Genomic DNA, 112473 nt, shown 5'->3' on the forward strand with positions numbered 1-112473 from the left:
CGCACGCCTTGGGGCAAGGCATTCGCCACTCGGCTGCTCGCTGCGGGCAAGCCAAAGAAGCTCGTTCTCGGAGCTCTGATGCGCAAGCTGGTGGCGATCGCCTACGGAGTGTTGAAATCCGGACTTCCATTCAATCCGGCACTCCACTCCGCTTGACGGAGAACACAGTATCTACGAACAGCCAGGGTGCCAAGCACAATGCGGGGCATGCAACCGTCCCGCCGTGCCTTCGCCTGGGTCTGCTACTCCATGTGCGTCGGCGTCATGGGCACCGCCCTGGCCAGCCCGCTCTATCCGCTCTACCAGGCCGCCTGGCACCTGCGTCCCAGCGACATCACCCACATCTTCGTCATCTACATGTTCGGCGTGCTCGGCAGCCTGCTGTTCCTCGGGCGCGTGACGGCGCGCTTCGGCTTCCTGCCCATCCTGCGCACCGGCCTCGTACTGATGACGGCCGGCGTGGCGCTGTCGGCGGTGGCGAGCAACGTGCCGGTGTTCATGCTCGCCCGCCTGGTGATCGGCCTCGCCTCCGGAATGATCACGACCTCGGCAGCCGTCGGCATGATGCAGGTGAGCCCGGTCGCGGACTCGCGCCGCACCACGGCATTGACGACGGTGGCGATGACGCTCGGCTTCGGCATGGGGCCGCTGCTGGGCGGGCTCATCGCGCAATGGGTGCCGTATCCGCTGGTCAGCGCGTACGTGCCCACGCTGGTGATGGGTGTGGTGGCTGTCTACGCGCTGTTTCGCCTGCCCGATGCGTCGCGCGTCGCGCAGGAGCAGCCGGCAGCTGCAGGCCTGTCGCAATGGCTGCCCCGCATCACCTTCCCGCAGCGCGAGCGACGCCCGCACTTCTGGCTCGCGAGCCTGGGCGCGTTCAGCGCGTTCGGCATGTTCAGCCTGTTCGCGTCGCTGGCTCCGAGCTTCATGACGGAGTTCGTGCCGTGGCACGGACCGGCGGTGAGCGGTTTCACGATCGCCTCCATCCTGTTCCTGTCGTCGATCTTCCAGTTCTCGGTGCGCAGCTGGCGCACCAAGCAGGTGGTCGTGGTGAGCGCCGTGGCGCTGGTCGCGTGCAACCTGCTGCTGGTGTGGACGGCGACCAGCCGCACGGCGCTGTTGTTCGCCGCGAGTGTCATCGTCACTGCCTATGGGCACGGGCTCGCGAACGTCGGCGGCATGGGCGTGATCGGCAAACTCACGCGACCGAGCGAGCGCGCGGGCCTGCTCTCGTCGTACATGATCGTCGGCTACCTGGGGACGATCGTGCCGATCCTGGCGATGGGATGGTTGTCGGACCGGGTGGGACTGAATCGCGCGCTGGTGGTGTTCGCGAGCGCGATGGCGGTGCTGAGCGCGGTGGTCGCGGTAATGGCGATGCGGACGCGCGAGATCCCGATGGTGGCCGAGGGCGGGTGAGGGCGGGTGAGGAGAGCTGGGGTTCGCTGCGCTCACCGCCAGCCTACCCCCGACCTCGCGCCTACGAGGCCGGCGGCGGTTTTCGTAGGCTGGCGGTGAGCAAAGCGAACCCCAGCATCACCCCGACTTCGCGCGGACGGGGCCGCTACGGCACCGGCGGCCGTGCTCGTAGGCTGGCGGTGAGCGCAGCGAACCCCAGCATCACCCCCGTCGGCCCGCCGGCCGCTTGCCCTCCCCCAACAACAACTCCCACAAGCCTTCCGCCGCGACCGACAGGCTGCGCTGCCGCCGTCGCACCAGGTAGATCGGCCGCGTGGCGTTTCGCGCGGCCAGCAGCACGGAGGCCACGCCCTCGCGCGCGCACAGCTGCAGCGCGAACTCCGGCACGATGCTGATGCCGAAGCCGTTGGCGACCAGGCCGCCCAGCGTACCGAGCTGGTTCACTTCCATTCCGGTGTCCTGCACCTCGCTCCGCGCGAGCAAGGGTTGCAGCTGTTGCCAGACGCTGCCGGAACGCAAGGTGTGGATGAACGGCCGATGCCGCAGGTCGCGCAGCTGCGCGCTGCGCTTCTTCGCGAGCGGATCGTCCGCCGCGCAGATCACGTACCAGCGCTCGTCGAACAGCAGCTGCGCGTCGAACTCCGCCGCGTTGCCCGGCAGCGCGTTCAGCCCGAAGTCGGCCTCGCCGCGCCGCACCAGTTCCAGGCAGCGGTCCGACACCACGTCCGCCACGCGCAGGGCTATGCCCGGATGCCGCTGGCGAAACAGCGCCATGCGCCGCGGCAACCAGTCGGCGGCGAGCGAAGGCGGCGCCGCGACCGTCACGCGGCCCTGGCTGCGCTGCGCCAGGTTGCGCAGCTCGCCGACGGTGGAGCGGATCTCGGACGCGATGCGGTGCGCGCCCAGCGAGAACGCCTCGCCCTCGGGCGTGAGCGCCACGTTGCGCGTGTCGCGATCGAACAGGCGCGCACCGACCTGCTCCTCCAGCCGGCCGATCATCTGGCTGAAGGCCGAGGGCGACACGTGGCAGCGCTGTGCCGCGACGGCGAAGCGGCGCGTCTCCTCCAGCGCGAGGAAGGCGTCGATCAGCCGGCCGGATAGATTCATTAGGGAAGCTGCATAGTCGGTCGAATAAATCCAGTTTACTTGCCGAGGGCTTGCGCGCACAGTGGGCCGCAAGACTCAAAGGACCTGCAATGGAGACACTCGCCGTGGGCTGCGGCGCCGGTTTTTCCGGCGACCGCCTCGACGGCGCACCGCCCGTGGTGCGCACCCTCATCGCTCGCGGCGGCCCCGCCGCGCTCATCTTCGAGAACCTGGCCGAGCGCACGCTCGCGTTCCAGCAACTCACGCGCAGGCGCGACCCGTCGCTCGGCTACGAGCCGCTGCTGACGCAGGAATTGCGACCGGTGCTCGCCGATTGCCTGCAGAACGGCATCACCATCGTCGGCAACTTCGGCGCGGCCAACCCGCAAGGCGCCGCCGCCGCGATCCGCGCACTCGCCCGCGAGCTGAAGCTGCCCGAGCCACGCATCGCCGTGGTGACCGGCGACGACCTCTCGGACGATCGCGGCCAGCAGATCGTGCGCGAGCGCTTGCAGGGCGGCTTCGATGCGCAGCGCTTCGTCTGCGCCAACGCCTACCAGGGCGCGATGGAGATCGCAGCCGCCATCCGTGCCGGTGCGCAGGTCGTGGTCACCGGCCGCGTGGCCGATCCCTCGCTCACGCTCGGTCCCGCCCTCGCCCACTTCGGCTGGGCGGCGGACGACTGGGACAAGCTCGCCGGCGCCACCATGGCCGGCCACCTGCTCGAATGCGCGGCGCAGGTCACGGGCGGCTACTTCGCCGATCCGGGCAAGAAGGACGTGCCCCACATGGAGGACGTCGGCTTCCCGATCGCGGAGATCGCCGCCGACGGCACCTGCATCGTCAGCAAGGCCGCGGACACCGGCGGGCTGGTCGACTGCCGCACGGTGAAGGAGCAACTGCTTTACGAAGTGCACGACCCCGCCGCCTACATCACGCCCGACGTGGTGGCCGACATCACGCAGGCGACCGTCGCGCAGGTCGGCCCCGACCGCGTGCGCCTCTCCGGCGTGAAAGGCCATCCGCGCACGCCCACGCTCAAGGCGCTGGCCTACTTCGACGGCGGCTGGCTGGGCGAAGCGGAGATCTCCTATGCGGGGCCCAATGCCGAAGCGCGCGCGCGGCTCGCGGCGGACATCATGCGCAAGCGCATGGGCCCGCTGCTCACGCTGCGCTTCGACCTGATCGGCATCACCAGCATCCTCGGCGACGACGCCGGCGAGATGTTGGCGCAGGCGCCGGTGGGCGATGCGCGCGACGTGCGCCTGCGCGTGGCGGGAAAGCACGAGGACGTGAACGTCATCGACCGCCTGCTGCGCGAAGTCACCGCGCTGTGGACCGGCGGCCCGGGCGGCGGCGGCGGCGTGCGCGTCGCCAAGCGCCAGCGCCTCTCGAGCCGCGACTGCCTCGTTCCGCGCGAGCTCGCGCCCGCCGCCTTCCACCTCGTCTAGGAGCCGCCATGCAGGAGATCGCACTCTACGAACTCGCCCACGGCCGCACCGGCGACAAGGGCAACAAGATCAACATCAGCGTCATCGCGTACCGCGAGGAAGACTTCGCGCTGCTGGCCGAACAGGTCACGGCCGAACGCGTGGCGGCATACTTCGGTCACCGGCATCCCACCGGCGTGCGCCGCTACCTGCTGCCTAACCTGGGCGCGATGAACTTCGTGCTGGACGACGTGCTGGATGGCGGCGTCAACGATTCGCTCAACCTGGACATGCACGGCAAGTCGCTGTCCTTCCATTTGCTGGACATGAAGATCCGCGTGCCGGCGAGCGTCGCCGCCCGCGCCAAGAAGACCAAGGAGACAACATGAACACCCGCAACTTCCTCAAGGCTCTCGCGCTGGGCGCCGTCCTGGCGACCGGCGCCGGCACCGCACTCGCGCAGTCGTATCCCGCGCGGCCCGTGCGCATGATCGTGCCCTTCCCCCCAGGCAGCGCCACCGACCTGGCCGCGCGCGTGGTCGGCCAGCAATTGAGCACGGCGCTCGGCCAGGCCTTCGTGATCGACAACCGGCCGGGCGCCGAAGGCACCATCGCCGCGATGGAAGTCGTGCGCGCGCAGCCCGATGGCTACACGCTGCTGTTCTCGTCCAACTCCGCCATCGCCTCCAACGTGGCCCTGGTGAAGAACATGCAGTACGACCCGCTGAAGGACTTCACGCCCATCTCGGGCATCGCCGAGACGATGCTGGCGCTGATGGTCAAGGCCGACCACCCGGCGAAGAACGTGTCCGACCTGGTCAACTACATCAAGGCGCGCCCCGGCAAGGTCAGCGCGGGCTACGGCTCGTCGAGCTCGCAGATCAGCATCGCGGTGCTGAACAAGCTGGGCCACACCGAGACCATGTCCGTGCCGTACAAGGGCATTCCGCTGGCGATCAACGACACGCTGGGCGGCACGGTGGACTACACCTTCGCCGACCTGGGCAACGCCATGGCGCAGGTCAAGGGCGGTCGCATGCGCGCGCTGGGCATCACGTCGGCCAGGCGCTCGCCGCTGGTGGACTGGGCGCCCATCGCGGACACGCTGCCGGGATTCAACATCACCGCCTGGTTCGCCGTGGTCGGTCCGAACAAGATGCCGAAGGACGTCGTCGCGAAGCTGGATGGCGCGATCGCGCAGGCGCTGGCACGCCCCGAGGTCAAGGAGAAGCTCGCCGGCATCGGCATGCAGCCCATGCACCTGACCCCGGAGGAGCTCAAGCCCTTCATGGCAAGCGAGGTCGTCAACTGGCAGCACCTGGCCCGCGAAGCCAACATCGAACCGCAATGAGCGCAGACAAGAAGATCATCCTGGTCACCGGCGCGAGCCGCGGCATAGGCGCCGAGATCGCGTTGCTGGCGGGCGAGCGCGGCTGGCGCGTAGGTGTGAATTACCACCGCAGCGCGGAGGCGGCGAACCACGTCGTGGAGCAGGTGCGCCGCAGCGGCGGCGAGGCCGTCGCGCTGCAGGCCGACGTGGGCAAGCTCGCCGAAGTGCAGCGCATGTTCCGCGAACTGGACGAGGCCTTCGGCACGCTGGACGTGCTGGTGAACAACGCGGGCGTGCTCGCCAACTTCCGCATCACGGACGTCGACGAGGACAACGTGCGCGAGCTGTACGAAGCCAACGTGTTCAGCGCGTACTACTGCGCGCGCGAGGCCGTGCGCCGCATGGCCACCTCGCGCGGCGGCCGCGGCGGCGCCATCGTCAACATGTCCTCGGTGGCGTCGCGCCTCGGCGGGCTGGCCGGCGGCACGGCGTACGCGGGATCGAAGGGGGCGCTGGACAGCTTCAACCTGTCGTTGGCCAAGGAGCTCGGGCCCGAGGGCATCCGCGTCAACGCGCTGCGTCCGGGCCTGATCGCCACCGACATCCATGCGATCCACGGCGGCGTGGCCCACGCGCAGGAGCTCGCGAAGACGGCGGTGCCGATGGGCCGCACCGGCAGCGCCCGCGAAGTCGCCGAAGCCGCGTTGTGGCTGGCCACCGAACAAGCCTCGTATGTGCACGGCGCCGTCCTCGACGTCGCCGGCGGCCGCTGAAAAACAGGAAGGTCCCCATGGCCCAAGCCCGCAAAGTCATCATCACCTGCGCCGTCACCGGCTCGATCCACACGCCTTCGATGTCGCCGCACCTGCCGGTGACGCCGCAGCAGATCGCCGACGAAGCGGTGGCCGCGGCCGAGGCGGGCGCGGCCATCGTGCACCTGCACGCGCGCAACCCCGTGGACGGCCGCCCGGACCAGACGCCGGACGCCTTCCGCAAGTTCGTCGTCGACATCAAGGCGCGCAGCGACGCCGTGATCAACCTCACCACGGGCGGCGCGCCGACCATGACGGTGGAAGAGCGCATGCAGCCCGCGCTGCAGCTCAAGCCCGAGGTCGCGTCGCTGAACATGGGCTCGATGAACTTCGGCCTGTTCCCCATGCTCGCACGCTACAAGGACCTGCGGCACGAGTGGGAGCCGAAGTTCCTGGAGAGCACGCGCGACACGGTGTTCAAGAACACCTTCAAGGACATCGAGTTCGTGCTGACGCGCGGCACCGCCAACGGCACGCGCTTCGAGTTCGAGTGCTACGACACCGCGCACCTGTACAACCTGGCGCACTTCCTCGATCGCAAGCTGGCCACGCCGCCGCTGTTCGTGCAGACGGTGTTCGGCATCCTGGGCGGCATCGGCACGCACGCCGACGACGTCGCGCACATGAAGCGCACGGCCGACCGCCTGTTCGGCAAGGACTACCTGTGGTCCGTGCTGGGCGCCGGCCGCGCGCAGATGCCCATCGCGGCGACCGCGGCGGCGCAGGGCGGCAACGTGCGCGTGGGCCTGGAGGATTCGCTGTGGGACGGTCCGGGCACGCTGGCCAGGAGCAACGCCGACCAGGTCCGCCGCGTGCGCAAGATCCTCGAAGGGCTCGGACTCGAGGTGGCGAGCACGGCGGAAGCGCGGGAGATGTTGAAGCTGAAGGGGCGCAACGACGTCGGATTCTGACGAGCGCAGCGGGTTTCGTGGGCGGCGTCAGCGCTCCGCAGCCTGCAGCGATCCCAACAGTTCCTGCAGCGCGTCGATCTCCGCTGGCTTGACGAGGTGATGGTCGAAGCCCGCCTCGCGCGCGCGGCGGCGGTCGTCCTCCTGGCCCCAGCCGGTGAGCGCGACCAGCGTGGTGGGAGCGCCGGGAAAGCGCGCGCGGATGGCGCGGGCCACTTCGTAGCCATTCATCTCCGGCATGCCGATGTCCAGCAGCACCACGCGGGGCAGGAATTCGGCGAACGTCTCCAGGGCCTTGCGGCCGTCGCGCGCGACGCGCACCTCCGCACCTAGCAGTGCCAGCACCTGGCCCAGGCTGTCGCCGGCATCCGGGTTGTCGTCGACCACCAGGGCGGCGATGCCTCGCAGGTCGGCCTCGTTGGTGCGCAAGCCATGGGCCGGCTGCGCGTCCGCCGCATCGGCCGCCGCCGCGGCCAGCGGCAGGCGCACCACGAACTCGCTGCCCTGCCCCACGCCGTCGCTATGGCCGTCCAGCGTGCCGCCATGCATCTCGGCCAGCCGGCGCGACAAGGCCAGGCCGATGCCCAGGCCGCCCTGCGCGCGCGCGCTGTCCCGCTGGCCGCGGGTGAACATGCCGAACATGCGGGGCAGCAGTTCCGGATCGATCCCGATCCCCGTGTCGCGCACGCTGACCACCGCCTGGCCGTCCTCGGCCCAGGCGCCCACCGTGACGTGGCCACCGTCCTCGCTGTACTTCGCCGCGTTGTTCAACAGGTTGGCCAGCACCTGCGCCAGGCGCACCGGATCGCCTTCCACCCAGAGCGGCTCCTGCGGAAGCTGCACGTCCAGCGCATGGCCGGCCGCGGCCATCAGCGGCTCGCTGGTTTCGATGGCGCTCTGCACGACGGCGGCCACCTCCACCCGCTGCTTGCGCAGCGACAGCGTGCCGCGGCTGATGCGCGAGACTTCCAGCAGATCGTCGACGAGCCGCACGAGGTGGTTCACCTGCCGCTCCATCATCGCGCGCACCGGCTCCGCCTTCGCGTTGCCCTCGTCGATGCGGCGCAGCAGGGCCAGCGAGTTGCGCAGCGGCGCGAGCGGATTGCGCAGTTCGTGCGACAGGGTGGCGAGGAATTCGTCCTTCGCGCGATCGGCCTCGGCCAGGCTGGCGGCCTGCTCGCGCAGCGCCTGCTCCGCGGCCTGCCGGTCGGTGATGTCGCGCGTCGTGCCGGCAATGGCGACCACGTTGCCGTTTGAGTCGAGCACGGGCGCGAAGATGTAGTCGTAGACGCGCGTGCCGTTGGTGCCGGTGAAGGGGATCTCACCGCGGATCGGCGCGCGCGTGGCGATGACCCGGTCGATTTCGGCGTCGTGCATGTCGGCGTGCCATTGCTCGTAGCCCAGGTCCATCCACCGCTTGCCGCGCACGTCGTCGACGCCCCAGACCCTCAGCAGCGCCTCGTTGGCGTACAGCGCTCGGTGGTCCAGCCCGAAGACGTAGACGAAATCCGGCGTGCTGTTCAGCGCCGTCTCGTAGATGCGCCGCTGCGTTTCGGACTCGGCCACCAGGCGCTCGCGATCGGCCTGCAGCAACTTCTGCTCGGTGACGTCGCGGAAGTACACCGACACGCCCTGCGGCGCCGGGAAGGTGGACACCTCGTACCAGCGGCCCTGGCCTTCATCGAACGCGGTGAACCGCGTCGACACGCGCTCGTGCATCGTGCGGCGGTAGCAGCGCTCGAACTCGGTGCCTTCCAGCCCGGGATATTCGTCCCAAAGCCTCCGGCCCTCCAGGCTGCCGGGCTCGCGCTCGAGGATGCGGTGCGCCTGCGGGTTCACGAAGTCGAAGCGCCATTGGCTGTCGAGCGTGAAAAAGCCCTCGGCGATGCTCTCGAGGATGGCCACGGCATCGCGATTGGTCCTGGCCGTCGCTTCTTCGACCCGGTGCACGATGTATTCGACCTCGCCGGTGGACGAGAGCACGGGGGCGTTGACCGGATTCCAGAACCTTTCCTCGAAGTGCCCGCCGTCGGCGGCCGGCCGGCGCACGTCGTACCTCTGCGTGGGCATGGTGTCGGTCGCGCGCGTGGCGAGCACGCGCTCGAACGACGCGCGCAGGTTGGCCACTCCGCGCGTGAAGAGCGCGTCCGGGTTGTCCGGGAACACGCTGAAGATCGGCTGCCCCGCGATGCCGCGGTCCGTGTAGGTCGCGCGCAGGTAATCGGCGCTGGCAGCGACGATCGTGAAGTGCTCGTCGGCCCGCACGACCAGGAACAGGCCGGGCAGGCTTTGCACGAAGCGCTGGACCTGGTCGTCGGTCAAGGCAGGCAGCAGGCCGGGTGCGGCCTCGCGATGGACAGGAGATAGCTCATCTTTTGAGTCGGGGCGCACCCCTTGGAACGCAGGGATTCTAAGAAGAGCGGGGCCGGCCGGGGGGCGCCGGCGGCCGTGTTACCGAAGCAAGGACAGTCAGGCCGAGGCGGCGGCGGCCGCCACGTGTCGCGGCAGGACCATGCGGAAGGTGGTGCCGGCGTCCGACGAATCGACCTCCAGCGCGCCCCCATGCGCCACCGCGATCGCCTTCGCGATGAAGAGGCCGAGGCCCAGGCCGTCGCCCCGCCCACCGTGGTTGCGCCCCGAGCGGAACGGCTCGAACAGGCGCGGCAGCACCTCGGACGGGATGGCCCCTTCGTTGTGCACCTCGACCGCCACCTGGCGTTCGTCGCCGGTCAGCCGCAACTGCACCGGCGAGCCCGGCGTACCGTGCTGGACAGCGTTGGACGTGAGGTTGGTGATCGCCTGCACGATGCGACGCTCGTCCCAGGCGCCCAGGCCGTCGGCTTCGCATTCGAAGGTGACCTGGCGATTGGTGGCGATCGTGCGCAGCTCGTCGATGATGTGCTGGCACACCGCGCGCAGGTCGGTGGGGGCGGGCGCGACGGAGATGCCCGCGCCCTCGCGCTCGCGCGAAAGGTCCAGCAGGTCGCCCACGATGTCCTGGATGCGCGTGACGGCGCGGGTCACCACCTGCACCTGCTTGCCGACGGCCGGGTTCCCCTGCGCCGTCTTCGCGAGCACGTGCGAGGCGAGCTGGATCGCATTGAGCGGGTCGCGGATGTCGTGGCTCACGATGGCCAGGATCCACTTCTCGAAGTCGCGCGCCAACGCCAGCTGCTCGCGCGTGTGCTCCTGCTGCTGGTCCTGTGCCTGCCGGCGCTCGTCCACGTCCACGCAGCTGCCGATGAAGCCGGCGAAGGCGCCGCGGTCGTCGGTGGAGGGCACGCCGCGGTCGAAGATCCAGCGGTACACGCCGTCCTTGCGGCGCAGCCGGTATTCCATCTCGAAGGCTTCGCGTCGATGGAAGTGGTCGAGGTAGTACGCGACACAGCGCTGCAAGTCGTCGGGGTGCACGCCCTCCGCCCAGCCGTCGCCCCTCTCCTGCTCGACCGTGCGGCCGGTGAACTCCAGCCACGTGGCGTTGAAGTAGTCGCACTTCGCATCGAGGCCGGCGCGCCATACCATCACGGGCGCATGCTCCACGAGGAGCCGGTACTCGCTGGACGTGAGCGGCCGATCCATGGGAGCAAATATGCCACAGCGCCGCGCCGCCGGTGAGCCCGTTTACGGGGAAGGCGCCCGGGCGTCCTACGTCAAAACCTGTCGATTTCGCAAGCCCTCGTTCGTCGTGTTGTCACCGGCCGCATTCCGCGCGCCGCCCATCCAGGAGACCGCTCATGAACTACATCGACGGCTACGTCGTCCCCGTCCGCACCGCCAACCGCGAGGCCTACCGCCGCGCGGCGGCGGCTTCCAGGTGATCGTCGACGCATGACGGAGGCCGCGATGCTCCAGGACTTCCCCATGTACGCGTACCTGCCCGCGCGCGACCTCGCGCGGGCGCCGCAGTTCTACGAAACGAAGCTGGGCCTGCAGCCCACCGAAGAACGCAACGGCGGCGTCGTGTACCGCTTCGCCAACGGCACCGCGTGCTTCCTCTACCCGACGCCCAACGCAGGCACGTCGAAGGCGAGCCAGGCGTTCTGGTCGGTGACGGACGTCGACGGCCTGATCACTGCGCTGAAGAAGCGCGGCGTCGTGTTCGAGGACTACCCCGACATCCCCGGCGAGCGCAGCGCCGCGGGCGCCATCACGGGAGGCGGCGCGAAGGCCGCGTGGTTCAAGGACAGCGAGGGCAACATCCTCGCGCTGATCGAGGAAGCGCCGGGCTCGCAGTGAAACACGCAGGCGGCGGCGCCCCTCGCCCGCGGCCTACGCGCCCTGCTGCCACACCTCCATCACGATCTCCCGCACGGTGCGCACCGGCGGGCCCTGGCGCGCGGCGGGCGCCGCGATCCAGCACAGCCAGGTGGCCGCCTTCCACTGCGGCCAGATGACGGCTTCGCCCAGGCGCTGCGCGTCGCGCGCCTGGTCCTCGCGCACGAGACCCGCGCCGAGGCCGCTCGCCACCATCCCGCGGATCGCCGCTTCCGTGTCGGCCACCGCAGCGATCGCAGGCTCGATGCCCGCTTCGCCGAAGAAGGTGTCCAGCGAGGCGCGCAAGCCGCAATGCGGCGCCGTGCCCACCCACGGACGCCGCGCGAGTTCCGCGTTGTCGGCGGGCAGCCCGGTCTGCGCCCAGCGTGGCGGCAGCAGCGGCACGACATCGATGGGTGCGAGTCGCAGCACCTCGAGCTCGTCGTCCGACGCCAGCGAGCTCATGACGTAGGCGCAGTCCAGCGCGCCGCGGCGCACCTGCTCGATGGCCGCGTTCGACAAGGCCTGCTGCAGGTGCATGGAAAGGCCCGGATGGCGCTCCGCAAGCTTCACGAACACCTCGCCCAGCCGCAGTCCCACGGGATCGCTCACGGCGCCCATGCGCACCGTGCCGACCGAGGCGCCGCGCAGTTCGGCGGCCGTCGTGCGCAGGCCTTGCGCGGCCGCGAGCGTGCGGCGCGCCTCCGCGGCCACGCGCTCGCCCGCGGACGTGAGCGTCATGCCGCGCGACGTGCGATCGAACAGGCGCACGCCCAGCTCCTCCTCGAGCGCCTTCACCTGCGCGCTCACGGCCGGCGCGCTGGTGTGCACGCGTTCGGCCGCGCGCGTGAGGTTGGCTTCTTCCGCCACGGCCAGGAAGGTGCGCAGTTGGTAGAGCTCCATGCCCTGCATTGTGCGCAAGCGCGCGCAATCCGCCATTCGCTTGCACGGAACGCGGCCTTCCAAAAGTGCACATGGACGCGCGCGCCCCTGCGCCGCGACACTGCGCTTCCCCCGCAAAGGAGACATGAGATGACCCGGAGCCTGACCCTCCCCGCCCCTGCGCGCGCCGCATCGCCGGCGGCAGCCGTCGCCAGCCTGCTGATGGCGACCAGCGCCTGGGGCTCGCTGTTCTTCGTCGGCAAGAGCATGCTGGCCGTGCTGGACCCGCTGTGGTTCACGACCATCCGCTACCTGCTGGCCACGCTGCTGCTGGTGGCGCTGCGGCCCGCGTTCGGTGCCGCGCCGCTCACGCGCCTCGTGCGCGACCTGCGACCGCTCGCGCTGCTCGGGCTGGCCGGCTACGGCGCCTTCAGCGTGCTGGTGTTCTTCGGCGTGGCGCTGTCCGTCCCGTCCCACGGCGCGGTCATCATGGCGACGATGCCGGTGACGACCGTGCTGCTGCGGTGGTGGCTCGATGGCGTGCGGCCGCCGAGGACCGCCGTCGCGGCCGCGGGCCTGGCGCTGGTCGGCGTCGCGCTCGTTGCCGGTGTGTTCGCGCATCGCTCGGGCGTCGGCACGCGCGCGCTGTTCGGCGACCTGCTCGCGCTGGTCGGCACGCTGGGCTGGGTGACGTACACGCGGGGTGCCGCGCGCTTCCCGGACCTCTCGCCCTTCGACTACACGGCGTTCACCGCCATGGCGAGCCTGCCCGTGCTGCTGTTGGCGGCGGCCGTCGCCTCCACTGCGGGTCATGTGCCGTGGCCGGACGCCGGCGCGGTGCTGCATCGCGCACCGACCCTCGCCTACATCGCCGTCGTGCCCACCGTCGCGGCCGCCGTCGCCTTCAACTTCGGAGTGCGCCGGCTGGGCGCGGCGACGGGCACGCTGTTCATCAACTGCGTGCCGATCTCGGCCCTGCTGATCGCGACCGCGCTCGGCCAGCCGCCCGGTGCGCAGGAGATCCTGGGCGCGGTGCTGGTCGGCCTGGCGCTGGTGGTCACGACGCGGCCGGTGCGCAAGACGAGCCAGGCGCCCTTGCGTCCATGCGGCGCGACATCGTGAGGCGTGCCTCCCCCAGGTCATCGAGAGCTTGACCTGGATCCAATGCGGCTCCAAAATGGCTCCAGGCCAAGCAGGAGCATGCCATGCCCAACCTCTCGATCAAGGACGTCCCCGAAAACATTGCCGAGGCGCTTCGACAGCGCGCCGAGCGCAATCACCGGTCCCTGCAAGGCGAATTGATGGCGATCATCCAGCAGGCAGTTCAGGAAAGCAGTGCAGGCGGACTGCCAGCGAACTGGAACGCGTCGGACGGGCGGCGCGGAACCCGGACCATCGAACAACTGATCGAGGCGCGTCGCGGCAAGTATCCCGAACCCATTCGAGGCGTTCCGCTGGCAGTGGACATCATCCGCGCCGACCGGGACAGCCGGTGACAGCGCGGCGCGCGGGAAGACCGGCACTCCACGTCGCGGAGCCGCCACCGGGGTACCTGGGGCGCACGCCTGTGGTCGTGGACTGCAGCGTGCTGGGGGCGGCACTGTTCGAGGAGGACACCCGGGACGACGCATGGCGCATCCTCGCTGGAAAGACGCTTCATGCGCCCTTACTGCTGGATAGCGAAATGGTCAGCGTGGCTGCGAAGAAGAGTCGTGCCGGATTGGCAGCTGACGTAGTCGCGAATGTGCTCGCCGACTACGCCCGACAGGAAATCGAATTCCACCGCCCACCTGTCGAAGAGCAATACGCGCTAGCCATGCGCTACGGGGTCTCGCCGTATGACGCGGCGTATCTCTGGGTAGCGGGCGACTTGCATGCGCCGCTCGCGACCTTCGACGCCAAGCTGGCCAAGGCGGCTCGGGCGTACCTGGCCGGCGGCTCGTGAGATCTCTCCTCCTCCCTCTCCCCCTGGGGAGAGGGCCGGGGTGAGGGGCACGCACCAGCCGCGAACAGTTACTCCCGCCCCCGTCCATTCCCCCCAACCTCCTTCGTCGTGAAGACACGAGGCCGCATCCCCGCGGCCTCATCAAGGAGACCTGCATGAACTACATCGACGGCTTCGTCCTCGCCGTACCCACGGCCAACCGCGAGAAGTACCGGGCCATCGCGCAGAGAGCCTCGGCCGTGTTCAAGGAGTACGGTGCGCTGGGCGTCACCGAGTGCTGGGGCGACGACGTGCCCGAAGGCAAGGTCACGTCCTTCCCTCTGGCGGTGCAGCGCAAGCCCGACGAGACCGTGGTCTTCTCGTGGATCACCTGGCCGTCGCGGGCCGCCCGCGACGAAGGCATGAAGAAGGCGATGGCCGACCCGCGCATCAAGGAAGGCATGGACCCGATGCCCTTCGACGGCCAGCGGCTGATCTACGGCGGCTTCCAGGTGATCGTCAGTGCGTAGCCGGAGGCAATTAAGGTGACCGCTTCCGTCGGAGCAAGCGATGGCAGGCGGAGCGGCCGCACGCGTGAATGCTTCACGCCCGCGCTTCGGGCCGGCGGCGCCGCCCGTGCCCTCCCCGCAGGCCCGAACCGCCGTTGAAAAGGTTGCACTCGCAAACAGTGCCTTCGCCAGATGCCGCACAGTGTGTGCATGGCAGAGAGCTTGATCGACTCCCAGTTCGCCACAGGGCTGGCCGCAGGCGTGCTGGGCGCATTCGCCCTGTGGGCGGCGGCATACCTGTGGGTGCATGCGCTGGTCCCCCGTGTGCGCAGATGGCTGTATCGCGGCGTAAACCTCTCGGGGGAATGGAAAGGATTGGGCACCGGCTACACACCCGCGCACGGCGAGTGGAGCGAGCTGGTGCTGGCTCTGCAGCAGGACATCCACGACCTGCGCGGCGTCGTCACGCTGCGGTGCCGGTCGGCGGGCCATGCGTTCGACGTGAAGCTGCAGGCCACCGGCACAGTCACCGAGGGCTACGCCGCGCTGAGCCTGCAGCCGGTCGGCGAATCGCTTCCCTCCGCCGCCACCGCGCTCCTCAAGCTCGAAGACGGCGGCAGGGCCCTGAACGGACAGCTCCTGTACCGGCACCCCTTCCTCGACATCGTCGACGTCATCGACATCTCCGTGCACCGCGCGCACCCGGCGGCATCGCCGCAAGCGCGCGGGGCGAGCATCGCAGCGGCACCGCCGTCGTTTGCCGAAACCAGCCCGATCCCGAACGGCACGGTGCTGGAGTGAGCGCGTTCGCCTGAGCGGGGCGCACGCGCGGCGCGGGGCCATCCCCGTCCTGCCGCCGTCGCCGCGCCCACTTCGGTGCATCATGGAAGCCATGTCCGTGATCACCACCGAGCACTACAAGCTCTACCCCTCGCCGCGCAATCGCGAGCGCCGGATCTTCGAGCACGAGGTCTTCGTCCCGCACCCCTATGCGCTGGTCGACCCGCCCAGCTACGGCCCGAAGGGCCGGTGGACCCTGTTCGCGGCGCATCGGCTGGTGGATGGGAAGAATGGGCAGCTGGTGACGTTCGAGCTGGAGGAGGACGCGGAGCGGTTTAAGGAGAGGTTTGTGGTGGAGTGAGGGCGGCGGCCGGCGCGAGGTATGCGTCGACCGACCCTGCGGCCCTTGCCGTGTGGGCGGCGAGAAGGAAGACTTTTGGCCAGGCTGCGCCCGTCGAACTCACCCTGGTAGGGCACTCAGCTCGTGGAAGCCGCATGTCTTCAGGTAATGGAAGGTCTCGTCCAACTCGGGCAGTGGCGGTACGAACACCACGGTGCCGTCACGCGCACGCGTGAGGAGCACGCGGTATGCGTTTGCTCGGAGCTGCATCGGGTTGTGCACAGGTGCCCCTCCGCGCTTGTATCGACTCGCACGCTCATTGGACCAGCGTCCGTCCTTTCGCAGGAAGTCCGTGCCCCAGGCTAGGATCGCGCCATCTAGTTCGAGGCCTTGGGCCCCGAACTCGGTGACGCACTGCGTTAAGTGTCTGCAGGACAAGCCACCCGGAGCATCTTCGCCGTCGCCGTACCAAGGTCCAAATTTCGAACGCTTCGTACTTTGGAAGTCATTCGGTACGCCGAACTGAGCAAGCGAGCGGTCACGACTCGATGCCACCAGTCCGTATCGCGCAAGTGGATCGCCTGCGTACCTGTCCTTCATGTACTGCTTGGCGCGAGCGAGATCTCGCGTGATCTTCAGCTGGTGCCCCTGAGCAACGATCGTGGCCGCAAGCGCCTGAAGTGCTGCAGTCTTGCTCACCGTCTCAGGGAGATAGTCGGGCCGGCCTTCGGCCACAGCCAGCGGGGACTGGAACTCGCCTGACACGTCTAGCGCCACGATCCCCGCGACGAGCCGGTGTGCCTCATGGGAAAGATGCGAACGCAGGCTCTTATCAAGATTGAGCTGGTCGTGCTTGGTGAACGTCAGACCTGCGAACGCATCAGCGGCCCACGCCGGGCCATGAATGTCCCACTCGCCTCTTTGGGCGCTCGCCCGGATGGCGTCAGCCCATTGCCCAATGCCTGCCTCTTCGCCGGTGTGAATCTCCTGGCCCGTGCCTACGAGCGCGACCACGACGCACCACTCGGGCACACGTTCGGCGAACTCGATAAACAACTCCGGTTCTGATTTGGCGACCGCAGAGCCCCCATGCTTTTCGGCCACCATAGCGGCGTCGTAGGCCCTCTGTGCCTCGTCGTACACCAGTACGTGCTCAGACGGCACGAGGTTCGGGCGAGACAGATACCGCTCGACGTACTGCTTCACACCTCGTACAAAGGTCTTTCCGTTGCCACCCGCGTCACGGAGTTCGTAGCTGAGGACCTCTACCAACGGCCCATTACCTGAAAGGAAGACGGCTGGCGCTGTAGGCTTCGCATCACCGCGCGCAATCGCCCACTCGTCGATCTCATGCGAATGCACAAGGCGGAGGCCAACCAGTGTCTTTCCGGCGCCCGGTACTCCTGAAAGCAGGATCAGTTTGCGCCGACGCATTTGGGCCGCTTGGCGCGTCAACTGCAGTACGCACTCTGTCGCGGGCTCCGTCGCCGCGGACGCACGCTTTACGTGCCGAAGAGTCCCCTTCGTAAACAACTCACGTGCTGCTTTAACAAGCGTGGGCAGAGGCCGGTACGCCTCCTGCGAGAGGAAGCGCTCGGCTTGGATTGGAGTAGATGAGGGAACATCCAAGTCGCGCAGGAGCTGATCGAGCTCCATCGGTGGGCACACGTACACGCCAGCCGTATATTTCCGTGACCCGTTGGCGCGGGTGGGAACGAGAACCGCATGCACCGGGCGGTCGCCGCATTCTGCATGGTAAGCGCGCAGGTCTCGCGCGTAAGCCTGCGCTTGATCCAAATCCGCTTCGTTCGGAGAGGTCTTGCCCTTCAACTCAATGACAACAACTGCATCGCGCAACAGGAAGACTGCATCCGCGCGGCGGTATTCAAGTGGAAGCTGGTACTCCAGGACAGCCGTGTATGCACCAGTGGAGGAATCACTGTCGGTGAGCTCCTGCACTTCCGACTGCAGACGAGGGATGGAGTCCTTCCATGCCCGCACCTGAGCGTCGCCCGCTTCGGCAAACTTGCTGGCAAGTGCGCCGACGATTGACGAAAGTTCTTCTTGCGTGAATCGGCAGAAGGTTGCGTCCCAACCGCGAATTGCGTCAGTCATCAGTGTGAGGTGCAGTATTAAATAGCACGTATGTCGAACGCTGCAGGGTCCATACGTTCCAATGCTTGTAGCGGTCGGATGGGTACTTCGTCAAGCGACGTTGCCTAGTCCCTTCGGCTGTGCGGAGCGCGGCCGTCGGCCTTAACGCGTATCGCTTAGCTGTTGCATGGTGCCAAGCTCGGGACTGGCGCCGCGGTGGCAGTCCGCGCGATCTACTCAACGGTCACAATGACATAGGGACCGGGGGGCCGCGCATCAAGGGGAGTACTTCAGACCTTCTTCGCCGCTACTGATGCGGCGAATTCGTCCGTCACCCGTTTCGCTACTGCGTCAATTCCCCCCAACTGCTCCGCCGCGGATCGCAGGAGTGCCCGAGTTCGAATGCGTGTGGAGAGATCGCACCGCGAGGCGGTCGCTCGAATCGCATTCTCAAGTTCTTCCAGGCTCACATTGGAGAAGAACTCCTCCGGACCCGACCAGTTAGACGAGTCAGAGCTAGGTGCGGACGCTTCGGCGGCGCGGCGGGAAACGAAATCATTCAGCTGCTGCGGCATGAGGAGAAGTTGGTCTCGGCCCCGCAATCGGAATGCCAAGAGGGGATCTTCCTTGGCGAGGTCGACCAAGGACCTGCTTAAGCCCTCTGAGATCCCCGCAACGCTATTTTCGATCTGCAGGCGCCCGAACTGCTCGAACGCGGGAATAGCTTCGCTCAAAGACGCAGCGAACTCCTCCTCGTTCAACTCTATGCCGCGGGAATGAAGGGATCCCTTGAGCGAAGGACCAAGATTGGATTTCAGCCAACTTGATGCGCTGCGAACCCGGGATAGAACGTGGTGTAGTTCAAGCAAATAGAACAGAGCTGTCCGAGTGGCGCGCCGCCGCTCGTGCGCCGTCTTCCACCAGTAGCTAATCGCAGCAATGAAGGCGCTTCCAGCTCCGCCAAGCGCGCTCAAACCTGTAAGGTCGACATGCATCGACAACGTCTCCTCGTATCGCTTTTGCCGCGTTGACCAGCGCGACCTCGCCGCAGCTCTCGCCAGCTCCCTATCGGACTTCGCAATCCACCGCCCCACTCTTCCCTCCGGGCGACGCCGGACCCACGGGCCCCCCACCCCCACCCGAACCGAACACCGGCGGCGGCGTGAACACCAGCCCCGGATTGCTCGGCACCACCACCGGCGGCTGGGTCGTACCCGGCGTGTACCCGAACTGCCCCGCAGCGAACGCCTGCGACCCACCCGAGTTGCTGACGTGAATCACTCCGTCCAGCACCTGCACATACAGCCCTGGCGGCCGTGTCGGCGCTGCGCCCGACGGCCCGCCGGGCGTCACGATCGGAGGCGGCGCGATCGGCACACGCGGGCCCGGCACCTGCGCCAGCGCCAGCGCGCACGGCAGTCCGGTCAACAGGGCAATGAGCGGCTTCTTCATGCGGGTTCCTCCTTCGGCCATCAGGGGCGCGGCGGCTGCAGGGACACGACCATGCTGGCGCCTCCCTGCAGCACGCCCGCGGGCGTGGTGATGACGGTGGCTTGGGCGCTGCGTTGCGCGATCTTGCCGGCGGTACTGCGCAGGCCGCCCTGCGCCAGCGTGAGTTCCACTTTGTCCTGGCGCGGCTGCGCGGGGTCGTAGGCGTAGCGCGTCACCACCAGCGTGGTCCCGGGTTGCAGCACCACTTCGGCGTCGTCCTTGAAGACCACGCGCGCATACGTGTCGCGCTGGGTGGAGAGCGTGTCGCCCTCGCGCACCTGCGAGTGCACGGCCAGCACGCGGGTGGCGCCGTCGGCGCCCGTGGAGACGAGCATGCCGGTCAGCGTGGTGACGGAGCCCACGGCCTGCGCGTAGGCCGCCGGCGTCGCCAGCAGCCAGGCCGCGAGCGGAAGGAGGAGGAGTCGTTGGGCGGGCATGGCGTTCTCCTCAGTTGCAGTACATCTTCTTGGTGCCCTTGTCCGTGGCCCCCACCGCCTGGTCCTTGTCCTTGGCCCCGCTCTTGCCGCCGGCAGGCTGCGTCGCGTCGCTCCCCTTGTTGTCCGGGGGCGTGGTGGACGGGTCCTGGTGCAGGCCAGGTGGCACCACGTACGTGCTGGGCGCAATCAGGTTGACGTTCCGGATGACGGTGTTGGTCGCCAGCTGCACGGGCGTATTGATCGGCGGCGTCAGCACCTGGCACAGCGCGGAATTGGGCGCGATGGTGCAGATGTCGGCGGAAGGCGCCGGCGCTGCCGGCACGACGCTCGCCGTCACGCGCGCCGCGGCCGTGGCCGATGCCGCGTAGCCGACGGACAGCGTGGTCACGCCGCTCCCCGTCGCGATCGGGGCCGTGCTCACCTGGCCGAAGGCGCCGCCGTTGCCGCCTCCGCGCGCCACGACGAAGTCCGCGAACGCCGCGTTCGCCGCCGCGAAGCCCGGCATGGCCTGCAGTTGCACCGTGCCCGCGAGCTGTGCGGAGCCGTCGATGTCCAGCAGGTCGAAATGGCCCGCGCCCAGCCCGGCCAGCTTGATGGCGAGCGTGCCGGCGCTGCCCTGGTTGTAGTTGCCCTGCACGGACAGGGTGCCCACCGCGGCGCTCGTGCCCGGTGCGACCCTGCCGTTGTTGAACAGCGTGCCGCCGGTGGCGCTGCCCAGCGCCAGCGCGCCGCTGCCCCCGCCCAGCGCCAGCACACCGCTGCCGCTGATGTTGCCGTTGTTGTAGATGTCGGCGGCCGCGCTGCGCAGCGTGCCGCCGTTCGCCAGCACGATGGCGCCGTTGTTCGCGTGCGCCGCGTCGAAGGTCGCGTCCAGCAGGCCCTGGTCGATGCGCACCGTGCCGCCCGCCTGGTTGTCGAAGCTGCCGGTGCCCTGCAACAGCACGGCCGCCGTGCTGCCGGGGCCTACGCTCACGGTGCCGGCGTTGTTCCACGCCATCAGGTCGGACACGGTGACCTGGCCATCGATGGCCACCGCCCCCTGCGTCGTGAGCAGGCCGCCGTCGCGGTTCGACAGGTTCACATCGTGCAGCACCAGCGCGGGGCCGGCGGCGCCGAACACCACCGGCACGGCCAGGCCCATGGCGCCGGCCCACTCCACCGTGCCCGTGCCGGTGAAGGCGGCGCCGCCGGCGAAGTTGTGCCCGCCGGACATGGACAGCGTGGAGCCCGCGGCCACGTCGAAGCTGCCGCCATGGGTGCCACCGTGGTCCAGCACCGCGGTGCCCGTGCCGGCGACCGTCACCAGGCCGTCGTTGTTCAGCGCTCCCGACAACGCCGATCCCGCGCGGCCGAGGGCCAGCGTGCCGCCGGTCCAGACGTTGACGGTGGCCGCGTTGATCGCGGAGGTGGCGAAGTCGAGCGAGGTGGTGCCGGCATTGATCGTGATGGCGCCGTTGCCGTTGCCCGTCGAGCCCTCGGACACGGTGAGCACGCCGCCGTGCAGGCCCAGGTTCGCATTGAGCTGCACCGTGTGGTCGACACCGATGTAGTCGTCCTGGCGGTTGCTGTTCAAGTTGAGCGCGAGTGCGCTGTTGGCGCTGGTGATCGGCGCGTTGATGACGATGTTGTTGTTGGCGTTCAGCGTCAGCGCCGAGTCCACGCTGCCGGTCTTGGCGATCGCCGCGGACACCGTGATGTCGCCGTGCGTGAGGTCGGTGGCCGGGTTGCCCGTGCCGGTGGTGATGCTCACGTTGACGCCCGCATCGAGCTGCGCGGTGATGGTGTCGGCGCCCACCTGCGCGCCGGCTCCGGTGGATACGATGGCGCTGGTGCCTGTCGCGGCATTGGTGCCCGAGGCCACGATCTCGATGTCGTAGGGGTCGATGTGCCACTCGCCGCCGCGGCCCACGAGCGGCACGTTGACGACGTCCAGCGCACTGCGCCCCGACGTGTCGACATAACCACCGGCGCCTGCGCTGCCGGTCGCGGCGACCCGGCCATCGATCTTCGCCGCGCCGTCGGCGATCAGCTCGACCCGTCCGCCTTTCGTGCCGCTCGCACTGATGTCCGAGGCTGCCGTGGTCTGCAGGTCACCGGAGGCGCGCAGGAACACGCGTCCGCCTTCGCTCACGACGCTGTCCGCATGGATCGCGCCGCTGTTGCTCACCAGGCCCGCGGCCAAACCGATGCGCCCGGCTTCGGCGACGATGCGTCCGAGGTTCTTCGCTTCGCCACGCGTGCCGGTGATCTCGACCGACACGCCCGGGGTGCCGGTGTCCATCAGCTGCACGTTCTGGCCGGCGGCCAGCAGCACTTCGCCGCCCGGCGCATGCAGCGTGCCGGTGTTGGTGACGCTGGGCGCCACCAGGTAGATGCTGCCGCCGCTGGCCGCGTTGATGGTGCCGTCGTTGCGGACCTCGCCCGCCGTGCCGCCGGAGCCAAAGGTGAGCCGGCCGGCCAGGAAGTCGCTGTCGCTCACGTTGAGCGTGCTGGCCACGAAGCGGCCTACATCGATGCGGGCGCCGCTTCCCACCATGATGCCCGCCGGGTTGATCAGCCACAGCGCGCCGTTGGCCTTGATCTGCCCGTCGATCTGCGATACACCGCCGCCCACCGTGCGCGCCAACAGAGCGGACTGCGTGCCGGGCTGGCGGATGTCCACCACCGCGCCCGAGCCGACATTGAAGCTCTGGAAGTTGACGATCGCCTGCTGCGTGCCCTGCACGATGTTGAGCGTGCTGCCGTTGCGGGAGATCGCGGCGCTGCCGCCGGTGACGTTCCATCCCGTTGGCAGCGCACCCGAGGCGACCTGCGCGCGCAGCGGCGGGCTCATGGCCGCGCACAGCGCGGCGACGGCGAAGGGGAGATGGCGGAGTCGGAAGCGGCGCATCGGTGGGGTCCTTTTCTGCTCGCGGCTTGCGCGTCAGTACGACAGCACGGCCAGGAAATGCGCGCGCCAGTCGCCGCGCTGCTCGGTGACGGACGTGCCCGCGTCGAACACGCGGGCGACGTCCAGTCGGAGGTCGAAGGCGCGCGTCCACGCGTAGCGGGTGCCGAAGCCCGCGCTGGAGACGTTCACGGTGTGCGGCACCGCGCTGCCGTCGGCGCGCTCGTTGCTGCCGTGGCCCGCATCGACGAAGGCGAGCAGCCGCCACTGGCCGGCGAAGCCGGCGCGCGGCGCGAGCTCCGGCGTGTAGACCTCCGCGTTGAGCACGATGCCGCTGTCGGCTGCCACCGCGCGCTCGTCGAAGCCGCGCACCAGGCCCGCGCCGGTCAGCGCGAACTGCTCGCTGGCCACCAGCGGCACATGGCTGTACTGCGCGCTGCCCGCCAGGCGCGCCTGCCAGCCGGCGGGCAGCGCGTGGCTGAAGGCGGCGGCGCCGCTCACCACCGTGAAGTCATCGATCGTGTCGCGGTTGCCGGAGGTGAGATAGGAATAACGGTCGCTGCGGCCGTCGACGTTGGTGTAGCGGCTGCCGCTCGCGATGTTGTGCGCGAGGCTCGCGCTGTAGGCGAGCGTCTGCGTCAGGCCCTCGCGCTGCGCTGCGTAGGTGATGCTGATAGGCGTGGTCTGGTAAGGCACGCAGGAGGCGATCGGCGGCGTGGGCCCGTCGATGCTGACCGGCACGCCGCCCACGCTGCAGCGCGAGTCGATGTTCTTGTGCGTGAGGCCCAGCACCAGCTTGGCCGAGCGCTCGCCTTCGCGGCCGAGGAAGTGGTTCCAGCGCAGCGCCGTCACGTCGCCCTTGCCCGTGAAGCCCAGCACGCCGCCGAGCGTGGGTGCGGAGGCCGGGGTGTTGGTGTTCGAGCGGCCGTAGATGAAGTCCAGGCTGTCGCCGATGCCGTAGAACGGGATGCGGTAGCCGAGCGAATAGAGATCGGTGCGCACGCCCTGGGGCTTGTCGGGCGCGGTGGTGTAGGCCAGCGTGCCCACGTGGTCGCGGCCGAACAGGTTGGCGTGCTGCACGGCGACGCCCGTGCGCCAGAGGCCGCTGGCCGACGTGCCCGTGTTGTCCAGGGTGGCGATTACGCGCAACGGCCGTGTGTCGTCGACTGCGATCTTCGCGTCGACGGTGCCTGGCGTGGCGCCTTCGGCCAGCGTTACGGAGGCCTGCTTGGACGGGTTCTCGTTGGCGAGCTGCAGGGCCTCCGAGATCGCGCGCAGCCGCGGCGGCTGGCCCTCCTGCAGCGCCGGCAGGCTGGCGCGGATGTTGGCGGTGTCGAAGTGCGCGTTGCCCGTGACGGTGACCGAGCCGATCACGGCCTCGGTGACCTGGATGCGCACCACGCCGCCGGTGAGCTCCTGTTCCGGCAGCGAGACGATAACGGTGGTGTAGCCGGCCTGGCGGTAGGCGTCCTGCAAGGCCTCCACCGCTGCCTGGATGTCGCCATAGCTGCGGCCGGTGCCGGCGAGCGCGGCGAGGCGCCGGTCGATCTCGCGCGCGGGCAGCAGCGTGTTGCCTTCGACCTGGAAGCGGGTGATGTCGAAGTGCACGTCCCCGCTCGCGGCAAGCGCCGCAGGGGCTGCAGCGACAGCCGCGGCGGCCGCGAAGGCCAGGAGTGCGTTGCGGCCGCGACGGGCCAGGTGTCTCGTTGTTGTTTGCAGGCTCACGCGCATTCTTCGTGTTCTTGTCCGGCCTATCGGCTGAACAAGACACGCAAGAGCGACTCCACGCCATGTTCAGTGCGGCGCGGATGGTACGTCAACTCATCACTGGACGTTGCAGAATGTGAGCGCTGTACGTTGCCGCTGCGGGATGGGAGCGGGCGTAGTTCACGGATCGCGCCGGAAGCACGAGGGCCCGCGGACCGGCGTCTCCGTCAGTACCGGGCCGTGTACGAGGAAGGGCCTATATGGCGTGCCGCTGCAAGAGCGCGCGCCGGCAGGCCACGATGGCCTCCCGGCTGCTTGCCAGGCGGGTGCTCGCGCCGCTCGGCGCGAAGCTCGCGTCAGTCCGCGTCGCGGCGGCTGAAGAGCCCAATGACCACTGCGACGGCGGCGCCGGCGGCAGCGGCGATCAGCACCGCCTTCAGCGGTGCGGCTTCCACGCGCTGGCGGGTCGCTCGCGCAAACTGCCCTGCGCGCCGCTGTGCCACGTCGGCGACGTCGCCGATGGAAGCTGCGCTCGTGCGTGCGTAGTCCGCAGCGCTGTCGCGCAAGTCGCGTGCGGTCTCGCCGATGCGGCCTGCCGTCTTGCTGGCGAGTTGCCTGCTGCTGTCGATCACTTGCGCGGTCGCCGCGAGCGCGTCCTGCGCGGCATCGGTCATGCGTGTGCCGTTGGGCGTGCGGGTGGTGTCGGTCATGGGGAGTCCTGTTCGTTCTGGTGCGGGCAAGCCGACCGCGGTGGGCCGCAATCGGTTCCTGCCTGCAGTGTGGGCCGGTGACCGCCGTTGCGTCGGTACGGCAACGCACGGAGCTGCGCGTGCGGCCCGTCGGACAGCCGAGGAGCGTCTGCGCCTGCATCCGCTGCGTACGCCGCCGCACAGACAAGGCGCCTCAGCGGCCTCAAGCTGGCCCATGACCACACTTCACACGCGCACCACGCACATCGCGGCGGCTTCGGGCCGGCGCATCCAGCTTGCTTGCCAGGTCCTGCTGCTGGGAGCCACCGTGGCCTGCGTGTCCATCGCGGGCGCAGGCACCACCGCGGCGGCCGGCGCGCAGAAGCGCTACGAGCAGGAGCGCGCCGTGTGCATGACGGGCCAGTCCAACCAGGCCCGCGCCACCTGCCTCAAGGAGGCGGGCGCCGCCTACGAGGAGGCGAAGCACCATGCGCTCGGCGCGGGCGAGGCGCCCGACGCGCGCAATGCACTGCAGCGTTGCGAAGGCCTGCCGAGCGCCGACCGCGCGGCCTGCACGGAGCGTGTGCAGGGGCAAGGCACCACGACCGGCAGCGCAGCGGCCGGCGGGACGATGAGCGAAATGACAGTCACCACGCCGGCGGCCGCGGCGGCACCGCAGGCGCCTGCCGCTGCGCCAGCCCGGTAGCCCTCATGTTCAACGCGCACGAAGTGACCGGTGCCGGCTTCTACTGGTACCTCGACGCCATCGGCTCTCGGCCGCAGGTGGTCGAGATCGCCGGTGACGACGTGCTCACGGTGCGGTTCACCGGCCGCGCGGACGAGGACGCGCTGGCGGACCTGAGCGGGACCTTCGTCGGTCCCTTGCGGCCGCCCGGTGCGCAGCAGGCGCTCAGCGACGCGGAACAGAAGGCCGTGCACGCGGCCGTCTCCAGGACGGTCGCTCGCCCGCCGGTGCCGGCCCATGAAGCCGGTGAAGGCCATCCCAGCTGATGCGAGGTCCACCCCATGATTCCCAATCCTCTTTTCGCCGCACCCCTTCCCGCGACCATCGCCGCTGCGCGCAGCTTCCTCGATGCAGCCCTGCGCGAGGAGGGTGAAGCCCTGGCGGCTGCAGGCGCCGTGGTGAGCCCCAATGCCGCGGGCAAGGCGCTGCGCGTCCTGGCCATGCGCTCGGTCGAGGCGGCGCATTCGCGTTCCACCGCCGCCATGGCCGCTCTGCGCACATTGACAGAGAGTGACGAGCGCACGCACGCCGCGATCCGCACCGCGAACGCGCCGAAGTGAGCTTTCGGTGATGCCCCGTAGCGACTCGCGTGCATGAAGCCAGGCCCGCGCCGGTAGCAATCGGTTGCGGCCTGCCGCCGCGTGTCTGTCGCCAGGCGCACTTCGTCTTCTCGTGAGCGCGGGCGTGTCCGCCGCGCGACCATTTCATTGACGCGCAGCGGCATCGCCGCAATCCTCCACCTTCCAGGAGGAAGAACCATGAACCCCAAGGCATGGCTGCTGCTCGGCGCAACGCTGGTGAGTGGCATGGCGCAAGCCACCTGCTACACCGTCTACAAGGCGAACGGCACCGTGCTGCAGCGAAGCTCCACGTCGCCGGTGAACCTGTCGGAGCAGATCGGCGATACCGTGCCGGCGAAGTTCGGGAGCGGAGCGACGATGGTCGTGTCGGGCGAGGGCGTGTACTGCAATAGCGCGAGCGAACGGCAGCAGGCGCCGAAGTCACTGGCGGACGCAGTGCTGCAGGACAAGAGCAGGAAAGCGGCGGCTGCCGGCAAGAAGGACGCCGCGCCCGCGGACGCAACGAAGACGGCGGCAAACAAGTAGCGGAAAAGAGAAGCCGGTTCGCGGCCGCACTCACTCCTCTTCCCAGCGGAACGGAGCGTCCAGCGCGTCCTGCCCGAGGTGGCGCAAGGCCCACTCCTTCGCCCTCGCGATGCCGACGCGGATCGCCTTGCCTTCGTCGCCATCCTCGGCGAGCACGGCGTTCGCGATCTCCACAGCCTTGGCGCGCACCGGCGGTGGCAGGTGCCGCATCGCCGGCGGATAGCGATCAGCGGTCCAGGGCATGGCTGCGCGGCATCAAGGTGACCGGATAGCCGGCCTCGATGGCTTCACTGAGCAGCGGGTCGAGAACGATGTCGTTCATGCGCTTCATGCTGATGCGACGCGACTCGTGCGCGTTGACGTGGGTCAAGCCGCGCCGACGCAGCGCTTCATCGCCCGCGGCCTCGCAGGACGCGTCGACCATCAGCCGCGGGTAACCCCTAGGAGGCAGGCCGCGCTGTATCGATACACTAAATCGGTTCAGTAAATCGATACACCGCGGCCCAAGGCTGCACATCCGGAGACAAAACCATGACCTTCTCCCGCCGCCGTTTCCTGCAATCCACCGGGGCCGCCGCGCTGAGCGCGCCCGCGTTCCTGGCGCACGCCCAGGCGCCGGTAGCGCTGCGCTTTTCGTCTTCGATGACGGCGGACGAGAACGCGGCGCACTACGTCTGGTACCAGCGCATGCAGGCGAACCTGAAGGCGGCGGTCGGCGACGCGGTGCGTCTCGACTACTTCCCCAACAACCAGCTGGGCAAGGAAAGCGACGTGGTGCAGCAGGTGAAGGTCGGCTCCATCGACATGATGGTCACCGGCTCGTCGATCTGGGCTACGGTGCTGCCGGAGATCGGCATGCTGGACCTGGGCTACATGTTCGACAGCTACGCGCAGGTGGCCAAGGCCATGGAAGGCCCGGTGGGTGCCACGTTCAACGACATGCTGCAAAAGCGCGCGGGCTGCACGATCCTGACCTGGGCATCGCACTTCGGCCCGCGCAACGTCTACACGAAGCAGCAGATCAAGACGCTCGCCGAGATCAAGGGCGTGAAGCTGCGCGTGCTGCCCACGCCCGCGTTCATCGAGACCTTCAAGATCATGGGCGCGATCCCCACGCCCATTCCCTTCGGCGAGCTGTACATGTCGGCGCAGACGGGCGTGGTCGAGGGCTTCGAGCACGACGCCGGCACCGTGCTGGCCAGCAAGCTCAATGAAGTGACGAAGTCGTGCTGGCAGACCGAGCACCTGTTCAGCCCGATGATCGTGGTGATCGGCCGGCGCAGCATGGAGAGGATCCCCGCGTCGCTACGCCCGGCGTTCCTCAAGGCCGTGGCCGAGAGCACGCAACAGGAGCGCGTGATCGCCAACGAGAAGGCGAACAGCGCCATTGCCGAACTCAAGACGAAGGGCATGACCTTCTTCCCGATGTCCGCGGCCGACCGCTCCACCGTCCGCAAGGAAATGCAGTCGCGCCTGTGGGCCGACTTCGCCAGGCAGTACCCCGCGACGGCGCCGATGTTCGACAGCATCGCCAAGATCCGCGCCGCCTGAGGGCTGAAGGATGGCTGCCGTGCTTCCCACCGACGACGCGACCACCACGGCGCTGCATGGCTCCGCGCCGGGGTGGGGATTCGCCCACGAGAGCCAGCCGGGTCGCTGGCTGGCCCGCCTGACCCGCTGGACCGAATACCTGTCCGGCGCGGTGCTGGCCATCGACGTGATGGTGGTGTTCGTGTCGGTGATCTACCGCTACTTCCTGCACGACCCGGTGGACTGGGCCGAGGAGATTGCGCGCGCGCTCATGATCGTGCTGGTCTTCCTGGGCGCCGCGACGACGCTCGCTCGCAGCCAGCACGTGGGGATCGACCTGTTCCGCCAATGGCTGCCCGCCAGCTGGCAGCCGGCCCTGGTGCAGATCGGGCACTGGATCATCGCGGGCGTGGCCGGCAGCCTGTGCGTGTCGTCGCTGATGCTGCTGGTGGATTCGTTCGAACAGACGACTTCGCTGGGCCTGCCGCAATACCTGTACGTGTACCCCGTCGTCATCGGCAGCCTGTTCATGACGCTGTTCGGCCTGGCCAACGCGCTGAATGCGCCGGCGCGGCGCGTGATCGGAACGCTGGTCGCCAGCCTCGCCGTGCTGGGCGCCATCTACGCGTGGAACGCCTTCGTGCCTGGCGCGGCCGTGCCGCACGGGCTGATGCTGCTCGGCGCCTTCGTGTTCGGCCTGGTGGCCGGCGTGCCGATCGGCTTCGTGCTCGCGTTCGCGTCGTTGCTGTACTTCCTGGCCGACCCCACGCTGCCGCTGATGGTGTACTCGCAGCAGGTGATGGCCGGCAGCGACCATTTCGTGCTGCTGGCGATTCCCTTCTTCGTGCTGGCCGGCCTGCTCATGGAGAGCAACGGCATGTCGTCGCGGCTGATCGAACTGCTGCTGCGCGTGTTCGGCCGCGTGCGCGGCGGCATGGGCCTGATCACGATCACGGCCACCGCCTTCTTCTCCGGCGTGTCGGGTTCCAAGCTGGCCGACGTGGCCGCCGTGGGCGGCATCGTGATGCCTGCGGTCCGCCGCACCCGGCAGGACCCGAACGAAGCGGCCGGCCTGCTGGCGGCCAGCGCCGTGATGGCCGAGACGATCCCGCCCTGCGTGAACATGATCATCATGGGCTTCGTGGCCAACCTCTCGATCGCGGGCCTGTTCATGGCGGGCCTGCTGCCCGCCGCCGTGATGGCGCTGTCGCTCGCCGCCCTGGCGGTGATCGTGGGTCGCAAGATCGATCCGGACGAGGCCTTCCCGCATCGCCGGCCGCTGCTGCGCCTGCTGGGCGGCGCGCTGGTGGCCGTGCTGATGGTCGCCATGATCGGCAAGGGCGTGACCTCCGGCGTGGCCACGTCCACCGAGGTCTCGGCGTTCGCGGTGATCTATGCGCTGGTCGCAGGCAGCCTCGCGTTCCGCGAATTGAGCGTCAGGGGCATCGCGCAGCTGTTCGTGAAGTCGGCCTCCATGGCGGGCAGCATCCTGTTCATCGTCGCCGCGGCCTCCAGCCTGTCGTTCGCACTGACCATCGAGCAGATCCCGCAGCTGGTGTCGTCGTCGATGATCGCCTTCGCCCAGCACTGGGGCAGCACCATGTTCATGTTGCTGGCGGTGCTGATGATGGTGGTGTTCGGCGCCGTGCTGGAAGGCGCGCCGGCGCTGATCATCTTCGGGCCGCTGCTGACGCCGATCGCGGCGCAGCTGGGCATCAACCCGCTGCACTTCGGCACCGTCATGGTGATCGCGATGGGCCTGGGCCTGTTCGCGCCGCCGATCGGCCTGGGCCTGTTCGCCACCTGCGCCATGACCGGCACGCAGGTGAAGCACGTGGCACGGCCGATGCTGAAGTACCTGGCGGTGCTCGCCGCCACGCTGATCCTGCTGGTGCTCGTGCCCGCGTTTTCGCTCTGGCTGCCGACGCGCCTGGGGCTGTAGGTCGGTGCCCGAGGAAAGAACGCCATGAGCACGACGATCCAGGATGTCGCCCGCCACGCCGGCGTGTCGGTGAGCACGGTGTCGAACGTCCTGAACGGCCGGACGGACCGCATGCGGCCGGAGACGCTGGCGCGCGTGCAGGCCGCGATCGCGGCGCTGCAGTTCCGTCCCAGCAAGCTCGCGCAGCAGCTCAAGACCGGCCAGACGCCGCTGCTCGGGCTGCTGGTGCCATCGCTCACGAACCCCATGTACGGCTACATGGCGCGCGAGATCGAGGCTTACGCGCAGCAGCAGTACGGCTACCGGCTCCTGATCGGCAGCACCTATCGCGACCGCCAGAAGGAGCAGGCCTTCTTCGACGACCTGCTCGCGCACGGCGTGCGCCGTGTCATCGTGATCTCGTCGCTCGCCGACGAACGCCACTTCGAGTCGGCAGTGGAACGCGGCATGGCGGTCGTGAGCTACGACCGCGGCGCCACGCCCGGCAAGCGATCACGCGTGTGGCACGTGATGCCGGACAACTTCGAGGCCGCGAGGCTGGCCACGCGGCACCTGGTGGAGCGTGGCCACCGCCGCCTCGCTTTCGCGACAGTGGCCGGCATGACGATGAGCCGCAGCGCCAAGATCGACGGCTTCCATGCCGCTGCCGAGGAAGCGGGGCTGCGCGGCGAGGCCGAGGTGCTGGATGGCGGCGCGCTCGACGAATACGGCGACGCGATGATCGCGGAAGTCGGCCGCGCCACCGCGCAACGGCTGGCCGCGATGGATCCGCGGCCCACGGGCGTCGTCGCACTCAACGACCTGATGGCCATCGGCCTCATGGCTGGCCTGCGCGAAGCCGGGCTGGAAGTGCCACGCGATATTTCGGTGGTCGGCATGGACGGCATCTATCTCGGCGCGCTGAGCAACCCCGCCCTGTCGACCGTGCAACTGCCCGTCCCCGAGATGACGCGGGCAATGGTCGACCGCGCGATGCAGCCCGAAGCCCCGAACGACACCACGCAGATCGACCAGGTGTTCGCGCCCGAACGCCTGGTGCAACGCGAATCCGTGGCGGCGCCGCCTGCGCGGCAACGCGCCGCCAAGGCAACGAACGACGAGGAAAAGACAGCCCCATGACCGTGGTCTACGTGAGCCACCCCAGCAACCGGCTGGACCAGTATTTCGGGCCGCGCGCGCTGCAGCAGCTGCGTTCCATCGCCGAGGTCCGGCTCAACCCGCAGCCGCGCGAGCTGGACACCGCGGAACTGATAGCCGCGGCCCAGGGCTGCGACGCCCTGATCGCCTACCGGCAGACGCCAGGACCGCGCGCCTTGTTCGCCGGACTGCCGCAGCTGGCCGCCTTCATCCGCTGCGCCGTGGACATCCGCACGGTGGACGTCGCCGCCGCGAGCGAACATGGCGTGCTGGTCACTCAGGCTTCGGCCGGCTTCGTCGCGGCCGTGAGCGAGTGGATCGTCGGCGTGATGGTGGACCTGGCGCGCGGCATCACCCGCTACGCTGCCGAATACCACGCGAATGGCAGCGCGGTGCCCGTCATGGGCCGGCAACTGCGCGGCGCCACGCTCGGCGTCATCGGCCATGGACAGATCGGGTCCGACCTCGCGAGCCTGGGCATCGCACTGGGCATGCAGGTGCTCGTGAACACGCCCGAGACTGTGCCCGCGCGCGACGGCCTGCAGCAGGCCGCGCTGGCGGCGCTGCTGGAGCAGTCCGACTTCGTGGTGTGCCTGGCGCCCGCGAACGCGCGGACCGCCAACCTGATGAACGCCGAGACCTTCGGCGCCATGAAGAAGGGCAGCTTCTTCATCAATGCCGCGCGCGGCGAGCTGGTGGACGAGGCCGCGCTGCTGGCGGCGCTGGACAGCGGCCACCTCGCCGGTTGCGCGCTCGACGTCGGCCGCGCCCCCGACCAGATGCCGTCACCCGCACTCGCGCGTCACCCGCTGGTCATCGCCACCCCGCACATCGGCGGACTCACGGTGCCTGCGATCGAACACCAGGCGCTGGAGACGGTGACGCAACTGGAGCAACTGCAGCGCGGAACGATGCCGCGCGGCGTGGTGAATCCCGAGCACGCGCTGCGCCTGCAGCGCTGGCGTGCCCAGGCCGGGAAGCTTGCATGACAACGACCGACTGGTCCGAGGCTTGCGACTGCCACGTGCACGTGTACGAGCCGGGCTATCCGCTCGCACCGACAGCCACCTTCCAGCCGCCGCACGCACCGGCGAGTGCCTACCGCGAAGTGCAGCGTGCGCTGGGCATCGGCCGCGTCGTCGTCGTGCAGCCGACGGGCTACGGATTCGACAACCGCTGCACGCTGGCAGCCATCGCCGAACTCGGCGCGGGCGCACGTGGCGTCGCGGTGATCCGTCCGGACACGCCGGAGGCCGAACTCCATCGGCTGCATGCCGCGGGCATTCGCGGAGTGCGCTACATGATGCTGCCGGGTGGCGTGCTGCCCTGGGATGGCCTGGAGGAGACGGCCGCGCGGATCGCGCCCCTGGGCTGGCACATCAACCTGCAGCTCGATGGCCGCACCTTGCCCGAGCACGAACAGCGGCTGCGCCAACTGCCCGGCCGGCTGGTGATCGATCACGTGGCGAAGTTTCTCGGCCCCGTGACCGTCGCCGATGAAGCATTCGCCAGCCTGCGGCGGCTGCTCGATGCGGGCCATTGCTGGATCAAGTTGTCTGCGCCGTACGAGAGTTCGCGCAGCGGCCCGCCGCACTATGCCGATGTCGCGGCGCTGGTGCGCGAACTCGCGCGTGCGCACCCGGAGCGCGGCCTGTGGGCCAGCAACTGGCCGCATCCGAACGTGCTGCCGCGGCCCTCAGATGGGGACTTGCTGGAGTGGGCCCGTGGCCTGATGGGCGCCGAGTCTGCGCAGCGCCGCATCCTGGTGGACAACCCGGCTGCGCTCTACGGGTTCTGAGCGATCAGGGCGACGACCGAAACCACCAGCGCTGCGCCTGGGCTAGTCCTCGGCCTTGTCCTTGACGCGGCGTGCCTTGCGGAACAGGGGCTTCAGCGCGACGAACAGCGCCACCGCCGTGAGCGCGGAACCCGCGAGGTGGCTCCAAAAAACGTACACGCTGAAGGCAATGGCCAGCAGGACCAGTGCCATGGTCAGGTGCTTTTCCCACGGTCCGCGCACGGTTCGACGCCGTGTACGGATGGTGGCGCCGTCTGCTTCAGACATCGATGTTCGCCGCCCGCAGCGCGTTCGACTCGATGAAGTCGCGCCGCGGTTCCACCTCATCGCCCATCAGCATCGTGAACACCCGGTCCGCCTCGATCGCATCGTCGATCTGCACGCGCAGCAGGCGGCGCACGTTCGGGTCCATGGTGGTTTCCCACAGCTGCTCGGGGTTCATCTCGCCCAGGCCCTTGTAGCGCTGCCGGCTCGTGGTGCGCTCGGCTTCGGAGATCAGCCACTTCATCGCGGTGCGGAAGTCGGAGACCTTCTCCTCCTTGGCCTTCTCGCCTTCGCCGCGCTTGACCAGCGCGCCCTCGCCCAGCAGGCCGCGGAAGGTGTCGGCCGCTTCGGCCAGGGCCTTGTAGTCGGCGCCGTGCACGAAGTCCTGCGTGATCACGCTGGACTTGATGTTGCCGTGATGCCGGCGGCTGATGCGCAGGATGGGCTTGTCGCTGCGCGCGTCGAACTCGCCCGCCACTTCGGCCGGGGCGGCATTGGTCAGGCGGTCGATCTCCTGCAGCTTGGCCTGCAGCTTGATCGCGCTGGCTTCGGCTTCGGTGACGGTGTCCAGGTTCAGCACCACGCCGTCGGCGATGGCACGCAGGGCCTCGGAGTCCATGAAACCGGACAGGCGCGTGATCACGTTTTCGGCGACCTGGTGCTTGCGCGCCAGTTCGGCCAGCGTGTCGCCTTCGATCACGCGGTTGTCGGCGCCGCCGGTTTCCACCCTGGCGCCATGCAGGGCGATGCGCAGCAGGTAGCCATCGAGCTCGTGGCCGTCCTTCAGGTACAGCTCCTCCTTGCCGCTCTTCACCTTGTACAGCGGGGGCTGCGCGATGTAGATGTGGCCGCGCTCCACCAGCTCGGGCATCTGGCGGTAGAAGAACGTGAGCAGCAGCGTGCGGATGTGCGCGCCGTCCACGTCGGCGTCGGTCATGATGATGATGCGGTGGTAGCGCAGCTTGGCGACGTCGAAATCGTCGACGCCGCTCTTGCCGCTTTCCACCGCCGCCTTGCCGATGCCGGTGCCCAGCGCGGTGATCAGCGTGACGATTTCATTGGAGGTCAGCAGCTTCTCGTAGCGCGCCTTCTCCACGTTCAGGATCTTGCCGCGCAGCGGCAGGATGGCCTGGAACTTCCGGTCGCGGCCCTGCTTGGCGCTGCCGCCGGCGGAGTCGCCCTCCACGATGTAGATCTCGCACAGCGCCGGGTCCTTCTCCTGGCAGTCCGCCAGCTTGCCGGGCAGGCCCATGCCGTCGAGCACGCCCTTGCGGCGCGTCATCTCGCGGGCCTTGCGGGCGGCTTCGCGCGCGCGCGCCGCTTCGACGATCTTGCCGACGATGATCTTGGCGTCGGTGGGCCGCTCCTGCAGGAAGTCGTTCAGCTTGTTGGCCACCACGTCTTCCACCGGGCCGCGCACTTCGCTGGAGACCAGCTTGTCCTTGGTCTGGCTGGAGAACTTGGGTTCGGGCACCTTCACGCTCAGGATGCAGGTGAGGCCTTCGCGCATGTCCTCGCCGGAGATCTCGACCTTGGCCTTCTTGGCCAGCTCGTTGTCGTCGATGTACTTGTTGATCACCCGCGTCATCGCCGCGCGCAGCCCCGTCAGGTGCGTGCCGCCGTCGCGCTGCGGGATGTTGTTGGTGAAGCAGAGGACCTGCTCGTTGTAGCCGCTGTTCCACTGCATCGCGACTTCGACGCCGATCATGGTGCCCTGGTCGCTCATCTTCTCGCCGATCGCGTTGAACGCGTTCGGGTGCAGCACCTGCTTGCCCTTGTTGACGAAGTCGACGAAGCCCTTGACGCCGCCGGCGCCGGCGAAGTCGTCCTCCTTGCCGGTGCGCTCGTCCAGCAGGCGGATGCGCACGCCGTTGTTCAGGAACGAGAGTTCGCGCAGGCGCTTGGCCAGGATCTCGTAGTGGAAGTCGGCGTTCTCGATGAAGATCGTGGTGTCCGGCAGGAAGTGCACCTCGGTGCCGCGCTTGTCGGTGTCGCCGACGATGCGCATCGGGCGGATGAGCGCCTTTTCGCCGTTGGGGCCGGCTTCCTCGTGCACCTCGCCGCTCTTGACGATGAAGCCCCGGCTGAACTCCAGCTCGTGCACCTTGCCATCGCGCCGCACCACCACGCGCAGCATGGACGACAGCGCGTTCACGCAGCTCACGCCCACGCCGTGCAGGCCGCCCGAGACCTTGTAGCTGTTCTGGTTGAACTTGCCGCCCGCATGCAGCTCGGTCAGCGCGATCTCGGTGGCGGAGCGCTTGGGCTCGTGCTTGTCGTCCCACTTGATGCCGGTGGGGATGCCGCGGCCGTTGTCGGTGACGCTGATCGAGTTGTCGGTGTGGATGGTGACGACGATGTCGTCGCAGTGGCCGGCCAGCGCCTCGTCGATGGAGTTGTCGACCACCTCGAACACCAGGTGGTGCAGGCCCGTGCCGTCGCTGGTGTCGCCGATGTACATGCCCGGACGCTTGCGCACCGCCTCCAGGCCTTCCAGGATCTGGATGGAGCTGGCGCCGTAGTCACCGGCGCCGGCGGGCGGGACCGCGGGCGTCGTGCCATTCGTGTCTTCGGGCGGGAGGGGGTTGATGTGATCTTGGGCCATGACCTGCTTTTCTCAAACTCTCGAAGCGCGGAACCCGCTTCGGCGGCGGGCTCCCTGTTTTCGTAAGCTGGGGGTGAGCATCGCGAACCCCAGCGCTTTCGCGCATCGCCGGGGTTCGCTGTCGCTCGCCGCCAGCCTACGAAGGCACGCCACAGGGGCGCGCCGGCGTCAGATGCGCATCGGCATCACGACGTACTTGAAGCTCGCGTTCTCGGGGATGGTGAGCAGCGCGGAGCTGTTGGCGTCCGCCAGCTCGATCTTCACCATGTCCTGGTCCATGTTGGCCAGGGCGTCGATCAGGTAGGTGACGTTGAAGCCGATCTCGATGGCGTCGCCGCCGTAGTCGATGTCGAGTTCGTCGGTCGCCTCTTCCTGTTCGGCGTTGTTGCTTGCGACCTTGAGCGTGCCGGGCTCGAGGTTCAGGCGCACGCCCTTGAACTTCTCGCTGGTCAGGATGGCGGTGCGCTGCAGGCTGGCCAGCAGCGGCGCGCGTCCCAGCGTCACCGAGTTCTTGTGGTTCTTGGGGATGACGCGGTTGTAGTCGGGGAACTTGCCCTCGACCAGCTTGGTCACGAACTCCATGCCGCCGAACGCGAACTTGGCCTGGTTGTTGGCGAACTGCATCTCGATGGCGCCTTCGGCGTCGGACAGCAGCCGCTGCAGCTCCAGCACGGTCTTGCGCGGCAGGATCACTTCCTGGCGCGGCACTTCGACGTCGAGCAGCGCGGAGGCGAAGGCCAGGCGGTGGCCGTCGGTGGCCACCAGGGAGAGCTGCTTGCCTTCGGCGACGAACAGGATGCCGTTCAGGTAATAACGGATGTCGTGCACCGCCATGGCGAAGGAGACCTGGTTCAGCAGGTCCTTCAGCGCCTTCTGCGGCACGTTGAACTTCGGGCCGAAGCTCGGGGCTTCCTGCACCAGCGGGAAGTCTTCGGCCGGCAGCGTCTGCAGCGTGAACTTGCTCTTGCCGCCCTTCAAGATCAGCTTGTTCTGGTTCGACTCGATGCTGACCGTCTGGTCGCTGGGCATGGTGCGCAGGATGTCGATCAGCTTGCGGGCGCCCACGGTGGTCGTGTAGCTGCCGGCGTCGCCGTCGAGGTCGGCGGTGGTGCGGATCTGGATCTCGAGGTCGCTGGTGGTGAACTGCACGTTGCCGCCGGTCTTGCGCACCAGCACGTTGGCCAGGATGGGCAACGTATGCCGCTTCTCGACGATCCCCGCCACCGACTGGAGGACCGAGAGCAGTTTTTCTTGCGTTGCCTTCAGGACGATCATGTCTTCCTCTTCTCTTCTCTCTAATAGGTACGGCGCAACCGGGGCGGCTCAACCGCCATTTTCGCTGATTTCGCGGGCAGTTCCCGGGCGGGGGGAGGGCTGTTTTCGTGCGGCCCTGGCTCGCGAGGGAAGCTGGGGTTCGCTTGCGCTCACCGCCAGCCTGCGGGGGCAGCGCACACCAGCCGACGGGGCGGCGGACACCAACACCCGGTTTCGTAGGCTGGCGGTGAGCGCAGCGAACCCCAGCAGCCGGCCCGGCGCGGCGAACCCCAGAACCCCGCCTCGGGGAGACCGCTCAACCGCCCTCACCCCTTGAGCGTCTGCTCCAGCACGTGCAGCTGCTGGTTCAATTCGGTCAGCTGCTGGCGCTCGCCGGAGATCTTGCGCACCGCATGCAGCACCGTGGTGTGGTCGCGGCCGCCGAACAGCTCGCCGATCTCGGGCAGGCTTTTCTGGGTCAGCTCCTTGGCCAGGTACATCGCGATCTGGCGCGGACGGGCGATCGAGGCCGGGCGCTTCTTGCTGTACATGTCGGCGACCTTGATCTTGTAGTAGTCGGCCACCGTCTTCTGGATGTTCTCCACGCTGATCTGCCGGTTCTGGATCGACAGCAGGTCGCGCAGGGCCTCGCGGGCCAGCGCGATCGAGATTTCCTTCAGGTTGAAGCGCGAATACGCCAGGATCTTGCGCAGCGCCCCTTCGAGCTCGCGCACGTTGGAGCGCACGTTCTTGGCCACGAAGAAGGCGACTTCCTCGGGCATCTCGGTGCCTTCGGCACGCGCCTTGTTGATCAGGATGGCCACGCGCATCTCCAGCTCCGGCGGCTCGATGGCCACCGTGAGGCCCGAGTCGAAGCGCGAGACCAGCCGCTCGTGGATGTCCGTCAGGCCCTTGGGATAGGTGTCCGAGGTCATCACGATGTGGCTCTTCTTGGCCAGCAGGGCTTCGAAGGCGTTGAAGAATTCTTCCTGCGTGCGGTCCTTGTTGGCGAAGAACTGGACGTCGTCGATCAGGAGCAGGTCCAGGGAGTGGTAGCGCTCCTTGAACTCGTCGAAAGTCTTGCGCTGGTAGGCTTTGACCACATCCGAGACGAACTGCTCGGCGTGGATGTAGAGAACCTTGGAATTGGGCTTGTCCGCCAGCAGCTTGTTGCCCACCGCGTGCACCAGGTGGGTCTTGCCCAGGCCGACCCCGCCGTAGATGAAGAGCGGGTTGTAAAGCTGGCCCGGCGTGCCCGACACGTGCATGGCGGCGGCCCGCGCCATGCGGTTGGCCGTGCCCTCCACCAGCGTGTCGAAAGTCAGCGCCGTGTTGAGCCGGCTCTTGAAGCCGCCGGGGGCGATTTCCTCTTCCGGCTCGGGCGCTTCCGCGACCGGCGCATTGGCCGCGACGGCGGGCGCAGAATAAGTCCTGACACCGCTTTCCCGCGGAGTGATGGCCAACTCAAGCTGCACCGGCTGGCCGTAAAGCTTCTCCAGCACGGCGGCGATGCGCCCTGCGTACTGGGCCCGGACCCAGTCGAGTTTGAACCGGTTGGCCACGAACAGCGTGACCTTGGAAAAGTTCTCCGAGACCTGGGCCGACAGCGGCTTGATCCAGGTGTTGAACTGCTGCTCGGGGAGGTCCTGTGCCAGCTGGTCGACGCAGGCCTGCCATAGGCTGTCCCCTGCGTCCAGGCTGGACGCGGTCGCCAGCCTGCTGTGTTGCCCCTCGCTCATGTGCCCCGTCGCTCCTGTGGATTAGTTTTGTCGCGCGAAACGGCGCATTCTAGTTGCTGAACACCTTATCCACACCACGGGCGAAGCTGCCTCAAGGGTCAATCCCGGCGGGCTTGACAACCCGCTTGCTTGTCCGGGTTGCCGGTTTTGAGGATAATGCCGGGTTTCCCCGAGAAGCAACATGAAACGCACCTACCAACCTTCCAAAGTGCGCCGCGCGCGTACGCACGGCTTCCTGGTCCGCATGAAGACCCGTGGCGGCCGCGCCGTGATCAACGCTCGCCGCGCCAAGGGCCGCAAGCGCCTGGCTGCCTGAGCCGGCTGCCTGAACGCAAGCGCAGCCTGCGCCTGCCGACGTGCAGCGGCTGAAGACCCGGGCACAGTACGAGGCAGCGATGGCAGGCGGCACCGTCTCCCGGACGCCGCACTTCGTGCTGCACCGTGCAGCACTCGACGCGTCCACCCTCCCCGGCCCTTCGATGGAGCAGCCCGCCGATGCAGGCTCGGCTGCGGCATCGAGCGACGGCCGCGGGTCCGCGGCACCCCGGGCGCTGTTTGCCGACCAGTCGCAAGCCTGGATCGGCGCGGTGGTGCCCAAGCGCTGGGCGAAGCGGGCCGTCACCCGCAACGGCATCAAGCGGCAGATCTACGCCGTGAGCGCAGCCTTCGAGTCGCGCCTGCCCGCGGCCGCCCACGTGGTGCGGCTGCGGATGGAGTTCGCCCGCAAGGATTTCCCCAGCGCCTGGTCCGACACGCTGAAGCAAAGCGTGCGCGGGGAACTGCTGCAGCTGTTCGAAAAGGCGAAGTCGTGAAGCGCGTGCTGATCGCCCTGGTGAAGGGCTACCGCCTGCTGCTGTCGCCCTGGATCGGGTCGGCCTGCCGCTTCACGCCCTCCTGCTCCGCCTATTCCCTCGAGGCGCTCGAGCGGCACGGTGCCGCCGCCGGCGCCTACCTCACGGCCGCTCGCATCGGCCGCTGCCATCCCTGGTGCGCGGGCGGGCATGATCCCGTGCCCGCCACGCCCCCGCGCCTGTTTACGCGCTGGGGCAGCGCGCTCCAACAACAGAAGAAAACTCCATGACCGACATCCGCCGCACCATCCTCTGGGTGATCTTCGGCTTCTCCCTGGTGATGCTCTGGGACCAATGGCAGGTCTACAACGGCAAGCCCGCCACCTTCTTCCCCGGGGCCAAGCCCGCCGTGACCGCCAAGGCGCCGTCGCCGGCCGCCAGCGCGAACGCGTCCGCCGCGAGCGGCGTCGCCATGGTGCCGCAGTCCCCGGTCGCCGCCTCGCCGGGCGCCGTGCCTGCGCCCGCGTCGGCTGCCTCGCCCGCGGCCGCCGTGCCGCGCGAGCAGATCACCATCAGCAACGACCTGATGCGCGTCACCTTCGACACCGAAGGCGGCACCATCATCCGCACCGAACTGCTGAAGTACGCGGGCGACAAGACCGGCGAGCCCTTCGTGCTGATGAACGAGAACCCCGAGCGCGTGTACGTCGCGCAGACGGGCCTGATCGGCGGCAACTTCCCCAACCACAAGACGGTGATGACTTTCAGCGGCGACCGCTCGCTGAAGGAAGGCTCGGACAGCGTGGTGGCGAAGTTCGAGTCGCCGGAGCAGGGCGGGCTGAAGCTGGTGAAGACCTTCACGCTCAAGCGCGGCAACTACGTGATGCAGGTGGACCAGCAGGTGGTCAACACCACGGGCGCGCCGGTGAACGCGCAGCTGTACGAACAGCTGGTCCGCGACGGCAACAAGCTGCCGGGCGAGTCGTCGTTCTATTCGACCTTCACCGGGCCGGCGGTCTACACGCCGGACAAGAAGTTCCACAAGATCAATTTCAAGGACGTCGACAACGACAAGGCGGACATCGACAAGGAGTCCACCGGCGGCTACGTCGCCATGGTGCAGCACTACTTCGCCAGCGCCTGGATCCTGCCGGACGGCGTGAAGCGCGAGAACTTCGTGCGCAAGGTCTCCGACAACCTGTATGCCGTCGGCATGATCACGCCGGTGAGCGTCGCGCCCGGCGCGACCACCACGGTCACCTCGAAGTTCTACTCCGGCCCCGAAGAGGAAAAGCGGCTGGAGCAGATCGCCCCGGGCCTGGAACTGGTCAAGGACTACGGCTGGCTGGCGATCATCGCCAAGCCGCTGTACTGGCTGCTGTCGGCGCTGCACGGCTTCATCGGCAACTGGGGCTGGTCGATCATGGCGCTGGTGCTGCTGATCAAGGTGGCCTTCTACTGGCTGCAGGCCAAGGGCTACGAGAGCATGGCCAAGATGAAGGCCATCAACCCCAAGGTCATGGCCATGCGGGAGCGCTTCAAGGACAACCCGCAGCAGATGCAGCAGGAGATGATGCGCATCTACAAGGAGGAGAAGGTCAACCCGCTGGGCGGCTGCTTCCCCATCATGATCCAGATCCCCGTGTTCATCGCGCTGTACTGGGTGCTGCTGTCCTCGGTGGAGATGCGCGGCGCGCCCTGGATCCTGTGGATCAAGGACCTGTCGGTGCAGGACCCCTACTTCATCCTGCCGGCCATCATGACGCTGACCACGCTGCTGCAGACGGCGCTGAACCCGGTGCCGCCGGACCCGATGCAGGCCAAGATGATGTGGATCATGCCGCTGGTGTTCGCGGTGATGTTCTTCTTCTTCCCGGCCGGCCTGGTGCTGTACTGGATCACCAACAACTGCCTGTCGATCGCGCAGCAGTGGCTGATCAACACCCGCATGGGCGTGCCGCCGCAGTTCAACCTGCCGAAGTTCGGCGCGGCGGCTGCGAACGACAAGAAGTAGCGGCACTGTCGTTCCCGCGCAGGCGGGGACGCCAGGCATCCTGGAAAGCGGCCTGCGGGCCGCTTTTCCTTTGGGTTCGATAATCGCGCCATGCTCGCCCGCCTGGACCAGGCCATCGCCGCCATCGCCACCGCGCCCGGACGCGGGGCCGTCGGCATCGTGCGCGTGTCGGCCAGGGACGTGCGACCCATCATCGATGCGGTGTGCGCGCGCGACCTGCCGCCGCGCCAGGCCGTGTACCTGCCGTTCCGCGCGGCCGACGGCAGCGCCATCGACCAGGGGCTCGCGATCCACTTTCCCGCGCCGCACTCGTATACGGGCGAGGACGTGCTGGAGCTGCAGGCGCACGGCGGACTGGTGGTGCTGCAACTGCTGCTCGCGCGCTGCCTCGAAGCGGGCGCGTCCATCCACCTGCGCGTGGCGGAGCCCGGCGAGTTCACCCAGCGCGCGTTCCTCAACGGCAAGCTCGATCTCGCGCAGGCCGAGGCCATCGCCGACCTGATCGATGCCAGCACCGAAGCGGCCGCCCGCAGCGCCACGCGTTCGCTTGCGGGCGAGTTCTCGCGCGAAGTGCATGCCTTGCGCGATGCGCTGGTCGATCTGCGCATGCTGGTGGAAGCGACTCTGGACTTTCCCGAGGAGGAGATCGACTTCCTGCAGAAGGCGGATGCACAAGGCCAGCTAGCACGCCTGCAGGCCAACGTCGCCCGCGTGATGCAGCGCGCGCACCAGGGCGCGCTGCTGCGCGAGGGGCTGCACGTGGTGATCGCGGGCCAGCCGAACGCGGGCAAGAGTTCGCTGCTGAATGCGCTGGCCGGCGCCGAGCTCGCCATCGTCACGCCGATCGCAGGGACCACGCGCGACGTGGTGCGGCAGACGATCCAGATCGAAGGCGTGCCGCTGCACGTGGTCGACACCGCGGGATTGCGGGAAGGCGCGGAGGAAGTGGAGCAGATCGGCATCGAACGCGCCTGGGGCCAGATCGAGAATGCCGACGCGGTGATCTTCCTGCACGACCTCACGCGGGCGGAGGAGGCGGCGTACCAGTCGGCCGACGCGGCGATCGCCGCGAAGTTGCCGGAGGATGTGCCGGTGGTCGATGTGTGGAACAAGGCCGATGCGGTCGGTGCTGGGGTTCGCTTCGCTCACCACCAGCCTACGAACAACTCCGACCACCCTTCCCGTAGGCTGGCGGTGAGCGCAGCGAACCCCAGCGATGCGCCAAGCGCTCCCGCCTCCCTCACCCTCTCCGCCAGGACCGGCGAAGGCCTCGACGCCCTGCGCGCCAGGCTCCTCGAGATCGCCGGCTGGCAGGCCGCGCCCGAGGGCGTGTTCATCGCGCGCGAGCGTCACCTGCACGCGCTGCGGCGCGTGGACGCGCACCTGATGGAAGCCGCCGCGCAGCTCGCGCGGCAGGCGCAGGCGCTCGACCTGCTCGCGGAGGAGTTGCGCCTCGCGCAGAACGCACTGTCCGAGATCACCGGCGAGTTCAGCGCCGACGACCTGCTGGGCGTCATCTTCAGCCGCTTCTGCATCGGCAAGTGATGCGCCCGCGCCGGCGCTGGTGCTTGCGCCAGGCCGGCAGCGAAACTATTGCGCCGTGATGCCGCGCGCCTTGATCAGCTTGCCCAGCGTGTCGTACTCGCGCTTCAGGTGCGCCGCGAACTCGGCCTGCGAGCTCATGACGGGCTCGGCATGCAGGTCGTTCAGGCGCGCGATCACGTCCGGCGATCTGAGCGCCTTGTCGAACTCGCTGCTGATGCGCGCCACCACGGCCGGCGGCGTGCCGGCCGGCACGAACAGTCCGGTCCACTGCTGCGGACGGAAGTCGGCATAGCCCGCTTCCGCGAAGGTTGGCACATTGGGCAGCGACGGCAGGCGCTTGTCGCTGGTGACGGCCAGCGCCCTCACCTTGCCGCCGTTGGCCTGCGGCACGGCCAGCGTCGCCGAGATCAGCATCGCCTGCACATGGCCGCCGATCAGGTCCGTCATCGCCGGTCCGCCGCCCTTGTACGCCACGTGCGGCAGGTCGATGCCCGCCAGGTCCTTGAACACCTCGAAGTACAGGTGGTTGCTGGTGCCGATGCCGGGGCTCGCGTAGCTCATCCTGCCGGTGTTCGCCTTGGCGTAGCCCACGAACTCCTTCACGCTGGTCGCGGGCACGTTGTTGTTCACCACCAGCACGAGCGGGATGCGCGCGAGCAGGCTGACCGGCGTCATGTCCTTGAACGTGTCGTAGGGCAGGTTCGCGATCAGGTGCGGGTTGGCCGGCACGCTGTCGGCGCTGAGCAGCAGCGTGTAGCCGTCCGGCGCGGCCTTGGCCAGCAAGCCTTCCGCGACCGTGCCGCCGGCGCCGGGCCGGTTCTCCACGAGCACCGGCTGGCCGAAGCCTTCCTGCAGCCGCGGCAGCAGCGCGCGCGCGATCGTGTCCGTCAGCCCGCCCGGTGCGAAACTCACGATGATGCGGATCGGCTTGGACGGCGAGTCCTCGGCGAAGGCGGAAGAGGCGCCGGTGAGGGCGCAGGCCGCCGCGGCCGCGCCGGCCAGCAGGCGGCGCAGGAACGCGCGTTTGGGCATGGTGTCTCCTGGTGAAGGCGCCGGATCGCGAGGCCGTCCGGCTTTTTCTGTCCGGATAGTGGACAGTCGTCTCCATTTTCGGCAGGCTAGTGCCGGTGTCAATCCGGTGCGACCTGCGCCCTCACCTAGAACTTTATGGAACAAGCGACGGAAGAAAAGAGCGGCCAGGCCCAGGGCGGCGAAGGCGTGCGCGCGGTGGAGCGGGCGCTGGACGTGCTGGCGGCGTTCGCGCCGGGCGACAGCGAGCTGCTGGTGGCGGACCTCGTGAAGCGCGTGGGGCTCAGCCGGCCTACGCTCTACCGCCTGCTGCACACGCTGGAAAAGAAGGGCTTCGTCGCCTCCTCCGGCGAGCCGCAGCGCTTCCGGCTGGGGTCCGCCGTCGCGCGCCTCGCGCATGTGTGGGGAACCACGCTGGACCTCACCGCGACCGCGCGGCCGCTGATGCTCGAAGCCTCGGCCTTCACTGGCGAGACCGTCGCTCTGTTCGTTCCGCGCGGCGAGATGCGCCTGTGCGTGGCCGAGATCCAGAGTGCGCAAGCGCTGAGCTTCCGGCGCGGCGTGGGCTATAGCGAGCGTCTGGTGAAGGGCGCAAGCGGACGGGCCATCCTGGCGTACACGCCGCTCGCGCCGGGCCAGCTCGAGGCGTATGCAGCAGGTACCTCGGCCGATCTCGGCTGGTTGCGCGACCAGATGGCGCTCACGCGCGAGCGCGGCTACGCGATGGGACACAACGAGCTGATCCAGGGCGCCTATGCGGTGGCCGTGCCGTTCTTCGACGGCTCGGGTGCAGTCGCGGGATCGCTGGGCGTGTTCGGGCCCGACGTGCGCTTGACCGAGGCGCGTGTGCATGAGTTCGGCGCGTACCTCAAGGGTCTCGGCGCCCGGCTCACGCAGACGCTCGGAGGCGCCGCGGGTTCTTGACCCGGCGGCGGGTGAGTCCATAGAATGGACAGGTCACCCGCACAACGGACATGCAATGAACGACATGATGAAGACGCTGGTGCGCACGGGCCCCGGCACGCCGACGGGCGCCCTGCTGCGCCGCTTCTGGATTCCCATCCTCCTTTCCAGCGAAATCGCCGATCCCGATGGCCCGCAAGTGCGCGTGCAGATCCTCGGCGAGAAGCTGCTCGCCTTCCGCGACAGCCAAGGGCGGCCCGGCCTGATCAGCGAGTTCTGCTCGCATCGCGGCGTCTCGCTCTACTTCGGCCGCAACGAGGACAACGGCATCCGCTGCAGCTACCACGGCCTGAAGTTCGACATCGAGGGCAAGTGCGTCGACATCCCGCAGGCGCCGCAGATGTGCGAGAAGTTCCATATCGCCGGCTACCCGTGCCTGGAACGCGCCGGCATCGTGTGGGCCTACATGGGCCCGAAGGACAAGCAGCCCGGCCCGCCCGGCGTGGAGTGGGCCAACCTGCCCGAGAGCCACGTGTTCGTGTCCAAGCGCCTGCAGGAATGCAACTACCTGCAGGCCATGGAAGGCGGCATCGACACCAGCCACGTCTCCTTCGTGCACAAGTTCGAGGTGGACAACGACCCCTTCCACCAGGGCACCAAGGCCAACGACTACATCAAGAAGGACGGCAACGTCACCTTCGAGGTGGAGAAGCACGACGGCGGCCTCACTCTCTTCGGCCGCCGCAACGGCGAGCCCGACTCCTACTACTGGCGCGTCACGCAGTGGATCTTCCCCTGGTACAACCTGATCCCGCCCTTCGGTGACCACGCGCTCGGCGGCCATGTGTGGGTGCCGATCGACGACCACAACTGCTGGGCGTGGAGCATCAACTTCCGGCCCGACCAGCCGCTGTCCGAGCAGGAGCGCCGTGACCTGCAGGACGGCAAGGGCGTGCACTGCGAATACGAGCCGGGCACCAACGTGCCGGGCGGCACGTGGAGGCCCAAGGCCAACAAGGACAACGACTACCTGATCGACCGGGTGGCGCAGAAGGAGCGGCGCGCCTTCAGCGGCGTGTTCGGCTTCGCCGCTCAGGACGCGTCGCTGCAGGAAAGCATGGGCCCCATCCAGGACCACGAGGCGGAGAAGCTGCTGCCTTCCGACCGCGCGATCATGATGGCGCGCCGCATGCTGTACGAGGCCACCGTCGGCCTCGCGCAGGGACAGGAGCCTTCCGCCACCGCGTCGATGGCGCAACGCGTGCGCGCCGCCGGCGTGCTGCTGCCGCGCGAGCAGAAGCCGCAGCAATGGGCGAAGACGCACCTGGTGTACGGCGAAGACCAGCCGGTGTACTCGTTGTGAGCGGCCGTCTCGCAGGCAAGGCCGCCCTGGTCACCGGTGGCGGTGGCGGCATCGGCGCGGCGACCGCCGCGCTCTTCTGCGCCGAAGGTGCGAAGGTGCTGCTGGTCGACCGCGACGCTGAGGCGCTGGAGCGCACCGCGGCCGCGATCCGTGCGCAGATGCCGGATGCCGGGGTGCAGGTGCTGGCCGCCGACGTCGCGGATCCCGCCGCGGCGACGCAGGCCGCCGCGCGTTGCCAGCAGGCCTTCGGGCGCACGGACATCCTGGTGAACAACGCATCGATGCGCAACTACTCCGCCTTCGCCGACGCGACTCCGGAAGAGTGGCAGGCAGTCGTCGCGGTCAACATGGTGGGCAACGCCAACTTCTGCCGCGCGGCGCTGCCGGCCTTGCGCGCAGCGGGGCGCGGCGCGATCGTGAACGTGTCCTCCTGCTATGCCGTCAAGGGACGCAAGGGCATGGCGCTGTACGACGCCACCAAGGCGGCGATGATCGCCATGACGCGCACGCTCGCCTTCGAGGAGGCCGGCAACGGCCTGCGCGTGAACGTCGTGTGCCCGGGCTCCACGCTGACGGACTTCCACATCCAGCGCACCAAGGCGGCCGGCAAGAGCGTGGAAGAACTGAAGACGCAGCGCCAGGACACTTCCCTGCTCGGGCGCTGGGCCGAGCCGAAGGAGATCGCCTACCCGATCCTCTGGCTCGCCAGCGACGAGGCCTCGTTCATCACCGGCACCACGCTGGTCGTGGACGGCGGACTGCACATCAAGTAGGCCCCCATGATCGTCCAGAACCAGGCCGACCTCACGCGTGCCGTGCTGGCCGAGGTCGAGCGCACGCCGGACCCGCGGCTGCGCCGCATCCTCGCCTCCGCCGTGCGCCACCTGCATGACTTCGTGCGCGACACCGAACTCACCGAAGCGGAGTTCCGCCAGATCTGCGGATTGATCGCCAAGGCGGGCCAGCTCACCACGCCGTCGCACAACGAAGTCGTGCTCGCCGCCGGGTCGCTGGGTGTGTCGGCGCTGGTATGCCTGCTGAACAACGGTGCAGGCGGCGCGCGCGAAACGACGGCAAACCTGATGGGCCCGTTCTGGCGCGAGGGCTCGCCCGCCACGCCCAACGGCGGCAGCATCGTGCGTTCGCCCACGCCAGGCGAGCCGGTGTTCGTCACCGCGTGGATCGTCGACGAGGCCGGCCAGCCGGTGGTCGACGCCGAGGTCGATGTGTGGCAGGCCTCGGGCGAAGGCTATTACGAGAACCAGGACCCGCAGCAGGCCGACATGAACCTGCGCGGCAAGTTCGCCAGCGATGCGCAAGGCCGCGTGCAGTTCCGCACCGTCAAGCCTTCGGGTTATCCGATCCCGGTGAACGGGCCCGTGGGCCAGCTCATTCGCGCGCAGGGGCGCCACAACCTGCGGCCCGCGCACATCCACTTCCTGGTGCACAAGGCGGGCTACAAGACGCAGTTCTCGCAGCTCTATTCCAGCGACGATCCGCACCTGGAAACCGACGTGCAGTTCGGCGTGACGCAGGCGCTGCTCGGCCAGTATGTCGCCCACGAGGGTGAGCCCGCTCCGGATGCGGACGTGCAGGGCCGCTGGTATTCGCTGGAGCACCGCTTCGTGATCGCCCGCGGCGACGCCGCGCTGCCCCCGCCCCCCATCACCGCGAAGACCGACGGCCCGCGGCCGCCGCTCGTGGTGCTCGAACGCAGTTCATAACACGGAGACAAGCATGACCGATAGCCCGCAGCGGCCCAGCGCCGCGCAATCCCCCATGGGCCTGGCCCTCTCGCCGCGCGCCACCTTGACCGGCTGGCGTCGCCGCGCGCTGCTGGCGCTCGCGACCGCCACGCTCGCCGGCGGTGCCTGCGCGCAGGCGCCAGCGCAGGAATGGGCGCCCACGCGTCCCGTGCGCATCATCGTTCCCATCGTCGGCAGCACCAACGACGTGCTCGCGCGCCTGGTCGCGCCCAAGCTGCAGGAGGCGTTGGGCCAGCCGGTGATCGTCGACAACCGCCCGGGCGCCGGCGGCAACATCGGCGCCGACATGGTGGCCAAGGCGCCGCCGGACGGCCTGACGCTGCTGGTGGGCTACAACGGCCCGCTCGCGATCAACGTCACGTTGATGGACAAGATGCCCTATGACCCGGTGAAGGACCTGCAGCCGATCACGCTGGCCGTCAAGGCGCCGCAGTACCTGGTGGTGAACGCGAAGTCGGACATCAAGAGCCTGGCGGACCTGGTCGCCAAGGCGAAGGCGCATCCGGACAAGTATTCCTATGCGTCCATCGCGATCGGCAGTGCGTCGCACCTCACGATGGAGATGTTCAAGCTGGCCGCCGGCATCAACCTGACGCACGTGCCGTACAAGGGCTCCAACCTTGCCGTCACCGACCTGATAGCCGGCAACGTGGATGCGGGCTTCTTCGTGCCCGGCAACGTGCAGCAGTTCGTGCAGCAGGGCAAGCTGCGCCTGCTCGCCTCCAGCGGCCCCAAGCGTTTCGCGAGCACCCCCGACGTGCCGACGATCGCGGAGTCCGGCTACAAGGGTTTCGAGGCGACCTCGTGGATCGGCTTCCTCACCGCGCCGAACACGCCGAGGCCTATCGTCGATCGCTACCACCGCGAGCTGGTGAAGATCCTCACCTCGCCCGAGATCTCGCAGAAGCTGCACGACATGGAATTCGAAGTCGTCGCGGACACGCCGGAGCAGTTCTCCGGCTGGATCAAGTCCGAGATCGTCCGCTGGGGCCAGGTCATCAAGGCGACCGGCGCGAAAGTGGACTGAGGCAAAGCTACTTCTTCTTCCCCTCCCGCACGCTCGCCTCGATCAGCGCATCGGCCATCCACAGCACGGTGCGCTCGATCTCCTTCTCGCTCACGTCCCACATGTCCTTGAGGATCGTGTAGGCCTCGATGCCATAGAGCACCGAGAGCGCGCGGTGCAGGCGGTCGCGCACTGCCGGAGCGAGCTGGCCCTTCAGCGGCGCCAGCGCACCCGCCAGGATCGCCACGCGGTGGCCGCGCCGGTATGGCTCTTCTTCCAGCAGGCCGGCGCGCTGCAGCGCCCATTGCTCCAGCGCGAGCTGCAGCGCCGCGCGCAGCTGCGGCTCGTAGCGCTGGAAGCGCGGGAAGGTGGCCTTGAACACCTGGTGCACGCGCTCCCGCGCACCGGCTTCCTCGGTGCCCGGCGGCGCATTGCGTACTGCCCCGAGCGAGGCGTCGACGACGCTCGTGATCAGCGCGCTGCGGCTCGGAAAGTAGCGGTACGCGGTCGCGCGGGAAACGTTGGAGCGCACGGCCACCTCCGCGATCGAGGGGATGTGGCCGTCCTGCTGGATCAGGTCCATCGCCGTATCCAGCAGCAGCCTGAAGGTGGCTGCGCGCACGCCCTTGCTCGGCGGCTGCGGTGCTTCGGTGGGTCGAAAAGGAACTCGGGGCAAGGGAAACTCCGGGGGTGAATGCTGCCGCATGGACGTTGCGGCGCATTGTGGCTTCTGCTTATGATGCCCCGCAGAAGTGAGACGCGCGTCTCATTTCCGACCCGGTGTCTCACCCACGCCAGGCCGTCCGGTCGGTAGTACATCGCGTAGGGGAGGATCACCATGCGCATCGCAACCCGGATTTCCAGCGGCTCCGTGCGAGCCGCCCGCGCCCTCGGCGCGGCGCCTGCCTGAGACCGGCGTGCTCCACGTCATCGACCGGATCGCCGTCGAGGAAGACGGCGAGGGCGAAGCCATCCTCTGCCTGCACGGACTCGGCGGCGACTCCAATACCTGGACGCCGCTGATGCCGGCGCTCGCGGGCTATCGCGTGATCCGTCCCGACCTGCCGGGAAGCGGCCGGTCCGCTTCCGCCGGCGGCGCGCTCACCATCGAGAAGCTGGCACAGGCGGTGCACGCGATCTGCATTCGGCTGGACGTGAGCCGCGCGCACGTCCTTGGCCACTCCATGGGCACGATCGTGGCCCAGCACCTCGCGGCGGCGCAGCCGCACCTGGTGCGCAGCCTGGCGCTGTTCGGCCCGCTGATCGCGCCGAACGACACCGCGCGCGCCGGCATCCGCGCTCGCGGCGAGAAGGCGCGCCACGAAGGCTTGCGCGGCATGCACGAGATCGCGCTGGCGCTGGTGAATGCAGCGACCTCCAGCGACACGCGCCAGCGGCAGCCCGTGGCCGTCGCCTTCGTGCGCGAGAGCCTGATGCGCCAGGACCCGGAAGGATATGCACGCAGCTGCGAGGCGCTCGCCGCGGCCCAGGCCGCCGCGGTGGAACGCATCACGGCGCCCACCATGCTGGTCACCGGCGACGAGGACGGGGTCGCCCCGCCGCAGGCCGTGCGCACGATGGCCGAACGTTTCGTGCAGGCGGCCAGCCTGCGCTCCGTGGTCCTGAACCGCTGCGGCCACTGGACCCCCATCGAGCGGGCCGAGGACTGCGCGCGCGAATTGCGCGCCTTCCTCGCCGCGCAGCACTGAACGAGGAGACCCATGGCCGACGTGCTGTTCACCAACGCGCGCATCTTCGACGGCTCCGGCGCGCAGCCCTACCGCGGCGAAGTGCTGGTGCAGGGCAACCGCATCAGCCGCGTCACCCAAAGCGGCGCCGGCGTGCGCAACGCGCCGGTGGGCGGCGTGACCGTCGTCGACGCCGCCGGCGCCTTCCTCATGCCCGGCATGGTGGAGGCGCACACGCATTTCGCGTGGAACGACCAGCCCAGCCTCGACGCGATCCAGCGCATGCCGCCCGAGGAACACATCCTGTGGTGCGCGCAGGTCGCGAAGACCTACCTGGACATGGGCTGGACCTCGTGCGTCGGCGCGGCCACGGCCAAGCCGCGGCTGGACGTGGTGATCCGCAACGCGATCAACGACGGCACGATCATCGGCCCGCGCTATCTCGCCGCGAGCCAGGAGATCACGGTGCCAGGTGGCCTCGGCGACACCACGCAGCCGCACCTGCCGCAACAGGAGTTCGCCTTCGGCGCGGTGGTGAGCGGCGTCGAGGAGATGCGCCGCTGCGTGCGCATGTTCTGCAAGTACGGCGTCGATTCGCTGAAGATCAACCTCTCGGGCGAATCGATCACCGGCATGCCCAGCGAGGCGTCGCAGTTCACCGAGGCGGAGATCGCCACCTGTGTCGAGGAGGCGCATGCCTGGGGCAAGCGCGTCGCGGCGCACGCGCGCTCCACCAAGTCCATCAAGCAGTGCGTGCACCACGGCATCGAGGTGATCTACCACGCGAGCTTCGCCGACGAGGAAGCGCTGGACCTGCTGGAGGCGCACAAGAAGGAACACTTCATCGCTCCGGGCCTGGCCTGGTTGATCAACACCTGCCACAACGCCAGCGAATACGGCATCACGCCCGCCGTTGCGCGCGGCATGGGCTACTTCCGCGAACTGGAAGCGGCGATCGAATCGATGCGGGCGCTGCATCGCCGCGGCGTGCGCATCCTGCCGGGCGGCGACTACGGCTTCGCCTGGACGCCGCACGGCACCAACGCGAAGGACCTGGAGTACTTCGTGCAGCACGTGGGCATGTCGACGATGGAAGCGCTGCTCTCGGCCACCGCCTGGGGCGCGCCGATGATGAAGTTGAAGGGCCAGATCGGCGAAGTGAAGCAGGGCTACCTGGCGGACCTGCTGCTGGTCGACGGCGACCCGCTGCAGGACATCGCCGTGCTGCAGGACAAGCGCCGCATCCTTGCCGTGATGAAGGGCGGCGAGTTCCACCGTGCGCCGCCGCTGCGCCGCGACGCACGCACCGAACACACCCGCTGGGCGGCCTGAGGAGAGCGGCATGGAAAGCACCCTGTTCACCAACGTCCGCATCGTCGAAGGCCCGGTGCAGTCCGCGCCCTATGTCGGCAGCGTGCTGGTCGAGGGCAAGCGCATCAAGCGCGTGAGCCGCTCGGCCGCCTCGGTGTCCGGCAGCCCGTCGACCGTGATCGATGCGGCGGGCGCCACCCTGATGCCCGGCATGTGCGAAGCGCACACGCATTTCTCCTGGAACGACGCGGCCACGCTGGCGGCGATCCAGACCATGCCGCTGGAGGAGCACGTGCTGTGGTGCGCCAAGGTGGCCAAGCGCTACCTCGAAGCCGGCTTCACCTCGTGCGTCGGCGCGGCCTGCGCCAAGCCGCGGCTGGACGTGGTGATCCGCAACGCGATCAACAGCGGCCAGATCCCGGGCCCGCGCTACCTCGCGGCGAGCCAGGAGATCACCGTGCCGGGCGGCCTCGGGGACGAGACGCTGCCCCACCTGCCCTTCCCCGAATTCAGCTTCGGCGTGAACGTCAATTGCGCGGACGAGATGCGCAAGGTCGTGCGCATGTTCCTGAAGTACGGCGTCGACTCGATCAAGATCAACCTGTCCGGCGACAACTTCACACCCGACTCGCCCGCCGAGACCACGTGGATGACGGACGCCGAAGTCGCCGCGGCCATGGAGGAAGTGCGCCTGCGCGGCAAGCGCGGCACGGCGCACGCGCGCTCCGCCGCGTCGGTGAAGCAGGCGCTGCGCCACGGCATCGACGTGATCTACCACGCGAGCTTCACCGACGAGGAGACGCTGGACATGCTGGAGGCCGCGAAGGGCCGCGTGTTCGTCGCGCCCGGCATCGCGATCCTCTACGCGATGCTGCACGAGGCCGAGCCGTACGGCATTTCCCACGAGAAGGCGGTGGCCATGGGCTACCAGCGCGAATGGGACGCGGCGATCGAATCGCTGCGCGCGATGCACAAGCGCGGCATCCGCGTTCTGCCCGGCGGTGACTACGGCTTCGCCTTCACGCCGCACTGCCAGAACGCGCGCGACCTGGAGTTCTTCGTCAAGTACCTGGGCATGACGCCCGCCGAGGCGATCCGCAGCACCACCGTGTACGGAGGCGAGATCATGATGCGCCCCGGCGAGCTGGGACAGGTGAAGGAAGGCTACCTGGCCGACCTGCTGCTGGTGGACGGCGACCCGGTGGCCAACATCGCGATCCTGCGCGATCCGAAGCGCATCCTGGCGGTGATGAAGGACGGCGTGTTCGCCAAGCGACCCGACGTCGAGGCGGAGCGCGAGTTCCGGGTGGCGGCGTGATGACCCGCAACCAGAAGATCGCGACCTGGGTCGTGCTGGGCGGCCCGATCGCGGCACTGTCCCTCTATGCGATCGCGGACAACGCGAAGCTGTACTTCACGACGCTGCTCAATTCGCTCACGCTGGCGTCGCTGTACTTCATGGTCGCGAGCGGCTTCACGCTGGTGTTCGGCCTGATGCGCAACGTGAACCTCGCGCACGGCTCGCTCTACCTGCTTGGCGCCTACGTCGGCTGGATGGTGGGCGACCAGACGAACTCGTGGGTGCTGGCGGTCGTCGCCGGCTTCCTCTCGGCCGCGGTGGTCGGCCTGCTGATGCAGATCCTGATCTTCCGCCGCATGCAGGGCCAGGACCTGCGCCAGACGCTGGTGACCATCGGCATCTCCATCGTGCTGGCGGACCTGATGCTGTGGATGTGGGGCGCGGAGATCTACACCTTCGACCCGCCGGCCTGGATCTACGGCTCCACCTCGCTGCCGCTGGTGGAGAAGTTCCCGACCTACCGCATCGCGGTGCTGCTCGGAGCGATCGCCATCGGCTTCGGCTTGTGGTGGTTCCTGGCGCGCACGCGCGTGGGCATGATGATCCGCGCCGGCGTGGATGACCGCGGCATGCTGTCCGCCGCGGGCGTCAACGTGCAACTGGTCTTCGCGATCACCTTCGCCATCGGCGCCGGCATGGCGGGACTCGCCGGCGTCGTCGGCGGCAGCGCGTTGTCGATCTCGCCGGGCGAGGACACGCGCTACCTGCTCGCCTCGCTCGTGGTGGTGATCGTCGGCGGCATGGGCAGCGTCGGCGGCGCGGCGATCGGTGCGCTGCTGATCGGCCTGGCCGAACAGTTCGGGCTGGCCTACGCGCCGACCTACAGCGTGGTGTTCACCTTCGTGATCATGGTGCTGGCGCTGGCCTTCCGCCCGCGCGGGATCATGGGGAGGCCGGCATGAGCGCAGCACGGCCGCCCGAAGGCGCTCGCCCCCTCCGCTTGCGGAGGGGGGAGGCGCAGCACGAAGTGCGGAGCCTGGGGGAGGTTTTCCAATGAGCGCCGCACAGTGGCGGAAGGCGATGAATTCCGGGGCAGCGTCGGCGGCGCGGCCCGTGACAGCCGCGCCGGTCGTCCCGCTGACCACGCAGGAGCCCGCGGAACGAGGCGAGCACGGCGAGCTTCCGCGCTGGATGAAGCGCGTCTTCCGCGACGTCGGCGCCCGCCACGTCGTGGTGATGCTCGGGCTGCTGCTCTACCCGCTGGTGGCCAACGGCTTCTTCACCTTCCAGGTCGGCGCGCAATCGCTCGCGCTGGGCCTCGTCGCGCTGTCGCTCACCTTCCTGGGCGGCTACGGCGGCATGGTGTCGGTGGCGCAGATGACCGTCGCGGGCGTGGCCGGCTATCTCCTGGCCATCTTCGGCAGCAGCAGCGCGACCGCCATCAGCCTCGGCTGGCCGTGGTGGCTGGCAGCGGTCTTCGCCATCGCGCTGGCTACCGTGTTCGCCACGCTGGTCGGCTGGCTGTCGGTGCGCACCGAAGGCATCTACACCATCATGATCACGCTGGCGATCGGGGTGGCCTTCTTCTACCTGGCGCAGCAGAACTACTCGCTGTTCAACGGGCACCAGGGCTTCAACAAGCTCTTTCCCCCCACCGTCCTCGACATCGATTTCCGCGAAGCCACGCCCTTCTACTACCTGTCGCTCGCGTGCGCCCTGGCGGGCTACTTCTTCGTCAAGCTGCTGGTGCGCGCACCGTTCGGCGTGGCGCTGCAAGGCATCCGCGACAACCCGCGGCGCATGAACTCGCTCGGGTACAACGTCACGGCGCATCGCGTCGCGGCTTACGCCGTCGCCGGCCTGCTCGCTGCGGTCGGCGGCGTGCTGCTGGCCTGGTACAACAACCGCATCTCGCCCGGCTCGATGAACACCGGCGCGATGATCAACATCCTCGTGATCGCCGTCCTCGGCGGCATGAACCGGCCGATCGGCGCCTTCATCGGCGCGGTCGTGTTCGTGCTCCTGCAGAACTTTGCCGTCGACCTCGTCGACCGCGAACGCTTCAACCTCGTGATCGGCGGCGTGTTCCTCGCCATCGTCCTCTTTTCACCCAACGGCCTGGTGGGCATCTGGACGCAGCTGCGCGCGCGCCTCGGATCCAGGAAGGCCATCAACCCCCGAAGGAGACTGCAGTGAAGACGGCAAGAAGAATCCTGATGCGCACGATGGTGGCAGCTGCGACTGCAGCGGCCTTCACGGGTTCGGCATGGGCGCAGGACACGCTGAAGATCGGCCTGCTGGCCACGCTGGAAGGGCCGTTCGCGGCGCCCGGGCAGGACAGCATGCGCGGCGCCGACCTCGCACTCAAGCAGAAGAACGGCATGGCCGGCGGCAAGAAGATCGAGTTCATCAAGGCCTCGTCCGATGCCACGCCCGACAAGGCGGTGGCCGCCACGCGCAAGCTGGTCGAACAGGACAAGACGCCCATCGTCATCGGCCCGCTGTCCGGCGACGAGGGCATCGCGGTGAAGAACTACGCGAAGACGCAGCCGAACGTGACGTTCGTCAACGGCTCGTCCGGCGCCCAGGCGGCGACCTGGGGTGACCCCGCGCCCAACTTCTACCGCTTCAACACCGAAGGCGCGCAATGGATGGTGGGGCTGGGCGAGCACGCGCTGGCCAAGGGCTACAAGAGAACCTTCCTGATCGCCGAGGACTACGGCTTCCCCTACTCGCAGGTGCAGGGTTTCATGGCCAGCTACTGCGCCAAGGGCGGCAAGGTGATCGACAAGGCGTGGGTGCCGCTGGGGACCAAGGACTATTCGTCGGTGATCGCGCGCATCCCGAAGGATGTCGACGCGCTGCTGGTGGTGCTGGGCGGCTCGGACGCGGTCAACTTCCTCACGCAGTACGAGCAGGCCGGCGGCAACAAGCCCATGATCGGCGGCTCCATCACCGTGGACCAGACGGTGCTGAACTACAAGGGCAAGCGCCGCGAGTCGCTGCTCGGTACGGCCTCCGCGGGCCCGATGGCCGACTCCATCGACACGCCCGAGTGGAAGAAGTTCGTGGCCGACTACAAGGCGACGTTCAAGGACGGCTTCCCGAGCCCGTCGCTGTTCGCCTACCTGTACTACATCAACACCAAGGCGACGCTCGACGCTCTGGATGCGGTCAAGGGTGACCTGTCCAATGGCCAGAAGGCGTACCGCGAGGCGCTGCAGAAGACCAACTTCAAGGGCCCCGCGGGGACCGTGAAGATCGACGACAACCGCAACGGCGTGGGCCCGACCTACATCACCGAAGTGGCGAAGGCACCGGACGGCTCCTTCTACAACAAGGTCGTGAAGGTGGTTCCCGACGTGACCCAGACCCTGGGCCTGCCGAAGGAACAGTTCATGAAGATGGGCCTCGGGTCGCGCGACGTCCCGGATTGCCGCAAGTAAGGCCATACAGCGGAGCGGCACGATGGCTTCGATCACCACCCTCAGGCCGCGCGCGGGCGCGGCGCTGCCTGCAGCAGCTGCGGGCAGCACCGCGCTGCTTTCGGACGACGCGCTGGTCCTGAAAGGGGTGTCGCGGGCCTTCGGTGCCCTTCGCGCCGTGGACGACGTGTCCCTCACGGTGGCCGCGGGCCAGAAGTACGCGATCCTCGGCTCCAACGGCGCCGGCAAGACCACGCTCTTCAACGCGATCACCGGCGACTTCCCGCCCAGCGCGGGAAGCATCCATTTCTTCGGCGAGGACATCACGGCAATGCCGCCGCACGAGCGGATCCGCAAGGGCCTGCGGCGCACCTACCAGTCCTCGCTGCTCTTTCGCGACCTGTCGGTGCGCGACAACCTCTTCCTGGCGGTCCGCGGCGTCGCCGGCGGCCGCTTCTCCTTCCTGCCGGCACGCTCCACGCACGCGTCCGCGCGTGCCACGCAGGACCTGCTGGATCGCGTGCGCCTGTCGCACATCGCCGACGAACCGGTGGCCAATCTCGCGCACGGGCAGCAGCGGCAGCTGGAGATCGGCATGGCGCTGGCTGGCGCTCCGCGGCTGATCCTGTTCGACGAACCGGCCGCTGGCCTGTCACCGGCGGAGCGGCGCGAACTGGTGGCGCTGCTCACCTCGTTACCCGCGCACATGAGTTTCGTGCTGATCGAGCACGACCTGGACATCGCGCTGCGCGTGGTGGAGCGCGTGACCGTCATGCACAACGGGCGCGTGCTGCGCGAAGGCACGCCGGCGGAGATCGAGTCCGATGCGCAGGTGCAGGCGATCTACATGGGAGGCAAGCACTGATGGCCGACCCTATCCTGCTGGAAGTCCAGGGCCTCGACGTCTACTACGGCCGCGCCCACGCATTGCAGGGCGTGAGCTTCACGCTGGCCTCCGGCGTGCTGGGGCTCGTCGGCCGCAACGGCATGGGCAAGACCACGCTGTGCAACGCGATCACGGGCCTGGTGCCCGCGACCGGCAGCGTGAAGCTGGCGGGCCAGGAGATCCTGGGCATGGCGCCGCACGCGATCACCCGGCGCGGCATCGCCTACGTGCCGCAGGGCAGGCGCGTGTGGCCATCGCTCAGCGTCGACGAGACGCTGCGCCTGGTGGCGAAACACAAGCGCGAGGTGGACCGCGTGTACACGCTGTTCCCGCGCCTGGCCGAGCGCAAGGGCAACGGCGGCGGTCAGCTCTCCGGTGGCGAACAGCAGATGCTGGCGATCGGCCGCGCGCTGCTGCTGGAGCCCAGGCTGCTGGTGATGGACGAGCCCACCGAAGGGCTCGCGCCGGTGATCGTGGAGCAGGTCGAGCGCGCCTTGCGCCACCTGGCCGAAGACATGGGCATCGGCATCCTGCTGATCGAGCAGAACCTCGGCGTCGCGATCGCCGTGGCGGACCGCATCGGCGTGATGGTCAACGGTCGCATCGCGCAGGAACTCCCGGCGCGCGAACTGGCGGCGGACACGGCGCTGCAGGAGCGGCTGCTGGGCGTGCGCTCGAACGGCGACGAGGAAGAGGCCGCGCAACCCGAGGCATCGACGGCGCCGGTGCGCGTCTTCACGGTGCGCCGCGCGCATGCGGAAAGCGACGCATCGTCGCTGCCGCCGCCGGTCCGGACGGTGCGGGGGATCAATCGGTGGAACGCAGGGACGGACGAGATCACGGACCGCGTGCTGGAGCCGGGCGCGCCCCTCACCGCAACCCTCTCCCCGGAGGGGAGAGGGAGTGAAGACAAGGACTCGCTGCCGCGATCACGGGAGAGGACCGGGGCGAGGGAAGAAAGCGCGGAGATCTTCACCTTCCCGGTCGCCGCCACCACCGCGCGGGCCGCCTACGTCGCCGGCACCTTCGACACCAAGGGCCGCGAACTCAATTACCTCAAGCAATGCCTGGAGCGGCGCGGCCTGCGCGTGGTGACGGTGGACCTCTCGACCTCGGGCAAGCCTTCGTCGGCCAGCGTGCACCCGCGCGAAGTCGCGCGCCACCATCCGCAAGGGGAGGCGGCCGTCTTCAGCGGCGACCGCGGCAACTCGGTGACGGCGATGGCGCTCGCCTTCGAGCGCTTCGTGCTCACGCGCCGCGACCTCAGTGGCCTGATCGGCGCGGGCGGCTCCGGCGGCACCACGCTCGCCACCCAAGGCATGCGCGCGCTGCCGGTGGGCCTGCCCAAGGTGATGGTCTCCACCATGGCTTCGGGGGACACGCGCGGCTACGTGGGCCCGAGCGACATCTGCATGATGTACTCGATCACCGACGTGTCGGGCATCAACCGGATCAGCGAGCGCGTGCTGGCCAACGCGGCCCATGCGCTCGCGGGAATGATGGCCCATGCGGCCACGCTGCCCGCGAGCACCAGCAAGCCCGCGATCGGCCTCACCATGTTCGGCGTGACCACGCCGTGCGTGCAGGCGGTCACGCGCATGCTCGCCGACGACCACGACTGCCTCGTGTTCCACGCCACCGGCGTGGGCGGCCAGTCGATGGAGAAGCTGGCCGACTCGGGCCTGCTGCAAGGCGTGATCGACGTGTCGACCACCGAGGTGGCCGACGAGATCGTCGGCGGCGTGCTGTCGGCCGGGCCGACGCGCATGGACGTCTTCGCGCGCCATGCGCTGCCCTACGTCGGCTCCTGCGGCGCACTCGACATGGTGAACTGGGGCGCGTGGGACACGGTGCCCGAGCGCTTCCGCTCGCGCCGGCTCTACAAGCACAACGCCAGCGTGACGCTCATGCGCACCACGGCCGACGAGTGCCGCGCGATCGGCGAGTTCATCGCCCGCAAGCTCAATGCGATGCAGGGGCCGGTGCGCTTCCTCATCCCCGAAGGCGGCGTGTCGCAGATCGACCGGCCGGGCCAGCCTTTCCACGACCCGGAAGCCGATCGCGCGCTGTTCACGGCGATCGAAACGAACTTCCGTGCCGGCCCGGACCGGCAACTCAAGCGCCTGCCGCTCCACATCAACGACGAGGCGTTCGCGCAGGCGCTGGTCGCCGCGTGGCGCGAAGTCGCCGCACCCCGCCAGCACGCGCGCAGCGCACTCGCCTGAACCGGCAAAGGACACGCCATGGCACGCATCCCGAGAGCGGAAATCCTGGACCACCTGCGCGGCAAGGTGGAGGCGGGCCGGCCCATCGTCGGCGGCGGGGCCGGCACCGGCCTGTCGGCCAAGTGCGAGGAAGCCGGCGGGCTCGACCTGATCGTGATCTACAACTCGGGGCGGTATCGCATGGCCGGCCGCGGCTCGCTCGCCGGCGTGCTCGCCTACGGCAACGCCAACGAGATCGTCTGCGAGATGGCGCGCGAGGTGCTGCCCGTGGTCCGCCGCACGCCGGTCCTCGCCGGCGTGAACGGCACCGACCCGTTCATGATCACGGACGAATTCCTGCAGCGCCTGGTCACGCTCGGCTTCTCCGGCGTGCAGAACTTCCCGACGGTGGGCCTCATCGACGGCACGTTCCGCGCCAACCTGGAGGAGACCGGCATGGGCTACGACCTGGAGGTCGAGATGATTGCCCGGGCCCATGCGCTGGACCTGCTGACGACGCCCTATGTCTTCAGCGAGGACGACGCCCGCGCCATGGCGAAGGCCGGGGCGGACATCGTCGTCTGCCACCTGGGCCTCACCACCGGCGGCAGCATAGGCGCCGGCACGGCGCGCACGCTGGCCGACTGCGTGGAACCGATCAATGCGTGGGCTGCCGCCGCGCGCGCCGTCAAGCACGACGTGCTGGTGCTGTGCCACGGCGGCCCCATCGCCGAACCCGAGGACGCGCAGTGGATCCTGTCGCAGTGCCCCGGCTGCCACGGCTTCTATGGCGCGAGCTCCATGGAGCGCCTGCCCACCGAGGTGGCGCTCACGGAAACCGCGCGCCGCTTCGTCCAGATCACCCGATAAGACAAGGAGACCACCATGACCGGCGCCCAATTCGGCACCTTCCTCCTCGGCCTCGTCGTGGCCGCGATCGTCGTGGCCATAGGCGTGTGGCTGCTGCACTGGCTGTACTTGCGCAGCAGCAAGGAGCGCGCCTTCGTGCGCACGGGCCTGGGCGGCCAGCGCGTCGTCCTCGACGGCGGCGCCTTCGTGCTGCCCATCGTGCACGAGGTGATCCCCGTCAACATGAACACGCTGCGGCTGGAAGTCGCGCGCGGGCGCGACAAGGCGCTGATCACCAAGGACCGCATGCGGGTGGACGTGGTGGCGGAGTTCTACGTGCGCGTCGCGGCGGAGCCGCAGGCGGTCGCCGCCGCGGCGCAGACGCTCGGCCTGCGCACCCTCGCGCCCGAGCAGCTCAAGGAACTCGTGGAGGGCAAGTTCATCGACGCGCTGCGCACCGCGGCGGCGGACATGACGATGGAGGAACTGCACGAGAAGCGCGGCGCGTACGTCAAGCGCGTCCGCGAATCGGTCGCGGAGGACCTGACCAAGAACGGCCTGGAGCTGGAGTCGGCGTCGCTCACGCAACTGGACCAGACCGCGATGGAGTACTTCAACCCGAGCAACGCGTTCGACGCGGAAGGCCTCACGCGCCTTACCGAGCAGATCGAGCGGCGCAAGAAGCAGCGCAACGACGTCGAGCAGGACACGCTGGTGGCGATCCGCAACAAGAACCTCGAAGCCGAGAAGCTGTCGCTGGAGATCGATCGCGAAAGCGAATACGCGCGCCTGTCGCAGCAGCGCGAGGTGGAAGTCGCCCGCGCCCGCCAGCGCGCCGACCTGGCCACCGAGCGCGCCGGCCGCGAGCAGGACGCCGAGACCGTGCAGATCGCGGCCAAGCAGGCGATCGAGGCCGCGCGCATCCGCAGCGAACAGTCGCTGGAGGAGGAGCGCATCGCCAAGGAGAAGACGCTGCAGGCGGCCGAGATCCTGCGCCGCCAGGCGCTCGACCTGGCCGAGCAGCAGCGCGCGATCGCCGTCGCGCGCGAGAGCAAGAACCAGAGCGAAGCGCAGGCCGCGGCCGATGTCGCACGCGCTGCCGCCGTCGCTGCGGAAGAACGGGTGTTCACGGCACGCGAAGTGGAGATGGCCGAGCGCCGCAAGGCGATCGAGCTGATCGCGGCGGCGCAGGCGGCCGAACGCGAAGCGCTCCAGATCACGAGCGCGGCTGAAGCCCAGAAGATCGCGAGCGCCGACCAGGGCGCGGCGGTCCGCATGCAGGCCGAGGCGGATGCCGATGCCGAGAAGATCCGCGCGCTCGCCATCCGCGTGCGCAGCGAGGCGGAAGCCGAGGGCCTGCGCCTGATGAACGAAGCGCAGAACGTGCTGTCGCCGGAAGCGCGCGCCTCCGCGCTGCGCCTGCGCGTGGTGGACAAGGCCGAAGGCATCATCCGCGAATCGGTCAAGCCCATGGAGCGCATCGAAGGCATCAAGATCCTGCAGGTCGACGGCTTGCTCGGAGGCGGTGGCGGCATCGCGCCGATCGCCACGCAGCCGACCAACTTCAGCGATGGCGTGGTGAACTCCGCGCTGCGCTTCCGCGCCCAGGCGCCCATCGTCGACCAGCTGCTCAAGGAGATCGGCCTCCAGGGCGGCGACATCAACGGGCTGGTGAACGGCGCCATCGGCGCTTCGAATGCCGCAGGCGCGCTGCCGCCCGCCGCCGCGATCCCGCCGATCCCCGTGCAGGACGCCGGCAAGAAGGCCTGAGCCCATGGTGCAGGTCTACGTCTCCACGGTGATCGACGCGGACGCGGATGCCGTGTGGCGGCGCATCCGCGATTTCAACGGCATGCCGCAGTGGCACCCCGGCATCGCCGACAGCCGCATCGAGAACGGCGAGCCCCCGGACAAGGTGGGCTGCGTGCGCGACTTCCACACGCGCGACGGCGGCCGCATCCGCGAGCGGCTGCTGGCTCTCTCGGACTACGACTACAGCTGCAGCTACGCGATCCTGGAAAGCCCGATGGGCGTGGAGAACTACACCGCCACGCTCAAGCTCACGCCGGTCACCGACGGCGCGCGCACCTTCGCGGAATGGAGCGCGGAGTTCGACTGCGAACCGCGGCGCGAGCAGGAGCTGTCCGACCTGATCGGCGGCGGCGTGTTCCAAGGCGGCTTCGACGCGCTCAAGCGCCACTTCGGCACGCGCCGCTAAAGCCATGCTGCAGAAGGTCGTGCGCTCCGCCGTCATCGACGCGCCGATCGCGCGCGTGTGGGAGGTGCTGCGCGACTTCAACAGCCATGACCAGTGGCACGACGTCGTGGAGAAAAGCCGCATCGAGCACGGCGAGCCCTCGTCGCGCGTGGGCTGCGTGCGCAGCTTCACGCTCAAGGACGGCAACCGCATCCGCGAGCAGCTGATCGGCCTCTCGGACAAGGACTGGCAGTCGACGTATTGCATCCTCGACGCCACGGTGCCGCTGAATCGTTACGTCGCGACGGTGACGCTCAAGCCGGTCACCGATGGCGATCGCACCTTCTGGCACTGGGAGTCGCGCTTCGACGCGCCGCCTGGCCGGGAAGCGGAGCTGCGTCAGATGGTGGCCGAGGGGGTGTACGAGGCGGGGTTCGCGAACCTGCGGCGTTATCTCGCGGGTGGTGCGCACGCGGAGCGTGCACACCCTGCGAGCGGCACGGCGGCCAGGGAGGTGCGCCTCTCGCGCTACGGCGGGCCCGAGGAACTGGAAGCGGTGAGCGCGAACGCGCCGCAGCCCGGTCCCGGTGAAGTGCGCATCCAGCAGTCCGCGGTGGGCGTGAACTTCCTGGACATTTATCTGCGCCGCGGCTGGATCCCTGCGATGTTGCCGCTGCCCGGTGTGCTGGGCATGGAAGCCGCAGGCACGGTGATCGACATCGGTACGGGCGTCACGGGGTTGTTGCCCGGTGACCGCGTGGCCTACCTGTGCCCGCAGCCGGGCTCTTACTGCAGCGTGCGCACCCTGGCTGCGCGCCATGTCGTGCGCCTGCCCGCGGACGTCGACGAGGAAACGGCGGCGGCCCTGCTGCTCAAGGGGGTAACCGCGGACTACCTGCTGCGGGATCTCGCGCGCGTGCGTCCCGGCACCCGCCTGCTCGTGCACGCGGCGGCGGGCGGCGTGGGCTCGCTGCTGTGCCCGTGGGCGCGCCGCCTGCATGCCACCGTGATCGGCACCGTGTCCTCGGAGGCGAAGGCGCGCATCGCGCGCGAGCAAGGCTGCGAGCACGTGATCGTCGCGCCGGACCATCGCTTTGCCGAAACCGTGCAGTCGCTGTGCGGCGGCGTCGACGTGATCGTCGACGGACTCGGTGCCGCCGCGGTGGACGGGAACTTCGGCGCGGCGGCCAAGCGCTGCCACTGGATCAGCCTGGGACAGGCCACCGGCCCCTTGCCGCCGCTGGACCCCGATCGCCTGCTGCACAAGTCCATGAGCTTCTCGCGGCCGGTGGTGTTCGACTATGTCGCCACGCCGCGCGAACTGCAGGAGCGCGCGCAGCGCGTCTGGCAGGCACTCGCCGCCGGCGTGCTGCCGCCGCCGCGCATCGAACGTTTCGCGCTCGCAGCGGCCGGCGCTGCGCACCAGCGACTGGAATCGCGCGCCAGCACCGGCTCGCTGGTGCTGCTGCCCTGAACGAGGAGGACCGCATGATCCAAGGCTTGAACCACTTCACCGTGATCGCGGAGGACTACGAAAAGACGCTCGCGTTCTACACGCGCCTGGTAGGCCTGCAGAACGGCCCGCGGCCCGACCTCGGCTTTCCGGGAGCATGGCTGTATGCGGACGGGCGCGCCGTCGTCCATGTGTACGCGGACCGGCCCGTTCCTGCGCAGCGTGCCGGCGTCATCGACCACATCGCCTTCTCCGCGCGCGGCCTGAAGCAGGTCAAGGAGCGCTTCGACGCCGAAGGCACACCGTACGAGCTGCGGCGGCAGCGCGGAGCCGGCACCTGGCAACTCTTTTGCAACGACCCCAACGGTGCGCGGGTGGAACTCGATTTCGACGCTGCCGAAACGCCGTGAGCCAAGTCCGCCGGGCGGCGCGTGCACGCCGCGCGTCGGCCTGCGCGTCACACGACCGCACGGAGCGGTATCTCGTGTAATCGGACGCTAACGCCGCTTGTGCAGCACCGCGTGGCGCGCTTACCGTTCGCGCCATGAACGCAGTCCTGTCGCCTCCGATTCGCTTCGACGTGCAAGGCCTCATCCACGCGGCGGCCCACAACCAGACGCTCGACGCCTTCCATCCCAGCCTCACGAGCCGGCAGTGGGAGTTGCTCGGCACCTACCTGCAGCCTTCCGCGGTGCGGCAAGGCCAGGTGGTGATCGAACAGCATGCGAGCGATCGCACCGTGTACTTCGTGGAAACCGGGCAGCTGACGGTCCACCGCGAGGACGACAAGGGCCGGCTGCGGCTCGCGGTGGTGGAGGCGGGATCGGCCGTCGGCGAAGGCGGCTTCTTCACGCGCCAGCCGCGCAATGCGACCGTGCAGGCGGCGAGCGCGTGCAAGCTGTGGTCGCTCAGCCCGACGCGTTTCGCCGAGCTCACGAACCGGCAGCCGCAACTCGCGCTGGAAGTCGCGATGGCGCTCGGCTCGCTCGTGGCGCGCCGGCTCACCAACCGGCCCAAGCGCGCGGCGGTCACATGACAACGCGCGCGTGCCGCTCGTCTTGCGTCCTTCTCCGCCTGTCCGTCCGGCCGGAGTGCTTACAGGGGCGTAACAACTGCATGGCGACACTGGCTGCAACGCCAGCAGTCGCCTGAAAGGCCGAGGAAGATGTTCAACTGGTTTTCCGGAAAGAAGGCCAAGGATGCGCAGCACAGCGCGCTGCCGAGCTCCGGCATGTCGCGGCTCGAATCCACCAAGCCCTACCACCAGACCCGCCACGGCAGCGGCGGCCGTGCGCAGCCCGCCAACCGCAAGCAGGAGCGCCTGGAGCGGCGCGAGCTGCTGTACGCCGTCGTGCGCGAATCGATGGTGCGCGCAGGCGTGCTGTCCTCCAGCTACAAGTTCAAGGTGCTGTCCCTCGACCAGCGCGGCCGCCAGTTCATGGTGATGGTCGATCTCTCGCAGGGCTCCGCGAGTGACACGCGCCGCCTCGCCGAGATCGAAGCGATGGTCGCGCAATCCGCCAAGAGCCGCTATGACATCCTGGTGTCGGCCGTGTACTGGCGCGCCAACGACCACGTCGCCAGCGGCGATCCCGAGCGCTTCGCCGCACCCAGGGTGCCGGGGCAGCCCGGGTCGCCGGATGCGATGCACTCGGGCCCGGTGCCGCTCGACCCCGGCACGCGTCCGGCCCAACTCGAGGCCGCGTCACCCGAGCGGCCGCGCCCGCGGGTGGACCCGCTGCAGGCCGAGGAGGTCACGGCCTTTCGCAAGGCGCTCGCCGCGGGCGTGCGCGGCGAGCAGGCGCTGGCCAGCGCGAACCGCGGCGCGCAGCCGCAACGCTACACGCTGCTCACGGGTTTCGAGGACACGGAGATGGCATCGGGCGTCGCCGACGACGTCGGCGAACACCTGAGCGGCACGCAGTACGGCGCGCTGCGCTGACGCAGACGCCGGGGTTCGCGTCGCTCACCGCCAGCCTACGCACGAACGTAGGCTGGCGGTGAACGCAGTGAACCCCAGCTCGCTAGTGCCCGCCGAAATGCACGAAGGTGAACACCTCGAGCCCGCCTTCCCGCAGGCGCTGTGAGCCGCCCAGCTCCGGCAGGTCCACGATGGCGCAGCCTTCGATCACCGTGCCGCCGAGTTTCTCGAGCAGCTTCTTGCCCGCCATCATGGTGCCGCCGGTGGCGATCAGGTCGTCGATCAGCAGCACGCGCTGCCCGGGCTTGATCGCATCGGTGTGCAGTTCCACCGTCGCACTGCCGTATTCGAGCTCGTAGGTCTCCTCCACGGTGGTGAAGGGCAGCTTGCCCTTCTTGCGGATCGGCACGAAGCCCACGCCCAGTTCGTACGCGACCACCGAGCCCAGGATGAACCCGCGCGCGTCCAGCCCCGCGACCACGTCGGGCCGGCGGTCCATGTAGCGGTGCACGAAGGCGTCGATCAGCACGCGGAACACCTTGGGGTCCTGCAGCAGCGGCGTGATGTCGCGGAACTGCACGCCGGGGGCCGGCCAGTCGGGCACGGTGCGGATGTGGCGACGCAGGTAGTCGCTGACGTCGAGGGCGTCGTCTTGCATGGTCAACCTTTGAGCAGGATTTCTTCGGCGAGGGCCAGCGGTTCAGGCCGGCCGGAGAGCACGAGCGTATCGCCATCTTCCAGCGCCGGATCGCTGCCCGGGTCGATGGTGCGGCCGTTGCCGCGGCGCAGGCTCACCACGCGCACGCCCTCGCGTTCGAGCCGCAGCTGGCTCAGGGCGCGACCGAGCCCGCTCGCGCCCAGCGGCAGCGTGACGGTGGCCAGCCGCTCCTGCTCGATCTCCTGGGCCGTGCTGTCGTCGGCGCCGTGGAAGTAGCCACGCAGCAGGTTGTAGCGCGCGTCGCGCTGGTCCTGCACGATGCGGATCACGCGCCGCATGGGCACGCCGACCAGCGCCAGGGCGTGGCTCGCGAGCATGAGCGAGCTCTCCAGGGTCTCGGGCACGACTTCCGTGGCGCCCGCCTCCTGCAACTTCTCGAGGTCGTGGTCGTCGTGCGTGCGGACGATCACGGGCACGTGCGGCGCGTGCGAGCGCGCGCGGTCCAGCACCTTCAGCGCCCCGGGCACGTCCAGGTAGGTGATCACGACGGCCGAGGCGCGCGCCAGGCCCGCGGCGATCAGCGCCTGCAGCCGCGCGGCATCGCCGAACACGACCGAGTCGCCCGCAGCGGCCGCCTGCCGCACGCGGTCTGGATCGAGGTCCAGCGCCATGTACGGGATGCCTTCCTGCTCCAGCATGCGCGCGAGGTTCTGGCCGCAGCGGCCATAGCCGCAGATGATCACGTGCTTGTTGGCGTTGATGGACTTGCGCGCGATGGTCGTCATCTGCAGCGACTGCAGCAGCCATTCGCTGGCAACCAGCTTCATCACGATGCGGTTGCTCCACTGGATGATGAAGGGCGTGGCCAGCATGGAGATCACCATGCTCGCGAGCACCGGGTGGATCAGCGCATCGGGCACCAGCCCGTTCAGCCGCGCGAGCGTCAGCAGCACGAAGCCGAATTCGCCGGCCTGCGCGAGATAGAGGCCGGTGCGCAGCGACACCCCGGCGCTGGCGCCGAACAGCTTGGCCAGTCCCATCACCATCAGCAGCTTGAACAGCACGGGCGCGGTGAGCAGCAGCAGCACGAGGCGCCAGTGTTCCGCCACCGGTCGCCAGTTCAACAGCATGCCGATGGTGATGAAGAACAGGCCCAGCAGCACGTCGTGGAAGGGGCGGATGTCCGCTTCCACCTGGTGCTTGAACTCGGTCTCGGAGATCAGCATGCCGGCGATGAAGGCGCCCAGCGCGAGCGACAGGCCCGCCAGTTCCGTCAGCCAGGCGAGGCCCAGCGTGACCAGCAGCAGGTTCAGCACGAACAGCTCGTCGCTCTTGCGGCGCGCCACCAGCGTGAGCCACCAGCGCATCAGGCGCTGGCCGCCCGCGAGCAGCAGCGCGATCAGGGCCACGGCCTTCACGCCGGCGATCGCGACTTCGCGCATCAGCACCTCGGGCGGGCTGCCCAGGGCGGGGATCAGCACCAGCAAGGGCACGACGGCGAGGTCCTGGAACAGCAGCACGCCCATCACGCGCTTGCCGTGCTCCGACTCCAGCTCCAGCCGGTCGGACATCATCTTCACCACGATGGCGGTGGAACTCATCGCCAGCGCGCCGGAGAGTGCCAGCGCCGTCTGCCAGTGCATCTGCCACAGGTTGGGCAGCACGGCGCCGAGCAACGCCGCTCCCGCCGTGGCCAGCACGATGGTCAGCACCACCTGGGACAGCCCGAGCCCGAACACGTGCGTGCGCATCGCGCGCAGCTTGGGCAGGTTGAACTCCAGCCCGATCACGAACATCAGGAACACCACGCCGAACTCGCCGAGGTGGCGCACGCCCTCCGAGTCCTGCGCCAGGGCCAGCGCATTGGGCCCGATCACGACGCCCACCGTGAGGTAACCCAGCATGGCCGGCAGGCGCAGGAAACGGCAGGCCACGACCCCGAGAACGGCGGCCAGCAGGTACAGCAGGGTGAGCTCGAGGGAGGTCATTCGCTGCCTATGCTATCCGCCGCAGGTCCGCCCCTTAAAATCCACGGATGACTGCCGCACCCTCGCCGGACTCCGGCCCTGCCGTGGCCGGGCCCGAAGCCGGCGCCCGGGCCTTGAAGCTGGCGCGCGAAACCTTCGAGATCGAAGCCGCCGCCGTGCTGGGCCTGAAGGACCGCGTGGGTGCGAGCTTCGCCGCCGCCGTGCAGGCCATGCTGAACCTGCGCGGGCGCGTGGTGGTGATGGGCATGGGCAAGAGCGGCCACGTCGGGCGCAAGATCGCCGCCACGCTCGCATCGACCGGCACGGCCGCCATGTTCGTGCATCCGGCCGAGGCCAGCCACGGCGACCTGGGCATGATCAAGCCGGTCGACCTCGTGCTGGCCATCTCCAACGGCGGGGAGAGCGACGAGATCACCGTGATCCTGCCGGTGCTCAAGCGTCTGGGCGTGCCGATGGTCGCGATGACCGGCAACCCGGACTCCACGCTGGGCCGGCACGCCGACATCGTCCTGGACAGCGGCGTCGAGAAGGAAGCGTGTCCGCTGAACCTCGCGCCCACCGCGAGCACCACTGCGCAGCTTGCGCTGGGCGACGCGCTGGCCGTGGCGCTGCTGGATGCACGCGGCTTCCGCGCCGAGGACTTCGCACGCTCGCATCCCGGTGGTGCGTTGGGCCGCAAGCTGCTGACCCACCTCGGCGACGTGATGCGCAAGGGCGATGCGGTGCCGCGCGTGCCCGCCGACGCGCCCTTCACCGTTCTGATGCGCGAGATGAGCGCCAAGGGACTCGGTGCTTCCGCGGTCGTCGACGCGGAGGGCCGGCCGCTGGGCATCTTCACCGACGGCGACCTGCGCCGCCTGATCGAACGCGGCGTGGACCTGCGTCCCATGCGCGCGCGCGAGGTGATGCATCCGGCACCGCGCACGATCCGCGACGACGCGCTGGCGGCCGAGGCGGCGCAGCTGATGGAACAGTTCCGAATTACCAGCGTGCTGGTGGTGGACGCGGACGGACGCCTGGTCGGCGCGGTGAACAGCAACGACCTGATGCGCGCGAAGGTCATCTGATGGCGCCGGCACGCAGCTTCGCGCCCGAACTGCTCCTGGCCGCCCAGGGCGTGCGCGTCGCGTTCTTCGACGTCGACGGCGTGATGACCGACGGCGGAATCCTGTACTCCGACGAAGGCGAGACCCTCAAGCGCTTCCACACGCTCGATGGCCTGGGGCTCAAGCTGCTGCAGCGCGCCGGCATCACGCCGGTGGTGATCACGGGGCGCGACTCCAAGCCGCTGCGCAAGCGGCTGGATGCGCTGGGCGTGGGCGAGGTGCACTACGGCACCGAGGACAAGCGGCCGGCGGCGGAAAAGACACTCGCCTCGCTGGGCCTGGACTGGTCGCAGGCCGCGGCCATGGGCGACGACTGGCCCGACCTGCCGGTGATGCGCCGCTGCGCGATCTCGGTCGCACCGCCCGACGCGCACATCGAGGTGCGCCAGTGCGCGCGCTACGTGACCGAGGCCGCCGCGGGCTGCGGCGCCGCGCGCGAATTCTGCGACCTGCTGCTGGTGGCGTCCGGCCGCTACGCGCAGTTGCTGGAGGCGTACGGGTGAAGGCGTCGCGCGGTTTCAGCCGGGCCTGGGACCGCATCAGCATCTACCTGCCGGTCATCCTGATGGGCGTTCTGGCGCTGGGCACCTACTGGCTCGCGCGCACGACCCCGGGGGTGAGCAATGCGGTGAACGGCCAGCACGAGGCGAAGCACGAGGCCGATTACTTCCTGCGCAACTTCTCGGTCAAGTCGTTCACGCCGCAAGGCCGCCTGAAGAGCGAGATCCAGGGGGTGGAGGCGCGCCACTATCCCGACACCGACACGCTGGAGATCGAGCAGCCGCGCTTCCGTTCGTACAACGATGTCGGCGCGGTGACGATCGCGACGGCCAAGCACGCGATCAGCAACGGCGATGCCTCGCAGGTGCAACTCATGGGCGACGCCGTGGTCACGCGCGACCCGCCGCCCGCCCAGAAGGACCAGCCGCAGATGGAGATCCGCAGCGACTTCCTGCACCTGTTCGCGAACGACGAAAAGGTCAAGACCGACAAGCCGGTCTCCATCCGGCGCGGCAAGGACACGTTCCAGGCCGACAACCTGGACTACGACAACCTCGATCGCGTGCTGCAGATGCACGGGCGCGTGCACGGCCTGCTGCTGCCGCACGTACCGGCGGCGAAGCCATGAACCCGCCGGACCGCCCCCAGGGCGAAACCCGGAGTGCGCAGCACGCAGGGACTCCAGTGACCGACGCGCCGCTTGCCTTCATCACCGGCGCCTCCAGCGGCATCGGCCAGGCGCTGGCCCGGCGCTATCACCAGGCCGGCTGGCGGCTGGCGCTGGTGGCGCGGCGCACGGTGGAGACGAGCGCGTGGGCGCAGGGCGAGGGGATGGCGGCCGATCGCTGGCGCGTGTACGCGGCGGACGTCGCCGACATCGACAGCATCGTGGCTGCGGGCCAGGCCTGCATCGCGCAACAGGGCGTCCCCGACGTGGTCATCGCGAATGCCGGGATCAGCATCGGCATGGACACGGCGGACCGCGCGGACCTCGACGTGCTGGCGCGCACCCTCGCCACCAACAACGTCGGCCTGGCCGCGACCTTCCACCCCTTCGTCGCGCCGATGCGCTCGCGTGGCAGCGGCACGCTGGTGGGCATCGCCAGCGTCGCGGGCATCCGCGGGCTGCCCGGACACGGCGCCTATTCGGCCAGCAAGGCCGCGGTGATCAGCTATTGCGAGAGCCTGCGCGGCGAGTTGCGCGGCACGGGCGTGCGGGTCGTGACGATCGCGCCGGGCTACGTCGACACGCCGCTCACCCGCAAGAACCGCTACGGCATGCCCTTCCTGATGCGTGCCGAGGACTTCGCCGATGCGGCGTACCGCACGATCGCCGCGGGCCGCAGCTATCGCGTGATCCCGTGGCAGATGGGCGTCGTGGCCAAGCTGCTGCGCGCCCTGCCCAATCCGGTGTTCGACCGGCTGCTCGCGGGCCGCCCGCGCAAGCACCGGCAGAACGAGCGCTGACGCGCCGGCCGCGGCGAGGCGCAGGGCCTGCGAGGCCATGAAAAAGGGCTCCGTGAGGAGCCCTTCGTTCGCAGGAGTGTGGGTCAGTAGCTGTTGCCACCGCCACCGTAGCCGCCGCCACCGCCGGAGCGGCCACCGCCGCCGCCGCGGGGACCCGCGCCGTACGGGCTGCGGAAGCCGCCGTCCTGGCCGCCACCGCCACCGCCGCGGCCACCACCGCCGCCGCCGTAGCCGCCGCCGCCACCACCGCCGGAGCGACCACCGCCACCGCCGCCGTAGCCGCCGCCACCGCCGCCGTAGCCGCCGCCACCACCACCGCCGCCGCTTCCGAAGCCGCGCGGACGCTGCTCCATCGGACGCGCCTCGTTGACGACGACGCTGCGGCCGCCCATGGACTGGCCGTTCATGCCGGTGATGGCTGCCTGCGCTTCGGCGTCACTGCCCATTTCGACGAATCCGAAGCCCTTCGACCGACCGGTCTCGCGCTCCATCATCACCTTGGCGCTGGTGACCTGGCCGAACTGGCTGAACGCCTGCTCCAGGTCGCTGTCACGCACCTGGTAGGGCAGGTTGCCTACGTACAGTTTGTTGCCCATCTACAGGGACTCCTGAAAAAACATTGAACCGAGAGCGATGGAGTCCCGAAAACGCATTCGAGCAAGAAGCGACGCGAAAGGCACCTGTTCACCGCACCTGCGTGTCAAGTCCAGACCACGCTACAAACATTATGGAGCAGATCATTGGCGCGGTGGCAAGGGGTGCGGACCGGAGGCGCGGTGAAAAAATCGACGGGGCCCGCCGGCCGGCCGGCCATGAAAAAAGGGCCCGCAGGCCCTTTCTTGGATCGATCCGATCAGTAGCGATCGCGGCCACCGCCGCCGAAGCCGCCACCGCCGCCGGAGCGGCCGCCGCCGCCACCACCGTAGCCGCCACCACCGCCGCCGCCGCCGAAACCACGGCCGCCGCCGCCGCCGCCACCACCGTAGCCGCCGCCACCACCGCCACCGCTGCGGGGCTCCATCGGACGCGCTTCGTTCACGACGAGCGCGCGGCCGCCGTGCTGCTGGCCGTTCAGGCCTTCGATCGCGGCTTGCGCCTCGGCCGGGCTGCCCATTTCGACAAAGCCGAAGCCCTTGGAGCGGCCGGTGTCGCGCTCCATCATCACCTTGGCGGAGGTAACGGTACCGAACTGGCTGAACGCCTGCTCGAGTTCGTCGTCACGGAAAGAGTAGGGAAGGTTCCCCACGTAGAGTTTGTTGCCCATTCATGGACTCCTGAAAAAAACGCACGAGCGATGGAGTCCGCAAGACGAGTCAAAAACCACGCGAGACAAACAAACACCGCAAACCAGCAGGCCCGGTCGGCCCGCGACCTGGATTATGCGCCTTCGCGGCCGGGCGTGCCTCCGGTGCGACCCGGAGTGTTGCTGGCACGCCCGTGTAGCTCACCAGTTCACGTCGCGGTCCGGGGTGGAACCGATGCGGTGGATGGCCAGGTCGGCGCCTTCGAATTCCTGTTCCGCCGAGAGGCGCAAGCCCATCACGGCCTTCAGGATCCCGTAGACCGCGAAGCCGCTCACCAGCGCCCAGGCGACGCCCAGGAGGCTGCCGATCAGCTGCGCGCCGAGGCTCACGCCGCCCAGGCCGCCCAGCGCGCGCGAGCCGAAGATGCCGGCGGCGATGCCGCCCCACAGGCCGCACAGGCCGTGCAGGGGCCACACGCCCAGCACGTCGTCGACCTTCCAGCGGTTCTGGACCAGGGTGAACATGCTCACGAAGATCACGCCCGCGGCAGCACCCACGACGAGCGCTCCGACCGGATGCATGAGGTCGCTGCCCGCGCAGACGGCGACCAGGCCTGCGAGCGGGCCGTTGTGCACGAAGCCGGGGTCATTGCGCCCCGCCAGCAAGGCGGCGAGCGTGCCACCGACCATGGCCATGAGGGAGTTGACGGCGACCAGGCCCGAGATCTTGTCGATGCTCTGCGCGCTCATCACGTTGAAGCCGAACCAGCCCACCGTCAGCACCCAGGCGCCGAGCGCCAGGAAGGGAATGTTGGACGGCGGGTGGGCCGAGATGGCGCCGTCCTTGCGGTAGCGGTTGCTGCGCGCGCCGAGCAGCAGGACCGCGGGCAAGGCCAGCCAGCCGCCCAGCGCGTGGACCACGATGGAGCCCGCGAAGTCGTGGAAGGGCGCGCCGGTGAGCGACTGGATCCAGTCCTGGATGCCGAAGCGCTGGTTCCAGGCGACGCCCTCGAACAGCGGATAGATCACGCCGACGATGAGCGCCGTCGCAATCAGCTGCGGGCCGAAGCGGGCGCGCTCCGCGATCCCGCCGGAGATGATGGCCGGGATGGCCGCGGCGAAGGTGAGCAGGAAGAAGAACTTCACCAGGCCGTAGCCGTTCTGCGCGACCAGTTGGTCGGCGCCGACGAGGAAGCTGGTCCCGTAGGCCACCGTGTAGCCGACCAGGAAGTAGGCGACGGTGGAGACGGAGAAATCGACCAGGATCTTCACCAGCGCGTTGACCTGGTTCTTCTTGCGCACGGTGCCGAGCTCCAGGAAGGCGAAGCCGGAGTGCATCGCCAGGACCAGGATCGCTCCCAGCAGGATGAACAGGACGTCCGTGCCCTGTTTGAGTGCTTCCATGAGTGCCTCTTTGAATGAAATGCTTTGTTGTGGTGCGTTCTGGCCGTCGTTTCGGCGCTCGCACCAAAAGCAAGCAATAAGCGCGCCATCGGTGTGCGCCGGCGCGCACCGCATTGGTCACAGACGCGGGTTCCCACGGTGATGCGTAGTCCCGCGGTGTTCCGGTGCCCGGAGTCCTGGCGCCCTGGCACCGGGCGGCCGCTGCGGCGCATTGGCTATACTCGCCCGCAGCGCCGATTTGCTTCGCTTGCGGGCGCTCAATAAATGCCGCTAAAGACAGGCCGACCCGGCCCGCTCGAGCGGTCCGGGTTTTTTCTTGTCTCATGACGCTGATCGCCACGCCACGGTCCCTCTCCTTCGACGCGCCGCTTGCGCTGCAAAGCGGCGCCTCGATCCGCCAGTACTCGCTGGCCTACGAGACCTACGGCACCCTCAACGCGGACCGCAGCAACGCGGTGCTGATCTGCCATGCGCTCAACGCCTCGCACCACGTCGCAGGCGTCTATGCGGGCCAGGAGAAATCCGAAGGCTGGTGGGACAGCATGATCGGCCCGGGCAAGCCGGTCGACACCAACCGCTTCTTCGTGATCGGCGTCAACAACCTGGGCTCGTGCTTCGGCTCCACCGGACCCATGCACGTTAACCCCGACACCGGCCGCATCTACGGCGCCGACTTCCCGGTGGTGACCGTGGAGGACTGGGTCAACGCGCAGGCCCGCCTGCTCGATGCGCTGGGCATCCAGCAGCTTGCCGCCGTCATGGGCGGCAGCCTGGGCGGGATGCAGGCGCTGTCGTGGACCCTGCAGTATCCGCAGCGCGTGCGGCATGCGGTGGTGGTGGCGAGCGCGCCCAACCTCAACGCCGAGAACATCGCCTTCAACGAGGTGGCGCGGCGCGCGATCGTCACCGACCCCGACTTCCACGGCGGCCACTTCTACGAGCACGGCGTGGTGCCCAAGCGCGGCCTGCGCATCGCGCGGATGATCGGGCACATCACCTACCTGTCCGACGACGTGATGAACGAGAAGTTCGGGCGGCAGCTGCGCAACGGGCTGCTCCAATACACCACGCAGGACATCGAGTTCCAGATCGAGAGCTACCTGCGCTACCAGGGTGACAAGTTCAGCGAGTACTTCGACGCGAACACCTACCTCCTGATCACCCGCGCGCTGGACTACTTCGACCCGGCCATCCGCTTCGACGGCGACCTGGCGCGGGCGCTGGCGCCGGCGACGGCCCGCTTCCTGCTCGTGAGCTTCAGCACCGACTGGCGCTTCTCGCCCAAGCGGAGCCGCGAGATTGTGAAGGCGCTGCTCGACAACGACCGCGACGTGAGCTACGCGGAGATCGACGCCCCGCACGGCCACGACGCCTTCCTGCTGGAAGACGCGCGCTACCTCGCCGTGGTGCGCTCCTACTTCGAGCGCATTGCCGCGGAGTTCGCGGGCGCGGCGGCCGTGCGCGAACTGCCGGCGGGGGCGCTGCTGTGACCGACCGCACGACGCTGCAGACCATCGCGCAACTGGTGCCGCAGGGCGCGCGCGTGCTGGACCTGGGCTGCGGCGACGGCGCCCTGCTGGACTACCTGCAGCGCGAACGGGGCTGCAGCGGCTACGGCATCGAGATCGCCGACGGCAACGTGCTGGCCTGCGTCAAGCGCGGCGTCAACGTGATCCAGCTGAACCTGGACCAGGGCCTGTCGCTGTTCGACGACGACTCCTTCGACGTCGTGCTGCAGATCGACACGCTGCAGCACCTGCGCAATGCCGAGACCATGCTGCGCGAGACCGCGCGCATCGGCAAGCTGGGCATCGTGGCCTTCCCCAACTTCGCGCACTGGATCAATCGCCTGTCCATCATGCGCGGGCGCATGCCGGTGACCAAGCGCCTGCCCTACCAGTGGTACGACACGCCGAACATCCGCGTCGGCACCTACAAGGACTTCGAAGTGCTGGCGACCAAGAACCGCCTCGCCATCCTCGATGCCTTCGGCCTGCAGGACGGAAAGGTGCGGCGCTTCCTGCCGAACCTCACCGCGAGCACCGCGGTGTTCAAGTTCGAACGCGGATGAGCGCCGTGCCGGCGGCGGCCGAGGTGGTACGTAGTCCCGAGCCGGTGCGCTTCGGCGAGGCGCTGAAGTTCTGGCTCAAGCTCGGCTTCATCAGCTTCGGCGGACCGGCCGGGCAGATTGCGATCATGCACCGCGAGCTGGTCGAGCAGAAGCGCTGGATCTCCGAGCGCCGCTTCCTGCATGCGCTCAATTACTGCATGGTGCTGCCGGGCCCGGAGGCGCAGCAGCTCGCGACCTACATCGGCTGGCTGATGCACCGCACCTGGGGCGGCGTGGTCGCGGGCGGGCTGTTCGTGCTGCCGTCGCTCGTCATCCTCACGGTGCTCAGCTGGATGTATGCCGCCTTCGGCCACGTGAGCTGGGTGGCTGGCCTGTTCCACGGGATCAAGCCGGCCGTGTCGGCGATCGTGCCGCAGGCCGTGTGGCGCATCGGCAGCCGCACGCTGAAGAACCCGGCGCGCACGCCGTGGCTCTGGGTGATCGCGCTGGCCAGCTTCCTCGGAATCGCGTGGCTGAAGCTGCCCTTCCCGCTGATCATCGGCGGCGCGGCGCTCGCGGGTGTGCTGGGCGCGCGCGTGGTGCCGGCGCAGTTTGCGGGCGGTGCGGGGCATGGGGCCGCCGAAAAATCCTGGGGACCGGCGCTCATCGACGACCTCACGCCGACGCCGTCGCACGCGGTCTTCCGCAAGGCGCGCCTAGCCCGCGTCCTGGCGGTGGCCGCGCTGCTCTGGCTGCTGCCCATGGGCGTGCTGGTCGCGACGCAGGGCTGGGACGCCACGCTCACGCGGATGGGCTGGTTCTTCACCAAGGCGGCGCTGCTGACCTTTGGCGGCGGCTACGCGGTTCTGCCCTACGTGTACCAGGGCGCGGTGGAGCAGTTCCACTGGCTCACGGGACCGCAGATGATCGATGGCCTGGCGCTGGGCGAGACCACGCCGGGCCCGCTGATCATGGTCGTCGCCTTCGTCGGCTTCGTCGGCGGCTGGACGCGCCAGGTGCTGGGGCCGGAGCTGCTGTTCCTGGGCGGCGCGCTGGCGGCGACCGTCGTGACCTGGTTCACCTTCCTGCCCTCGTTCGTCTTCATCCTCGCGGGCGGGCCGCTGGTGGAGGCCACGCACGGCCAGTTGCGCTTCACCGCGCCCCTGACTGCGATCACGGCGGCGGTGGTCGGCGTGATCGCCAGCCTCGCGCTGTTCTTCCTGCTGCACATCGCGCGCGACGTGCCCACCCCCGGCTGGCCGGTGGACATCGTGTCGCTCGCCATCGCGGCGGCCGCGGCGGTTGCGCTGCTGCGTTTCAAGGCGGGGGTCATTCCGGTGATCGCAGCCTGTGCGCTGGTGGGCATGGGCCTGCGGCTGGCGGGTATCAGCTGATGCCGGGCGCGGCGCGCCCCGCTATGCTGCGCGCATGAACATCCTGATCACCGGTGGCGCCGGATTTCTCGGCGCCCGACTCGCCCGTGCCTTGCTCGCCGCCGGCACGCTGTCCCTGCGCGGCGCCGCGCCGCGCCGCATCGAACAGGTGGTGCTGGCCGACCTCGGCCCCGCCCCAGCCGACCTGGCTGCGGACCCGCGCGTGCGCAGCGTGCAGGGCAACCTGCTGGAACTGCTCGCCAGGCGCGAGCTGCCTGCCGCCGGCACGGACCTGGTCTTCCACCTGGCCGCCGCGGTCAGCGCGGAGTGCGAGGCCGACTTCGACCTGGGCATGCGCAGCAACCTCGACACCACCCGCGCACTGCTGGAGGGCTGCCGCGCGCTGGGCAGCACGCCGGTCTTCGTGTTCGCGAGTTCCCTGGCCGTGTTCGGGCATCAGCCGGGAGCGCCGGCCTTGGGCGTGGTGCGCGACGACACGCTGCCGACGCCGCAGGGCAGCTACGGCATCCAGAAATTCATCGGCGAGCAGCTGGTGGCCGACTTCACGCGCAAGGGCTTCATCGCCGGACGCAGCGTGCGGCCCATGACGGTCGCCGTGCGACCAGGCCGGCCCAACGGCGCGGCCTCGGGCTTCTTCAGCGGGATGATCCGCGAGCCGCTGGCCGGCGAGCGCGCGCGCATCCCCGTGGGGCGCGACACTCCGGTGGCGCTCGCCTCGCCGACGCGCACCGTCGAAGGCTTTGTTCGCGCCGCCACGGCCAGCGACGCCGAGTGGGGCCAGCGCACCGCGATCAACCTGCCCTCGCTGGCCACCACCGTCGGCGAGATGGCTGCGGCGCTGGAGAAAGTCGCGGGCCCGCAGGCGAGCGCTCTGCTCGACTGGCAACCCGATCCGGCCATCGAGAAGCTGGTGCGCAGCTGGCCGGGCGACGTCGCGTGGGCCCGGGCGCGCGCGCTCGGCCTGAAGAACGACGCCAGCTTCGAAGCCATCGTCCGCGAGTACATCGCGGAGAATCCGCAGGCCGTGCGCCTGTCCGTTCGCTAGTCCAGCCATGCCCCGTTTCGCCGCCAACCTGTCCATGCTCTATCCGGAGCATGCCTTCCTGGACCGCTTCGAGGCCGCCGCCCGCGACGGCTTCCAGGCCGTCGAATACCTGTTTCCCTACGAGCACGAGCCGCGCGAGCTCGCCGCGCGCCTGCGCGCGAACGGCTTGCAGCAGGTGCTGTTCAACGCGCCGCCCGGCGACTGGAACGGCGGCGAGCGCGGCATGGCCTGCCTGCCCGGGCGCGAGCAGGAGTTCCGCGAAGCCTTCGCGCAGGCGCTGCGCTATGCGCAGGCACTGTCGTGCCCGCGCGTGCACGTGATGGCCGGCCTCGTTCCTGACGGGGTCGAGCGGGCGGAGCTGCGTCCCACCTACGTGGCGAACGTGCGCTGGGCCGCGCGCGAGGCGGCCAGGCAGGGCGTGGACGTGCTGCTGGAGCCGATCAACACGCGCGACATTCCGCGCTTCTTCCTCAATCGCCAGGACCACGCGCACGAACTGGTGGGCGAGATCGGCGAGCCGAACGCCAAGGTGCAGATGGACCTGTACCACTGCCAGATCGTCGAAGGCGACGTGGCGATGAAGATCCGCCAGTACCTGCCGACCGGCCGCGTGGGCCACTTCCAGATCGCGGGCGTGCCGCTGCGCCACGAGCCCGACCACGGCGAACTGAATTACACCTACCTGTTCTCGGTGATCGACGAAGTGAGCCAGGCTTGCGGGTGGGACGGCTGGATCGGCTGCGAATACCGGCCTGCCCGCGGCGCCGAACCGGGCGGCACCAGCGCGGGCCTGGAGTGGCTGCGGCAGGCGAAGGCGGGCACACGCTGACGCGAGCCGTGGAGCGACGCGCTGCACGAGGGCGCGCCTGCAGCGCGGACGCATTGCGCTGCGCCAGGTTCGCGCCATGGCCCTGACCCTCGCGCACAAGGTCGAAAGCGAGCTCGTGATCAGGAAGAGCCGCTTCCTCGCCTGCGTGCAGCCGGTGTCCGGACGGGCGCAGGCGCAGGAGATCGTGGCGGCGCTGCGGACCGCGCATCCCGGCGCGGCCCACGTCTGCTGGGCCCTGCTCGCCGGCGGCCAGTCGGCGGCGCAGGACGACGGCGAGCCCAGTGGAACCGCGGGACGCCCCATGCTCGAAGTGCTGCGGCATCAACAGCTCGAAGGCGTCCTGGCCACCGTCGTGCGCTACTTCGGCGGAGTCAAGCTGGGCGCGGGCGGGCTGGTGCGCGCGTACACGGACGCGGTGGCGCAGGCACTGCTCGGGGCAGAGAAGCTGCCCCTGCAGAGGACGCTGGCGTTCGCATGCCGTGTGCCGTACGCGCTGGAGGGGTGGGTGCGGCGCGAGCTGCAAGACGCCGGCGCCGCGCTCGGCGAGGTGATGCACGCAGAGATGGTGGAGATCGCGTTCACGGTCACCGAAGACGCAGCAGGCGGGTTGCAGGGCCGGCTGAACGAGGGCGGCCACGGGCAACTGCAGTGGCTGGAGGCGTAGGCTGGCGGTGAGCCGCAGGCGAACCCCAGCTTGCTGCGCCGCGCTGGATCGCTGGGGTTCGCTGCGCTCACCGACATCCTACGGTCACTCGGGCGTCCGGACCAGCTGTTGCAGGAACTCCATCGCCGCCGCCGGCGCACGCTCCTTCGCGCCATTGATGAAGAACACGTACGCCTCGCGCGCCGGGTCCGTCTCCACCCACTCGCGCGTGCCCTGCACCCACGGCCGCAGCGCATCGGGGGCGTAACCGGTCGCGCAATCGGCTTCGCTGCGCATCAGGCGCAGGTAGGCGAGCCCGCTACGTGCGTGCGGAATGGCCGGGAACTTCGGCGCGTCGGTGTACACGGTCGTGCAGTCGTGGCGCGCGAGCAGCTCCAGGTAGGCCTCGCATGCGAAGCTGGGATGGCGCACGTCCAGCACGTGGCGCAACGGCCGGCCCTGCACTTCGCGAGGCAGCAGGCGCAGGAACGCGTCGACTTCCTCCGGCACGAATGCCTTGGTGGGCATGAACTGCCAGAGCAAGGGGCCGAGCTTGTCGCCCAGCTCCGCGATGCCGCTGCCCACGAAGCGCTGCACCCCTTCGGCGGCCGTACCCATGTCCTTGCGGTGGGTCGTGAAGCGGTGCGCCTTGAGGCTGAACACGAAGCCCGCCGGGACCTGGTCGCGCCATTTCGCGAAGGTGTCGGGCTGGAAGCTGCTGTAGAAGGTGCCGTTCACCTCGATGGCCGTGAGCTGGCGGCTCGCGTAGTGCAGTTCGCGGCTGTGCGGCAAGCCGGCCGGATAGAAGTTGTCACGCCACGGTTCGAAGGTCCAGCCGCCGACACCGACGTGGATGCGCGGATAAAGCAGAGCGGCAGGATGGGCGGGGCCGGGGACTTCCATGCATCATGCTAGCCCAGCGAAGCGCGCGCGCGTACAGTTCTGCCTAGCCCCCCAGCCCGCAGCCCCCTAGCCCCTAGCATCTGTTTCCGACATGAACGCCCCACTCCACCGCGAACTCCCCGCCACCGTTCTCGACAGCGCGCGCGCCCTGGACCAGGTAACGCGCCAGTGGGATGGCGACATCCTGCGCCAGCTCACCGACTACGTCGCCATTCCCGCCAAGTCGCCGGCCTTCGATCCCGAGTGGCAGCAGCACGGCTACATCGACACGGTGCTGCGCAATGCCGCGGACTGGGTGCAAGCGCAGAAGGTCGAAGGCCTCAAGCTCGAAATCGTGCGGCTGGAAGGCCGCACCCCGGTGCTGTTCTTCGAAGTGGAGGGCACCAAGCCCGGCGCGCAGCAGACCGTGCTGATGTACGGGCACCTGGACAAGCAGCCCGAGTTCACCGGCTGGCGCAGCGACCTCGGCCCGTGGACGCCGAAGTACGAAGACGGCAAGCTCTATGGCCGCGGCGGCGCGGACGACGGCTATGCGGTGTACGCGAGCATCGCGGCCATCCAGGCGCTGAAGGCGCAGGGCAAGCCGCATCCGCGCATCGTCGGCCTGGTCGAGACCTGCGAGGAGTCGGGCTCCTACGACCTGCTGCCCTACGTGGACGCGCTGCGGCCGCGGCTGGGCGACGTAGGCCTGGTGATCTGCCTCGACTCGGGCGCGGGCAACTACGACCAGCTGTGGCTCACCACCTCGCTGCGCGGACTCGCGGGCGGCGTGCTGAAAGTGGAGATCCTCACGGAAGGCATCCACTCCGGCGACGCTTCGGGCCTGGTGCCTTCGAGCTTCCGCATCATGCGGCAGGTGCTCGACCGGCTGGAGGACAGCAAGACCGGGCGGCTGCTGCCGGCCAGCTTCCATTGCGAAGTGCCGGCGGACCGGCTCGCGCAAGCGAAGGCCACCGCCGCCATCCTGGGCGACGAGGTGTACAAGCGCTTCCCCTGGGCGCATGCGGACTGCAACGGCTCCACGCAGACTGCGCTGCCCACGACGACCGACCCCGTGCAGGCCCTCCTCAACCGCACCTGGACCCCGACACTGTCGGTGGTGGGCGCCGAAGGCTTTCCGGCCCTGCGCGACGCGGGCAACGTGCTGCGTCCGTACACCGCGTTCAAGCTATCCCTGCGCTTGCCGCCGCCGGTCGATGCGGCCGCGGCCGTGCAGGAGCTCAAGGCCTTGCTGGAGGACAACGCGCCGTACCAGGCGAAGGTCACCTTCGAGGGCGGCGGCGCGGCGTCCGGCTGGAATGCGCCGCCGACCACGCCGTGGTTCGAGCAGGCACTGGACGCCGCCTCGCTGGCGCACTTCGGTGCGCCGGTGGGCTACATCGGACAGGGCGGAACGATCCCGCTCATGAACATGCTGAGCCAGGGTTTTCCGCAGGCACAGATGATGGTGTGCGGCGTGCTCGGCCCGCGCAGCAATGCGCACGGCCCGAACGAGTTCCTGCACGTGCCCTACGCCAAACGGCTGACGGCCGCTGTGGCGGAAGTGATGGCACGCATGCCTTGAGGCCCATGCCGGTTGTCCGCCCCGGAGCTCGTACGCCTAACAGGCCATTGACACGCGGTTCGCCTCAGCGATGATTGCCGCGCGATGAGTCACGCTGGCGCCGAGTCCACTTTATCCACCTTCACTGCCAGCGACGGCGACAACCTCGCTGTGCAGGACTGGTACCTTCCCGAGGGCCTGCCGCAACGCGGGGTCGCGCTGGTCGTGCACGGGCTCGGCGAGCACGCCGGCCGCTACGACGCCTTCGCCCACGTGCTCAATGGCTGGGGCTACGCGGTGCGCAGCTACGACCAGTACGGCCATGGCGAGTCGGACGGCCTGCGCGGCGGACTGCCGCATCCCAATCGGCTGCTCGACGACATGGCGGACCTCGTGGAAAGCACGCGCGTGCGCAATCCCGGCAAGCCGCTGGTGCTGGTGGGGCACAGCATGGGCGGGCTGGTGGCGGCGAGCTTCGTCGCCCGCACGCTGCACGCCGTCGATGCACTGGTGCTGTCCTCGCCGCTGCTCGCGATGCGCCTGAATGCGGCACAGCGCCTCATGATGTCCGTGGTGCCGCGCATCGCGCCCAACCTGACCGTCCCCAACGGGCTGAACCCGCAGTTCCTCTCGCACGACCCGCGGGTGGTGCAGTCCTACCTGAACGACCCGCGGGTGCACGACCGCATCTCCGGGCGGCTCGCGAGATTCCTGGAAGAAGAAGGCTCTCTGGTGCGCTCGCGCGCGGCCTCGTGGAACGTGCCGACGCTGCTGATGTACGCGGGCGACGACCGCCTGGTGGACCCGCGCGGCAGCGAGCTCTTCGCGGCCAGTGCTCCGCCGCGCTTCGTCACTGCCCGCCGCTTCGACGGGATGTATCACGAGATCTTCAACGAGCGCGAAGCGCAGCCCGTCTACGCCTGCCTCAGGCAGTGGCTGGACGCACGTTTTTGAGCGCCAGCCACGCCAGCCCGATTCCGACCATCGCCACCGGCAGCAGCGAGCCGACGTTCAGCCAGGTCCAGCCCTGCGTCGTCACCAGCACGCCGGATGCGAACGAGGTGCACGCCAGCGTGGCGAAGATGAAGAAGTTCAGCGCCGCCTGCGCGCGGTCCTTCTCCTCCGGCGCATAGGCGGTCAGCGACACCGTCGTGCTGCCGGTGAAGAGGAAGTTCCAGCCGACGCCCAGCAGGAACAGTGCGACACTGAACTGCTCCAGCGCCACGCCCGAGAGCGCGATCGAAATGCACCCGAGCGTGAGCGCCAGGCCGACCGCCATCACCGGGAGCGTGCCGAAGCGCTTGATCAGGTGTCCGGTGAAGAAGCCCGGCGCGAACATGCCGATGACGTGCCACTGCAGCACGAAAGCGGCGTCTCCGAAAGGCAGCCCGCACTGCTGCATCGCCAGTGGCGTCGCGGCCATCAGCAGGTTCATCACGCCATAACCCAGTGCGCCCGCCAGCGCCGAGACCAGGAAGGCCGGCTGGCGCAACAGTTGCGCGACGCTGCGGCCGGTGCCACGCGCACTCGTCGCCACGACCGGCGCCGGAAAGTCCATGAACGCGAGCAGGAGCATGGCGAGCAGGGCCACCACGGCCAGCGCCAGATAGGCGCCGACGAAGGGCCCTGCGAACCAGTCGCGCGTGCCGGCGGCCAGCCGCGGACCGATGGCGGCGCCGAGCAGGCCGCCGGCCATGACCAGTGAAACCGCCTTCTCGCGCATGCCGGGCCGGGCCAGTTCCGCCGAGGCGAAGCGGTACAGCGAGGCGTTCGCGTTGTAGTAGCCCGCCAGCAGCGTGCTGCCGCACAGCAGCCAGAACATGCGCGTGCTGGCCGCCAGCGCGCACAGCAGCGCCGACAGCATCGCCACGAGCAGGCCGGCCTGGAACGAGCGCTTGCGCCCGAAGCGCGCCTGCAGCCGTCCGACCGGTCCCGTGAACAGCGCGCTGCCCACCACGTAGCCCATCACCGGCAGCGTGGCCATCCAGCCGTAGGGCGCGAGCGCCAGCCCCACCAGCCCGTTGATCGCGATGAAGGTGACGTTGTTGGTGAGGAAGAGGCCCTGCAGGACGGCCAGCAGCCAGAGATTGCGGTTCATGCAAGGCCTTTCGCGAGGGTCAGGAGGGCCAGGGCAGCCAGCGGTGCGGTTTCCGCCCGCAGCACCCTCGGGCCGAGGTTTACCGGCTGCCAGCCAAGCCGCAACGCGTCGGCTTCTTCGCTGGGGGCGAACCCGCCCTCGGGGCCGCTCAGGAGGGTGACCGGGCCCGCGCCCGCATGCTGCGCCAGCGGTTCGCTGCCGGGCGCGAGCGAGAGGATACGACCCGGCGCTGACTGCGCTGCCAGCCACGACGGGAAGCCCTGCACGGCGTGCACGAGGGGCACCCGGTTGCGGCCGCATTGCTCGCAGGCGGCGATGGCGATCGCCTGCCAGTGCGCCTGCTTCTTCTGCGCGCGCTCGCCCGCCAACCGCAGCACGCTGCGCTCGGCCACCAGCGGCTGGATCGATGCGGCGCCGAGTTCGGTCGCCTTTTCCACCAGCCAGTCCATCCGCTCGTTGGCAGGCATGGCGAGCGCCAGGTGCACGGCGACGGGCGCCTCGCGGTCGATCGAGTGCCCCTGGCCCACGCGCACGCGGACCTCGCTGCGTCCCATGTGCTCGACGAGCGCGTCGTACTCGCCGCCGCGTCCATCGAACACGGTGAGTGCATCGCCCGGCTGCAGGCGCAGCACCTGCACGTGCCGGGCCGCCGCGGCCGGAAGCGCCAGCACCTCGCCGGTGACGAGGGCGTGGTCGCAGTACAGGCGCGGCACGGCGCTCAGACGCGGCCGAACGCGAATCCGCTCACGGCATCGCTGCCTTCCACCTGGTCGATCAGGCGCGCGAGCGGCGTGAGCTCGCGATAGCGGTGCGTGGTGGCGCGGATGTAGCCGATGAAGCGCGGTGCATCGGCCAGGTACTTGGGCTTGCCGTCGCGCAGCGTCAGCCGGGCGAAGATGCCGGCGACCTTCAGGTGCCGCTGCAGTCCCATCCACTCGACGGCGCGATAGAACTCGCCGAAGTCGGGGTCGACGGGCAGGCCGGCCTTCAGCGCCTTTTCCCAATAGCGCACCGTGATGTCCAGGACGAATTCCTCGTCCCAGCTGAGGAAGGCGTCGCGCATCAGGCAGGCGATGTCGTACGTGATCGGGCCGTACACGGCGTCCTGGAAGTCCAGCACGCCCAGCCGCGGTTCGGCCGCGTCGCGCGGGATCATCAGGTTGCGCGGCATGAAGTCGCGGTGCACGTACACGCTCGCCGACGCGAGGTTGCGCTGCATGATCAGGCGGAACTGCGAGTCGAGGGTGGTGCGCATCGCCGGCGTGAGCTCGACGCCGCGATGCTTCTGCAGGTACCAGTCGGGAAAAAGCGCGAGCTCGCGCGCGAGCAGTGCTTCGTCATACGCCGGCAGCACGTCCGGGCGGGAAGCGAGCTGCCAGGCCAGCAAGGCATCCACGGCCCGCCCGTACAGCGCCTGGGTTTCGCGGCCGGGCTCGCCGCCCACCACTTCGATCATGGTTTGCGAGCCCAGGTCGTCCAGCAGCATGAAACCTTGCGGGGCGTCCCAGTCCAGCACGCGCGGCACGTTCAGTCCCGCCGCGGCCATCAGGCCGGCCACCTTTACAAAAGGGGCGCAGTCCTCGCGGTCGGGCGGTGCGTCCATCACGATGTAGCTGCCGCCCTGCCCATCCACGCGGAGGTACCGGCGGAAGCTGGCATCCGCCGACGCAGGGCGGACGCTGGCGGGTTGCAGGCCGTGCGCCGGGGCGACGCTGGCAAGCCACGCATGGAACGCGGCTTCGCGCCGGGGGTCGTTCCAGGTGACCACGGAGGGGGTTGGCGCGGAATCGCTCATGGATAATCGATTCTACAAATCCAACGTGGCGCGCTCGCATCGCGCCCGGGCTCCCCAACCCGATGCATCACCCAAGAAACAAGGCGTCCGTCGCCCGCTTTGCCCTGACGCCGGTGGCCCTCGTGGTGGCCTCGCTGCTGCAGCCGGCTTCGGTACGGGCCCAGGACGCGGGCGCCACCTCGCCCAAGCTGAGGACGTCGCCGCTGCTGCAGGAGCGCATTCCCGCGCAGGCCCGCCCGCAACTGCCGACCTTCGTCGAAGGGGACCAGATCCAGGGCCGCACCGACCTCGAGACGGTCGTCGAGGGCCATGCGGAGTTGCGCCGCGCCGACACCGTCATCCGTGCCAGGCGCCTGGAATACAACAACGCGACCGACGTCGCACGCGCCATCGGGGACGTGCACATCAACAAGGCCGGCAACATCTTCGAAGGGCCGCTGCTGGAGCTGGAGGTCGGGACCTTCCAGGGCTTCTTCAACCAGCCGCGCTACCGGTTCCTGGCCAACGACGCGTATGGCGAAGCGGACCGCGTGGACTTCATCGACGACAAGCACTCGATCATCCGCAACGCGACGTACACGACTTGCCAGCGCAAGCCCGGCCCGAGCTGGATGCCTGACTGGATCCTGCGCGCCTCCACCATCGCCATGGACGAAGAGGAGGAGGTGGGACGCGCCAGCTCCGCCGTCCTGAGCTTCAAGGGCGTCCCGATCCTGCCCGTGCCGGCCCTGAGCTTTCCGCTGTCGGAGAAGCGCAAGTCCGGCCTGCTGCCGCCCACCATCGGCCTGGACAACCGCAGCGGCCTGGAAGTCACGCTGCCCTATTACTGGAACATCGCGCCCAACCGGGATGCGACGCTCTATCCGACCCTCATGACGCGGCGCGGCGTCGACCTCGCCGGCGAATTCCGCTACATCGAGCCCACCTACCAGGGGCTCGTGCGCGGGGACTTCCTGCCGAACGACCGGCTGCGTGACCGGGACCGCTGGGGCTTCACCGCGCAGCACACGCAGAATTCGCTGCGCATTCCGGGGCTGGGAGCGACCAGCCTGAACCTCAACCTGAACCGGGTCAGCGACGACAACTACTGGCAGGACTTCTCGCGCAGCACGGCTTCGCTCACGCAGCGGCTGCTGGCGAACGACGGCACGCTGGGCTGGAACTGGGGGCCGGTGAACTTGAGCGGGCGTGTGCAGCGCTGGCAGACGCTGCAGGACCCGACCAGCCCGATCGTGCCGCCGTACGACCGCTCGCCGGAACTCACGGCCCGCTACGGGAAGAACAACTTCTGGAGCGGTTTCGACTCGAACGTCGAGGCCGACTACACCCACTTCACGCACGCGATCCCCGACATCGTGCGGACCACCTTCCCCACGCAGCAGGAAGTCACCCAGCCCGACGCGCAGCGCAGCTACCTGATGGCGCAGGTCGCGCGCCCCTGGCAGGCGCCCGGCTGGTTCGTGATCCCGAAGGCGCAGGTGCACTCGCGGTACTACGCCTTCGACGCGCCGCTGGCCACCGGGCAGACCGATGCGGCCGTGACGGTGCCGACCTTCAGCCTGGACAGCGGACTGGTCCTGGAGCGCAAGGTCAGTCTTCTCGGCCGCAACTTCGTGCAGACGCTGGAGCCGCGCGCCTTCTACGTCTATACGCCCTTCCGCGACCAGAACTACCTGCCGAACTACGACTCCGCGCCGCTCGATTTCAACGCCGCGACGATCTTCTCGGAGAACCAGTACGGCGGCAACGACCGCATCGCCGACAACAACCTGCTCACCGTCGGCGCCAACACGCGCTTCCTCGATCCGGACACCGGGGCGGAAGCGGCGCGCTTCGCCGTCGCGCAGCGCTACCGCTTCTCCGACCAGCACGTCGTCGTGCCCGGGCAGACCACGCCGATCAGCGAACGGCTGTCCGACGTCCTGTTTGGCGCGTCGCTCGCGTACTCGCCGAAGTGGAGCGCCGATGCGGTCATGCAGTACAACTTCAAGGCGAGCCAGTCCGTGCGGTCCACGGTGGGCGTGCGCTACAACCCGGGCAGCTATCGCGTACTGAGCGTGGCCTACCGCCGCCAGCAGGGGATCAGCGAGCAGTGGGACATCGGCTGGCAATGGCCGATCAACGACCTTTGGGGCGACAAGGGCCAGGACCTCGGGGCGGGACGCGGCCAGGGCGAGGGCCGCTGGTACAGCGTGGGCCGGCTGAACTACAGCGTGCGGGATGCCGCGCTGGTCGATGGGATCGCCGGACTGGAATACGATGCGGGCTGCTGGATCGGCCGCGTCGTGCTGGAGCGGATGCAGGCCGGCACCGCGATCAACAAGCGGATCCTGTTCCAGATCGAGTTCGTGGGCTTCGCCCGGCTCGGCTCGAACCCGCTGCAGACGCTCAAGCAAAATATCCCCCGCTACCAGTTCCTGCGGGAGCGCGTGACCACCCCGAGCCGCTTCAGCAATTACGATTAGAGTGCAAGCACGATGAATTCTCGTTTTCTGGCGCTGGCGTTGGCCTGCGCGGGTCTCGCCGCTGGCGTCGCCCTTCCGGCCGCCGGCCAAGGCCTGCGCTCCACGCCGCAGATCGGTGTCCGCACGATCCCGCGTGCCGACGCCGGTCCGCAGCCGGCGGACTACATCGTCGCAGTGGTGAACTCCGAGCCGATCACCAACAACGAAGTGCGGCGGCGCATGGTGCGCTACGAGCAGCAGCTCGCCGCCCAGGGCTCCCCCCTGCCGCCGCGGGCGCAGCTCGCGCGCGAAGTGCTGGACCGCCTGATCACCGAGAAGGCGCAGCTGCAGGTGGCGCGGGAGACCGGCATCAAGGTCGACGATGCCACCGTGGACCAGGCGGAGCAGACCGTCGCCCGCCAGAACAACATCGACGTCAACGAATTGCGCCGGCGCGTGGTCGCCGAGGGGCTCAGCCCCGCGCAGTTCCGCGACGACCTGCGCAACCAGATCCTGCTGCAGCGCGTGCGCGACCGCGAACTGCAGTCCCGCGCCAAGGTGACCGAGCTGGACGTGGACGAGTACCTGCGCGACCAGCAGAACGCCCCCGATCCGGCGCTGGTGGAGATGAATCTCGCGCACATCCTGGTCGCCGTGCCGGAGAACGCGACGCCGGAGCAGGTGGCGCAGGCCAAGGCGAAGGCGGACAAGCTGCTGGAGCGCGCGCGCGCGGGCGAGGACTTCGCCAAGCTCGCGCGCGAGGGATCCGATGCGGCCGGCGCGGCGCAGAACGGCGGCGTGCTGGGGCTGCGTCCGGCCGACCGGCTGCCGCCGCTGTTCGTGCAGGCCGCAAGCAACCTGCCGCAAGGCGGCGTCAGCGACGTGCTGCGCTCGCAGGCGGGCTTCCACATCGTCAAGGTGCTGGAGAAACGCGCAGCGAGCAAGGCCGGCATGAGCGTCACGCAATCGCATGCGCGGCACATCCTGCTGCGACCGAACGCGCAGATGTCGGAGGCCCAGGCGCGCCAGAAGCTCGCCGACTTCAAGCGCCGCATCCTGGCGGGGCAGGCCGACTTCGCGACGCTGGCGCGGGAGAACTCGCAGGACGCCAGTGCCAAGAACGGCGGCGACCTGGGCTGGGCGAGCGCGGGGATGTTCGTCCCGGAGTTCGATGAGGTGCTGGATTCACTGCAGCCCGGCCAGATCTCCGACCCGATCACCACCCGCTTCGGCGTTCACCTGATCCAGCTGATCGAGCGGCGCCAGGCCACGCTCAGTCCGAGGGAGCAGCGTGAAGTGGCGCGCAACCTCGTGCGCGAGAAGAAGCTGGACGAGGCCTACGCCCGCTGGACGCAGGAAGTGCGCGGCCGCGCCTACGTGGAGCTGCGCGAGCCGCCGCAGTGAAGCACGTTGCGCGCAAGCGCTTCGGCCAGCATTTCCTGGCCGATGCGGGCGTGATCGACGCCATCGTGCGCGAGATCGCCCCGCGTGCCGGCCAGGCGGTGGTCGAGATTGGTCCCGGGCTCGCGGCTCTGACGCAGCCGCTGGTGGAGCGCCTGGGCAGGCTCACGGTGATCGAACTCGATCGTGATCTTGCCGCGCGCTTGCGGCAGCATCCGCAGCTGGACGTCGTCGAGTCGGACGTGCTGAAGGTGGACTTCGCCGGGCTGGCCGATCGCCTGGGCGTGCCGAAGCTGCGCGTCGTCGGCAACCTGCCGTACAACATCTCCAGTCCCATCCTGTTCGCGCTGCTGCGCTACGTGCAGCGCGTGGAGGACCAGCACTTCATGCTGCAGAAGGAAGTGGTGGACCGCATGGTGGCCGCGCCGGCCACCTCCGATTACGGGCGCCTGTCCGTCATGCTGCAGTGGCGCTACGCCATGGAGAACGTGCTGTCGGTGCCGCCGGAGGCCTTCGATCCGCCGCCCAAAGTCGACAGTGCCGTCGTGCGCATGGTGCCCTATGCGCAGCCTCCGGAGGTGGACGAGGAACTGCTGTCGGAGCTGGTGCAGGTCGCCTTCTCGCAGCGGCGCAAGATCCTGCGCAACACGCTGGGCAAGTGGCTGGAGCAACATGGTTTCGCCGGCACCTTCGACGTGCAGCGGCGGGCGGAGGAAGTGCCGGTCGCGGAGTACCTGGCCTTGTGTGCCGAGGTGAAGCGCGGTCAAGCGTCCCGCTGACGCAGGTCCGTCCCGGTGGCGGGCACCGCCGATGCCTGGCTTCGACGAAGGGGCGAAAAAAAGCCGGGCGAGCCCGGCTTTTCTTCTATCTGCTGCACCGGCTCATGCCGCCGCGAGCCAGTACCCCGCGTTGAAGGGGCTGCTCATGCGCAGTGCGAGAGGCGATACGTCCAGGATCTTGTCCGTGGGCATCTTCTCTCCATCGGTGGCGACCGGCTGTTGCACGGGTTCGCCCTGGGCCTCGTTCGCCCGTTCCGCTTGGCCTTGTTGCGCGGAACGGGCTACCGAAAAGAATAGAAACAGCGGAATGGGACTTTCCGGTCTGCCCAGTAATCTGCGGTGTCCCGGAAGATGTCCAGGAGCTGCTCGCGCGCTTCCTTGTCGAACTTCCCGTTGGCCGGGATGTGCTCCAGCACCACGATGAAGCCTGGTTGCGGGCCCGATTTGTGCAAGGGGTCCGTCATGCAGTCGTACAGCGCGTCGAAGTTCTTGCCGAAGTTCGCGGGCAGCGTGAACTGCTGGGCGATCATGTCCAGCACGTCCTGCTTGCTCTGCGCGGTCGCCAGGTTGGCGTAGAGGAAGTGGTGGCCGAGGCGGGTGGCGGTCTCCTGCAGGTTCTGCACGCGGAACGCGCGGATCGACTGCACGATGTTGCTCCGGACACCCTTGAGGGGCGTCTCGGAAATTTCAGGACGAAGTGGTTTTTCCATCTCCGTTTCTTTCTCTCTGGTCAAAAACAGGTCCCGCTTCATTTGGGGGTTCACTCCACGATCTTGCGAAAAATGGCGTAGGGGTCAGCGGTGTAGTAACAGGCATGCGGCATCCCCGGCGGATCTCCGCACACGATGCGCCGGGCGCCCCGGTCGCGCGATCCTGGCGCCGGCACGGTGTGTTCGCGGCTGGTCCCGCGCTTCTCGATCGGGAGCGGGCGCTCCCGGTTGCCGAACACCGCGCCGTCCTTGTCGTACGGAAACGGTCCGCCCAGGCGGATCAGTTCGTAGGTCTCCCGACCCGGCCGCGGCAGCTCGGTGGCGTGCACCGTCGCAAATCCGCTGGCGAGCGTTCCGTCCAAATCGCCCCGCGCGTTGACGGCGGGGGCCGCACCGATTGCGACGGCTGCCAAGGTGCTGGTGAGCACTAACTTGATCGCCGCGAACCGAGCCATGAACGGACCTTCTGGAGAGATCTTCAAGGGACGCCACCCGGGGCCCCTGCGGGCTCCGGTCCTGCTCATCCCCGGGTTAACCCGGAAACTTCAAGGCCGGTAGTGTGACAGTTGCGTGGCTTCCGCGCAAGCCGGCGCCCAAATTTTGGGCAGGGGGAAAGGCCATTCCGACACACGGCCGGCGCTCAACAAGTGAGCGCCGGCTTATGTGGATGGGCTCATCGGGCGGCGTTGGCGTCCGCGACGGTCAGGGCGGCGACGTTGACGATGCGGCGCACGGTCGTGCTGGCGGTCAGGATGTGCACCGGCTTGGCCGCGCCCAGCAGCACCGGGCCGATGGCGATGTTGCCGCCGGCGGCGGTCTTGAGCAGGTTGTAGGAGATGTTGGCCGCGTCGATGTTCGGCAGGACCAGCAGGTTCGCGTCGCCCGCCAGGGTGCTGTGCGGCATCACATGGGCGCGGGCGCGGTGGTCCAGCGCGATGTCGCCATGCATTTCGCCATCGACCTCGAGCCACGGCGCCTGCTCGCGCAGCAGGTCCAGGGTGTCGCGCATCTTCTGCGCGCTGGGGTGGTTGCTGCTGCCGAAGTTGGAATGGCTCAGCAGTGCAACCTTGGGCTTGAGGCCGAAGCGCAGCATTTCCTCCGCAGCCATGACGGTGATCTCGGCCAGCTGGCCGGCCGTGGGGTCGTAGTTGACGTGCGTGTCGACCAGGAAGACCTGGCGGTTCGGCAGCATCAGGCCGTTCATGGCGGCATACACATTGCAGCCCGGGCGCTTGCCGATCACTTGGTCGATGTAGCGCAGGTGGATGTCGGTGGTGCCCCAGGTGCCGCAGATCATGCCGTCGACATAGTCCTTGTGCAGCAGCATGGCGCCGATCAGCGTGAGGCGCCGGCGCATCTCGATCTTGGCCATCTGCACCGTGATGCCCTTGCGGTCGGTCATGCGGTGGTAGGTCTGCCAGAAGTCGCGGTAGCGCTCGTCGTACTCGGTGTTCACGACGTCGTAGTCGCGCCCCTCCTGCAGGCGCAGGCCGAACTTCTCGATGCGCTGCGCAATGATCTTCGAGCGGCCGATCAGCGTCGGTCGCGCGACGCCCTCGTCCGAGACGATCTGGGCGGCGCGCAGCACGCGCTCCTCCTCGCCTTCGCAGAAGGCCACGCGCTTCTTCGGCGCCGCCTTGGCCGCCGTGAAGATCGGCTTCATGGTCGTGCCGGAGGCATACACGAAGGTCTGCAGGTGCTCGCGGTAGGCGTCCATGTCCTTGACCGGACGCAGCGCCACGCCGCTCTCCTCGGCGGCCTTCGCGACCGCCGGGGCGATCTTGATCATGAGCCGCGGATCGAACGGCTTCGGGATCAGGTACTCGGGGCCGAAGGACAGTTGCTGCCCCGCGTAGGCCGCGGCCACCACTTCGCTCTGCTCCGCCTGCGCGAGCTCGGCGATGGCGTGCACCGCGGCGATTTCCATCTCCATGGTGATCGTCGTCGCGCCGGAATCCAGCGCGCCGCGGAAGATGTACGGGAAGCACAGGACGTTGTTGACCTGGTTCGGGTAGTCCGTGCGGCCGGTGGCGATGATGCAATCGGCACGGGCGGCCTTCGCCACGTCCGGGTCGATCTCCGGGTTCGGGTTCGCCAGCGCGAGGATCAGCGGGTGGGCCGCCATCTTCTTCACCATCTCGGGCTTCAGCACGCCGCCTGCGGACAGGCCGAGGAACACGTCGGCGTCCTCGATGACTTCGCTCAGCGTGCGCGCCGAGGTCTCCTGCGCGAACTGGATCTTGTCCTCGTCCATCAGCTCCTTGCGGCCCTTGTAGACGACGCCCGCCAGGTCCGTGACGTAGATGTTCTTGCGCGGCACGCCCAGCTTCACCAGCAGGCCCAGGCAGGCGAGCGCCGCAGCACCGGCGCCCGAGGTCACCAGCTTCACGTCCTTCAGCTGCTTGCCCACCACCTTCAGGCCGTTGAGGATCGCCGCGCCGACCACGATGGCCGTGCCGTGCTGGTCGTCGTGGAAGACCGGGATCTTCATGCGCTCGCGCAGCTTGCGCTCGACGTAGAAGCAGTCCGGTGCCTTGATGTCCTCGAGGTTCACGCCGCCGAAGGTCGGCTCGAGCGCCGCGATCACGTCGACCAGCTTGTCCAGGTTGTCCTTCTCGGCGATCTCGATGTCGAACACGTCGATGCCGGCGAACTTCTTGAACAGGACCGCCTTGCCTTCCATCACCGGCTTGGCCGCCAGCGGGCCGATGTCGCCCAGCCCGAGCACCGCCGTGCCGTTGGTGATCACCGCCACCAGGTTGCCCCGCGCGGTGTAGCGGAACGCGGCGGTGGGATCCTTGACGATCTCTTCGCAAGGCGCGGCCACGCCGGGCGAATAGGCCAGCGACAGGTCATGCTGGTTGACGAGCTGCTTGGTCGCCGCGATCTGCACCTTGCCCGGTGTCGGATGCTCGTGGTACTCGAGCGCCGCGCGGCGCAGTTCGTCGCGCTTGTCGGAGGCCTGGGACGGAGTGGAGGACATTTCGGGGGTCTCCTGGACGCCGATGCTGCAGGCGTCTTGTTCTGCAAGGAAAAGAGGCTGGGATTGTAGACCTCCGTCCTGCTTGGGGCCGGGGAAACCCTAGCGGACTGGCGCCCCGCCCATGCAGGTTGCGCATACCCTTGCCGGCAAAGAGCATTGGCGCGCGCGGCGGTGCGACCGTACAGTGCACCTGCCCAGGAGGAAGCACATGGCTGCCATCACCGAAGCCCAGCGCGAGGAGCGGATCGCCGCTGTCGTCGCGCGGGCAGACCCCCGCGAATCCACCGGCGACGTCCCGCTGGATACCTTCTCGCGAGAATACTTCCGCCAGGTGGACCTGGACGACCTCGACGAGCGAACGCCCGAGGACCTGCTGGGCGCCTTGCTGTCGCACTGGCAGTTCGCCTCGCAGCGCACGCCCGGTGTGCCCAAGGTGCGCGTGTTCAGTCCCTCGCCTGGCGCGGACGGCTGGGGTTCACGCCACAGCGTCGTGCAGGTCGTCAACGACGACATGCCCTTCCTCGTCGACTCGGTCTCGCTGGAGATCGCACGGCAGGGCCTGGTGGTCCACCTCATCGTGCATCCGGTCTTTGCGGTGAAGCGGGATGCCCGAGGCGTTCTGCAGTCGGTCGCGCCGCGGTCCGCCGCGCCCGACCTGCCGCGCGAATCCTGGATGTACATCGAGGTCGATCGCATGGTGGATGCGGAACAGCGCGCCGCGCTGTGCCACGGCATCGAGCGCGTGCTGGCCGACGTGCGCGCCGCAGTCACCGACTGGAAAGCCATGGTCGCGCGGCTGGACGAGGCGCAGCAGGAGCTCGCCTCGCCGCCTCCCGGCCTAGCCCCCGAGGAGGCCGCCGAGAGCCGTGCCTTCCTGCAGTGGCTGGCCGACGACCATTTCACCCTGCTGGGGTACCGCCGGCATGACCTGGTCGAGCGGGACGGCGAACTGGCGCTGCAGGTGGTGCCGGGCAGCGGGCTGGGTTTGCTGCGCGAGGGCCACGGCGAGCAGTCCGCCAGCTTCGCGGCGCTGCCGCCGCAGGCGCGGGCGTTGGCGCGCACACCTTCGCCGCCGCTCACGGTCACCAAGGCGAATACGCGCTCGACCGTGCACAGGGATGGCTACACCGACTACATCGGCGTCAAGCGCTTCGACGCGCAGGGCAAGGTGCTGGGCGAGGACCGCTTCATCGGCCTCTTCACTTCCAGCGCCTACGCGGCGCGCGTGGCCGAAGTGCCGCTGCTGCGGCGCAAGGTCGAAGCGGTCGCAAAGCGCGCCGGCTATGCGCCCGCCGGCCACCTCGCCAAGGCGCTGGAGCATACGCTGGAGACATTCCCGCGCGACGACCTGTTCCAGATCCCCGAGGACGAACTGTTCGACACGGCCACCGGCATTCTCGCGGTGGGCGAGCGCCATCGCGTGCGCCTCTTCATGTGGCAAGACCGCTTCCAGCGCTTCGTCTCGTTCCTGGTGTTCGTGCCGCGCGAGAGCTTCTCCACGCAGCTGCGCCTGAAGTTCCAGCGCATCCTGATGCAGCAGCTGGATGGCACGCACATCGACTTCGACGTGCTGCTCTCCGGCACCCAGCTCGCGCGCATCCACTTCACCGTGCGCGTGGCGCCGCATCCCATGCCGGCGATCGACCGCAAGGACCTGGAGCGCAGGCTGGCCACGGTCGCGCGCCGCTGGGAAGACGAGCTGCGCGACGCCCTGGTCGAGGCCGAGGGCGAAGCGCGTGGACTCGAGATGGACCGCCGCTGGAGCGCCGCGTTCCCCGTCGCCTACCGGGAACGCGTGACGGTGCGCGCCGCCGTGCACGACATCCGCAAGCTGGAGTCCCTCACAGAGGAACAGCCGCTGGCGCTGGCGCTCTACTGGCCGCTCGGTGCGCCCGAGGGTCGCCTGGGACTGAAGGTGTACCGGCTCGGCGCGCCGGTGGTGCTGTCCGACAGCCTGCCCATGCTGGAGCGCATGGGCGTGCGCGTGCTGGCCGAGGACAACCACCGCATCGAGGTGGGCACCGGCGCGCCCATGTACCTGCACGACTTCGCCCTGGAGGCGCAGCCGAACGAGGAGGTCGATCCGCAGGCCCTCGCCCGCCTGTTCGAGGATGCGTTCGCGCGCGTGTTCCGCGGCGAGGTGGAGAACGACGACTTCAACCGGCTGGTGCTGCTGGCTGCGCTCTCCGCGGAGGAAATCGTGGTGCTGCGCGCCTATGCGCGCTACCTGCAGCAGATCGGCTTCGCGCAGTCGCAGGCCACGATCGCCGCGACGCTGGCCGCGCAGCCGCGGATCGCGCGCATGCTGGTGTCGCTGTTCCGGCTGCGCTTCGATCCGAAGACGCACGACGAGGCCGGCGCCACCGCGCAGGTGAACGCGCTCGGCCAAGCCCTGGACAAGGTGAGCAACCTGTCCGAAGACCGCGTGCTGCGCCAGTTGCTGGCACTGGTGCAGGCGACGCTGCGCACGAACTACTGGCGCACGGGCGTAGGCGCGAGCGGCGAGCCCGGCCCGCGGCGCGCCTTCCTCAGTTTCAAGCTCGACTCGCACCAGGTGCCCGGGCTGCCGCAGCCGCGGCCGCTGTACGAGATCTGGGTGTACGCGCCGCGCTTCGAGGGCATCCACCTGCGTGGCGGCAAGGTGGCGCGAGGCGGCCTGCGCTGGTCCGACCGCCCCGACGACTTCCGCACCGAGGTGCTGGGCCTGGTCAAGGCGCAGATGGTGAAGAACACCGTGATCGTGCCGGTGGGCTCCAAGGGCGGCTTCGTGCTGAAGAAAGCGCCGCCCGCCAGCGACCGCGAGGCCTTCATGAAGGAGGGCGTGGCCTGCTACCAGGACTACCTGCGCGCGCTGCTGGATCTCACCGACAACCTGGTGAACGGCAAGGTGGTGCCGCCGCCGCAGGTGGTCCGCATCGATGGCGACGATCCCTACCTCGTGGTCGCGGCCGACAAGGGCACGGCCACCTTCTCGGACTACGCCAACGGCATCAGCGCGGAATACGGATTCTGGCTCGGCGACGCCTTCGCCTCCGGCGGCAGCAAGGGCTACGACCACAAGGCGATGGGCATCACGGCGCGCGGTGCGTGGGAGAGCGTCAAGCGCCACTTCCGCGAGCTGGGCCTCGACACGCAGACCACCGACTTCAGTGTCGTCGGCATCGGCGACATGTCGGGCGACGTGTTCGGCAACGGCATGCTGCTCTCGAAGCACATCCGGCTGCTGGCCGCCTTCGACCACAGGCACATCTTCATCGACCCCGATCCGGACACGCAGCGCTCCGTCGCCGAGCGCGAGCGCCTGTTCCAACTGCCCCGCTCCTCCTGGGGCGATTACGACACCTCCCTGATCTCCGCGGGGGGCGGCGTGTGGTCGCGCTCGGAAAAGTCCATCACGCTGTCGCCGCAGGCGCGTGCCGCGTTGGGCATCGAAGCGGTGCAACTCACGCCCGCGGAACTCGTGCACGCGATCCTGCAGGCGCCAGCGGACCTCCTCTACAACGGGGGCATCGGCACCTACGTGAAGGCCTCGGGCGAATCGAACGCGCAGGTGGGCGACCGTGCCAACGACGCGGTCCGCATCGACGGCGCGCAACTGCGATGCAAGGTGGTGGCCGAGGGCGGCAACCTGGGCTTCACCCAGCGCGGGCGCATCGAGGCGGCCTTGAAGGGCGTGAAGATCAACACGGACGCGATCGACAACTCCGCGGGCGTGGACACGTCCGACCACGAGGTGAACATCAAGATCCTGCTGGGCATCGCGCAATCGGACGGCGAGCTCACGCAGAAGCAGCGCGACCAGCTGCTGCCGCAGATGACCGACGAGATCGCGGCCCTGGTGCTGCGCGACAACTACTTCCAGACCCAGGAGCTCTCGGTGGGCGGGCGCATCGCGCCGCGCCAGCTCGAAGAGCAGGCGCGCTTCATCCGCTTCCTGGAAAAAGAGGGCGAGCTCGATCGCGCGATCGAATTCCTGCCTTCGGACGAGACCATCGTGGAACGCAAGGCCAAGGGCCTGGGCCTTACCAGCCCCGAGCGCGCCGTGCTGCTCGCGTACGGCAAGATGTGGCTCGACGGGCAGCTGATCGCCTCCGACCTGCCGGAAGATCCCTGGATCGCCACGGCGCTGGAGCGCTACTTCCCCGCGCAGCTGAAGGACAAGTTCGCCGCGTACATCCCGCGCCATCCCCTGCGGCGCGAGATCATCGTGACGCATGTCGTGAACAGCATGGTGAACCGGGTCGGACCGACCTTCGTGCACCGGCTTGGCGAGATCACGGGCGCCACTCCGCCGCAGGTGGTGCGCGCGTATCTCGCCAGTCGCGAGGTGTTCGGACTGGTGCCGCTGTGGCAGCAGATCGAGGCGCTGGACAATCGCGTGCCCGATGCGACGCAGGCGGAGATGGTGCTGGCGCTGCGCGGGCTGATCAGCCGCGCGACCACCTGGTTCCTGCGTTCGCGTCGGCTGGCGGAGCCCACGCAGCAACAGGTGGCCCGCTTCGCACCCGCCGTGCAGGCGCTGCGTGCGCACGATGCCGCCGCGGGCCTGCGCTCGCCGCGAGCGGAGAACTGGATCGAGAGCGGCGTGCCGCCGGAACTCGCGACGCTGGTGGACGGCAGCGAACGCCTCTATTCCGCCCTGGACATCGCGGAAACCGCGGCCGACGCGCAACGGCCGCTGGAGCTCACCGCGCAGGTGCATGCGGGGGTGGGGCAGCGCCTGGGCCTCGAGCGCATGCGCCAGCAGATCGAGCAACTGCCCGCGGAGAGCTACTGGCAGGGCCTGGCCAAGCTCGCCCTCACCGACGACCTGGTGGACCTGCAGCGCTCGATCGCGCAGCAAGCGCTGCGCCATGCGGACGGCGACGCGCGCGCGGTGCTGGACCGCTGGGAACAGGGCAACCGCCAGGCGCTCGAACGCGCCCACCGCCTGCTGCTGGACATGCAGGACACGCAAACGGGCGACCTGGCGATGCTGTCGGTCGCCTTGCGCGAATTGCGCAACCTCGTGTGACGCACTGGGCAGCCGCAGGTGGCACCGACGGTCGGGCACGGGCGGGGGCGCATCGTCGGTGAACTCTCCGTGCCGCACCCGGAGCTGCCGCGACTGCTCACGCGCATAGCGGTCACCCGCTATGGGCACGCGACGCCGGTCCCGGTTCCGGGCGCACTGCGCAGGCTGCCGGCGCCGCCGGAGAGCGGCGCCTGCGCTTCACCCACAGTGACTGGGCAGCTTATTCCGTGTTCGAGGAAGCGTTCACCTTGGGCCACCGCGCGGGTGGCGGGTAGAAGCACACGGGTCGCGGCGCGAAGCCGCCCGGATCAGGGGCCGAACGCTTCGGTCGAGAAGGTGGTGGTGTCCGAGCGACAGTTGGCCGGCAGGGCATTGCGCACGAAGCTCAGGTCCGAGCCGCAGATCCAGCCGTGCACGCTGGTGCCGAGATCGGCCGGCGTCGTCATGGCCGTCGTACTGTCCGCCTTCGCCGGCACCATGTAGACGAAGCGCCCGTTCATGCTGCTGTCGAGGTTGGTGATCGCGATGCGGATGACGCCATTCGACGAGGTCTGGACGCCGCCGGCGTACTCCGTCGCGCCGCCGGTGCCTTCGCAACCCCATCCCCCGGGCGGCGGCATGCTGTCTAGCGTGGGATAGCTCTCCGAGACCATGTTCTTGCACTGGCTGGCGGCCATCACGACCTCGGACACCCGGGCACGCCGGGTGTAGTCGCGCATCTGCGCCATGGCGATCGATGCCAGGACGGCCGCGATGCACACGGTGACGATCAACTCCACCAGGGTGAAGCCGGACTGTTGGCGCGAACGTCTCATGGGTGTTTCCCTCATGGGTCAGTAGGCAAGCGCCGTGCCACCAGCCAACCCGTGAATTAATTCGCATGAGCATACTTCGGGCTGACGCGAATGTCAGCTTCTGTAGCAAATCCTGCCCTCTCCCGCCCGCGCGCGCTCAGGTCCGCGTCAGCCGCGCATCAGGGTCTCGATCTCGTCGGCGCGGACCGGGACGCCCCGGGTGATCAGCTCGCAACCGGAAGGCGTGACGATCGCATCGTCCTCGATGCGGATGCCGATGTGGTGGAACTGCTCCGGCACGCCCTCGCCGGGGCGCACATAGATCCCCGGCTCGATCGTCAGCACCATGCCCGGACGCAGGATGCGGCTGGGACGGTTCTTGATCGTCTCGCCCGAGAGCGGGTCCTTGCGCTCGCTCACCTGCCCCAGCTCGCCCGGCTCCACGTAGCTGCCGCAGTCGTGGACGTCCATGCCCAGCCAGTGGCCCGTGCGGTGCATGTAGAAGGGGAAGTAGGCGCGCTTCTCGATCACGTCGTCCAGGCTGCCCACCTTGTTGCGATCGAGCAGGCCGACGTCCAGCATGCCTTGCGCCAGCACGCGCACGGCCGCATCGTGCGGATCGGTGAAGCGCGCCCCGGGCTTCGTCACCGCGGCGGCGGCTTCCTGCGAAGCCAGCACGATGTCGTAGAGCGTGCGCTGCGGGCCGGTGAACCGGCCGTTCGCGGGAAAGGTCCGCGTGATGTCGCTCGCATAGCCATCGAGCTCGCAGCCGGCGTCGATCAGCACCAGGTCGCCCTCGCGCACGGGCGCCACGTCGGCGCGGTAGTGCAGCACGCAGGCGTTCGGTCCCGCGGCGACGATGGAGCTGTAGGCCGGGTACTGCGAGCCGCCCAGGCGGAATTCGTGCATCAGCTCCGCATCGAGGTGGTACTCGCGCACGTCCTTGCCTTCGCGCAGCATGCGCGCGCAGGCCTGCATCGTGCGCACGTGGGCGCGCGCGCTGATCGCGGCCGCGCGCCGCATGATGTCCTGCTCGTGCGCGTCCTTGACCAGGCGCATCTCGTCGAGCACCGCGCACAGGTCGCGTTGCTGCTCGGGGCACAGCGCGCCGTAGCGCACGCGCGCGCGCACCCGGTTCAGCCAGCCGGCCACGCGCTGTTCCAGCCCTTCGTGGATGGCGAAGGGGAACCACACCGTGTCCCGGTTTTCCAGCAGCTTCGGCATCTGCTGCTCCAGATCGGTGACCGGGAAGGCCGCATCGACTCCCAGCGCGCCCAGCGCCGCTTCGGGGCCGAGCCGGTAGCCGTCCCAGATCTCGCGCTCCAGGTCCTTGGGCTGGCAGAACAGGGTGCTGCGGCCGTCGCTGGTCACCACCAGCCAGGCGTTCGGCTCGGTGAAACCCGTGAGGTAGTAGAAGTAGCTGTCGTGGCGGTACAGGAAGTCGGAGTCGCGGTTGCGCTGGCGCTCCGGGGCGGTCGGGATGATGGCGATGCCGTTGCCACCCAGCTGCGCGGCCATGTGGGCGCGGCGCTGGGCATACAGCGAGGTGGGCACGGTGGTGTTCATGCGCCCATTCTCCCGGAATCAGGCGTTCAGTTGCGCGAGCCGCTCGGGCGTGCCCACGTCGATCCAGGTGCCTTGGTAGAGCTCCGCCCCGACTTGCCCGCGGTCCATGGCCGCGCGCAGCAGCGGCGCCAGCGGGACCTTCAGCCCCTGGGGGTTGCCCCGGGGAATGCTGTCGAACAAGGCCTGGCGGAGCAGGGCGACCGTCGAATAGGTGTAGCGAACGTCGGCCTGGTTGAGGGCGCGCCCGTGCGCATCGAGTCCGAAGTCGCCCTTCGTGTTGTGCGGCGGGTTGGGGACGAGGACCAGGTGCGCCACGTCCTTGCCGGCCCGAAAGCGGTCGTAGGCGGCGCGCGTGAACAGGAAGCCGGGCATGTACACGTCGCCCGCCACCAGCCAGAAGCATTCGTCCAGCTGCGGCAGCGCGCGCGCGATGCCGCCCGCGGTCTCCAGCGCGCCGCCGAAGTCACGGCCCTCGTGCGAGTACACGATGCGCGCGCCTTCGCCTGTCTCGTGCCCGTAGTGGTCCTCGATCTGCTCGCCGAGCCAGGCGGTGTTGATCACCACGTCGCGAAACCCGCAGTGCGCGAAGGCATCGAGGTGGTATTCGACCAGGGGCTTGCCCTTCACCTTCAGCAGGGGCTTGGGGCAGGTGTCGGTGAGCGGCCGCATGCGCTCGCCGCGGCCCGCCGCCAGGATCATCGCTTGTGCAATGCTGATGTCAGTTCTCCTCGCCCCGATCCAGCGAACGTTGTTCCGTCCACTCCGGCTGGAAGCGGTCGACCAGCGCCTCCATCAGCCCGCGCGCGCGGGCCGAGTGGTCGCCGCTGAAGTTGCACACGTACACGTCGCAGGTGACCGCGCGCTCCTCGGCCCACGTGTGCAGGCAGACGTGCGACTCGGCCAGCAGCACCGTCGCCGTCACGCCACCCGGCCCCTTGCCGGCACCGGCAAAGGTGTGGAACAGCTGGTCCACCGGCTGCAGGCCCGCGGCGTGCACGGCCGACAGGCACCATTCGCCCAGCTTCGCTGCGTCGGTCAGCCAGGCGGGTTCGCAGCGGCAACGGTACAGGTCGGCGGTGAGGTGCAGGCCCTTCATGGCTGCCAGTATGACAAAGGACGCCCGCTGCGCACGCATGACTGCGGCGCCGGCGACGGCAATGACAGAAGGATTTGGCATCTGCGAAGCGTGTCATGCCGGGCGCGCAAGCGCCGCAGCCAAGGCCGCCAGGCCGGGTCATCTAAAATCGCGGGTTTCCCCCGATCCTTCCCCGGAGCAGCCCACCGATGGCCAATGAATCCCTGATGGCGAACGCGATCCGCGCGCTCGCCATGGACGCCGTGCAACAAGCGAACTCGGGCCACCCGGGCGCGCCCATGGGCATGGCGGACATCGCCGTCGCCCTGTGGCACCGCCACCTGCGCCACAACCCCGGCAATCCGCACTGGGCCGACCGCGACCGGTTCGTGCTCTCCAACGGCCATGCGTCGATGCTGCTCTACGCGCTGCTGCACCTGACCGGCTACGACCTTCCGCTGGGCGAGATCAAGGGCTTCCGCCAGTTGCACAGCAAGACGCCGGGACACCCCGAGGTCGACGTCACGCCCGGTGTCGAGACGACCACCGGCCCGCTCGGCCAGGGACTCACCAACGCCGTCGGCATGGCGCTGGCCGAGAAGCTGCTCGCGGCGGAATTCAACCGGCCCGGCCACGCGGTGGTCGATCACCACACCTACGTTTTCATGGGCGACGGCTGCCTGATGGAAGGCATCAGCCACGAGGCCTGCGCGCTCGCGGGTGCGTGGAAACTGAACAAGCTGGTCGCGCTCTACGACGACAACGGCATCTCCATCGACGGCCAGGTCACGCCATGGTTCATCGACGACACGCCCGCGCGCTTCCGCGCCTACGGCTGGAACGTGATCGGCCCGATCGACGGCCATGACGTGCAAGCCGTGGACCGTGCCATCGCCGACGCGCGCCGCAGCGCCGAGAAGCCGACGCTGATCGTCTGCAAGACCCATATCGGCAAGGGCTCGCCCAACCGCGCCAACACCGCCAAGGCGCACGGCGAGCCGCTCGGCGCCGACGAGATCAAGCTCACGCGCACGGCGCTGGGCTGGGACCACGAAGCCTTCGTGCTGCCGCAGGGCGTGTACGACGAATGGAACGCAAAGGCCCGCGGCGACGAGCTCGAGTCGGCCTGGCAGAAGCGCTTCGACGCCTACCGCGCCGCGCATCCCGCGCTCGCGGCGGAATTCCAGCGCCGCATGCGCGGCGAGCTGCCGGACAACTTCACCGACATCGCAGCCGACGTGATCGCCGCCGCGCATGCGAAGGCGGAGACGGTGGCGTCGCGCAAGGCCTCGCAGCTCGCGCTGGAAGCGCTGACCGCGGCGCTGCCGGAACTGCTGGGAGGCTCCGCCGACCTGACCGGCTCCAACCTCACGAACACGAAGAGCACGCCGCCGCTGCGCTTCGACCAGTCCGGCGACGTGGTGATGACCGACGGCAAGCCGGGACGCCACATCAACTACGGCGTGCGCGAGTTCGGCATGGCGGCCATCATGAACGGCATCGCGCTGCATGGCGGCTACATCCCGTACGGTGGCACTTTCCTGACCTTCAGCGACTACAGCCGCAACGCCATCCGCATGGCGGCCCTGATGAAGCGGCGCGTGATCCATGTCTTCACGCACGATTCGATCGGCCTGGGCGAGGACGGTCCGACCCACCAGTCGGTGGAGCATGCCGCCAGCCTGCGCCTCATTCCCAACCTGGACGTCTGGCGTCCGGCCGACACCGCGGAAACCGCGGTCGCCTGGGCGGAAGCCCTGGCCAACGCGCAGCGGCCGACCGCGCTGCTGCTCTCCCGGCAGAACCTGCCCTACGCGCCGAAGTCGCAGCTCGGCGGCATCGCGCGTGGCGCTTACGTGCTCGCCGATGCAGACGGCGGCGCGCCGGACGCCGTGATCATCGCCACCGGCTCGGAGGTGCAGCTGGCACTGAAGGCGCGCGAGCTGCTGCAGGCCGAAGGCGTCGCGGCGCGCGTGGTCTCCATGCCCAGTACGACAACTTTCGACCGACAGGAGCGCGAGTACAAGGAAGGCGTCCTGCCTCCCGGCGTGCCGCGCGTCGCCGTGGAAGCGGGCGTGACGGACTTCTGGTGGAAGTACGGTTGTGCTGCCGTGGTGGGCATCGACACCTTCGGAGAGTCGGCTCCTGCTAATCTGCTGTTCAAGCATTTCGGGTTCACGCCCGAAAACGTTGCCGACACCGTGCGCGCGGCGCTGCAACGGGCCGAATAGGTTTTCGTTTCTCAGGAGTGATCGAATGGCTATCAAGGTTGGCATCAATGGCTTCGGCCGCATCGGCCGCAACGTCCTGCGCTCGGCGGTGCAGAACTTCCCCGACATCGAGATCGTCGGCATCAACGACCTGCTGGAGCCGGACTACCTGGCGTACATGCTGCAGTACGACTCGGTGCACGGCCATTTCAAGGGCAAGATCGCCGTCGACGGCAACACGCTGATCGTCAACGGCAAGAAGATCCGCCTGACTGCGGAGAAGGACCCGGCCAACCTGAAGTGGGGCGAGATCGGCGCCGATGTGGTGATCGAGTCCACCGGCATCTTCCTCACCAAGGAAGGCGGCCAGAAGCACATCCAGGCCGGCGCGAAGAAGGTGATCCTGTCGGCGCCGTCGAAGGACGACACGCCGATGTTCGTGTTCGGCGTGAACCACCAGAAGTACAAGGGCGAGGACGTGATCTCCAACGCCTCGTGCACGACCAACTGCCTGGCGCCCATCGCCAAGGTGGTGAACGACAAGTGGGGCATCAAGCGCGGCCTGATGACGACCGTGCACGCCGCCACCGCGACGCAGAAGACCGTGGACGGCCCGTCCAACAAGGACTGGCGCGGCGGCCGCGGCATCCTGGAGAACATCATCCCCTCCTCGACGGGCGCGGCCAAGGCGGTGGGCGTGGTGATTCCCGAGCTGAACAAGAAGCTCACGGGCATGTCGTTCCGCGTGCCGACCTCCGACGTCTCGGTGGTGGACCTCACGGTGGAACTGGAGAAGCCGGCGACCTACGCCGAGATCTGCGCGGAGATGAAGGCGCAGAGCGAAGGCGCGTTGAAGGGCATCCTCGGCTACACGGAAGACAAGGTCGTCGCGACCGATTTCCGCGGCGATGCGCGCACGTCGATCTTCGACGCGGACGCCGGCATCGCGCTGGACGGCACCTTCGTCAAGCTGGTGAGCTGGTACGACAACGAGTGGGGCTACTCCAACAAGTGCCTGGAGATGGTGCGCGTGGTGGCGGCGAAGTAAGCGGGAGCCCTTCACGAAAAACGCGCCCAGCGGGGCGCGTTTTTTCATTCTGCGGCCGTTGTCCGCACGGCGTCAGGCGGGCGCTCCTCGCGCCCGTCCGGATAGCGCGCGAAACGCTGCGGCTCGCTGCCATGCACGGGCGCCTGGTCCGTGAAGGACCAGCCGCCAAACTGCGTGCGGCGGTAGTCCTGCAGCGCCTGCGCGATCTCCTGCTGCGTGTTCATCACGAACGGGCCGTATTGCGCCACCGGCTCGCCGATCGGCTGGCCCTGCAGGAGCAGGAACTCGCACACCGTGTCGCCGGCCGCAAGCGCCACTTCCACGCCCGCGTCCAATGTGATCGCGACCGGTCCCTGCACGGACTGGCCGCCCACCATGGCGGCTGCGCCCTTGAAGAAGTAGAGCGTGCGGCGCGTGCCGGCGAGCAGCGCGGGCGGCAACTGCACGCCGGCCCCGGGCTCGAGGCGCAGCGTCCAGATCGCAACGTCGGAATTCGCATCGGCCGCCCAGGAATCGGGCGGCGGCGGCGGTGCCGCGACGTCGCCGAAGCGGCCCGCGATCACGGCCACTTCGGTGTGGCGCCCTTGCGCGTCGGCCAGCAACGCGCGCGGCACCTGCTCGTTCCAGAACATGGTGAAGTGCGGCTCGGCCATCTTGCTGCGCTTGGGCAGGTTCAGCCAGATCTGGAACAGCTCCAGCGGGTTGTCCTCGCCGGTGTTCAGCAGCGGGAACATCTCGGAATGCACGATCCCTTTGCCCGCGGTTACCCACTGCACGTCACCGCCGCCGAAGCGCGCGACCGCGCCCAGCGAATCGCTGTGGTCGATGAGGCCCTTGCGCACGATAGTCACGGTCTCGAAGCCGCGGTGCGGATGCGCTGGAAAGCCGGGCACCGTCTCGCCGTGGTACATGCTCCAGCCGTCCTTGCGGCTGAAGTCCTGCCCGATGTCGCGCCCGCTCAGCGGCACCGCCGGACCCATCGCGCCGTTCCCGCGCGGATAGGCGTCATCGTGGTAGGCGCAAAAGAGGAACGGGTCGGCGGTTTCCCAGGGAAACCCGAGCGGGCGGATGGCGAGGACGGCGGAGGACATTGCGTCTACTTGAGGGCGGCGGGTGATCGGTCAAGAGGAACGCAGAGTGCGCAAAGGTTACGCAGAGGACGCAGAGGAACATCCAAAAAAGGGTTTCTCTGCGTCCTCTGCGTTCTCCTTCGTCACTCAGCCACCCAGCTCAATGGTGGTGCCCATGCTCCCCGTGCACGTGCCGATGCGCAATCTCCTCGGCCGTGGCGGCGCGCACGCCGGTCACCTTGAGCGTGAAGCGCAGCGCCTTGCCTGCGAGCGGGTGGTTGCCGTCGAGGTGGACTTCGGGGCCCTTGATCTTCATGACGTGGAACACGCGCGGCTGGCCGTCGTCGGTGCGGCCCTCGAGCTGGCCGCCGACCTTCACGCCGGGCGGGAATTCGCTCTTGGGGATCACGCGCACCAGCGACTCGTCGCGCTGGCCGAAGGCGTCCTCGGGTTGCAGGTGCAGCGTGGTCTCGTAGCCGACATCGTGCCCGTCCAGGGCCTCTTCGATCTTCGGCAGGGTGTTGTCGTAGCCGCCGTGCAGGTAGACCATGGGGTCCTTGCTCTGCTCGATCAGCCGGCCATTGGCGTCCGCCACGCGGTACTGGAGCGTGACGGCAGTGTCTTTCTCGATCTTCATGGCGCCGATTGTGACGGCTCGCCCGCGCGCGTGCTGGCGCCTCCCGGCGCGGGCAGCATGCGGAACGCCAGTGCGGCGAACGCGAGCAGGACGCCGATGGCCGACAGCACCGCCGCATAGGGCTCCGCGTGCAGGCGCCCGGCCAGCGACGCGATGCCGCCGGTGAGCCACTGGATGACCGCGACGCCCAGGAACATGGCCATCGTGAACACGGCCATGGCGCGGCCCGTCATGCGCGCCGGGTACGCGGAGCGCACGTCCGCGTACTGCAGCGTGCCGAAGCCGGACAGCAGGCTGATGCCCAGCGCCAGTGCCATTTCCACCCAGGCGGCAGGCCGCAAAGCCATGCAGACGAACATCAGCGCGGTCGCCAGGGCGCAGACTATGATCCACGCCCGTCGATGCCGCTCGCCCGGGTCGAGCCGGCCGAACAGCGGCGCGCCGATCATGCCGAGCACCGAGATCGCGATGGCCACGTTGCCGGTCTGCACGAGCGTGAAGCCATGCCGGTCGATCAGCAAAGGCGTGAGCCACAGGCCGCGCAAGGCCATGAAGGAGGCGTAGCTGAACAGGGCAAGCGTCACGATGCCCAGCGTATGCGGCAGCCGGAACAGCTCCCCATAGCCGCGCAGTGCGGACGACACGTCGACCTGCTGGTGCTGCACGTGTTCCTCGTGCGCATCGCGCACCAGCAGCAGGATCGCCAGCCAAGCGAGTGCGCCGCAGGCAGACAGGACGTAAAAGCCCGCGCGCCAGGACACGTGCTGGATCACCCACGCGAGCGGCGTGCCGGTCAGCAGCAGGCCGACCGAGCCGATGCCGAGCGCGGCGCCGTTCACGGCCGCGAAGCGCTCGCCCGCAAAGCGGCGGGAGATGAAGACCGTGCAGGCCAGGAAGGCGGGCGCGCAGCCGATGCCCGTGAGCACCTGGCCGAGGATCAGGAAGCCGTAGCTGGGCGCGGCTGCCGTCACGATGGAGCCGCCGACGGCCAGCGGGAACACGGTGAGCACGGTGCGGCGCGGACCGTAGACGTCCAGGCCCATGCCCATGAACAGCTGCAGGGCGGCGAACGAGAAGTGAAAGGCCGCGGCGAACAGGCCCAGCTGCTGCGGTGACAGCTGGAACTCCTGCTGCAAGGCGGGCGCCATGATGCCCGCGGCGGTGCGGAAAGCCTGGCTGAGCGCGAAGCCGGAGATCAGGACCAGCAGCATCGCCCAGGCGCTGCGGTCGGAAGCGGTGGAGGAAGACACGGAGCGTGATTCTCGCGTGTCCGCGCCCGCCCCGCTCAGAGCTGCACTTCGGCTTCGCCGATCCCTTCGAAGACGGCCATGACCTTCTCGCCCGGCTTGGCCTCCAGCATGCCGCACCAGGTCCCGGTGGTGATGACAGTGCCCCTCGGGACGGTCGCACCCTGGCGGGTCACGTGCCGCAGCCAGGTCGGCAGCAGCCACACCGGGTCGCCGAGCGCATAGGTGCCGCGGAAGGACTGCGGCGCTGCGGTGCCGATCTGCACCGTGCAGGCCTGCTGCGCCCAGTCGCGCGCCTCGAGCGGCCGCCACTGGCCAAGGACCAGCGCACCGTGCGACTGCAGGTCCGCCAGCTTGAGCAGCGCGCTGGCCGCGCGGTTCTCCCAGCGCGAGTCGACGATCTCGATCGAGACGGTCATGCCGTCCAGCCACTGCGCCGTCCTCGCTGCATCGAAGGCCTGGGCGTCAGCCGGGCTCACGTCGCGCGCGAGGCGCACGGCCACCTCGGCCTCGATCAGCCGCCAGTTGAAGTGCGTGCCGCTCGCGTCGGCGGGGCTTGCCCACACGTGCTGTGGCGGCAGCCCGGCGTGCGTGAGCGTCCCGGTGCGCGAGGGGCCACCCGACTTCCAGTGCTGCGGCACGGGCCGGTCGAACCAGCGCATGGTGCGCGCGACCTCCTCCTGCACCGCATAGGCCTGGCCGGCCTCCTGCAGTAGGGACTCGAACGGGGCAGCGGCGACGGTGCGCTGCTGGCGGTGCGCTGCGACCAGCGCCTCCGCCACGGCCTGGACCGGGGTGGACATGCAGACTCCTTGTGGTGCGGGGCGAATGCTACTTGTTCTTCGCCTTCTCCCGGTTGGCGTGCAGCCGCGTGTCCACGAGATCCACGATGCGGTCGACCACCGGATGCCGCATCCCCAGCTGCCGCGCGACCAGTTGCACCAGCTTGTCGGCACGCTCGATGTACGGCGCCCCGTTGTTCAGCGCCCGCGCCGCGGAAGCCGGGCGCGTGAGGCTCGCAGCGGCGGCGGCGTACTTCTCGAACGGCACGAGCTCGGCGGGGCTCGCTCCCAGCCGCACGCAGACATCGAACACGAAGTCGTACACCGACTTCGATTCGGCGAGGTCGGAATGCACTGCCTCCTGCGCCGTCCGCATGCCGTCCGGCGTGATGCAGCGATAGTTGCCCGCCAGCAGCATGGACCACTTGGCGAGCGGCACGAAGATGGAATCGGACACGCGCAGCTTCACCGGCAGCTCGATCGGCCCCTCGGGCGCGGGGAAGCGCACGGCGTCGATGTCCGCCTCCAGCTTGCGCAGCAGCGCCGTGTGCTTTTCGTCCTCGAAGCGGGCCGCCTTGAAGTTGGTCGGCAGCGTGACCTGCAGCACGTTGACCTTCTCCTCCGGCGGCCGTACGGCCTGCGGGTCGGGGCTGCACAGGGTCAGCAGGCCGGGTTCGAAGTTGTCCCAGACGCTGGCTTCGGTGTAGGCGGGCCGCAGCGCCTCGGCGTCGAGCCCGGGGATGCGCCGCAGGTACGGCAGCGGCGGCATGTTCATGATCGACATGCAGGGCACGCGCGAGCGCGCCACCGCATCGAGCAGTTCGCGCACGCCGGGGGAGCGGTACTGCGGCTCCTGCATCGCAAGGCCGACGAGGTCGTAGTCGGCGGGATTCACGTCGCCCGTGCCCGCGGCGGACACCTTTCCGGGCAGCTTGCGCGAATCGATCTCCACCGGCTGCGCGCGTCCGCGCACGGGCATGCGCACGCGGAAGCCTTCGGCGTTGATCAGGTCCGCTTCGGCCGGCAGGCACACGAGCTTGACCTCGTGGCCCCCGAACAGGAGCTTGGACGCGAGCAGGGAGCCGTACGACGCTCCCATCATGAGGATCCTGGCCATGGTGTCTCTCCTTCGGTTTGTTCTGACTGCTGGACCGTGCAGCCTACGCCTGCTGCGCCGCGATGCTCAAGGCGAAACGCTTTTGCCCAAAATGGATGGAGTCGCCGGCGAGCGCAGGCAAGGTGGAGACAGGCGCCGATACCTTCGAAGGGGCGGAACGACGGAGAAGAAAGTTTGCG

The 112473-nt window shown here is 68.9% G+C and carries 106 protein-coding genes and 2 pseudogenes (1 of these 108 only partly in view); 68 read left to right on the forward strand and 40 right to left on the reverse strand.

The window, feature by feature from the left end:
* Both JJB11_RS25915 and JJB11_RS05905 read left to right on the forward strand, forming a co-directional pair.
* A pseudogene (locus JJB11_RS25915) lies at positions 1-156 on the forward strand (IS110 family transposase); the annotation flags it as partial.
* 51 nt (positions 157-207) lie between these two features.
* Entirely contained in the window at positions 208-1419 is a 1212-nt protein-coding gene (locus tag JJB11_RS05905; protein ID WP_201964656.1) for an MFS transporter, read from the forward strand.
* 201 nt (positions 1420-1620) lie between these two features.
* Here JJB11_RS05905 and JJB11_RS05910 read toward each other — a convergent pair whose 3' ends face one another.
* Complete coding sequence (locus tag JJB11_RS05910) at positions 1621-2526, reverse strand: LysR family transcriptional regulator (RefSeq protein WP_201167101.1); 906 nt, start codon at positions 2524-2526, stop codon at positions 1621-1623.
* Positions 2527-2615: 89 nt separating this feature from the next.
* Here JJB11_RS05910 and JJB11_RS05915 point away from each other — a divergent pair, with 89 nt between their 5' ends.
* The 5 genes from JJB11_RS05915 to kce are packed head-to-tail and all read left to right on the forward strand — an operon-like array spanning position 2616 to position 6988.
* Positions 2616-3956, forward strand: coding sequence for an acyclic terpene utilization AtuA family protein (locus JJB11_RS05915; RefSeq protein ID WP_201167103.1), 1341 nt, complete (start codon positions 2616-2618; stop codon positions 3954-3956).
* An 8-nt stretch (positions 3957-3964) separates the two neighbouring features.
* On the forward strand, positions 3965-4324 hold the full coding sequence (locus tag JJB11_RS05920; protein ID WP_201167106.1) for an AtuA-related protein: 360 nt from the start codon (positions 3965-3967) through the stop codon (positions 4322-4324).
* The gene (locus JJB11_RS05925; protein WP_201167109.1) at positions 4321-5286 is read left to right on the forward strand and encodes a Bug family tripartite tricarboxylate transporter substrate binding protein; all 966 of its coding nucleotides are present in this window, start codon (positions 4321-4323) and stop codon (positions 5284-5286) included. The genes JJB11_RS05920 and JJB11_RS05925 overlap by 4 nt, the downstream gene beginning before the upstream one ends.
* Positions 5283-6038, forward strand: coding sequence for an SDR family oxidoreductase (locus JJB11_RS05930; protein ID WP_201167112.1), 756 nt, complete (start codon positions 5283-5285; stop codon positions 6036-6038). The genes JJB11_RS05925 and JJB11_RS05930 overlap by 4 nt, the downstream gene beginning before the upstream one ends.
* A gap of 17 nt (positions 6039-6055) precedes the next feature.
* Positions 6056-6988, forward strand: a complete 933-nt coding sequence (kce, locus tag JJB11_RS05935; RefSeq protein WP_201167115.1) for a 3,5-dioxohexanoate:acetyl-CoA acetone transferase — start codon at positions 6056-6058, stop codon at positions 6986-6988.
* Positions 6989-7015: 27 nt separating this feature from the next.
* Here kce and JJB11_RS05940 read toward each other — a convergent pair whose 3' ends face one another.
* Both JJB11_RS05940 and JJB11_RS05945 read right to left on the reverse strand, forming a co-directional pair.
* Positions 7016-9307, reverse strand: a complete 2292-nt coding sequence (locus JJB11_RS05940) for a PAS domain-containing hybrid sensor histidine kinase/response regulator (RefSeq protein WP_201167118.1) — start codon at positions 9305-9307, stop codon at positions 7016-7018.
* Between the two features lie 147 nt (positions 9308-9454).
* Positions 9455-10564: a PAS domain-containing sensor histidine kinase gene (locus JJB11_RS05945; RefSeq protein WP_201167120.1), complete on the reverse strand. Its 1110-nt coding sequence runs from the start codon at positions 10562-10564 to the stop codon at positions 9455-9457.
* A 249-nt stretch (positions 10565-10813) separates the two neighbouring features.
* On the opposite strand from JJB11_RS05945, the gene JJB11_RS05950 reads away from it, so the two are divergent.
* On the forward strand, positions 10814-11221 hold the full coding sequence (locus tag JJB11_RS05950) for a VOC family protein (RefSeq protein ID WP_201167121.1): 408 nt from the start codon (positions 10814-10816) through the stop codon (positions 11219-11221).
* A 33-nt stretch (positions 11222-11254) separates the two neighbouring features.
* Here the strand turns inward: JJB11_RS05950 and JJB11_RS05955 are convergent, their stop codons facing one another.
* Complete coding sequence (locus JJB11_RS05955) at positions 11255-12142, reverse strand: LysR family transcriptional regulator (RefSeq protein WP_201167122.1); 888 nt, start codon at positions 12140-12142, stop codon at positions 11255-11257.
* Positions 12143-12271: 129 nt separating this feature from the next.
* On the opposite strand from JJB11_RS05955, the gene JJB11_RS05960 reads away from it, so the two are divergent.
* The 6 genes from JJB11_RS05960 (at position 12272) to JJB11_RS05985 (ending at position 15695) form a co-directional block, all read left to right on the forward strand.
* Positions 12272-13243, forward strand: a complete 972-nt coding sequence (locus tag JJB11_RS05960; RefSeq protein WP_201167123.1) for a DMT family transporter — start codon at positions 12272-12274, stop codon at positions 13241-13243.
* 83 nt (positions 13244-13326) lie between these two features.
* Positions 13327-13617 (forward strand): FitA-like ribbon-helix-helix domain-containing protein, encoded by a 291-nt coding sequence (locus tag JJB11_RS05965; RefSeq protein WP_201167124.1) that lies wholly within the window; start codon positions 13327-13329, stop codon positions 13615-13617.
* A gap of 77 nt (positions 13618-13694) precedes the next feature.
* Positions 13695-14066, forward strand: a complete 372-nt coding sequence (locus JJB11_RS05970) for a PIN domain-containing protein (protein WP_201167125.1) — start codon at positions 13695-13697, stop codon at positions 14064-14066.
* Positions 14067-14221: 155 nt separating this feature from the next.
* On the forward strand, positions 14222-14575 hold the full coding sequence (locus tag JJB11_RS05975; RefSeq protein ID WP_201167126.1) for a DUF1428 domain-containing protein: 354 nt from the start codon (positions 14222-14224) through the stop codon (positions 14573-14575).
* 189 nt (positions 14576-14764) lie between these two features.
* Positions 14765-15355: a hypothetical protein gene (locus tag JJB11_RS05980; protein ID WP_201167131.1), complete on the forward strand. Its 591-nt coding sequence runs from the start codon at positions 14765-14767 to the stop codon at positions 15353-15355.
* An 82-nt stretch (positions 15356-15437) separates the two neighbouring features.
* Positions 15438-15695, forward strand: coding sequence for a hypothetical protein (locus tag JJB11_RS05985; RefSeq protein ID WP_201167133.1), 258 nt, complete (start codon positions 15438-15440; stop codon positions 15693-15695).
* A gap of 99 nt (positions 15696-15794) precedes the next feature.
* On the opposite strand, the gene JJB11_RS05990 is transcribed toward JJB11_RS05985, so the two are convergent.
* The 7 genes from JJB11_RS05990 to JJB11_RS06020 all read right to left on the reverse strand — a co-directional run bounded on the left by JJB11_RS05990 (position 15795) and on the right by JJB11_RS06020 (position 25000).
* Positions 15795-17789: a DNA/RNA helicase domain-containing protein gene (locus JJB11_RS05990; protein ID WP_201167135.1), complete on the reverse strand. Its 1995-nt coding sequence runs from the start codon at positions 17787-17789 to the stop codon at positions 15795-15797.
* A gap of 269 nt (positions 17790-18058) precedes the next feature.
* Positions 18059-18763 carry a hypothetical protein gene (locus JJB11_RS05995; RefSeq protein WP_201167137.1) on the reverse strand — a complete coding sequence of 235 codons (705 nt, stop codon included), beginning with the start codon at positions 18761-18763 and terminating at the stop codon, positions 18059-18061.
* Positions 18764-18833: 70 nt separating this feature from the next.
* Positions 18834-19220 (reverse strand): hypothetical protein, encoded by a 387-nt coding sequence (locus tag JJB11_RS06000; protein WP_201167139.1) that lies wholly within the window; start codon positions 19218-19220, stop codon positions 18834-18836.
* A 20-nt stretch (positions 19221-19240) separates the two neighbouring features.
* On the reverse strand, positions 19241-19696 hold the full coding sequence (locus tag JJB11_RS06005) for a FecR family protein (RefSeq protein WP_201167142.1): 456 nt from the start codon (positions 19694-19696) through the stop codon (positions 19241-19243).
* Between the two features lie 10 nt (positions 19697-19706).
* Positions 19707-22586 carry a two-partner secretion domain-containing protein gene (locus tag JJB11_RS06010; RefSeq protein ID WP_201167144.1) on the reverse strand — a complete coding sequence of 960 codons (2880 nt, stop codon included), beginning with the start codon at positions 22584-22586 and terminating at the stop codon, positions 19707-19709.
* A 33-nt stretch (positions 22587-22619) separates the two neighbouring features.
* Positions 22620-24314 (reverse strand): ShlB/FhaC/HecB family hemolysin secretion/activation protein, encoded by a 1695-nt coding sequence (locus JJB11_RS06015; RefSeq protein WP_201167146.1) that lies wholly within the window; start codon positions 24312-24314, stop codon positions 22620-22622.
* 332 nt (positions 24315-24646) lie between these two features.
* Positions 24647-25000, reverse strand: a complete 354-nt coding sequence (locus JJB11_RS06020) for a DUF883 family protein (RefSeq protein ID WP_201167148.1) — start codon at positions 24998-25000, stop codon at positions 24647-24649.
* Between the two features lie 214 nt (positions 25001-25214).
* On the opposite strand from JJB11_RS06020, the gene JJB11_RS06025 reads away from it, so the two are divergent.
* The 4 genes from JJB11_RS06025 to JJB11_RS06040 all read left to right on the forward strand — a co-directional run bounded on the left by JJB11_RS06025 (position 25215) and on the right by JJB11_RS06040 (position 26830).
* Entirely contained in the window at positions 25215-25685 is a 471-nt protein-coding gene (locus JJB11_RS06025) for a hypothetical protein (RefSeq protein WP_201167150.1), read from the forward strand.
* Positions 25686-25690: 5 nt separating this feature from the next.
* Positions 25691-25990, forward strand: a complete 300-nt coding sequence (locus tag JJB11_RS06030; RefSeq protein ID WP_201167152.1) for a hypothetical protein — start codon at positions 25691-25693, stop codon at positions 25988-25990.
* 15 nt (positions 25991-26005) lie between these two features.
* Positions 26006-26284, forward strand: a complete 279-nt coding sequence (locus JJB11_RS06035) for a hypothetical protein (RefSeq protein ID WP_201167154.1) — start codon at positions 26006-26008, stop codon at positions 26282-26284.
* Positions 26285-26482: 198 nt separating this feature from the next.
* A complete protein-coding gene (locus JJB11_RS06040) occupies positions 26483-26830 on the forward strand; it encodes a hypothetical protein (RefSeq protein WP_201167156.1) in 348 nt (115 codons plus the stop codon).
* A 30-nt stretch (positions 26831-26860) separates the two neighbouring features.
* Here JJB11_RS06040 and JJB11_RS06045 read toward each other — a convergent pair whose 3' ends face one another.
* A complete protein-coding gene (locus JJB11_RS06045) occupies positions 26861-27073 on the reverse strand; it encodes a DUF2188 domain-containing protein (RefSeq protein ID WP_201167158.1) in 213 nt (70 codons plus the stop codon).
* Entirely contained in the window at positions 27057-27254 is a 198-nt protein-coding gene (locus JJB11_RS06050; RefSeq protein ID WP_201167160.1) for a hypothetical protein, read from the reverse strand. Before JJB11_RS06050 ends, JJB11_RS06045 begins: the two co-directional genes overlap by 17 nt.
* 107 nt (positions 27255-27361) lie before the next feature.
* Between JJB11_RS06050 and JJB11_RS06055 the strand changes: the two genes are divergently transcribed.
* Genes JJB11_RS06055 through JJB11_RS06075 form a run of 5 tightly spaced genes read left to right on the forward strand, consistent with a single transcriptional unit; the run spans position 27362 to position 33237 of the window.
* Positions 27362-28381: a TRAP transporter substrate-binding protein gene (locus JJB11_RS06055; protein ID WP_201167162.1), complete on the forward strand. Its 1020-nt coding sequence runs from the start codon at positions 27362-27364 to the stop codon at positions 28379-28381.
* Between the two features lie 10 nt (positions 28382-28391).
* On the forward strand, positions 28392-30302 hold the full coding sequence (locus tag JJB11_RS06060; protein WP_201167164.1) for a TRAP transporter large permease: 1911 nt from the start codon (positions 28392-28394) through the stop codon (positions 30300-30302).
* 24 nt (positions 30303-30326) lie between these two features.
* Positions 30327-31421: a LacI family DNA-binding transcriptional regulator gene (locus JJB11_RS06065; protein ID WP_201167167.1), complete on the forward strand. Its 1095-nt coding sequence runs from the start codon at positions 30327-30329 to the stop codon at positions 31419-31421.
* Positions 31418-32428, forward strand: coding sequence for an NAD(P)-dependent oxidoreductase (locus JJB11_RS06070; protein WP_201167170.1), 1011 nt, complete (start codon positions 31418-31420; stop codon positions 32426-32428). Before JJB11_RS06065 ends, JJB11_RS06070 begins: the two co-directional genes overlap by 4 nt.
* A complete protein-coding gene (locus JJB11_RS06075) occupies positions 32425-33237 on the forward strand; it encodes an amidohydrolase family protein (protein WP_201167174.1) in 813 nt (270 codons plus the stop codon). The genes JJB11_RS06070 and JJB11_RS06075 overlap by 4 nt, the downstream gene beginning before the upstream one ends.
* 42 nt (positions 33238-33279) lie before the next feature.
* On the opposite strand, the gene JJB11_RS06080 is transcribed toward JJB11_RS06075, so the two are convergent.
* The 4 genes from JJB11_RS06080 to dnaA form a co-directional block, all read right to left on the reverse strand.
* The gene (locus JJB11_RS06080) at positions 33280-33429 is read right to left on the reverse strand and encodes a hypothetical protein (RefSeq protein ID WP_201167177.1); all 150 of its coding nucleotides are present in this window, start codon (positions 33427-33429) and stop codon (positions 33280-33282) included.
* A gap of 67 nt (positions 33430-33496) precedes the next feature.
* The gene (gene gyrB, locus JJB11_RS06085) at positions 33497-36106 is read right to left on the reverse strand and encodes a DNA topoisomerase (ATP-hydrolyzing) subunit B (RefSeq protein ID WP_201167180.1); all 2610 of its coding nucleotides are present in this window, start codon (positions 36104-36106) and stop codon (positions 33497-33499) included.
* A 168-nt stretch (positions 36107-36274) separates the two neighbouring features.
* Positions 36275-37381, reverse strand: coding sequence for a DNA polymerase III subunit beta (gene dnaN / locus JJB11_RS06090; protein WP_201167183.1), 1107 nt, complete (start codon positions 37379-37381; stop codon positions 36275-36277).
* Positions 37382-37686: 305 nt separating this feature from the next.
* Positions 37687-39099, reverse strand: a complete 1413-nt coding sequence (gene dnaA / locus JJB11_RS06095) for a chromosomal replication initiator protein DnaA (protein WP_201167184.1) — start codon at positions 39097-39099, stop codon at positions 37687-37689.
* A gap of 181 nt (positions 39100-39280) precedes the next feature.
* On the opposite strand from dnaA, the gene rpmH reads away from it, so the two are divergent.
* From rpmH to mnmE, 5 genes are all read left to right on the forward strand, one after another.
* The gene (gene rpmH / locus JJB11_RS06100) at positions 39281-39415 is read left to right on the forward strand and encodes a 50S ribosomal protein L34 (RefSeq protein WP_145893359.1); all 135 of its coding nucleotides are present in this window, start codon (positions 39281-39283) and stop codon (positions 39413-39415) included.
* 40 nt (positions 39416-39455) lie between these two features.
* Entirely contained in the window at positions 39456-39911 is a 456-nt protein-coding gene (locus JJB11_RS06105; RefSeq protein ID WP_201167187.1) for a ribonuclease P protein component, read from the forward strand.
* Complete coding sequence (gene yidD, locus JJB11_RS06110) at positions 39908-40180, forward strand: membrane protein insertion efficiency factor YidD (protein ID WP_340643135.1); 273 nt, start codon at positions 39908-39910, stop codon at positions 40178-40180. Before JJB11_RS06105 ends, yidD begins: the two co-directional genes overlap by 4 nt.
* Positions 40177-41904, forward strand: coding sequence for a membrane protein insertase YidC (yidC, locus tag JJB11_RS06115; RefSeq protein ID WP_201167189.1), 1728 nt, complete (start codon positions 40177-40179; stop codon positions 41902-41904). The genes yidD and yidC overlap by 4 nt, the downstream gene beginning before the upstream one ends.
* A 90-nt stretch (positions 41905-41994) precedes the next feature.
* The gene (gene mnmE, locus JJB11_RS06120; protein WP_201167191.1) at positions 41995-43449 is read left to right on the forward strand and encodes a tRNA uridine-5-carboxymethylaminomethyl(34) synthesis GTPase MnmE; all 1455 of its coding nucleotides are present in this window, start codon (positions 41995-41997) and stop codon (positions 43447-43449) included.
* A 45-nt stretch (positions 43450-43494) separates the two neighbouring features.
* Here the strand turns inward: mnmE and JJB11_RS06125 are convergent, their stop codons facing one another.
* The gene (locus JJB11_RS06125) at positions 43495-44481 is read right to left on the reverse strand and encodes a Bug family tripartite tricarboxylate transporter substrate binding protein (protein WP_201167193.1); all 987 of its coding nucleotides are present in this window, start codon (positions 44479-44481) and stop codon (positions 43495-43497) included.
* A 135-nt stretch (positions 44482-44616) separates the two neighbouring features.
* Between JJB11_RS06125 and JJB11_RS06130 the strand changes: the two genes are divergently transcribed.
* From JJB11_RS06130 to JJB11_RS06150, 5 genes are read left to right on the forward strand one after another with little or no spacing between them, the layout of a single operon-like run.
* Positions 44617-45402, forward strand: a complete 786-nt coding sequence (locus JJB11_RS06130) for an IclR family transcriptional regulator (protein WP_201167195.1) — start codon at positions 44617-44619, stop codon at positions 45400-45402.
* Positions 45403-45457: 55 nt separating this feature from the next.
* Entirely contained in the window at positions 45458-46744 is a 1287-nt protein-coding gene (locus JJB11_RS06135; RefSeq protein WP_201167197.1) for an aromatic ring-hydroxylating oxygenase subunit alpha, read from the forward strand.
* The gene (locus JJB11_RS06140; protein ID WP_201167199.1) at positions 46690-47517 is read left to right on the forward strand and encodes an SDR family NAD(P)-dependent oxidoreductase; all 828 of its coding nucleotides are present in this window, start codon (positions 46690-46692) and stop codon (positions 47515-47517) included. Before JJB11_RS06135 ends, JJB11_RS06140 begins: the two co-directional genes overlap by 55 nt.
* A gap of 6 nt (positions 47518-47523) precedes the next feature.
* Positions 47524-48468, forward strand: a complete 945-nt coding sequence (locus JJB11_RS06145) for a dioxygenase family protein (RefSeq protein ID WP_201167202.1) — start codon at positions 47524-47526, stop codon at positions 48466-48468.
* A 13-nt stretch (positions 48469-48481) separates the two neighbouring features.
* Positions 48482-49537 carry a Bug family tripartite tricarboxylate transporter substrate binding protein gene (locus tag JJB11_RS06150; RefSeq protein WP_201964660.1) on the forward strand — a complete coding sequence of 352 codons (1056 nt, stop codon included), beginning with the start codon at positions 48482-48484 and terminating at the stop codon, positions 49535-49537.
* A 7-nt stretch (positions 49538-49544) separates the two neighbouring features.
* On the opposite strand, the gene JJB11_RS06155 is transcribed toward JJB11_RS06150, so the two are convergent.
* Positions 49545-50192, reverse strand: a complete 648-nt coding sequence (locus tag JJB11_RS06155; protein WP_201964661.1) for a TetR/AcrR family transcriptional regulator — start codon at positions 50190-50192, stop codon at positions 49545-49547.
* A 241-nt stretch (positions 50193-50433) separates the two neighbouring features.
* Between JJB11_RS06155 and JJB11_RS06160 the strand changes: the two genes are divergently transcribed.
* From JJB11_RS06160 to JJB11_RS06230, 16 genes and pseudogenes are all read left to right on the forward strand, one after another.
* Positions 50434-51225, forward strand: a complete 792-nt coding sequence (locus JJB11_RS06160; RefSeq protein WP_201167209.1) for an alpha/beta fold hydrolase — start codon at positions 50434-50436, stop codon at positions 51223-51225.
* A 12-nt stretch (positions 51226-51237) separates the two neighbouring features.
* Positions 51238-52536, forward strand: a complete 1299-nt coding sequence (locus JJB11_RS06165) for a metal-dependent hydrolase family protein (protein WP_201167211.1) — start codon at positions 51238-51240, stop codon at positions 52534-52536.
* 10 nt (positions 52537-52546) lie between these two features.
* Positions 52547-53833 (forward strand): metal-dependent hydrolase family protein, encoded by a 1287-nt coding sequence (locus JJB11_RS06170; RefSeq protein ID WP_201167214.1) that lies wholly within the window; start codon positions 52547-52549, stop codon positions 53831-53833.
* A complete protein-coding gene (locus tag JJB11_RS06175) occupies positions 53833-54777 on the forward strand; it encodes a branched-chain amino acid ABC transporter permease (RefSeq protein WP_201167218.1) in 945 nt (314 codons plus the stop codon). Before JJB11_RS06170 ends, JJB11_RS06175 begins: the two co-directional genes overlap by 1 nt.
* A 91-nt stretch (positions 54778-54868) precedes the next feature.
* Positions 54869-56011, forward strand: a complete 1143-nt coding sequence (locus JJB11_RS06180) for a branched-chain amino acid ABC transporter permease (protein ID WP_201167221.1) — start codon at positions 54869-54871, stop codon at positions 56009-56011.
* A 20-nt stretch (positions 56012-56031) separates the two neighbouring features.
* Complete coding sequence (locus JJB11_RS06185; RefSeq protein WP_207189932.1) at positions 56032-57261, forward strand: ABC transporter substrate-binding protein; 1230 nt, start codon at positions 56032-56034, stop codon at positions 57259-57261.
* Between the two features lie 22 nt (positions 57262-57283).
* On the forward strand, positions 57284-58105 hold the full coding sequence (locus tag JJB11_RS06190; protein WP_201167264.1) for an ABC transporter ATP-binding protein: 822 nt from the start codon (positions 57284-57286) through the stop codon (positions 58103-58105).
* Positions 58105-58566, forward strand: a pseudogene (locus JJB11_RS26320) (ABC transporter ATP-binding protein); the annotation flags it as partial. The gene JJB11_RS06190 and the pseudogene JJB11_RS26320, both read left to right, overlap by 1 nt.
* Before the next feature lie 528 nt (positions 58567-59094).
* Positions 59095-60351 carry a Tm-1-like ATP-binding domain-containing protein gene (locus tag JJB11_RS06195; RefSeq protein ID WP_340643141.1) on the forward strand — a complete coding sequence of 419 codons (1257 nt, stop codon included), beginning with the start codon at positions 59095-59097 and terminating at the stop codon, positions 60349-60351.
* An 18-nt stretch (positions 60352-60369) separates the two neighbouring features.
* On the forward strand, positions 60370-61200 hold the full coding sequence (locus JJB11_RS06200) for a phosphoenolpyruvate hydrolase family protein (RefSeq protein ID WP_201167267.1): 831 nt from the start codon (positions 60370-60372) through the stop codon (positions 61198-61200).
* 15 nt (positions 61201-61215) lie between these two features.
* A complete protein-coding gene (locus JJB11_RS06205) occupies positions 61216-62949 on the forward strand; it encodes a flotillin family protein (RefSeq protein WP_201167270.1) in 1734 nt (577 codons plus the stop codon).
* A 4-nt stretch (positions 62950-62953) separates the two neighbouring features.
* The gene (locus tag JJB11_RS06210) at positions 62954-63397 is read left to right on the forward strand and encodes an SRPBCC family protein (RefSeq protein WP_201167273.1); all 444 of its coding nucleotides are present in this window, start codon (positions 62954-62956) and stop codon (positions 63395-63397) included.
* A 4-nt stretch (positions 63398-63401) separates the two neighbouring features.
* The gene (locus tag JJB11_RS06215; protein WP_201167276.1) at positions 63402-64850 is read left to right on the forward strand and encodes an SRPBCC family protein; all 1449 of its coding nucleotides are present in this window, start codon (positions 63402-63404) and stop codon (positions 64848-64850) included.
* Between the two features lie 14 nt (positions 64851-64864).
* A complete protein-coding gene (locus tag JJB11_RS06220) occupies positions 64865-65239 on the forward strand; it encodes a VOC family protein (protein WP_201167279.1) in 375 nt (124 codons plus the stop codon).
* Positions 65240-65373: 134 nt separating this feature from the next.
* Positions 65374-65865 (forward strand): Crp/Fnr family transcriptional regulator, encoded by a 492-nt coding sequence (locus JJB11_RS06225; RefSeq protein ID WP_201167282.1) that lies wholly within the window; start codon positions 65374-65376, stop codon positions 65863-65865.
* A 129-nt stretch (positions 65866-65994) separates the two neighbouring features.
* Positions 65995-66771, forward strand: coding sequence for a hypothetical protein (locus tag JJB11_RS06230; RefSeq protein ID WP_201167288.1), 777 nt, complete (start codon positions 65995-65997; stop codon positions 66769-66771).
* An 82-nt stretch (positions 66772-66853) separates the two neighbouring features.
* On the opposite strand, the gene JJB11_RS06235 is transcribed toward JJB11_RS06230, so the two are convergent.
* Both JJB11_RS06235 and JJB11_RS06240 read right to left on the reverse strand, forming a co-directional pair.
* Positions 66854-67408 carry an adenine phosphoribosyltransferase gene (locus tag JJB11_RS06235; protein ID WP_201167291.1) on the reverse strand — a complete coding sequence of 185 codons (555 nt, stop codon included), beginning with the start codon at positions 67406-67408 and terminating at the stop codon, positions 66854-66856.
* Between the two features lie 2 nt (positions 67409-67410).
* Positions 67411-69396 (reverse strand): monovalent cation:proton antiporter family protein, encoded by a 1986-nt coding sequence (locus JJB11_RS06240; protein ID WP_201167294.1) that lies wholly within the window; start codon positions 69394-69396, stop codon positions 67411-67413.
* A 47-nt stretch (positions 69397-69443) separates the two neighbouring features.
* On the opposite strand from JJB11_RS06240, the gene JJB11_RS06245 reads away from it, so the two are divergent.
* The 4 genes from JJB11_RS06245 to JJB11_RS06260 are packed head-to-tail and all read left to right on the forward strand — an operon-like array spanning position 69444 to position 72470.
* Positions 69444-70463: a KpsF/GutQ family sugar-phosphate isomerase gene (locus tag JJB11_RS06245; RefSeq protein ID WP_201167297.1), complete on the forward strand. Its 1020-nt coding sequence runs from the start codon at positions 69444-69446 to the stop codon at positions 70461-70463.
* Positions 70463-71005: a KdsC family phosphatase gene (locus JJB11_RS06250; protein ID WP_201167301.1), complete on the forward strand. Its 543-nt coding sequence runs from the start codon at positions 70463-70465 to the stop codon at positions 71003-71005. Before JJB11_RS06245 ends, JJB11_RS06250 begins: the two co-directional genes overlap by 1 nt.
* Positions 71002-71631 carry an LPS export ABC transporter periplasmic protein LptC gene (gene lptC / locus JJB11_RS06255; RefSeq protein WP_201964663.1) on the forward strand — a complete coding sequence of 210 codons (630 nt, stop codon included), beginning with the start codon at positions 71002-71004 and terminating at the stop codon, positions 71629-71631. The genes JJB11_RS06250 and lptC overlap by 4 nt, the downstream gene beginning before the upstream one ends.
* Before the next feature lie 56 nt (positions 71632-71687).
* The gene (locus JJB11_RS06260; RefSeq protein ID WP_340643142.1) at positions 71688-72470 is read left to right on the forward strand and encodes an SDR family oxidoreductase; all 783 of its coding nucleotides are present in this window, start codon (positions 71688-71690) and stop codon (positions 72468-72470) included.
* Positions 72471-72553: 83 nt separating this feature from the next.
* Here the strand turns inward: JJB11_RS06260 and JJB11_RS26325 are convergent, their stop codons facing one another.
* The 3 genes from JJB11_RS26325 to JJB11_RS06275 form a co-directional block, all read right to left on the reverse strand.
* Positions 72554-73066: an RNA recognition motif domain-containing protein gene (locus JJB11_RS26325; RefSeq protein WP_201167307.1), complete on the reverse strand. Its 513-nt coding sequence runs from the start codon at positions 73064-73066 to the stop codon at positions 72554-72556.
* A gap of 257 nt (positions 73067-73323) precedes the next feature.
* A complete protein-coding gene (locus JJB11_RS06270) occupies positions 73324-73734 on the reverse strand; it encodes an RNA recognition motif domain-containing protein (protein WP_201167311.1) in 411 nt (136 codons plus the stop codon).
* Between the two features lie 180 nt (positions 73735-73914).
* A complete protein-coding gene (locus JJB11_RS06275; protein ID WP_201167313.1) occupies positions 73915-75117 on the reverse strand; it encodes an ammonium transporter in 1203 nt (400 codons plus the stop codon).
* A 323-nt stretch (positions 75118-75440) separates the two neighbouring features.
* Between JJB11_RS06275 and metX the strand changes: the two genes are divergently transcribed.
* The 6 genes from metX (at position 75441) to JJB11_RS06305 (ending at position 81099) form a co-directional block, all read left to right on the forward strand.
* The gene (gene metX, locus JJB11_RS06280) at positions 75441-76607 is read left to right on the forward strand and encodes a homoserine O-succinyltransferase MetX (protein WP_201167316.1); all 1167 of its coding nucleotides are present in this window, start codon (positions 75441-75443) and stop codon (positions 76605-76607) included.
* The gene (gene metW, locus JJB11_RS06285) at positions 76604-77188 is read left to right on the forward strand and encodes a methionine biosynthesis protein MetW (RefSeq protein ID WP_201167318.1); all 585 of its coding nucleotides are present in this window, start codon (positions 76604-76606) and stop codon (positions 77186-77188) included. The genes metX and metW overlap by 4 nt, the downstream gene beginning before the upstream one ends.
* Positions 77185-78561 (forward strand): chromate efflux transporter, encoded by a 1377-nt coding sequence (gene chrA / locus JJB11_RS06290; RefSeq protein WP_201167320.1) that lies wholly within the window; start codon positions 77185-77187, stop codon positions 78559-78561. The genes metW and chrA overlap by 4 nt, the downstream gene beginning before the upstream one ends.
* A gap of 34 nt (positions 78562-78595) precedes the next feature.
* Complete coding sequence (denD, locus tag JJB11_RS06295; RefSeq protein ID WP_201167322.1) at positions 78596-79606, forward strand: D-erythronate dehydrogenase; 1011 nt, start codon at positions 78596-78598, stop codon at positions 79604-79606.
* 7 nt (positions 79607-79613) lie between these two features.
* The gene (otnI, locus tag JJB11_RS06300) at positions 79614-80435 is read left to right on the forward strand and encodes a 2-oxo-tetronate isomerase (protein WP_201167325.1); all 822 of its coding nucleotides are present in this window, start codon (positions 79614-79616) and stop codon (positions 80433-80435) included.
* Positions 80436-80511: 76 nt separating this feature from the next.
* The gene (locus JJB11_RS06305; RefSeq protein WP_201167328.1) at positions 80512-81099 is read left to right on the forward strand and encodes an IMPACT family protein; all 588 of its coding nucleotides are present in this window, start codon (positions 80512-80514) and stop codon (positions 81097-81099) included.
* Positions 81100-81183: 84 nt separating this feature from the next.
* Here the strand turns inward: JJB11_RS06305 and JJB11_RS06310 are convergent, their stop codons facing one another.
* Positions 81184-81981, reverse strand: coding sequence for a DUF72 domain-containing protein (locus tag JJB11_RS06310; protein ID WP_201167331.1), 798 nt, complete (start codon positions 81979-81981; stop codon positions 81184-81186).
* 91 nt (positions 81982-82072) lie between these two features.
* On the opposite strand from JJB11_RS06310, the gene JJB11_RS06315 reads away from it, so the two are divergent.
* Both JJB11_RS06315 and JJB11_RS06320 read left to right on the forward strand, forming a co-directional pair.
* A complete protein-coding gene (locus JJB11_RS06315) occupies positions 82073-83545 on the forward strand; it encodes a M20 family metallopeptidase (RefSeq protein WP_201167334.1) in 1473 nt (490 codons plus the stop codon).
* An 84-nt stretch (positions 83546-83629) separates the two neighbouring features.
* Positions 83630-84478: an alpha/beta hydrolase gene (locus JJB11_RS06320; protein ID WP_201167337.1), complete on the forward strand. Its 849-nt coding sequence runs from the start codon at positions 83630-83632 to the stop codon at positions 84476-84478.
* On the opposite strand, the gene JJB11_RS06325 is transcribed toward JJB11_RS06320, so the two are convergent.
* Genes JJB11_RS06325 through JJB11_RS06335 form a run of 3 tightly spaced genes read right to left on the reverse strand, consistent with a single transcriptional unit; the run spans position 84450 to position 87417 of the window.
* Entirely contained in the window at positions 84450-85622 is a 1173-nt protein-coding gene (locus JJB11_RS06325; RefSeq protein WP_201167340.1) for an MFS transporter, read from the reverse strand. The genes JJB11_RS06320 and JJB11_RS06325 overlap by 29 nt on opposite strands.
* Positions 85619-86335 (reverse strand): 16S rRNA (uracil(1498)-N(3))-methyltransferase, encoded by a 717-nt coding sequence (locus JJB11_RS06330; RefSeq protein WP_201167343.1) that lies wholly within the window; start codon positions 86333-86335, stop codon positions 85619-85621. The genes JJB11_RS06325 and JJB11_RS06330 overlap by 4 nt, the downstream gene beginning before the upstream one ends.
* Before the next feature lie 5 nt (positions 86336-86340).
* Entirely contained in the window at positions 86341-87417 is a 1077-nt protein-coding gene (locus JJB11_RS06335; protein WP_201167346.1) for an aminoglycoside phosphotransferase family protein, read from the reverse strand.
* A gap of 62 nt (positions 87418-87479) precedes the next feature.
* Between JJB11_RS06335 and JJB11_RS06340 the strand changes: the two genes are divergently transcribed.
* From JJB11_RS06340 to rsmA, 3 genes are read left to right on the forward strand one after another with little or no spacing between them, the layout of a single operon-like run.
* Positions 87480-89882: an LPS-assembly protein LptD gene (locus tag JJB11_RS06340; RefSeq protein WP_201167348.1), complete on the forward strand. Its 2403-nt coding sequence runs from the start codon at positions 87480-87482 to the stop codon at positions 89880-89882.
* Between the two features lie 12 nt (positions 89883-89894).
* Positions 89895-91265, forward strand: coding sequence for a peptidylprolyl isomerase (locus JJB11_RS06345; RefSeq protein WP_201167351.1), 1371 nt, complete (start codon positions 89895-89897; stop codon positions 91263-91265).
* Positions 91262-92041, forward strand: coding sequence for a 16S rRNA (adenine(1518)-N(6)/adenine(1519)-N(6))-dimethyltransferase RsmA (gene rsmA / locus JJB11_RS06350; protein ID WP_201167353.1), 780 nt, complete (start codon positions 91262-91264; stop codon positions 92039-92041). Before JJB11_RS06345 ends, rsmA begins: the two co-directional genes overlap by 4 nt.
* Positions 92042-92322: 281 nt before the next feature.
* On the opposite strand, the gene JJB11_RS06360 is transcribed toward rsmA, so the two are convergent.
* The 3 genes from JJB11_RS06360 to JJB11_RS06370 all read right to left on the reverse strand — a co-directional run bounded on the left by JJB11_RS06360 (position 92323) and on the right by JJB11_RS06370 (position 95734).
* Positions 92323-92751 (reverse strand): barstar family protein, encoded by a 429-nt coding sequence (locus JJB11_RS06360; RefSeq protein ID WP_201169003.1) that lies wholly within the window; start codon positions 92749-92751, stop codon positions 92323-92325.
* A 50-nt stretch (positions 92752-92801) separates the two neighbouring features.
* On the reverse strand, positions 92802-93206 hold the full coding sequence (locus JJB11_RS06365; protein WP_201167355.1) for a guanyl-specific ribonuclease: 405 nt from the start codon (positions 93204-93206) through the stop codon (positions 92802-92804).
* 218 nt (positions 93207-93424) lie between these two features.
* Entirely contained in the window at positions 93425-95734 is a 2310-nt protein-coding gene (locus tag JJB11_RS06370) for an NADP-dependent malic enzyme (protein WP_201167357.1), read from the reverse strand.
* Positions 95735-95942: 208 nt separating this feature from the next.
* Between JJB11_RS06370 and JJB11_RS06375 the strand changes: the two genes are divergently transcribed.
* Positions 95943-100748, forward strand: a complete 4806-nt coding sequence (locus tag JJB11_RS06375) for an NAD-glutamate dehydrogenase (RefSeq protein ID WP_201167359.1) — start codon at positions 95943-95945, stop codon at positions 100746-100748.
* 308 nt (positions 100749-101056) lie between these two features.
* Here the strand turns inward: JJB11_RS06375 and JJB11_RS06380 are convergent, their stop codons facing one another.
* The 4 genes from JJB11_RS06380 to JJB11_RS06395 form a co-directional block, all read right to left on the reverse strand.
* A complete protein-coding gene (locus JJB11_RS06380; RefSeq protein WP_201167361.1) occupies positions 101057-101563 on the reverse strand; it encodes a pilin in 507 nt (168 codons plus the stop codon).
* Positions 101564-101710: 147 nt separating this feature from the next.
* Entirely contained in the window at positions 101711-103108 is a 1398-nt protein-coding gene (locus JJB11_RS06385) for an aminopeptidase P N-terminal domain-containing protein (RefSeq protein ID WP_201167364.1), read from the reverse strand.
* An 18-nt stretch (positions 103109-103126) separates the two neighbouring features.
* Positions 103127-103807 (reverse strand): N-acetylmuramate alpha-1-phosphate uridylyltransferase MurU, encoded by a 681-nt coding sequence (murU, locus tag JJB11_RS06390; RefSeq protein ID WP_201167367.1) that lies wholly within the window; start codon positions 103805-103807, stop codon positions 103127-103129.
* Between the two features lie 19 nt (positions 103808-103826).
* Positions 103827-104204, reverse strand: a complete 378-nt coding sequence (locus JJB11_RS06395) for an S-adenosylmethionine decarboxylase family protein (RefSeq protein WP_201167370.1) — start codon at positions 104202-104204, stop codon at positions 103827-103829.
* A 188-nt stretch (positions 104205-104392) separates the two neighbouring features.
* On the opposite strand from JJB11_RS06395, the gene tkt reads away from it, so the two are divergent.
* A complete protein-coding gene (gene tkt, locus JJB11_RS06400) occupies positions 104393-106414 on the forward strand; it encodes a transketolase (protein ID WP_201167373.1) in 2022 nt (673 codons plus the stop codon).
* A gap of 25 nt (positions 106415-106439) precedes the next feature.
* Positions 106440-107441 carry a type I glyceraldehyde-3-phosphate dehydrogenase gene (gap, locus tag JJB11_RS06405; protein WP_201167387.1) on the forward strand — a complete coding sequence of 334 codons (1002 nt, stop codon included), beginning with the start codon at positions 106440-106442 and terminating at the stop codon, positions 107439-107441.
* A 44-nt stretch (positions 107442-107485) separates the two neighbouring features.
* On the opposite strand, the gene JJB11_RS06410 is transcribed toward gap, so the two are convergent.
* From JJB11_RS06410 to JJB11_RS06430, 5 genes are all read right to left on the reverse strand, one after another.
* Positions 107486-108532: a pirin family protein gene (locus JJB11_RS06410; protein ID WP_201167389.1), complete on the reverse strand. Its 1047-nt coding sequence runs from the start codon at positions 108530-108532 to the stop codon at positions 107486-107488.
* Between the two features lie 139 nt (positions 108533-108671).
* Complete coding sequence (locus JJB11_RS06415; protein WP_201167390.1) at positions 108672-109148, reverse strand: FKBP-type peptidyl-prolyl cis-trans isomerase; 477 nt, start codon at positions 109146-109148, stop codon at positions 108672-108674.
* The gene (locus tag JJB11_RS06420) at positions 109145-110398 is read right to left on the reverse strand and encodes an MFS transporter (RefSeq protein WP_340643136.1); all 1254 of its coding nucleotides are present in this window, start codon (positions 110396-110398) and stop codon (positions 109145-109147) included. Before JJB11_RS06420 ends, JJB11_RS06415 begins: the two co-directional genes overlap by 4 nt.
* Before the next feature lie 35 nt (positions 110399-110433).
* Positions 110434-111198: a fumarylacetoacetate hydrolase family protein gene (locus JJB11_RS06425; protein ID WP_201167393.1), complete on the reverse strand. Its 765-nt coding sequence runs from the start codon at positions 111196-111198 to the stop codon at positions 110434-110436.
* Positions 111199-111226: 28 nt separating this feature from the next.
* The gene (locus JJB11_RS06430) at positions 111227-112294 is read right to left on the reverse strand and encodes a hypothetical protein (RefSeq protein WP_201167394.1); all 1068 of its coding nucleotides are present in this window, start codon (positions 112292-112294) and stop codon (positions 111227-111229) included.
* 62 nt (positions 112295-112356) lie between these two features.
* Here JJB11_RS06430 and JJB11_RS06435 point away from each other — a divergent pair, with 62 nt between their 5' ends.
* A protein-coding gene (locus JJB11_RS06435) for a hypothetical protein (protein ID WP_201167396.1) crosses the window boundary here: on the forward strand, positions 112357-112473 show its 5' portion. The gene runs 147 nt beyond the window's last position; 117 of the gene's 264 nt are visible here — the first part of the coding sequence; the start codon lies at positions 112357-112359; the stop codon falls past the right edge of the window.

Source organism: Ramlibacter ginsenosidimutans (assembly GCF_016654015.1).
In the GTDB taxonomy this organism is placed as follows: Bacteria; Pseudomonadota; Gammaproteobacteria; order Burkholderiales; family Burkholderiaceae_C; genus Ramlibacter; species Ramlibacter ginsenosidimutans.

Bases quoted from the DNA above. Each gene is read 5' to 3' on its own strand.
- JJB11_RS05905 (WP_201964656.1), top strand. From the start codon at position 208: ATGCAACCGTCCCGCCGTGCCTTCGCCTGGGTCTGCTACTCCATGTGC.
- JJB11_RS05910 (WP_201167101.1), bottom strand. From the start codon at position 2,526: ATGAATCTATCCGGCCGGCTGATCGACGCCTTCCTCGCGCTGGAGGAG.
- JJB11_RS05915 (WP_201167103.1), top strand. From the start codon at position 2,616: ATGGAGACACTCGCCGTGGGCTGCGGCGCCGGTTTTTCCGGCGACCGC.
- JJB11_RS05920 (WP_201167106.1), top strand. From the start codon at position 3,965: ATGCAGGAGATCGCACTCTACGAACTCGCCCACGGCCGCACCGGCGAC.
- JJB11_RS05925 (WP_201167109.1), top strand. From the start codon at position 4,321: ATGAACACCCGCAACTTCCTCAAGGCTCTCGCGCTGGGCGCCGTCCTG.
- JJB11_RS05930 (WP_201167112.1), top strand. From the start codon at position 5,283: ATGAGCGCAGACAAGAAGATCATCCTGGTCACCGGCGCGAGCCGCGGC.
- kce (WP_201167115.1), top strand. From the start codon at position 6,056: ATGGCCCAAGCCCGCAAAGTCATCATCACCTGCGCCGTCACCGGCTCG.
- JJB11_RS05945 (WP_201167120.1), bottom strand. From the start codon at position 10,564: ATGGATCGGCCGCTCACGTCCAGCGAGTACCGGCTCCTCGTGGAGCAT.
- JJB11_RS05950 (WP_201167121.1), top strand. From the start codon at position 10,814: ATGACGGAGGCCGCGATGCTCCAGGACTTCCCCATGTACGCGTACCTG.
- JJB11_RS05955 (WP_201167122.1), bottom strand. From the start codon at position 12,142: ATGGAGCTCTACCAACTGCGCACCTTCCTGGCCGTGGCGGAAGAAGCC.
- JJB11_RS05960 (WP_201167123.1), top strand. From the start codon at position 12,272: ATGACCCGGAGCCTGACCCTCCCCGCCCCTGCGCGCGCCGCATCGCCG.
- JJB11_RS05965 (WP_201167124.1), top strand. From the start codon at position 13,327: ATGCCCAACCTCTCGATCAAGGACGTCCCCGAAAACATTGCCGAGGCG.
- JJB11_RS05975 (WP_201167126.1), top strand. From the start codon at position 14,222: ATGAACTACATCGACGGCTTCGTCCTCGCCGTACCCACGGCCAACCGC.
- JJB11_RS05980 (WP_201167131.1), top strand. From the start codon at position 14,765: ATGGCAGAGAGCTTGATCGACTCCCAGTTCGCCACAGGGCTGGCCGCA.
- JJB11_RS05985 (WP_201167133.1), top strand. From the start codon at position 15,438: ATGGAAGCCATGTCCGTGATCACCACCGAGCACTACAAGCTCTACCCC.
- JJB11_RS05990 (WP_201167135.1), bottom strand. From the start codon at position 17,789: ATGACTGACGCAATTCGCGGTTGGGACGCAACCTTCTGCCGATTCACG.
- JJB11_RS05995 (WP_201167137.1), bottom strand. From the start codon at position 18,763: ATGCATGTCGACCTTACAGGTTTGAGCGCGCTTGGCGGAGCTGGAAGC.
- JJB11_RS06000 (WP_201167139.1), bottom strand. From the start codon at position 19,220: ATGAAGAAGCCGCTCATTGCCCTGTTGACCGGACTGCCGTGCGCGCTG.
- JJB11_RS06005 (WP_201167142.1), bottom strand. From the start codon at position 19,696: ATGCCCGCCCAACGACTCCTCCTCCTTCCGCTCGCGGCCTGGCTGCTG.
- JJB11_RS06010 (WP_201167144.1), bottom strand. From the start codon at position 22,586: ATGCGCCGCTTCCGACTCCGCCATCTCCCCTTCGCCGTCGCCGCGCTG.
- JJB11_RS06015 (WP_201167146.1), bottom strand. From the start codon at position 24,314: ATGCGCGTGAGCCTGCAAACAACAACGAGACACCTGGCCCGTCGCGGC.
- JJB11_RS06020 (WP_201167148.1), bottom strand. From the start codon at position 25,000: ATGACCGACACCACCCGCACGCCCAACGGCACACGCATGACCGATGCC.
- JJB11_RS06025 (WP_201167150.1), top strand. From the start codon at position 25,215: ATGACCACACTTCACACGCGCACCACGCACATCGCGGCGGCTTCGGGC.
- JJB11_RS06030 (WP_201167152.1), top strand. From the start codon at position 25,691: ATGTTCAACGCGCACGAAGTGACCGGTGCCGGCTTCTACTGGTACCTC.
- JJB11_RS06035 (WP_201167154.1), top strand. From the start codon at position 26,006: ATGATTCCCAATCCTCTTTTCGCCGCACCCCTTCCCGCGACCATCGCC.
- JJB11_RS06040 (WP_201167156.1), top strand. From the start codon at position 26,483: ATGAACCCCAAGGCATGGCTGCTGCTCGGCGCAACGCTGGTGAGTGGC.
- JJB11_RS06045 (WP_201167158.1), bottom strand. From the start codon at position 27,073: ATGCCCTGGACCGCTGATCGCTATCCGCCGGCGATGCGGCACCTGCCA.
- JJB11_RS06050 (WP_201167160.1), bottom strand. From the start codon at position 27,254: ATGGTCGACGCGTCCTGCGAGGCCGCGGGCGATGAAGCGCTGCGTCGG.
- JJB11_RS06055 (WP_201167162.1), top strand. From the start codon at position 27,362: ATGACCTTCTCCCGCCGCCGTTTCCTGCAATCCACCGGGGCCGCCGCG.
- JJB11_RS06060 (WP_201167164.1), top strand. From the start codon at position 28,392: ATGGCTGCCGTGCTTCCCACCGACGACGCGACCACCACGGCGCTGCAT.
- JJB11_RS06065 (WP_201167167.1), top strand. From the start codon at position 30,327: ATGAGCACGACGATCCAGGATGTCGCCCGCCACGCCGGCGTGTCGGTG.
- JJB11_RS06070 (WP_201167170.1), top strand. From the start codon at position 31,418: ATGACCGTGGTCTACGTGAGCCACCCCAGCAACCGGCTGGACCAGTAT.
- JJB11_RS06075 (WP_201167174.1), top strand. From the start codon at position 32,425: ATGACAACGACCGACTGGTCCGAGGCTTGCGACTGCCACGTGCACGTG.
- JJB11_RS06080 (WP_201167177.1), bottom strand. From the start codon at position 33,429: ATGGCACTGGTCCTGCTGGCCATTGCCTTCAGCGTGTACGTTTTTTGG.
- gyrB (WP_201167180.1), bottom strand. From the start codon at position 36,106: ATGGCCCAAGATCACATCAACCCCCTCCCGCCCGAAGACACGAATGGC.
- dnaN (WP_201167183.1), bottom strand. From the start codon at position 37,381: ATGATCGTCCTGAAGGCAACGCAAGAAAAACTGCTCTCGGTCCTCCAG.
- dnaA (WP_201167184.1), bottom strand. From the start codon at position 39,099: ATGAGCGAGGGGCAACACAGCAGGCTGGCGACCGCGTCCAGCCTGGAC.
- rpmH (WP_145893359.1), top strand. From the start codon at position 39,281: ATGAAACGCACCTACCAACCTTCCAAAGTGCGCCGCGCGCGTACGCAC.
- yidC (WP_201167189.1), top strand. From the start codon at position 40,177: ATGACCGACATCCGCCGCACCATCCTCTGGGTGATCTTCGGCTTCTCC.
- mnmE (WP_201167191.1), top strand. From the start codon at position 41,995: ATGCTCGCCCGCCTGGACCAGGCCATCGCCGCCATCGCCACCGCGCCC.
- JJB11_RS06125 (WP_201167193.1), bottom strand. From the start codon at position 44,481: ATGCCCAAACGCGCGTTCCTGCGCCGCCTGCTGGCCGGCGCGGCCGCG.
- JJB11_RS06130 (WP_201167195.1), top strand. From the start codon at position 44,617: ATGGAACAAGCGACGGAAGAAAAGAGCGGCCAGGCCCAGGGCGGCGAA.
- JJB11_RS06135 (WP_201167197.1), top strand. From the start codon at position 45,458: ATGAACGACATGATGAAGACGCTGGTGCGCACGGGCCCCGGCACGCCG.
- JJB11_RS06140 (WP_201167199.1), top strand. From the start codon at position 46,690: ATGGGCGAAGACGCACCTGGTGTACGGCGAAGACCAGCCGGTGTACTC.
- JJB11_RS06145 (WP_201167202.1), top strand. From the start codon at position 47,524: ATGATCGTCCAGAACCAGGCCGACCTCACGCGTGCCGTGCTGGCCGAG.
- JJB11_RS06150 (WP_201964660.1), top strand. From the start codon at position 48,482: ATGACCGATAGCCCGCAGCGGCCCAGCGCCGCGCAATCCCCCATGGGC.
- JJB11_RS06165 (WP_201167211.1), top strand. From the start codon at position 51,238: ATGGCCGACGTGCTGTTCACCAACGCGCGCATCTTCGACGGCTCCGGC.
- JJB11_RS06170 (WP_201167214.1), top strand. From the start codon at position 52,547: ATGGAAAGCACCCTGTTCACCAACGTCCGCATCGTCGAAGGCCCGGTG.
- JJB11_RS06175 (WP_201167218.1), top strand. From the start codon at position 53,833: ATGACCCGCAACCAGAAGATCGCGACCTGGGTCGTGCTGGGCGGCCCG.
- JJB11_RS06180 (WP_201167221.1), top strand. From the start codon at position 54,869: ATGAGCGCCGCACAGTGGCGGAAGGCGATGAATTCCGGGGCAGCGTCG.
- JJB11_RS06185 (WP_207189932.1), top strand. From the start codon at position 56,032: ATGCGCACGATGGTGGCAGCTGCGACTGCAGCGGCCTTCACGGGTTCG.
- JJB11_RS06190 (WP_201167264.1), top strand. From the start codon at position 57,284: ATGGCTTCGATCACCACCCTCAGGCCGCGCGCGGGCGCGGCGCTGCCT.
- JJB11_RS06200 (WP_201167267.1), top strand. From the start codon at position 60,370: ATGGCACGCATCCCGAGAGCGGAAATCCTGGACCACCTGCGCGGCAAG.
- JJB11_RS06205 (WP_201167270.1), top strand. From the start codon at position 61,216: ATGACCGGCGCCCAATTCGGCACCTTCCTCCTCGGCCTCGTCGTGGCC.
- JJB11_RS06210 (WP_201167273.1), top strand. From the start codon at position 62,954: ATGGTGCAGGTCTACGTCTCCACGGTGATCGACGCGGACGCGGATGCC.
- JJB11_RS06215 (WP_201167276.1), top strand. From the start codon at position 63,402: ATGCTGCAGAAGGTCGTGCGCTCCGCCGTCATCGACGCGCCGATCGCG.
- JJB11_RS06220 (WP_201167279.1), top strand. From the start codon at position 64,865: ATGATCCAAGGCTTGAACCACTTCACCGTGATCGCGGAGGACTACGAA.
- JJB11_RS06225 (WP_201167282.1), top strand. From the start codon at position 65,374: ATGAACGCAGTCCTGTCGCCTCCGATTCGCTTCGACGTGCAAGGCCTC.
- JJB11_RS06230 (WP_201167288.1), top strand. From the start codon at position 65,995: ATGTTCAACTGGTTTTCCGGAAAGAAGGCCAAGGATGCGCAGCACAGC.
- JJB11_RS06235 (WP_201167291.1), bottom strand. From the start codon at position 67,408: ATGCAAGACGACGCCCTCGACGTCAGCGACTACCTGCGTCGCCACATC.
- JJB11_RS06240 (WP_201167294.1), bottom strand. From the start codon at position 69,396: ATGACCTCCCTCGAGCTCACCCTGCTGTACCTGCTGGCCGCCGTTCTC.
- JJB11_RS06245 (WP_201167297.1), top strand. From the start codon at position 69,444: ATGACTGCCGCACCCTCGCCGGACTCCGGCCCTGCCGTGGCCGGGCCC.
- JJB11_RS06250 (WP_201167301.1), top strand. From the start codon at position 70,463: ATGGCGCCGGCACGCAGCTTCGCGCCCGAACTGCTCCTGGCCGCCCAG.
- JJB11_RS26325 (WP_201167307.1), bottom strand. From the start codon at position 73,066: ATGGGCAACAAACTGTACGTAGGCAACCTGCCCTACCAGGTGCGTGAC.
- JJB11_RS06270 (WP_201167311.1), bottom strand. From the start codon at position 73,734: ATGGGCAACAAACTCTACGTGGGGAACCTTCCCTACTCTTTCCGTGAC.
- JJB11_RS06275 (WP_201167313.1), bottom strand. From the start codon at position 75,117: ATGGAAGCACTCAAACAGGGCACGGACGTCCTGTTCATCCTGCTGGGA.
- metX (WP_201167316.1), top strand. From the start codon at position 75,441: ATGACGCTGATCGCCACGCCACGGTCCCTCTCCTTCGACGCGCCGCTT.
- chrA (WP_201167320.1), top strand. From the start codon at position 77,185: ATGAGCGCCGTGCCGGCGGCGGCCGAGGTGGTACGTAGTCCCGAGCCG.
- denD (WP_201167322.1), top strand. From the start codon at position 78,596: ATGAACATCCTGATCACCGGTGGCGCCGGATTTCTCGGCGCCCGACTC.
- otnI (WP_201167325.1), top strand. From the start codon at position 79,614: ATGCCCCGTTTCGCCGCCAACCTGTCCATGCTCTATCCGGAGCATGCC.
- JJB11_RS06305 (WP_201167328.1), top strand. From the start codon at position 80,512: ATGGCCCTGACCCTCGCGCACAAGGTCGAAAGCGAGCTCGTGATCAGG.
- JJB11_RS06310 (WP_201167331.1), bottom strand. From the start codon at position 81,981: ATGGAAGTCCCCGGCCCCGCCCATCCTGCCGCTCTGCTTTATCCGCGC.
- JJB11_RS06315 (WP_201167334.1), top strand. From the start codon at position 82,073: ATGAACGCCCCACTCCACCGCGAACTCCCCGCCACCGTTCTCGACAGC.
- JJB11_RS06320 (WP_201167337.1), top strand. From the start codon at position 83,630: ATGAGTCACGCTGGCGCCGAGTCCACTTTATCCACCTTCACTGCCAGC.
- JJB11_RS06325 (WP_201167340.1), bottom strand. From the start codon at position 85,622: ATGAACCGCAATCTCTGGCTGCTGGCCGTCCTGCAGGGCCTCTTCCTC.
- JJB11_RS06335 (WP_201167346.1), bottom strand. From the start codon at position 87,417: ATGAGCGATTCCGCGCCAACCCCCTCCGTGGTCACCTGGAACGACCCC.
- JJB11_RS06340 (WP_201167348.1), top strand. From the start codon at position 87,480: ATGCATCACCCAAGAAACAAGGCGTCCGTCGCCCGCTTTGCCCTGACG.
- JJB11_RS06345 (WP_201167351.1), top strand. From the start codon at position 89,895: ATGAATTCTCGTTTTCTGGCGCTGGCGTTGGCCTGCGCGGGTCTCGCC.
- JJB11_RS06360 (WP_201169003.1), bottom strand. From the start codon at position 92,751: ATGGAAAAACCACTTCGTCCTGAAATTTCCGAGACGCCCCTCAAGGGT.
- JJB11_RS06365 (WP_201167355.1), bottom strand. From the start codon at position 93,206: ATGGCTCGGTTCGCGGCGATCAAGTTAGTGCTCACCAGCACCTTGGCA.
- JJB11_RS06370 (WP_201167357.1), bottom strand. From the start codon at position 95,734: ATGTCCTCCACTCCGTCCCAGGCCTCCGACAAGCGCGACGAACTGCGC.
- JJB11_RS06375 (WP_201167359.1), top strand. From the start codon at position 95,943: ATGGCTGCCATCACCGAAGCCCAGCGCGAGGAGCGGATCGCCGCTGTC.
- JJB11_RS06380 (WP_201167361.1), bottom strand. From the start codon at position 101,563: ATGAGACGTTCGCGCCAACAGTCCGGCTTCACCCTGGTGGAGTTGATC.
- JJB11_RS06385 (WP_201167364.1), bottom strand. From the start codon at position 103,108: ATGAACACCACCGTGCCCACCTCGCTGTATGCCCAGCGCCGCGCCCAC.
- murU (WP_201167367.1), bottom strand. From the start codon at position 103,807: ATGATCCTGGCGGCGGGCCGCGGCGAGCGCATGCGGCCGCTCACCGAC.
- JJB11_RS06395 (WP_201167370.1), bottom strand. From the start codon at position 104,204: ATGAAGGGCCTGCACCTCACCGCCGACCTGTACCGTTGCCGCTGCGAA.
- tkt (WP_201167373.1), top strand. From the start codon at position 104,393: ATGGCCAATGAATCCCTGATGGCGAACGCGATCCGCGCGCTCGCCATG.
- gap (WP_201167387.1), top strand. From the start codon at position 106,440: ATGGCTATCAAGGTTGGCATCAATGGCTTCGGCCGCATCGGCCGCAAC.
- JJB11_RS06410 (WP_201167389.1), bottom strand. From the start codon at position 108,532: ATGTCCTCCGCCGTCCTCGCCATCCGCCCGCTCGGGTTTCCCTGGGAA.
- JJB11_RS06415 (WP_201167390.1), bottom strand. From the start codon at position 109,148: ATGAAGATCGAGAAAGACACTGCCGTCACGCTCCAGTACCGCGTGGCG.
- JJB11_RS06425 (WP_201167393.1), bottom strand. From the start codon at position 111,198: ATGTCCACCCCGGTCCAGGCCGTGGCGGAGGCGCTGGTCGCAGCGCAC.
- JJB11_RS06430 (WP_201167394.1), bottom strand. From the start codon at position 112,294: ATGGCCAGGATCCTCATGATGGGAGCGTCGTACGGCTCCCTGCTCGCG.